The sequence below is a fragment of the Mucilaginibacter sp. KACC 22063 genome (assembly GCF_028736115.1).
Taxonomy (GTDB): domain Bacteria; phylum Bacteroidota; class Bacteroidia; order Sphingobacteriales; family Sphingobacteriaceae; genus Mucilaginibacter.
Genome location: NZ_CP117877.1, coordinates 3,920,004 through 4,035,346, shown reverse-complemented (window position 1 = coordinate 4,035,346; position 115,343 = coordinate 3,920,004). Strand labels below are relative to the sequence as shown.

General features: G+C 40.2%; 105 protein-coding genes and 3 tRNA genes (1 of these 108 only partly in view). 37 read left to right on the top strand and 71 right to left on the bottom strand.

The features are described 5' to 3' along the window. Nucleotides 1-427, top strand: the 3' end of a protein-coding gene (rodA, locus tag PQ461_RS17500) for a rod shape-determining protein RodA (protein ID WP_274206830.1). The gene continues 857 nt to the left of window position 1, outside the view; only the last 427 of its 1,284 coding nucleotides appear in the window; its start codon lies off the left edge, out of view; its stop codon occupies nt 425-427. Here rodA and PQ461_RS17495 read toward each other — a convergent pair. Continuing rightward, nucleotides 420-1,955 (bottom strand): DUF8457 domain-containing protein, encoded by a 1,536-nt coding sequence (locus tag PQ461_RS17495; protein ID WP_274206829.1) that lies wholly within the window; start codon nt 1,953-1,955, stop codon nt 420-422. The genes rodA and PQ461_RS17495 overlap by 8 nt on opposite strands. Nucleotides 1,956-2,030: 75 nt before the next feature. Between PQ461_RS17495 and PQ461_RS17490 the strand changes: the two genes are divergently transcribed. Further along, nucleotides 2,031-2,609, top strand: coding sequence for a thymidine kinase (locus PQ461_RS17490; protein ID WP_274206828.1), 579 nt, complete (start codon nt 2,031-2,033; stop codon nt 2,607-2,609). Between the two features lie 351 nt (nt 2,610-2,960). Here PQ461_RS17490 and PQ461_RS17485 read toward each other — a convergent pair. Next, a tRNA-Lys gene (locus PQ461_RS17485) sits at nt 2,961-3,033 on the bottom strand. Between the two features lie 114 nt (nt 3,034-3,147). Beyond that, entirely contained in the window at nt 3,148-4,179 is a 1,032-nt protein-coding gene (locus tag PQ461_RS17480) for a WD40/YVTN/BNR-like repeat-containing protein (RefSeq protein ID WP_274206827.1), read from the bottom strand. A gap of 282 nt (nt 4,180-4,461) precedes the next feature. Between PQ461_RS17480 and PQ461_RS17475 the strand changes: the two genes are divergently transcribed. Beyond that, nucleotides 4,462-5,337, top strand: a complete 876-nt coding sequence (locus PQ461_RS17475; protein WP_274206826.1) for a YitT family protein — start codon at nt 4,462-4,464, stop codon at nt 5,335-5,337. Nucleotides 5,338-5,340: 3 nt separating this feature from the next. On the opposite strand, the gene PQ461_RS17470 is transcribed toward PQ461_RS17475, so the two are convergent. From PQ461_RS17470 to PQ461_RS17450, 5 genes are all read right to left on the bottom strand, one after another. Further along, complete coding sequence (locus tag PQ461_RS17470) at nt 5,341-5,874, bottom strand: AAA family ATPase (protein WP_274206825.1); 534 nt, start codon at nt 5,872-5,874, stop codon at nt 5,341-5,343. Between the two features lie 20 nt (nt 5,875-5,894). Continuing rightward, nucleotides 5,895-6,332, bottom strand: a complete 438-nt coding sequence (locus PQ461_RS17465) for a DUF2147 domain-containing protein (protein ID WP_274206824.1) — start codon at nt 6,330-6,332, stop codon at nt 5,895-5,897. A 57-nt stretch (nt 6,333-6,389) separates the two neighbouring features. Then, nucleotides 6,390-6,758 carry a response regulator gene (locus tag PQ461_RS17460; RefSeq protein ID WP_274206823.1) on the bottom strand — a complete coding sequence of 123 codons (369 nt, stop codon included), beginning with the start codon at nt 6,756-6,758 and terminating at the stop codon, nt 6,390-6,392. Nucleotides 6,759-6,863: 105 nt separating this feature from the next. Next, nucleotides 6,864-7,154, bottom strand: coding sequence for an antibiotic biosynthesis monooxygenase family protein (locus PQ461_RS17455; protein WP_274206822.1), 291 nt, complete (start codon nt 7,152-7,154; stop codon nt 6,864-6,866). Between the two features lie 24 nt (nt 7,155-7,178). Then, a complete protein-coding gene (locus tag PQ461_RS17450) occupies nt 7,179-7,547 on the bottom strand; it encodes a DUF1304 domain-containing protein (RefSeq protein WP_274206821.1) in 369 nt (122 codons plus the stop codon). 229 nt (nt 7,548-7,776) lie between these two features. On the opposite strand from PQ461_RS17450, the gene PQ461_RS17445 reads away from it, so the two are divergent. Further along, the gene (locus tag PQ461_RS17445; RefSeq protein ID WP_274206820.1) at nt 7,777-9,207 is read left to right on the top strand and encodes a DUF4932 domain-containing protein; all 1,431 of its coding nucleotides are present in this window, start codon (nt 7,777-7,779) and stop codon (nt 9,205-9,207) included. Between the two features lie 33 nt (nt 9,208-9,240). Here the strand turns inward: PQ461_RS17445 and PQ461_RS17440 are convergent, their stop codons facing one another. The 21 genes from PQ461_RS17440 to PQ461_RS17340 all read right to left on the bottom strand — a co-directional run bounded on the left by PQ461_RS17440 (nt 9,241) and on the right by PQ461_RS17340 (nt 29,732). Beyond that, entirely contained in the window at nt 9,241-9,900 is a 660-nt protein-coding gene (locus PQ461_RS17440; protein ID WP_274206819.1) for a hypothetical protein, read from the bottom strand. A 111-nt stretch (nt 9,901-10,011) separates the two neighbouring features. Next, nucleotides 10,012-10,923, bottom strand: coding sequence for an NAD-dependent epimerase/dehydratase family protein (locus PQ461_RS17435; protein WP_274206818.1), 912 nt, complete (start codon nt 10,921-10,923; stop codon nt 10,012-10,014). A 6-nt stretch (nt 10,924-10,929) separates the two neighbouring features. Next, nucleotides 10,930-12,048, bottom strand: coding sequence for a UDP-galactopyranose mutase (gene glf / locus PQ461_RS17430; RefSeq protein ID WP_274206817.1), 1,119 nt, complete (start codon nt 12,046-12,048; stop codon nt 10,930-10,932). Further along, nucleotides 12,048-12,806, bottom strand: coding sequence for a glycosyltransferase family 2 protein (locus tag PQ461_RS17425; protein WP_274206816.1), 759 nt, complete (start codon nt 12,804-12,806; stop codon nt 12,048-12,050). The genes glf and PQ461_RS17425 overlap by 1 nt, the downstream gene beginning before the upstream one ends. Continuing rightward, complete coding sequence (locus PQ461_RS17420) at nt 12,791-13,522, bottom strand: glycosyltransferase family 2 protein (protein ID WP_274206815.1); 732 nt, start codon at nt 13,520-13,522, stop codon at nt 12,791-12,793. The genes PQ461_RS17425 and PQ461_RS17420 overlap by 16 nt, the downstream gene beginning before the upstream one ends. Continuing rightward, nucleotides 13,522-14,613 carry a glycosyltransferase family 4 protein gene (locus tag PQ461_RS17415; RefSeq protein WP_274206814.1) on the bottom strand — a complete coding sequence of 364 codons (1,092 nt, stop codon included), beginning with the start codon at nt 14,611-14,613 and terminating at the stop codon, nt 13,522-13,524. Before PQ461_RS17415 ends, PQ461_RS17420 begins: the two co-directional genes overlap by 1 nt. Next, nucleotides 14,594-15,802 (bottom strand): EpsG family protein, encoded by a 1,209-nt coding sequence (locus PQ461_RS17410; RefSeq protein WP_274206813.1) that lies wholly within the window; start codon nt 15,800-15,802, stop codon nt 14,594-14,596. The genes PQ461_RS17415 and PQ461_RS17410 overlap by 20 nt, the downstream gene beginning before the upstream one ends. Beyond that, complete coding sequence (locus PQ461_RS17405; protein WP_274206812.1) at nt 15,799-16,587, bottom strand: glycosyltransferase family 2 protein; 789 nt, start codon at nt 16,585-16,587, stop codon at nt 15,799-15,801. Before PQ461_RS17405 ends, PQ461_RS17410 begins: the two co-directional genes overlap by 4 nt. Before the next feature lie 29 nt (nt 16,588-16,616). Further along, entirely contained in the window at nt 16,617-17,342 is a 726-nt protein-coding gene (locus tag PQ461_RS17400; RefSeq protein WP_274206811.1) for a hypothetical protein, read from the bottom strand. Nucleotides 17,343-17,348: 6 nt separating this feature from the next. After that, on the bottom strand, nt 17,349-18,137 hold the full coding sequence (locus tag PQ461_RS17395) for a hypothetical protein (protein ID WP_274206810.1): 789 nt from the start codon (nt 18,135-18,137) through the stop codon (nt 17,349-17,351). Between the two features lie 2 nt (nt 18,138-18,139). After that, entirely contained in the window at nt 18,140-18,583 is a 444-nt protein-coding gene (locus PQ461_RS17390; RefSeq protein ID WP_274206809.1) for an acyltransferase, read from the bottom strand. Between the two features lie 137 nt (nt 18,584-18,720). Beyond that, complete coding sequence (locus PQ461_RS17385) at nt 18,721-19,728, bottom strand: glycosyltransferase family 2 protein (protein ID WP_274206808.1); 1,008 nt, start codon at nt 19,726-19,728, stop codon at nt 18,721-18,723. A 10-nt stretch (nt 19,729-19,738) separates the two neighbouring features. After that, a complete protein-coding gene (locus PQ461_RS17380; protein WP_274206807.1) occupies nt 19,739-21,094 on the bottom strand; it encodes a lipopolysaccharide biosynthesis protein in 1,356 nt (451 codons plus the stop codon). Next, nucleotides 21,094-22,386: a lipopolysaccharide biosynthesis protein RfbH gene (rfbH, locus tag PQ461_RS17375; protein ID WP_274206806.1), complete on the bottom strand. Its 1,293-nt coding sequence runs from the start codon at nt 22,384-22,386 to the stop codon at nt 21,094-21,096. Before rfbH ends, PQ461_RS17380 begins: the two co-directional genes overlap by 1 nt. A gap of 46 nt (nt 22,387-22,432) precedes the next feature. Then, on the bottom strand, nt 22,433-24,151 hold the full coding sequence (locus PQ461_RS17370) for a thiamine pyrophosphate-binding protein (RefSeq protein WP_274206805.1): 1,719 nt from the start codon (nt 24,149-24,151) through the stop codon (nt 22,433-22,435). Further along, on the bottom strand, nt 24,148-25,071 hold the full coding sequence (locus PQ461_RS17365; protein WP_274206804.1) for an NAD-dependent epimerase/dehydratase family protein: 924 nt from the start codon (nt 25,069-25,071) through the stop codon (nt 24,148-24,150). The genes PQ461_RS17370 and PQ461_RS17365 overlap by 4 nt, the downstream gene beginning before the upstream one ends. Beyond that, nucleotides 25,064-26,143, bottom strand: a complete 1,080-nt coding sequence (gene rfbG / locus PQ461_RS17360; protein WP_274206803.1) for a CDP-glucose 4,6-dehydratase — start codon at nt 26,141-26,143, stop codon at nt 25,064-25,066. The genes PQ461_RS17365 and rfbG overlap by 8 nt, the downstream gene beginning before the upstream one ends. A 2-nt stretch (nt 26,144-26,145) precedes the next feature. After that, on the bottom strand, nt 26,146-26,919 hold the full coding sequence (gene rfbF, locus PQ461_RS17355; RefSeq protein ID WP_274206802.1) for a glucose-1-phosphate cytidylyltransferase: 774 nt from the start codon (nt 26,917-26,919) through the stop codon (nt 26,146-26,148). A 4-nt stretch (nt 26,920-26,923) separates the two neighbouring features. Continuing rightward, on the bottom strand, nt 26,924-27,967 hold the full coding sequence (locus PQ461_RS17350; RefSeq protein ID WP_274206801.1) for a ferredoxin--NADP reductase: 1,044 nt from the start codon (nt 27,965-27,967) through the stop codon (nt 26,924-26,926). 1 nt (nt 27,968) lies between these two features. Next, a complete protein-coding gene (locus PQ461_RS17345; protein ID WP_274206800.1) occupies nt 27,969-29,051 on the bottom strand; it encodes a Wzz/FepE/Etk N-terminal domain-containing protein in 1,083 nt (360 codons plus the stop codon). A 327-nt stretch (nt 29,052-29,378) separates the two neighbouring features. Then, nucleotides 29,379-29,732 carry a nuclear transport factor 2 family protein gene (locus PQ461_RS17340; RefSeq protein WP_274206799.1) on the bottom strand — a complete coding sequence of 118 codons (354 nt, stop codon included), beginning with the start codon at nt 29,730-29,732 and terminating at the stop codon, nt 29,379-29,381. 163 nt (nt 29,733-29,895) lie between these two features. Between PQ461_RS17340 and PQ461_RS17335 the strand changes: the two genes are divergently transcribed. Further along, nucleotides 29,896-30,987, top strand: a complete 1,092-nt coding sequence (locus tag PQ461_RS17335) for a YXWGXW repeat-containing protein (RefSeq protein WP_274206798.1) — start codon at nt 29,896-29,898, stop codon at nt 30,985-30,987. Between the two features lie 70 nt (nt 30,988-31,057). Here the strand turns inward: PQ461_RS17335 and PQ461_RS17330 are convergent, their stop codons facing one another. The 5 genes from PQ461_RS17330 to PQ461_RS17310 form a co-directional block, all read right to left on the bottom strand. Beyond that, nucleotides 31,058-31,972, bottom strand: a complete 915-nt coding sequence (locus tag PQ461_RS17330; protein ID WP_274206797.1) for a helix-turn-helix domain-containing protein — start codon at nt 31,970-31,972, stop codon at nt 31,058-31,060. A gap of 12 nt (nt 31,973-31,984) precedes the next feature. Further along, nucleotides 31,985-32,236 carry an Atu4866 domain-containing protein gene (locus PQ461_RS17325; RefSeq protein ID WP_274206796.1) on the bottom strand — a complete coding sequence of 84 codons (252 nt, stop codon included), beginning with the start codon at nt 32,234-32,236 and terminating at the stop codon, nt 31,985-31,987. Next, the gene (locus PQ461_RS17320; RefSeq protein ID WP_274206795.1) at nt 32,236-33,093 is read right to left on the bottom strand and encodes an SDR family oxidoreductase; all 858 of its coding nucleotides are present in this window, start codon (nt 33,091-33,093) and stop codon (nt 32,236-32,238) included. The genes PQ461_RS17325 and PQ461_RS17320 overlap by 1 nt, the downstream gene beginning before the upstream one ends. Nucleotides 33,094-33,200: 107 nt before the next feature. Further along, nucleotides 33,201-34,109, bottom strand: coding sequence for an NAD(P)/FAD-dependent oxidoreductase (locus PQ461_RS17315; protein WP_274206794.1), 909 nt, complete (start codon nt 34,107-34,109; stop codon nt 33,201-33,203). Between the two features lie 123 nt (nt 34,110-34,232). Beyond that, nucleotides 34,233-35,345, bottom strand: a complete 1,113-nt coding sequence (locus PQ461_RS17310; RefSeq protein WP_274206793.1) for a GAF domain-containing protein — start codon at nt 35,343-35,345, stop codon at nt 34,233-34,235. 141 nt (nt 35,346-35,486) lie between these two features. Between PQ461_RS17310 and PQ461_RS17305 the strand changes: the two genes are divergently transcribed. Next, nucleotides 35,487-36,323 carry a phosphatase PAP2 family protein gene (locus PQ461_RS17305; RefSeq protein ID WP_274206792.1) on the top strand — a complete coding sequence of 279 codons (837 nt, stop codon included), beginning with the start codon at nt 35,487-35,489 and terminating at the stop codon, nt 36,321-36,323. A 41-nt stretch (nt 36,324-36,364) separates the two neighbouring features. Then, the gene (locus PQ461_RS17300) at nt 36,365-37,063 is read left to right on the top strand and encodes a VIT1/CCC1 transporter family protein (protein WP_274206791.1); all 699 of its coding nucleotides are present in this window, start codon (nt 36,365-36,367) and stop codon (nt 37,061-37,063) included. On the opposite strand, the gene PQ461_RS17295 is transcribed toward PQ461_RS17300, so the two are convergent. Beyond that, nucleotides 37,017-38,321, bottom strand: a complete 1,305-nt coding sequence (locus PQ461_RS17295) for a sensor histidine kinase (RefSeq protein WP_274206790.1) — start codon at nt 38,319-38,321, stop codon at nt 37,017-37,019. The genes PQ461_RS17300 and PQ461_RS17295 overlap by 47 nt on opposite strands. After that, nucleotides 38,318-38,995 carry a response regulator transcription factor gene (locus PQ461_RS17290; RefSeq protein WP_274206789.1) on the bottom strand — a complete coding sequence of 226 codons (678 nt, stop codon included), beginning with the start codon at nt 38,993-38,995 and terminating at the stop codon, nt 38,318-38,320. The genes PQ461_RS17295 and PQ461_RS17290 overlap by 4 nt, the downstream gene beginning before the upstream one ends. A 102-nt stretch (nt 38,996-39,097) precedes the next feature. On the opposite strand from PQ461_RS17290, the gene PQ461_RS17285 reads away from it, so the two are divergent. The 8 genes from PQ461_RS17285 to PQ461_RS17250 all read left to right on the top strand — a co-directional run bounded on the left by PQ461_RS17285 (nt 39,098) and on the right by PQ461_RS17250 (nt 47,167). Continuing rightward, nucleotides 39,098-39,778, top strand: coding sequence for a cytochrome b/b6 domain-containing protein (locus PQ461_RS17285; protein WP_274206788.1), 681 nt, complete (start codon nt 39,098-39,100; stop codon nt 39,776-39,778). 130 nt (nt 39,779-39,908) lie between these two features. After that, complete coding sequence (locus tag PQ461_RS17280; protein WP_274206787.1) at nt 39,909-40,337, top strand: thioredoxin family protein; 429 nt, start codon at nt 39,909-39,911, stop codon at nt 40,335-40,337. Then, on the top strand, nt 40,315-41,283 hold the full coding sequence (locus PQ461_RS17275; protein ID WP_274206786.1) for an FAD:protein FMN transferase: 969 nt from the start codon (nt 40,315-40,317) through the stop codon (nt 41,281-41,283). The genes PQ461_RS17280 and PQ461_RS17275 overlap by 23 nt, the downstream gene beginning before the upstream one ends. Nucleotides 41,284-41,285: 2 nt before the next feature. Next, nucleotides 41,286-41,519: a DUF4266 domain-containing protein gene (locus PQ461_RS17270; protein WP_274206785.1), complete on the top strand. Its 234-nt coding sequence runs from the start codon at nt 41,286-41,288 to the stop codon at nt 41,517-41,519. Between the two features lie 15 nt (nt 41,520-41,534). Continuing rightward, a complete protein-coding gene (locus PQ461_RS17265; protein WP_274206784.1) occupies nt 41,535-42,764 on the top strand; it encodes a DUF3570 domain-containing protein in 1,230 nt (409 codons plus the stop codon). Nucleotides 42,765-42,938: 174 nt separating this feature from the next. Next, entirely contained in the window at nt 42,939-45,179 is a 2,241-nt protein-coding gene (locus tag PQ461_RS17260; RefSeq protein ID WP_274206783.1) for a GH92 family glycosyl hydrolase, read from the top strand. 165 nt (nt 45,180-45,344) lie between these two features. Further along, nucleotides 45,345-45,482: a hypothetical protein gene (locus PQ461_RS17255; RefSeq protein ID WP_274206782.1), complete on the top strand. Its 138-nt coding sequence runs from the start codon at nt 45,345-45,347 to the stop codon at nt 45,480-45,482. Nucleotides 45,483-45,496: 14 nt separating this feature from the next. Next, the gene (locus tag PQ461_RS17250) at nt 45,497-47,167 is read left to right on the top strand and encodes a sodium/sugar symporter (protein ID WP_274206781.1); all 1,671 of its coding nucleotides are present in this window, start codon (nt 45,497-45,499) and stop codon (nt 47,165-47,167) included. 167 nt (nt 47,168-47,334) lie between these two features. Here the strand turns inward: PQ461_RS17250 and PQ461_RS17245 are convergent, their stop codons facing one another. The 4 genes from PQ461_RS17245 to PQ461_RS17230 all read right to left on the bottom strand — a co-directional run bounded on the left by PQ461_RS17245 (nt 47,335) and on the right by PQ461_RS17230 (nt 56,829). Beyond that, nucleotides 47,335-48,660: a vanadium-dependent haloperoxidase gene (locus PQ461_RS17245; RefSeq protein ID WP_274206780.1), complete on the bottom strand. Its 1,326-nt coding sequence runs from the start codon at nt 48,658-48,660 to the stop codon at nt 47,335-47,337. Further along, complete coding sequence (locus tag PQ461_RS17240) at nt 48,660-51,947, bottom strand: VCBS repeat-containing protein (RefSeq protein WP_274206779.1); 3,288 nt, start codon at nt 51,945-51,947, stop codon at nt 48,660-48,662. The genes PQ461_RS17245 and PQ461_RS17240 overlap by 1 nt, the downstream gene beginning before the upstream one ends. Nucleotides 51,948-52,033: 86 nt before the next feature. Continuing rightward, a complete protein-coding gene (locus tag PQ461_RS17235; RefSeq protein WP_274206778.1) occupies nt 52,034-53,626 on the bottom strand; it encodes a SusD/RagB family nutrient-binding outer membrane lipoprotein in 1,593 nt (530 codons plus the stop codon). A 5-nt stretch (nt 53,627-53,631) separates the two neighbouring features. Next, nucleotides 53,632-56,829: a SusC/RagA family TonB-linked outer membrane protein gene (locus tag PQ461_RS17230; RefSeq protein WP_274206777.1), complete on the bottom strand. Its 3,198-nt coding sequence runs from the start codon at nt 56,827-56,829 to the stop codon at nt 53,632-53,634. 504 nt (nt 56,830-57,333) lie between these two features. On the opposite strand from PQ461_RS17230, the gene PQ461_RS17225 reads away from it, so the two are divergent. After that, nucleotides 57,334-58,698, top strand: coding sequence for an alpha-L-fucosidase (locus tag PQ461_RS17225; protein WP_274206776.1), 1,365 nt, complete (start codon nt 57,334-57,336; stop codon nt 58,696-58,698). Nucleotides 58,699-58,752: 54 nt separating this feature from the next. Here the strand turns inward: PQ461_RS17225 and PQ461_RS17220 are convergent, their stop codons facing one another. Continuing rightward, on the bottom strand, nt 58,753-60,900 hold the full coding sequence (locus PQ461_RS17220; RefSeq protein WP_274206775.1) for a glycoside hydrolase family 3 N-terminal domain-containing protein: 2,148 nt from the start codon (nt 60,898-60,900) through the stop codon (nt 58,753-58,755). A 171-nt stretch (nt 60,901-61,071) separates the two neighbouring features. Between PQ461_RS17220 and PQ461_RS17215 the strand changes: the two genes are divergently transcribed. From PQ461_RS17215 to PQ461_RS17180, 8 genes are all read left to right on the top strand, one after another. Then, nucleotides 61,072-63,351, top strand: coding sequence for a family 20 glycosylhydrolase (locus PQ461_RS17215; RefSeq protein ID WP_274206774.1), 2,280 nt, complete (start codon nt 61,072-61,074; stop codon nt 63,349-63,351). A 6-nt stretch (nt 63,352-63,357) separates the two neighbouring features. Continuing rightward, nucleotides 63,358-65,454: an alpha-L-fucosidase gene (locus tag PQ461_RS17210; protein WP_274206773.1), complete on the top strand. Its 2,097-nt coding sequence runs from the start codon at nt 63,358-63,360 to the stop codon at nt 65,452-65,454. Nucleotides 65,455-65,472: 18 nt separating this feature from the next. Beyond that, nucleotides 65,473-67,704: a GH92 family glycosyl hydrolase gene (locus tag PQ461_RS17205; protein ID WP_274206772.1), complete on the top strand. Its 2,232-nt coding sequence runs from the start codon at nt 65,473-65,475 to the stop codon at nt 67,702-67,704. A 98-nt stretch (nt 67,705-67,802) separates the two neighbouring features. Beyond that, entirely contained in the window at nt 67,803-68,978 is a 1,176-nt protein-coding gene (locus tag PQ461_RS17200; protein WP_274206771.1) for a DUF5009 domain-containing protein, read from the top strand. 8 nt (nt 68,979-68,986) lie between these two features. Beyond that, the gene (locus PQ461_RS17195; RefSeq protein WP_274206770.1) at nt 68,987-70,141 is read left to right on the top strand and encodes a glycoside hydrolase family 18 protein; all 1,155 of its coding nucleotides are present in this window, start codon (nt 68,987-68,989) and stop codon (nt 70,139-70,141) included. Between the two features lie 248 nt (nt 70,142-70,389). Further along, nucleotides 70,390-70,746, top strand: coding sequence for a PleD family two-component system response regulator (locus tag PQ461_RS17190; RefSeq protein WP_274206769.1), 357 nt, complete (start codon nt 70,390-70,392; stop codon nt 70,744-70,746). Nucleotides 70,747-71,087: 341 nt separating this feature from the next. Then, nucleotides 71,088-71,171, top strand: a tRNA-Leu gene (locus PQ461_RS17185). A gap of 24 nt (nt 71,172-71,195) precedes the next feature. Then, a tRNA-Leu gene (locus tag PQ461_RS17180) sits at nt 71,196-71,279 on the top strand. An 89-nt stretch (nt 71,280-71,368) separates the two neighbouring features. Here PQ461_RS17180 and PQ461_RS17175 read toward each other — a convergent pair. From PQ461_RS17175 to PQ461_RS17120, 12 genes are all read right to left on the bottom strand, one after another. Beyond that, entirely contained in the window at nt 71,369-72,655 is a 1,287-nt protein-coding gene (locus tag PQ461_RS17175) for a hypothetical protein (protein WP_274206768.1), read from the bottom strand. Then, nucleotides 72,655-73,173 (bottom strand): hypothetical protein, encoded by a 519-nt coding sequence (locus PQ461_RS17170; protein ID WP_274206767.1) that lies wholly within the window; start codon nt 73,171-73,173, stop codon nt 72,655-72,657. Before PQ461_RS17170 ends, PQ461_RS17175 begins: the two co-directional genes overlap by 1 nt. Continuing rightward, nucleotides 73,166-75,325: a hypothetical protein gene (locus PQ461_RS17165; RefSeq protein WP_274206766.1), complete on the bottom strand. Its 2,160-nt coding sequence runs from the start codon at nt 75,323-75,325 to the stop codon at nt 73,166-73,168. Before PQ461_RS17165 ends, PQ461_RS17170 begins: the two co-directional genes overlap by 8 nt. A gap of 2 nt (nt 75,326-75,327) precedes the next feature. After that, the gene (locus PQ461_RS17160) at nt 75,328-77,034 is read right to left on the bottom strand and encodes a hypothetical protein (RefSeq protein WP_274206765.1); all 1,707 of its coding nucleotides are present in this window, start codon (nt 77,032-77,034) and stop codon (nt 75,328-75,330) included. Beyond that, a complete protein-coding gene (locus PQ461_RS17155; RefSeq protein ID WP_274206764.1) occupies nt 77,025-77,642 on the bottom strand; it encodes a DUF6712 family protein in 618 nt (205 codons plus the stop codon). Before PQ461_RS17155 ends, PQ461_RS17160 begins: the two co-directional genes overlap by 10 nt. Continuing rightward, nucleotides 77,639-78,949 (bottom strand): hypothetical protein, encoded by a 1,311-nt coding sequence (locus PQ461_RS17150; RefSeq protein WP_274206763.1) that lies wholly within the window; start codon nt 78,947-78,949, stop codon nt 77,639-77,641. The genes PQ461_RS17155 and PQ461_RS17150 overlap by 4 nt, the downstream gene beginning before the upstream one ends. A 64-nt stretch (nt 78,950-79,013) precedes the next feature. Next, a complete protein-coding gene (locus tag PQ461_RS17145; protein ID WP_274206762.1) occupies nt 79,014-79,193 on the bottom strand; it encodes a hypothetical protein in 180 nt (59 codons plus the stop codon). A 24-nt stretch (nt 79,194-79,217) separates the two neighbouring features. Continuing rightward, on the bottom strand, nt 79,218-79,802 hold the full coding sequence (locus tag PQ461_RS17140) for a hypothetical protein (RefSeq protein ID WP_274206761.1): 585 nt from the start codon (nt 79,800-79,802) through the stop codon (nt 79,218-79,220). Between the two features lie 37 nt (nt 79,803-79,839). Further along, complete coding sequence (locus tag PQ461_RS17135) at nt 79,840-81,048, bottom strand: hypothetical protein (RefSeq protein WP_274206760.1); 1,209 nt, start codon at nt 81,046-81,048, stop codon at nt 79,840-79,842. Nucleotides 81,049-81,211: 163 nt separating this feature from the next. Next, entirely contained in the window at nt 81,212-82,414 is a 1,203-nt protein-coding gene (locus tag PQ461_RS17130; RefSeq protein ID WP_274206759.1) for a head maturation protease, ClpP-related, read from the bottom strand. Nucleotides 82,415-82,646: 232 nt separating this feature from the next. Next, nucleotides 82,647-82,925 carry a hypothetical protein gene (locus PQ461_RS17125; RefSeq protein ID WP_274206758.1) on the bottom strand — a complete coding sequence of 93 codons (279 nt, stop codon included), beginning with the start codon at nt 82,923-82,925 and terminating at the stop codon, nt 82,647-82,649. Between the two features lie 101 nt (nt 82,926-83,026). Further along, nucleotides 83,027-85,204, bottom strand: a complete 2,178-nt coding sequence (locus PQ461_RS17120; protein ID WP_274206757.1) for a phage tail family protein — start codon at nt 85,202-85,204, stop codon at nt 83,027-83,029. Between the two features lie 99 nt (nt 85,205-85,303). On the opposite strand from PQ461_RS17120, the gene PQ461_RS17115 reads away from it, so the two are divergent. Beyond that, nucleotides 85,304-85,888 carry a DUF4468 domain-containing protein gene (locus PQ461_RS17115; protein ID WP_274206756.1) on the top strand — a complete coding sequence of 195 codons (585 nt, stop codon included), beginning with the start codon at nt 85,304-85,306 and terminating at the stop codon, nt 85,886-85,888. A gap of 42 nt (nt 85,889-85,930) precedes the next feature. On the opposite strand, the gene PQ461_RS17110 is transcribed toward PQ461_RS17115, so the two are convergent. From PQ461_RS17110 to PQ461_RS17075, 8 genes are all read right to left on the bottom strand, one after another. Then, nucleotides 85,931-87,892 (bottom strand): hypothetical protein, encoded by a 1,962-nt coding sequence (locus PQ461_RS17110; protein WP_274206755.1) that lies wholly within the window; start codon nt 87,890-87,892, stop codon nt 85,931-85,933. Between the two features lies 1 nt (nt 87,893). Then, nucleotides 87,894-89,990 (bottom strand): hypothetical protein, encoded by a 2,097-nt coding sequence (locus PQ461_RS17105; protein ID WP_274206754.1) that lies wholly within the window; start codon nt 89,988-89,990, stop codon nt 87,894-87,896. Between the two features lie 9 nt (nt 89,991-89,999). After that, nucleotides 90,000-90,446 carry a hypothetical protein gene (locus PQ461_RS17100; protein ID WP_274206753.1) on the bottom strand — a complete coding sequence of 149 codons (447 nt, stop codon included), beginning with the start codon at nt 90,444-90,446 and terminating at the stop codon, nt 90,000-90,002. Between the two features lie 148 nt (nt 90,447-90,594). Beyond that, a complete protein-coding gene (locus PQ461_RS17095) occupies nt 90,595-91,305 on the bottom strand; it encodes a hypothetical protein (RefSeq protein ID WP_274206752.1) in 711 nt (236 codons plus the stop codon). A gap of 3 nt (nt 91,306-91,308) precedes the next feature. Then, on the bottom strand, nt 91,309-92,520 hold the full coding sequence (locus tag PQ461_RS17090) for a PBSX family phage terminase large subunit (RefSeq protein WP_274206751.1): 1,212 nt from the start codon (nt 92,518-92,520) through the stop codon (nt 91,309-91,311). 2 nt (nt 92,521-92,522) lie between these two features. Further along, nucleotides 92,523-92,978, bottom strand: coding sequence for a terminase small subunit (locus PQ461_RS17085; protein WP_274206750.1), 456 nt, complete (start codon nt 92,976-92,978; stop codon nt 92,523-92,525). 14 nt (nt 92,979-92,992) lie between these two features. Beyond that, nucleotides 92,993-93,421, bottom strand: a complete 429-nt coding sequence (locus PQ461_RS17080; RefSeq protein ID WP_274206749.1) for a hypothetical protein — start codon at nt 93,419-93,421, stop codon at nt 92,993-92,995. Between the two features lie 12 nt (nt 93,422-93,433). Next, complete coding sequence (locus tag PQ461_RS17075; RefSeq protein WP_274206748.1) at nt 93,434-93,622, bottom strand: hypothetical protein; 189 nt, start codon at nt 93,620-93,622, stop codon at nt 93,434-93,436. Between the two features lie 126 nt (nt 93,623-93,748). Between PQ461_RS17075 and PQ461_RS17070 the strand changes: the two genes are divergently transcribed. Both PQ461_RS17070 and PQ461_RS17065 read left to right on the top strand, forming a co-directional pair. Further along, nucleotides 93,749-94,459, top strand: a complete 711-nt coding sequence (locus PQ461_RS17070) for a S24 family peptidase (protein WP_274206747.1) — start codon at nt 93,749-93,751, stop codon at nt 94,457-94,459. A 94-nt stretch (nt 94,460-94,553) separates the two neighbouring features. Then, nucleotides 94,554-94,901, top strand: a complete 348-nt coding sequence (locus tag PQ461_RS17065) for a hypothetical protein (RefSeq protein ID WP_274206746.1) — start codon at nt 94,554-94,556, stop codon at nt 94,899-94,901. Here the strand turns inward: PQ461_RS17065 and PQ461_RS17060 are convergent. Further along, entirely contained in the window at nt 94,891-95,256 is a 366-nt protein-coding gene (locus PQ461_RS17060) for a response regulator (protein ID WP_274206745.1), read from the bottom strand. The genes PQ461_RS17065 and PQ461_RS17060 overlap by 11 nt on opposite strands. Before the next feature lie 175 nt (nt 95,257-95,431). Here PQ461_RS17060 and PQ461_RS17055 point away from each other — a divergent pair, with 175 nt between their 5' ends. Beyond that, on the top strand, nt 95,432-95,806 hold the full coding sequence (locus PQ461_RS17055; RefSeq protein ID WP_274206744.1) for a helix-turn-helix domain-containing protein: 375 nt from the start codon (nt 95,432-95,434) through the stop codon (nt 95,804-95,806). Here PQ461_RS17055 and PQ461_RS17050 read toward each other — a convergent pair. Continuing rightward, entirely contained in the window at nt 95,803-97,068 is a 1,266-nt protein-coding gene (locus tag PQ461_RS17050) for a metallophosphoesterase (protein WP_274206743.1), read from the bottom strand. The two genes, PQ461_RS17055 and PQ461_RS17050, sit on opposite strands and share 4 nt — an antisense overlap. Before the next feature lie 118 nt (nt 97,069-97,186). On the opposite strand from PQ461_RS17050, the gene PQ461_RS17045 reads away from it, so the two are divergent. Continuing rightward, nucleotides 97,187-97,828 carry an HAD family hydrolase gene (locus PQ461_RS17045; protein ID WP_274206742.1) on the top strand — a complete coding sequence of 214 codons (642 nt, stop codon included), beginning with the start codon at nt 97,187-97,189 and terminating at the stop codon, nt 97,826-97,828. A gap of 110 nt (nt 97,829-97,938) precedes the next feature. Then, nucleotides 97,939-98,436 (top strand): DUF2147 domain-containing protein, encoded by a 498-nt coding sequence (locus PQ461_RS17040; RefSeq protein WP_274206741.1) that lies wholly within the window; start codon nt 97,939-97,941, stop codon nt 98,434-98,436. A gap of 66 nt (nt 98,437-98,502) precedes the next feature. Here PQ461_RS17040 and PQ461_RS17035 read toward each other — a convergent pair whose 3' ends face one another. Then, a complete protein-coding gene (locus PQ461_RS17035) occupies nt 98,503-98,691 on the bottom strand; it encodes a hypothetical protein (RefSeq protein ID WP_274206740.1) in 189 nt (62 codons plus the stop codon). 254 nt (nt 98,692-98,945) lie between these two features. On the opposite strand from PQ461_RS17035, the gene ggt reads away from it, so the two are divergent. The 4 genes from ggt to PQ461_RS17015 all read left to right on the top strand — a co-directional run bounded on the left by ggt (nt 98,946) and on the right by PQ461_RS17015 (nt 102,644). After that, nucleotides 98,946-100,532 carry a gamma-glutamyltransferase gene (gene ggt, locus PQ461_RS17030; protein ID WP_274206739.1) on the top strand — a complete coding sequence of 529 codons (1,587 nt, stop codon included), beginning with the start codon at nt 98,946-98,948 and terminating at the stop codon, nt 100,530-100,532. Between the two features lie 48 nt (nt 100,533-100,580). Beyond that, the gene (locus tag PQ461_RS17025) at nt 100,581-101,024 is read left to right on the top strand and encodes a MarR family winged helix-turn-helix transcriptional regulator (RefSeq protein ID WP_274206738.1); all 444 of its coding nucleotides are present in this window, start codon (nt 100,581-100,583) and stop codon (nt 101,022-101,024) included. 123 nt (nt 101,025-101,147) lie between these two features. After that, entirely contained in the window at nt 101,148-101,681 is a 534-nt protein-coding gene (locus PQ461_RS17020; protein ID WP_274206737.1) for an FKBP-type peptidyl-prolyl cis-trans isomerase, read from the top strand. 3 nt (nt 101,682-101,684) lie between these two features. Beyond that, nucleotides 101,685-102,644, top strand: coding sequence for an FKBP-type peptidyl-prolyl cis-trans isomerase (locus tag PQ461_RS17015; protein ID WP_274206736.1), 960 nt, complete (start codon nt 101,685-101,687; stop codon nt 102,642-102,644). Here PQ461_RS17015 and PQ461_RS17010 read toward each other — a convergent pair. The 7 genes from PQ461_RS17010 to PQ461_RS16980 all read right to left on the bottom strand — a co-directional run bounded on the left by PQ461_RS17010 (nt 102,641) and on the right by PQ461_RS16980 (nt 108,807). Continuing rightward, the gene (locus PQ461_RS17010; protein WP_274206735.1) at nt 102,641-103,948 is read right to left on the bottom strand and encodes a cryptochrome/photolyase family protein; all 1,308 of its coding nucleotides are present in this window, start codon (nt 103,946-103,948) and stop codon (nt 102,641-102,643) included. The genes PQ461_RS17015 and PQ461_RS17010 overlap by 4 nt on opposite strands. After that, nucleotides 103,941-104,849, bottom strand: coding sequence for a TIGR01777 family oxidoreductase (locus PQ461_RS17005; protein WP_274206734.1), 909 nt, complete (start codon nt 104,847-104,849; stop codon nt 103,941-103,943). The genes PQ461_RS17010 and PQ461_RS17005 overlap by 8 nt, the downstream gene beginning before the upstream one ends. A 1-nt stretch (nt 104,850) precedes the next feature. Next, the gene (locus PQ461_RS17000; protein WP_274206733.1) at nt 104,851-105,729 is read right to left on the bottom strand and encodes an NAD(P)H-binding protein; all 879 of its coding nucleotides are present in this window, start codon (nt 105,727-105,729) and stop codon (nt 104,851-104,853) included. A gap of 62 nt (nt 105,730-105,791) precedes the next feature. Further along, nucleotides 105,792-106,109 (bottom strand): Dabb family protein, encoded by a 318-nt coding sequence (locus PQ461_RS16995; RefSeq protein WP_274206732.1) that lies wholly within the window; start codon nt 106,107-106,109, stop codon nt 105,792-105,794. 39 nt (nt 106,110-106,148) lie between these two features. After that, nucleotides 106,149-107,465, bottom strand: a complete 1,317-nt coding sequence (locus PQ461_RS16990) for an ABC1 kinase family protein (RefSeq protein ID WP_274206731.1) — start codon at nt 107,463-107,465, stop codon at nt 106,149-106,151. A 1-nt stretch (nt 107,466) separates the two neighbouring features. Beyond that, complete coding sequence (locus tag PQ461_RS16985) at nt 107,467-108,129, bottom strand: HAD family hydrolase (protein WP_274206730.1); 663 nt, start codon at nt 108,127-108,129, stop codon at nt 107,467-107,469. Nucleotides 108,130-108,153: 24 nt separating this feature from the next. Further along, entirely contained in the window at nt 108,154-108,807 is a 654-nt protein-coding gene (locus PQ461_RS16980; RefSeq protein ID WP_274206729.1) for a TetR family transcriptional regulator C-terminal domain-containing protein, read from the bottom strand. Nucleotides 108,808-109,052: 245 nt separating this feature from the next. On the opposite strand from PQ461_RS16980, the gene PQ461_RS16975 reads away from it, so the two are divergent. The 3 genes from PQ461_RS16975 (at nt 109,053) to PQ461_RS16965 (ending at nt 115,326) form a co-directional block, all read left to right on the top strand. Continuing rightward, on the top strand, nt 109,053-110,342 hold the full coding sequence (locus PQ461_RS16975; protein ID WP_274206728.1) for a DASH family cryptochrome: 1,290 nt from the start codon (nt 109,053-109,055) through the stop codon (nt 110,340-110,342). Between the two features lie 490 nt (nt 110,343-110,832). Then, complete coding sequence (locus tag PQ461_RS16970) at nt 110,833-112,371, top strand: cryptochrome/photolyase family protein (RefSeq protein WP_274206727.1); 1,539 nt, start codon at nt 110,833-110,835, stop codon at nt 112,369-112,371. Nucleotides 112,372-112,518: 147 nt separating this feature from the next. After that, on the top strand, nt 112,519-115,326 hold the full coding sequence (locus PQ461_RS16965; RefSeq protein WP_274206726.1) for a 2-oxoglutarate dehydrogenase E1 component: 2,808 nt from the start codon (nt 112,519-112,521) through the stop codon (nt 115,324-115,326). Nucleotides 115,327-115,343: the final 17 nt, after the last annotated feature.

The window sequence follows — 115,343 nt, the reverse complement described above, 5'->3', positions numbered from 1 at the left end:
CGTAAACCAGTCTAAAATTGCCATAGGCTCTGGCAAGTTATGGGGTAAAGGTTATTTGCAAGGTACGCAGACTAAATATTCATTTGTGCCTGCCCAAAGTACCGACTTTATTTTTTGTACCGTAGGCGAGGAGTGGGGCTTTGCAGGCTCGGCGGTTTTGCTTGGTTTATATCTATTCCTGGTATTGCGGATCATTGTAATAGCCGAACGGCAGCGATCACCTTTTTCAAGGATATACGCTTATGGCGTGGCATCCGTCATTTTCTTCCACGTAATTATTAATATCGGCATGACGATAGGCCTGGTGCCGGTAATAGGTATCCCATTGCCATTTATCAGCTATGGCGGTTCTTCACTTTGGAGCTTTACCATGTTATTGTTTATCCTGATAAAACTCGACTCCAACCGGATGGGCTTCCTTAGTTAGCGAATCTGCGTTTCAGGAAATCGTAAAACTTATCGGCTGTTGACTGTTTTGCTGCCCAGTTATTTTTGTCAACATAATTGGCTGTTAAGAAGCGATTGGCATCCTCAAAATTATTGAAACGGTTAAGGATCTCAATAGCTTCGCTGTAGGCAAGGCTGTAGCCGTTAAATAAATCACGTACAAACAGCATCTTGTCATTTAAGGTAATGGCAGACTTCAGGTCTTTTACAGGCGCCTGGCTTGAGGCAGGAGCGCTGTATGACGATGCCGCCGTGTTGTTAGCAGCAGTCCTTTGAGCCGATAAACGCTCGTTAAGCGTCATTGGCTTTTCTGGCTCTGATGGTTTTACTTCAGCAGGTTCATGGCTTACTGCAGGGCTGCTATAAGAGAATTGTTGTGCAGTAGAAGTTTCCGTTACCGGTGTTTGTTCTGTAAGAGGCTGAGGTATAACAGGACTTGTATGTTCTTCCGGTTCGCTTTCCCATGTCTTGGTTTCATTGATTTCAAGATTTTGATGAGGTATTTCAGGCTCCGAGCTTCTGATAAATGAAAAACGGTCGTTATCATCAGCGCTACCTAAATCAATGTTAGCAACAGGTTGTTCAGGCGCTTGGGGTGTATATAAAGGCTGGTGGATATGCTCTTCTTCAACAGGGGCAGCTGGCACTTCATCATGAGGGTATACTGGTTCGGTATACGTTTTTATAGGTTGTTGTGCTTCTTCCTCATGAGTTGCCGGCTCTTCATTTATGGGTTGCTCCGTTTCTTCGGGCTGTTCTATACGGAAATGCGTATAAGGTGTACCTGTTTCAGGTACTGGTGCGGCAGCAACAGGGGCTATAAAAGACTCCTGCACCTGTTCTGGTTCTTCGCTTTGTGCAGCATAACTATCAGGGGGAGTTACATCTTCCGTAATTGCAGGTTCTGCATTTGTAACTACATCAAAATTACCATGCTCATGTGTATCCTCTTCCTGCGGTTGGGTGTAATCTTCAAAAGATCCTGTGTGGTCTTTTTCCGTATGTTGCTCCGTTTCAGCTTCGCTGTGATGGTGAAATACGAAGGTGTTTTCCTCCGGCTTTTCTTCCTTTACAGGCGGTTCAAAATGGAACACACCGGGTAAAATAGTTACGTCCGAGGTAAAGGCCGGCTGTGGCTCGGTAGGTATTTCAGGTTCTGCCGGTTTTACAAAAAGTGTAGGATCAATTTCCGAACTTACATCCTGAAAGTAATCGGCTATTGGTTCAATGGCAGGCAGGGTATTTATAGGCAATTCCTCATGTGCAGGCAAGGCCGGTTCTTCATGAGCTGGTAGTGCAGTTTCGCCATGCGGTGGAAGGCTCTTGGTAATATGCTCATTCAGCTTTCTCAGTATCTCCAGGTGGTCTGTCAGAAAGTGAGCGTTTGCAGCAAAAAGTTCAAGTTCAAGGTCGTTTATATGATCACTTTGCGCTTTCAGGTATTCATACTGTTCCACCAATTCATTCAGTATGTTACCTACCTTTTTAAAAACATCCTGTTGCCTCATAAATAGTAATGTTAGGAAAATGCCTATCAAAAATAGTATTAAATTCTGATATTAGCAGGCTCTAATAAGTTATACATGCTGTTCAGCGAAGATGTTTTTAAAAGAAAAAGTGAAGTAGGTGGAAGCATTGAGGTGATATGCGGCTCTATGTTTTCGGGAAAAACCGAAGAGCTGATCCGCAGGTTGCGCCGTGCCCAAATTGCTAAGCTTCGTGTAGAAATATTTAAGCCTAAAACAGATGTACGGTATGACGAAACTGCTGTTGTATCGCATAATCAAAATACCATTCCTTCTATACCTGTCGACCATTCATCGGCCATTTTATTAATGATCACCGATAACGTTGATGTAGTTGGTATTGACGAGGCTCAGTTTTTTGATGATGAACTTCCGCATGTGTGCAATACACTGGCTAACCGGGGTATCAGGGTGATTGTGGCCGGACTTGATATGGACTTTAAAGGTAAGCCCTTTGGCCCTATGCCAGCTATTATGGCCACTGCCGAGTCAGTAACCAAAGTTTACGCGGTTTGTGTTCAATGCGGCAGCCCGGCGCTTTATTCGTACCGTCTGGTGCCCGACGGGGCAAAGATATTGCTTGGCGAAAAGGAAAGCTACGAGCCACGCTGCAGGGTTTGTTATAATGCGGGATAGCTATCATCAAAATGGTGAAACAGCTAAAGCATCCTTTAGTGCGATGAACCGCGCATTTTTGTGAATCCTATCTTCTTCAGGCGAGCCAGAATCTTTTAATTAGTGCGCAGTCAATACCGCAATTTAGTTGCCTGCGGTAGTTTTTTATAAAACAGCACTTTTGAGCATCAGCAAATCATTCTTTATAACAGGGCATTGTATGCGCTGAGAATAGCAAAATGAACTTTTTTTTCGTTACCCAAACACGGCAAGGATAGGCTGGTAGTGTTTAATGAAATTTGGTAAGCCTTCTCAGAAAAATCCTTCGGATGCGGATATAATAAGAAAAGCCACCGTTTGGTGGCTTTTCTGTGATCCCGCTGGGACTCGAACCCAGGACCCCAACATTAAAAGTGTTATGCTCTACCGGCTGAGCTACGGAATCATTTAACTTTGTTTAGAACGTTTAACCGTTTCCTTTAAAGTGGTGCAAATATAGAGTTATTATGTATTTCCTACAAGAGAAATTTTCAATTATTTTAAATCTTTTTTTAGTGCCCTAGTTATGAGGAAAATAATTTTTGCAAATGCCGATTTTGCCTTTATCGCCAGCCAGCAAAATCAATTTACCTTCCGGCGATTTTTTGCAAACGTTAAAACTTTCTTTACTGATGAGCCGCCAGTTTGCACCACCGTCAATCGTTACATTGCTGCCGCTGGTTCCTGTTGAAAGAAATGAATCAAAGCCTAACCAACATATTCCCGATTGGAAACCTCCGGGGGGGATTTGGCTTAACTGCCGTTTATAAGTGCTTTCTTTTACCGCAATATAAGACACGGTAGAATCGCGCTTTGCAGGGTGTTTATAATCGCCGCCAACAAAAACTTCGTAGCCATTTCCAAAAGTTAGTGCAAAAGCCCCTTTACTGTCTGCTGCCTGTGCAATTGGCAATGGCAGGCTTCTCCAAGCTCCTTCATGACCAAACACCAACCTGGATACTGTTCCGCCTGTTACAAAGTTACATTCGCCGTTTGCCTTCAGCATAACCAAGCCGCTTCCGCTTGCAGCAAAAGCCGCCTCACCCGCATTTGCTTCAGGGCCGTCCTTTGTTTGCCATGTTCTGCCACCGTCAGCAGTTTGCAGCATCAAAAATTTTCCAGCCACAGGGTCACCAACAATAAGGCCGTTCTTAGTGTCAGCAAAATCCATGTTATCTAAAAAAACGGCCTTATCGTCGTTATGATAGGCTACCTCCCAATTATTACCCCCATCAACAGTAAACATCACCAAAGCAGGAGTTCCCGAGCTCATGATCACAGCTTCCTTGTCTGAAAAAGCATGTATATCCCTAAAATCGCTTTTCTCGTAACCTTGCACCTGCTGCCATTGCCAGGTTTTACCCCCATCAACAGTAACTGCAAAATATCCGTTACTGCCGCTTACCCAGGCTATCTTATCGCTTACTACAGACATCCCCCTTATGCTACAAGGTTTGCCCTGCTCTATAACCCTTACTGTTTGTGCAATGCTTAACTTTACAATGGTGAACAAGAAAACAAATAGTATATATTTTACGCTTCGCATTTTCATTAGTATTCAATAAAATTTAAGTATGGCTACCGCTGCGCGATGTGATAGTTGTGCCGCGTCATCCCGATAATACTTAACGCGATGAATATAGCCCTTTACAATAATCCTGTTTGCAACAAACCGGTTACATTGCAAATCTACAATAAGGCACCCGTTTACAAAAACACTTGATTTTAAATATTTTAAAGCTGTCGTTATAAAAACTACACGTTTTAAAGAAACCCATAATGCCCAATATAAGCCACATTTTATTATCTTATCGGCATACCAGCATTTAAAACTATGAAAAAGAAAAACGACTTGCTTAGAAATGAGTTAATGCGAATACCCCTGATCATCGTTGGTGTGCTTTGTGCTGCCTTTGGTTTAAAAGGCTTTTTAATACCCAATGAATTTATAGATGGCGGTGTAACCGGCATATCATTGCTTGTGAGTTCGGCTACAGACTGGCCCATCTCCGTGCTTATCATCATCATTAATGTACCATTCATCCTTTTAGGATACCGACGTATCGGTAAGCTATACGCTGTTAAGACCTTTTTAGCAATTTTAGCACTGTCGGCAATACTTTATTTAATTAATTTCCCGCATGTTACCAATGATAAACTGCTTACAGCGGTCTTTGGAGGGTTCTTTTTAGGGGCAGGCATAGGCCTGGCCATGCGTGGGGGCTGCGTAATTGACGGTACCGAAATACTGGCCATGTACATTAATCCACGTTCGGCATTATCAATCGGTCAGATCATCCTGCTGATCAATATCGTAATATTTGGCGTAGCTGCATTTTTGTTGGGCGTACAATCAGCATTGTATTCTGTGCTTACCTACCTGGCGGCTTCGCAAACTATCAATTATATTGTTTTAGGTATAGATGAGTATACGGCAGTAACCATAGTTTCGCCCAAAAGCGACCTGATCAAAAACGTGATCACAAGGCAACTACACCGGGGCGTAACCATATATAAAGGCGAACGTGGTTTTGGCAAAACTGCTTTTGATGATAAACACATTGATATTATTTACACCGTAATCACCCGCCTTGAAGTACCCAGGCTGGTAAGTACAGTGCAGCAGATAGACCCGGCAGCTTTTATTACCACCTACTCTGTATCTGAAGTTAAGGGAGGTTTGATCAAACGCCAGGCGCTTGATCATTGATCTTTATAATGACTTTAGGCGTTGTAAAATCAGGTCAGCGCGATCAGATACATTTGTTTTAGGCAATACTTCAACCTGATAATTTAAAAAATGATAGGTTGCTAAAAGTCTTTCATATTCTGCTATAGCCATATCCAGGCTGTGTTTTCTCTCATTATCCTGTATGTAAATTTCCGGCCATGGCGGCACTACGAAAACTAAATCAGCATACCTGTTGTCGAAGCATAAGCGTTCAATAACGCGTTCTCCGGTTGCAAATTCCAAAGCCGCGGCAGCATCTACCAATCCTCTGTCGAAAAACGTCCATCCATTGTTATTTGCAGCTTGCTGTAGATCATTTAAAGATACCTCAATTGCTTTTCTGGCAAAAGCAGCAAGATCTATCCATGGTAGAGCATTACCTGCTGCATTTAATTCGTCGGCTATAATACGCCTGCCGGGTTCTTCAACAACTGAATACCCCCGGCGGCTAAGTTCAGTTAATAGTGTAGACTTTCCTCCGCCCGAGCAGCCTGAAATCACTACAAACTGACGCATAGAATAATATAGGTCTGTTATTAATCAACTCTTGTAAATACCTCTGTACGGCCAATAAGTGAGATACCTACGTAACCGCGTATTTTAAGCTTTCTGCCGTCCAAAGTCATTTTACAGCTGTAAGTTTTTCCGCTTTTAGGGTCATAAATTGTCCCCTCTTTATATACATTGTCGCCGTCATAAACAAAGTCTTTAAGTAATTCGAGGCCAAGCTCGGGGCGGCTGCGTAAATTTTCGTCAGGGTTATGTATATCAGTTTTTGGTTTGCCATTGGCATCATTGGGGTATTTGATCCAGCTAAGTTTGCCAAAAAACTTATCCCCCTTTTTGTATATGGTGATGTGGCCTTCGCCGGTAGGATTTTGCCATTTACCCAAAATGGCATCAGCGCCTTGTGCAAATAACATTGCGGCAAACAGCATAAACGCTGTAAGCGCAAACGAAAACTTCTTGATCATAAAATTTTAGTTTATTGGTTACAAACTAATATAGCTGATTGCAGCTGGTATTGCAAACTATAGAATATGTTTTTTAACTATAGATGATAAATCGGCCAGGTCAAACGGCTTTTTAATATATCCATCGGCCAGGCCTGCTTCAGCAATCTCTTTAATGTTACTTACAGCCGAGATCATGATAACCGGTATATGGCTGGTTGAGGGATTGGTTTTTAATTCTTTGCTAAGCTGCTGACCGTTGGCATCGCTTTTCCAGTCGGTAAGCCAGTTATCTAGTAAAATAAGGGATGGCTCAATATCTTTTATGCTTTTCAAAATCTTGGCATTCTCTGATGATATCACTTCATAACCGTCTTGCTGCAAGGCATAAGAGATGGTATCTCTTATATCTTTATCATCCTCAATTACCAATATCTTTTTAGGCATAACTATAATGTATCTTCAACAACTCATTAAGCCTGTTTAACTCATCAGGCTGTGCCTATATAAACAATCGTAAGGCGCAGTTTTGTTTTAATAATTCATTAAAATTTAAACTAAGCGTATCAATTGATACATTTCGGCAGGTTTATTTTGCATAACAGGTGAAATGCGTTTGAAATGCACATATTGCGGCGAACATTGGTGATGATTAAAATCATCCTCCGTTTGCCACTCTTCAATCATAATGTATTCTCCCTTGTGGTCTTTAGGCTGGTAAATTTCATAGGATAAGCAACCTGCCTCGTTTACTGAAAAATCGACTAACCTTTTCAGCTCCTGCTCAAACGTTTCCTCTGCATCTGATGTGCATTGCAAAACATTAATTACTTTAACACTCATAATCAGGTTTTGTAAGTTATAGTTTTATCTGGCTAACCAGACGAACAACATGGCCAGCAATGCCGGCATTGCCTGTACCACAAAAATCTTTTTTGATGCCGTAAGCGCACCGAAAATTCCTGCTACAGCTACACATCCTAAAAAGAACAAACGGATATTGATTGCCCACTCCGGATTTTCAATTAAAAATGACCAGACCAAGCCAGCGACCAGGAAGCCATTGTAAAGGCCCTGGTTGGCTGCAAAACGCTTCGTTGGCGTAAACAGTTCTTGGGGCAAAGATGTTGAAAACACTCTTTTACCCGCAGTTTCCCAAGCAAACATTTCCATCCACAAAATGTAGCAATGCTCTATTATAACGGCGATAGTGAAAATAACTGATAAATAAACCATTGTATATTTTTTAAGCGTAATCAATACAAGTTGAATTTAAGCTTTTAATTCTATTTTAGTTGCGTTTGATTTTGTGTTATTCTAAAATACGCAAGATGTGCGGCTACGCTTGTCGCTAAGATCCGTTATCAGTTTGCAGGTACCGTTGATATGGCCAGCAAATCTGTCAAACCCGCTGTAACATTTTTTAATTCATAGGGTCTTAGAACGAAATGATCTTTTTATAAGTATGAAATTTTTTTACCTCTTGCTTTTTGTGTTTTGCTTTAGCTATAATCCTGTTAAAAGCCAAATGCAAACACCTGTTGCCGGTTTAGGTGCTCCGATAGTGGACAAACGTGTTGAGCTGATTTGTATCGCAGCAAGATTGGCCGATTTCGAAGAATATAATAATGAATACAATAAGTCTTATGTACATGATATTCATCAATATTTCGATGGGTTTAAAGACCATCCTTTAATTAAGTATATGAAGCAAATGCGGGAGGCAAATGGAATTGGGTATGATGCTGTAGTATCAATGGCTGTTCACTTAAAACCACCTCCGGCGCTTAAGCCTGTCGTAAATTTTAATGATTCCATTCCTGATAAAAGGTATGGTACGCGGGCAGATGCGCTGAAATTTGCTACGCTAATACGAGACTTTTATAATGATACGAATTTTGAGCATTTTTTTAATGCCCATCAAGACAAGTATAAATCGGTTGTTGAACGGTTTTCACCGGTTTTTAATAAGTTTGATGCTCAGTGGTTCTCTAAATACTATGGCCTTGCACCTAAGGGTTCTTTTAATATCATTATCGGTGTTGGAATGGGTGGTAACAATTACGGCCCTAAGGTGATATTCCCTAATGATGTTGAAACGATCTATGCGATAATGGGCACCTGGCGGTTTGACGGGGAAGGCCTGCCGATGTTTGAAGAAGCTTCATACTTACCTACGCTGGTTCATGAATTCAACCATTCCTTTGTTAACTATCTTACACATAAGAATAGTGCCGCGCTGCAAAATTCCGGTAGCCAAGTTTTCACAGCTTTACAAAGCCGGATGCAAAAACTGGCTTATGGCGACTGGGAAACAATGCTAAGTGAATCTTTAGTGCGGGCATCGGTGGTACGCTATCTCATGGATCATAGCAAGGATAGCGTTGCCGCTGAGCGCGAAATGCAATATCAGCAATCCATCGGTTTCTTATGGATCAGAGACCTGGTAACGCTTTTGGGTAATTATGAAGCTAATCGGAACCGTTACCCAACATTAGAAAGTTTCATGCCTGAAATTGTTAACTTTTACAAGCAGACAGCTACAGATATACCGGTCATCATTTCAAATTATAAGAAAAAGCAACCGCATGTGGCTTCCATTGCTCCATTTAGTAATGGCAGTAAAAATGTTGATCCTTTAACTACAGAAGTGAAGATAACATTTGATAAGCAGCTTGCAGGTAAAGGTTACTCTATAAACTTTGGGAAATCTGGCAAAGCGCATTTTCCCGTTGTTAAGGTGATCGGCTATACCGACAATAACACAGCCGTCGTATTACAGTTAGCTCTTAAGCCTGATTTTGACTATGAATTCGACCTTACCGGAAGCGCATTCAAGACTGCTGACGGCTATCCGTTAGAAGACTTGAATGTACACTTCAGGACTAAGAATTAAATGTGCGGCTACATTTGCCGCTGAAATTTGTTATCAGTTTGCAGGTATCGTTGATATAGCCAGCATAACGCTTGTAATAATGCTGATAATAATAAGTATGAAAATCACACCTGTTTTTATTGAATTTATATGATGCCCGGGCTTAATTACCCAACCCCTAACCGTGGGTATAACAAGCAACGATACACAGGTCGACATCATGAACCCCAAAGGTAACAGCATAGCATAAGGAGCCTTGATGATAGGTGATTTGCTGGCATCATTAATTATAGCAGGTATGCATAGCGCATTCCAGATAATAATAATTGCAATAGCTGCACTTTTTTTAATGGGAAAGCTTCCAGCTGCTTGTGTCCGTATAATTTCTTCTTCTAAATGACCCGGTAAGGGATCTCTTTGGAGTAAGAAACCGGTGCTTTCAATTTGTTTAATTAAATAGGCCGCATTAGTGGATAGGAATATAATGTTGTTACTATAGTTAGCTACCGTATGATTAATACGGATTCCCTTTCGCAGGCCAAGAAACTGATTTTCCACTGTTAAAGAAACAACATCAGACGGCCGAAAAACTACCGTACCAACAAGGGATATCGATAAACTTAACTGATACGGCGTTACGGTTAATTTAGCAAAAGGATAGGTGGCGCGTCCGTTGCCTATTTCCCCACCGCCGGTTACTTCAAATTCGGTCATGATTGGTTATACAGCAGATGAGTTACTATCAATGCCATTTGATGGGGACTTTATATGATATATTGCACTTGTTTTAACTCTCTGATTAAATAGTTTAATAATCTGAAGATATCAGGATTTATCAGATGAAAATGATAAAGCTGTAAATTTAAGACCGTCATCAGCAGTTAAAGGTAATTCTTTTGCAATTGCCTGTTTAATTTTACTATTACTAACAACATAGCTTTCTGTCAGTTTATCTAAACGTTCAGTAGTTAAAGGTAGGTATAATGTATTTCCGATCTTAGCAATAAATCGAATCAGCCCTGGAGATAAACTCCATAATTTCGGCTTTTTATTGAGTGAGGCTGATAGAATCTTTATAACATCATTAGTAGACAGGGGTTTATCATCAGCAACTTGATAGATACCAGAAGCAATGTTGTTTTTCTCGATTAGTTGACTAATAATAAAGCATAGATTTTCAATGCTTAAAAAAGAGCGTAAATTGTCAAATCCAGCTAAAGGGTAGGGGATTCCTTTTTTAACAAAATTATATAACAAATTAAGATTGCCTTTATTTCCAGGGCCATGAATCATACATGGCCGTAATATGTAATAAGACTTATCATCTGGTAACTGCTGGCTTTGGATATACTGTTCAGCCATCAATTTAGATTTGCCGTAATCAGTTTTAGGATCAGGTATCATATTTTCTGTCAAGACACCTTCAACACTGTCTGCGGCAGCTTTTACAGAGCTGACAAATATAAATTTCTTTGCATTTGAATGTAAAAAGCTATCATACAATTTTTTTGTCAGCTCATAATTAACATCGTAGTAATCTTTAGGATATGAAACTTTTTTTAAATCATGAGCTTTACCAGCAAGATGAATAACTACATCACAATCTTCTAATTTTGATGATGTAATTGTTTGAAGCTCATGTCTTGTTAAAAGCTTAAGGTTTAATTTCAATTTTTCAAAATATGAAACAATATTTCTACCCGCAAAACCACTACTACCTGTTATACAAATATTCATACTTTGTTATATTGAGTCTGGTTCATTAAACAACGTAGCTATCTTTTTTAAAGATAGGCCAATAATATGGTGCATGTCATAGTACTTGTAATCTCCGAGACGTCCACCGAAAATCACTTTACTTTCTTTTTTTGAAAGTTCACTATAAAGTTTAAACAGTTTATTGTTTTTATCATCGTTTACCGGATAATAAGGCTCATCTTCTTTTTTCCATTCTTTTGGATATTCCCGGGTTACAACAGTTTTTGGCTGTGTACCAAATTCAAAATGCTTATGCTCTATTATCCTGGTAAATGGAGTTTCTGAATCTGTATAATTAACTACAGCATTACCCTGGTAGTTAGAACTATCGATAATTTCGTTTTCAAAGTGAAGGCTTCTGTATTCTAAAATGCCAAATTTGTAATTATAGAATTCATCTATCATGCCGGTATAAACAACTTTATCTGCTAAACTGTCAAAGTAGTCTTTGTCTGATAAGTAATTTACGCCTAACTTAATTTCTATTCCATCTAAGATCTTCTCTACTAATGCAGTATACCCACCTATTGGGATACCTTGATAATTATCATTGAAATAATTATTGTCAAAAGTAAATCTAACAGGCAAACGTTTAATTATAAAAGCTGGTAAATCCGTTGCTTTACGCCCCCATTGTTTTTCAGTATACCCTTTAATTAGTTTATGATAAATATCTGTTCCGACTAATGATAACGCCTGCTCTTCTAAATTAGCAGGCTCTTTTATATTTAATTTCTCAATTTGAGATTTTATTATGGCCTGGGCTTCATCAGGTGTTTTTACTCCCCACAGCTGATGAAAAGTATTCATGTTAAAAGGCAAATTGTACAACTCGCCGTTATAGTTGGCCAGTGGTGAATTTGTATACCTATTAAACTCAACAAATGAATTTACATAATCCCAGATCTTTTTATTGCTTGTATGGAAAATATGTGCCCCATATTTATGAACATTAATATTTTCAATATTTTCGGTATAAGCATTACCACCAATGTGTTTTCGTTTATCAATAACCAAACACTTTTTTCCTCTTTTTTTCGCTTCGTGGGCAAAGACAGAGCCATACAGGCCAGCACCTACAATTAAAAAATCATATTTACCCATTATTTTCTGTACTTAAAGTAACTGATAATAGCCCAAGTTGTTAAATAATAAACGCTTTTAAAAAAACCTAGTTTTTCTATATTATACAAAACCTTAAAATGGGGCAAAATAACTTTTTTCTTCTTTCGGCTTGCTGATGATCCTAAAATTCTATAATTAGCTAGCACTTCAGTATTCCCGTATGCAATTTTAACCTTTTTAATAATTTCAAGCCAGTATACGTAATCGTCCCTAAGACTTTTCATGTCTTCGCGTAAATATACTTTACCAAATTTTTCGGTATTGTACAATCCAGTAAGGCAGGATATTGAACACGTTTTAAGTAGGTCTTTATAAGTTAATTTTTCAGGAACAATAAAAGGGCGCAAAATTTCATTTGAAAACTCATCCATGCGTGTATGAGATGAATAAACCAGCAATGCTTGCTTTTCATCCATTAATTTTAATTGTTTTTCTAAAAAGTCTGGGTTCCAGGTATCGTCTGCATCCAATAAAGCAATATACTGCCCTTTTGCTCTTTTAATCCCATTGTTACGAGCCGCAGCTGATCCACCATTTAATTGGGTTACAAGATTTATTCTTTTGTCACTTAAACAATATTGCTCAACTATGGCTGGGCCATTATCTTTAGAGCCGTCGTTTACAATAATCATTTCCCAATGTGGATACGATTGATTTAAAACCGAATCAATCGTTTGTGAAATAAACCGCTCTCCATTATACATGGGTGTTATAATAGAAACTAACCCTTTTTCCATTTATAATTTCTTCTAATGTAAAATTTTACTAATTCATTGAACATTATTAGTCTTCCTAATAACATTTGATATATACGCCTTTTACTTTTTCCAACATTTGCAGGCGTGAAAGTATTACTATGTCTTCTGTATAAAATTAACGGCTTTTTGTAGAAAATAACTTTTCCTATCATTTCCGCAACAAGACCTATCCATAAATCATGCCCTATTTCTTTCGTATCAGGAAAGGGCAGGGCTACATCCAGAATTGTTTTTCTAAAAGCCATGCATGAACCATAATAAGAACTTTTAATTACGTTTTTAATGATGCCCTTACCAGACTTAAAATATGAAAAGAAAGAAGGATGCAAAGTATTAAGTTGTTCATCAACTATAATTGAATCGCTGATGGCTAAATCGTAGTCCTTCAATAGATTTATCATTTCTTCATATTTATTTTCTATCCAAATATCATCCTGATCTGATAAAAAGATATACTCGCCTTTGGCATAGCTTAATGCATTTTGAAAGTTTTTAATCGGGTCGCGAAAATTATTTGAAGTATAAAGTTTGATTCTTGGATCAGGTATACTTCTTACAACTTTTACAGTATTATCTGTAGAGGAATCATCTGATATAATTAATTCATCATTTGGTTGCAGTTGGATCAGAATAGAATCTATCTGTTCCTTAATAAATTTTTCTCCATTATATGAAGCCAGACAAACAGAAACCATTATTTAAATTCAGATAAAAGTTCTTTCATATCACTTATCGCTCTGTCCCATGAAAACTGTTTAATAAATGAATTGCCATTCTGAGCAATTTTTATCCTGGTATCATTGTTATGGATTAAGAGTTTTATCTTCTGCACCATATCATTTACATCTTCACGCTTGAAGTTTAAACCAGTATTGCCGTCAATTACAAAGTCTTTAAATCCACCAATATTGGTAGTTATTACAGCGCAACCACATAACATGCTTTCTGCAACTGGCAAGCCCCAACCCTCAGAATGGGAGGGAGATAAAAAAATAGCTACTTCGTTGTAGAGCTTTCTTAGTGTTTCGCGTTCAGGCTGTTGATAATATTCAATCCATTCGGCTAAATTTTCCGGCCTTTGCGGAACGCCAAACATTTTAACTTTAAGATTAATATCACTTTTTTTTAAAATATTAATTGCTTCCAAAGCTTCAGTACAACCTTTGGCTGGTGAGGTATGGTAAAGCATCATAACAGATGCCGGTTCGCGGGTTTCTATTGGATTATTAATGTAAAATTCATCAAAATTTAACCCATTAAAAATCTTTTTTGCCGGGTTGTCGGCAGTGGAAACAATTTCTTTTAACCAAGAGCTTATTGCTATTTTATGCATTGGAAAATTCCATGTATTTTTTACCCTTTGCTGCCATCCTTTTTTTATTGCCAAGAGCAGTTCTGACTCATTGCCTTGTATGAAATAGATCTTTTTACCTTTTTTATCTGGATATTCTATTACGTGTTCTGCAGTTTCCCATGCGGTTGCAACAACAAAATCAGCGTTTGGAATAAGATAAGATTTTGGAATAAACACCCATTTGTTTTTTACTTTAGAATCTAGATTAAACCATTTTTTATAGAATCTATAAAATAATAAGCAATAGAGATATCTACCTAAACCAATTATGAATGAATGTGATTTATATAACCATGCAACATGAACAATCGTTATGTCCATTCCAGTAGCAGTTAGTCTGTTTGCATATTCATAAACTATTCTGAACCCACCAACTGGATATGTGCCACGGCCCGGAAGTATAAAAGTTAAACTAGTCTTTTTTGTAGTCATATTCCGAACTTTTAATACTTTGCATCATATCATACCTTTCCATTATTTCTGCTTCGTCGCTTTTCTCTATAAAAAAGTAATTTCTGTAAGGAGTTTGTCCATATCTAATACCTGGATCTTTGAAGTGTAACGTTAATCGCATGAGTATGAACAATGATGGTACGATAAGTAAAACCAGTTTCCTTTCTCGAATCAAGATAAGCCTATCAAGCAAGCAAAACATAAAGGCTATGCCAAAATTGAAGTAATAAGAAAATCTGTCAGCAACTTCTTGAACTTCTTTAAAAAGAATGTTAATGACTATGTAGAATAGGAATAATTTTATCAATAATTGCTCAGAAGATGTCAATTTGATTGTTCTTATTCTCATTGCCAGCAACACTAAAAATATAAAGTTAAGTATGCTTGTAAAACTAACACTACGCTTAAAATTAAAACCCTCTACCAATGTAACTGCTTTAGAAAGTACTGCTGTTAATGTACCACCTACAATGGGTTCCAATGCTTTTAAACCAAAAGTTATGATTGGGATAGTAATAAACAATGATATGAAATACAGAATTACTAGAACTAGTATTCCTTTAAATGATAAGTTTAGTTTTTGAAAAAGGTAAAAAATAATAAATATTACTGCTGTAAAATGAAACGTTAATGCTAAGGCTGTAAACGGTAAAAGTTTTCTTAACTTAAGCTTACCATCACTAAATGCAAATAAAACAATGTGAAATGCTATAGACTGTCTTAAAATATCAAATTCCAAAAAGGTTGTAAGTATCAGGATTAGTGCTAAAAAAACAAGCTTATTTGAAAACTGGTTGTGTTTGATAAAGTAAAATAGCGAGGCTGTATTAAATACAGTAATTATGAATACAAAAAAACTGTAATTAATTCCTATGCCTTTGCAAAGTGAAACAAGTATTTTAAATCCCGGCTCGGTAAAATCTGTTGAAAAATCCAGATTCCCATTCTGAAATAATTTTGTCAGGCTAAAAGCCTCATCATACATTCGTAAATACGATAGCCAATCGCTTCCTATTTTATATCTAAAGCCGACAAAAATCAAAATGAAGAAAAAACCAATAATAAATATGTTTTTTCTGATTAATTGAAGTTTGTAATCATCTTGTTTTACAAAGTCCAGCGATGCTGAAAATCCAAAAAATAAAAAAAATAAATAATATAAGATCATACCTTATCTTTTATATTTTTTAATTTTTTATAGATGAAAGGCGTATGTTTTTTTAAGATATCAATCAACTTGCCAAGTATTGTTACTCTTACATAAAACATATATACTTTTAAGCTTAATGCCGGCCGGCCTTTGTATTTCATAGCAATTTTACGGTCTTCGGCAAAACCGATGTACCTGTTACCATGAGAATAGCCCACCATATCAAAACTTGATATGATATTATCAATATATAATGTCTTATGCTTAAAGAAAAATGTTTTATATATGAAATCGAAATCTGCGGCAACCTTAAACCCAACATCAAAAAGGTATTTTTTATTTAAATCAGTTCTGGTAAACATACTTTGGTGTACCATCAGTTGCTTCCAGAAATTTTCTGAATGGCCGGGTTTATGTATTGAGCTGCTATTGCCTTTTCTCTTTTCCGTATTACCGTATATCATCTCAACGTTTTCAAGCCCGGTATTATTAAATACCTGCTCAATGGTTTGAGCACTGTAAAACCAATCCCCGGCATTCATAAAGTTCAACCACTCACCAGATGCTTTGTTTATACCCTTATTCATCGCATCATAGATGCCTTTATCCGGTTCAGATATCCAATATTTTATACGATTTTCATATTTTTTAATTACATCAATAGTGCCATCTGTTGATGCACCATCAATAATAATATATTCCAGATTGGAATAAGATTGGTTAATGACGCTTAGAATTGTCTGCTCTATGGTATCAACACTATTAAAAACTACTGTTATAATTGTTACTAATGGTAAGCTCAATTTAAGTGTATTTTATTGTCTATGAAGAATTATATCAGATGTAGAATTCTTAATGCTTTATATGCAGTTCTTAATAATAAAAGCTGGGGTTTTTTAATAGCATAACTATTTCCGGTACTGCCAGAGATGCCACCAAAATTTGGTTGTTCTACAAAGTTTTTAAACGGTACTGAATTACTTTTTAAGCTATTATAATAAGCATGTTCCAGATAAAATGTAGCTAAGTCATTAACCTGATGATAGGCATTTTTTAGATATTTAAAAAATGTGGCTTTGTTACAATGATAAAAACGTGTATCAACCGCTTGGACTTTTCTGAAAGGGTTTATTCCAACTTGCTGAAAATAGTTTACATCCTTTTTCATAGCCTTAATTATTGAATTAACATTATACAATAATATTCTGCCGGTAACTTTGTAAAAGGAGTTTTCCTCTTCGCTCATTAACTTACTATTATTGATAACATATTCCATTATTTCACCCTCACCATACCCCTTGCCTTTTTTTAAAATCTCGGTTTTATTACCAACAAAATGTAAACATTCTATTTCTTTAATCTTAGCAATGTATTGTATTTCAATATTCTCGCTGTAATCAAACCCACTATTGTCACAAATAATTATACGATTGATAAAGGGAGAGCCAGCGTAGAACTTAATACTATCTATATATTGTTTTAATCTGATGTCAGGATCAATTAAAACTGTTAAGTTACTATTTACATAAACAGTTGAAGTAATTACTAATAATGACATACTTATTTACTTGCGTAACTTCAACTTATTAATAACGCGTTTAAAAAAGGAATTTTGTGCTACACTCTCTTCAAAATGATGTTTAAGTGGTATTTGAGTGGTTTGCAGATTATCAAATGCAAGCCAAACAGCATAATATCTTTCTAATAAGCCGCCTTGAATTCGATATTGCCTATTTGAATCAAACTGATCTAATTTGCCGCTTTTAATAATACTTTCAATAAAAAGCATCATTTTTTCAAAGATGTCTGTACGCAAAATAAATGAAGAACATAAATTTAAAGTCACATTCTTTAAATTTTCAGCGGTATAATTGGTATTGTAAAAATTATTGTAGTCGTTAATAATCACTTCATAGCAATTTACACCCGCACCGGTTTTTTTATCAGGTTGGCTTTCATCCATCAAGATCTTTTGGTTGTAATCTGTTTGGAAAGGATAGGGTTGTAAATTTATTAATTGGTATTTAGGTAAATTTTTTTCTAAAATTTCTTTATTTAATACCGATGAGTCAATATCATGTTGTAAAAACCCAATATAATTAACGTCTTTATATAAATATTTATTTTTATAAATATTGTATATCACCTCAGATTCAGTATACCATTTTCCTAACGAGTGGAAGTTTTCAAACTCGTATTGGCTTATAACTATATAGTCAGGATTTATAGCAGTTAAATCATTACGTGGATTCACATTCACAAATTCATACTTGTTTATTATTGATGAATCATAATACTCATTTTTAAGTTGTTGATGAAAAACTACGAATAATCTATAATCTATAAGTTGCATTTTTAAAATGTTAATGTTTTTAAAACTTTACAGGGATTACCACCGGCAACAACGTTTTCCGGAATATCTTTTACAACTATGCTACCAGCAGCAATCACACTATTTTTACCAATTTTCACGCCTTTTAGTATAATTGAATTCCCACCGATAAAAACATTATCATCTATAAATATAGGCGCAGTTTTAATGTCATTATCATTTCCGCTGGTACGGATAACAGGGTTTAAAGAATGATAATTGGTATCCCATATTTTAACACTGCCGCCAATTACAACATTGTTACCAATTGTTATTTTATCCCAGCATACAATAGTTGAGTTTGAAATTCCAACGTTTTGCCCAATTGTTAGTACTGCATTTTTTTTATAGGCAATAAGGCGTAAAACGCTATCCCCACCAATCGGATTAAAATTCTTCCCAGAGTTTGCACTAAAATTATCACCCAATATAATTGTACCGCCGGCCTTATTATCAATATGTATTAAGCCATTGATGTTGAATTTTTTAAATACTACCTTATTAGCCTTTAAGGTGTAGTTGTTGATAACAACGTTGACGAAATTCTGTACTAAACGTAACAAATTCATTTTTTTTGTAATAGAAACTTTAATCTACCAGCAATTAATTTTGAAAAAAAACTAACGCTTACAGTAGGATTATTTAATAAAAAGATTGAATAGTTACTAATAGAAACTTTATTCCGATACTGGGACTTACGCTGAAACAAGAACTTTAAAAAGTATTTAAAACTCATTTGTAAATAACTCTTATAACATTCCTTCAGTATTTTTTTAGAAACCCCTAAGTCCTTATAATAATCCAATAAGTTTTTTACCTGTACTACTAATATATATCCAAGTTTGTCCCACCATTCTCTAGCCCCACTTAAGTCTCTAATGAGAGGCGTTTTAATATAAATGGCTTTACTGCCCATAAATTTACTTGCCAAAACTACAGCATGCGGGTAGGTTGTTTGAAGGCTCGCCAGATTTTCACCTTCTATATTAATTTCATGGCTAATCCAAAGTTCTCTTCTGAAAATTGATGCCATAAGTTCGCCTAAAAATATAATTGAGTATCTAGGACTGATTAACTCTTCAAATTTGTCAACTTCTGAAAACACAATATTTTCTTTTGTAACCCTGTCAGACAATAAGGTTGTGTCAAAATTAGTGTGTTTATTGTAATCTTCTACATTTAGACCTTTAACAGATGCGTAGAAATAATCAGTTGTATCTTTATATTGTGTAATTAAATTATAAACTACATCTAATGCTCCTTGTACTAAAAAATCATCATCTCCAATAATCCAGCAAAAATCGCCTGTTGCGTAGTCACTTACTAATTTGAAATAGTTTTTTGTGGCACCTAAATTTTCTGTTTGTAGAAAATATTTAAACTTAGGGTGATTTATAAATTGCTGAATTTGTTGATTTGTATCATCTGTTGATTGGTTGTCAGATACTAATATTTCAATATGCATATAGTCTTTAACCTGTTTCAAAATTGATTGCAGGCACGAGACCAGATATTTAGACCTATTATATGTAGGTATACAAATAGAAAGTATTGGGTTCTGTATTTTTGTCATAGTTTAAAACTTAAGCCTGATGCCATTCAATTCGTTTATTTCTAAAAACAATTACAGACCAGGTAAGGCTTATAAGTACAATAATGGCTGTATATCCTATCACTATACCATTAACGCCATAAAACTTTCCTAACAATAATGTAGACATTGCAGTTAATATGCCAAGTACAACCGATTGTAGAAGATATGGCTCTTTTTTGTGGCACCTTAAATAAGTAGCTAATGTTGCAACAAACTGATTCACAAAACTTGCCAGACTAAGCATTATTAATTGTGGATAGGATAAAAACCTATTTCCAACAGATAGATTAAGCTTTTGTAATACGATTACGATTGATATTAGCAACACCAAGCATAAAGCACACACTGCGCTAGACTGTTTTAATGTTTTAAAAAAAGTTTCATCAAGTTGTATATAGTTTTTCTTTGATATGAGCTGTGAAAAAATAGGCACTTTCGTATTTACCCAGCTTAATGAAATGGATAACACTCCTGATAAAGCTGCTAATGTCATGCCCATTCTGCCGGCTGCTACAGAACCATCTGTAGCAAAAACAACTGGTACAAAAAGTTGAAATATAAGGTAACCACTAATCCAGCTTAATGCTATACGCCATTGAAAAGGAAAAATATCTTTTAAGTAATTTATTGTATCCTTGCCGTGAGACAGCCAAATAGTTTTTAAAAGTTTGTATCTTTTAGTTGCTAATATTTGAATATAATTAATCAGTATAGCTGCAATGGAAGCAATGGGGCTTGAGTATAGTTTAAAGCCCATAGCAAATAACAGATATAACAAAAAAATATTTACAGACTTCTGTATCAATCTTATTTTGGCCATATCTTCGATCTCATTTAATCCATCGAAGAATGCAAGTAAAGGATCAATAAACAGATTTAAAGCAGTTGATATACATAATATAAACCAAGGTATGCGCCAATTAACCACTACACCTTTGCTGTTATAAGTAGAGAAAAATATTAAACCAACTATTATTAAAACCAGTAATAATACAATCGCAATTACCCCAAACCATTTAACACAAAACTTAAGTATTGAAGCTAATCTTGATTTATAGTATTCTTCTCCATTAAGTAATCCTTCGGCAGACCATTTAAGATGTGCAAACTCGTATGCTGCGTACTGGGTAATTATACTGCTTAAGCCTAATTCAAAGAAAATTTGTATTGCCAAAATGCTGGCAAAAGTGTAATAATAGCCTTGTTCTGTAGGTGTTAGAAATTTTGTAATGAAAACAACCGATAACAGCCCACCGCCGGCTTGTAGTACCCTGCTTAATATTGTGTAAAATATTGCTTTGTCTACGCCGAACTTTCCTTTAACTTCCTTTAAAAAAGCAATCATTATTGATTAATGTACTTTCTGATTACTTCTTGTATATAATCGTAATGTGTTTCGTTTAGCCCAGGCCATACACCAAGCCAAAATGATTGATTCATAATGATATCAGTGTTTGTTAAGTCGCCAACAACACGATGTTGAATGTTTGCATAAGCAGGTTGGCGCAATAAGTTTCCTCCAAAAAGTAAGCGAGTGCCTATTTTGTTCTCTTCAAGATGTTGTACGAGCATATGACGATCTGCAGCATCCCCATCGCGTAGTGTAAGTAAAAACCCAAACCAAGAAGGATTACTGTGTTCAGTAGCCTCTGGGAGAATGAATACATCTTCAAATTCTTTCATTCTTTCATATAAGGCCTGGAAGTTTTCACGTCTGCGTTGTACAAAGTGATCTACTTTTTTTAACTGAGAAACACCAAAGGCAGCCTGCATATCGGTTACTTTCAGGTTGAACCCAATATGTGAGTAGGTATATTTATGATCGTAACCAAATGGTAACGTACCTAATTGCTGCGAAAACCTGCACCCACATGTGTTGTCTTTGCCAGGTTCACAATAGCAATCACGCCCCCAATCTCTGAAACTTTCCGCTATTTTAGCTAGCATTGGGTTGTTAATAAGGACCGCACCACCTTCACCCATAGTAATGTGATGTGCCGGATAAAATGAAAAAGTAGAAATGTCGCCGAAAGTACCTGTCTTTTTATCTCTGTAAGTGGCTCCTAAAGAATCACAGTCGTCTTCTATTACCCATAAATTATATTTTTTAGCCACACGCATCACTTCATCTAAATTGAAAGGATTGCCTAAAGAGTGAGCAATCATAATCGCTTTCGTTTTAGGTGAAACAGCTGCTTCAATCAATTCAGCTTTTACGTTATGCGTAGCTATATCTACATCTATAAATACAGGGATAGCACCAAATTGGACAACAGGGTTAACTGTTGTTGGAAACCCTGCAGCTACCGTAATCACTTCATCTCCTGGTTTTAATGCTCTTTCGCCTAATTGAGGTGAGGTTAATGTATAAAAAGCGATAAGGTTTGCAGATGATCCTGAATTTACAAGCAATGCTTTTGTGGCACCAAAATACTTCGCAAATTCATATTCAAATGTATTGGCAAATCTGCCGGCTGTAAGCCAGCCATCTAAAGCTGCATCTACTCCGAATAAGATATCCTCTTCATCAAGTACCTTGCCTGTAACAGCAATGTAATCTTTTCCTGGTGTAATATTTCTTCCAGTTTTTTCTTTAGCAATTTTTCTTAATTCTTCTACAAGCGATGTATCAGCCACTAGATTACTCAATGTCATATTTTTATAATAAGTATATACAATTAAATTAAGTGCTTTCCATACCTATCGGAGCAGCAAAGGGCTCCATCTCTGTAATAGGCTTACCGAATGCTATTTTAGGATAGGTATTAGTATGCGGGTCAATCATTACCTGCAGTACTAATGGCTTATCATGATTTTCAACATTCCATAGCCATTGTAAAGCTTCTTCAACTTCTTCTTCCTTTTTTATTGTTTTAGCGCCAATTCCGTAAGCAATAGCTACTTTTTCAAAATCAGGGGTATCATATCCCCAGTAAGTTGATTGATAGCGCGATTCAAAATAGCTATCCTGGAACTGTCTGATCATGCCGAGGGTACGGTTATTTAGTACAATTATTTTAACAGGTAATTTATTACGTACAATGGTTTGCAGTTCCTGTATATTAAGTTGCATACAGCCATCACCAATAATAACTACAACCGCTCCATTATTTGTTGCGATACTAACACCTATACTGGCTGGCAGTGCAAATCCCATAGCACCCATTCCTCCTGAAGTAAGAAAAAGTTGTCCTTTTCTTAGTTGCAATGACTGTGCCGCCCACATTTGATGGCTACCTACATCAGCTAAATAAGCACTAGCATCTGCACTTACTGAAGACAGTGTGTGCATAAGTTTATTAGGATTTATACCGTTTGGAGAAAGTTCATTTGTATCTGGCCATTTAGATTTAAGTTGTTTAATATAATTTAACCACTCATTAGGTTTATTAAACTTAGTAGCTACTGCTGCAGATTCAAATTGTTCAAAAAATACAGGAAGTTTGGTTATAATACCTAAACAACCTTTAACCCTATTGTTAACTTCTCCAGGTTCGCAGTCAACATGATAAATCTTTCTGTTTTCTATAAAAGCTGTATCTGCTCCTGTTTGCCTTATATCTAAACGGCTGCCCAAAACAATTAACAAATCGCTTTCACCAAACGCTATATTTGCCCACCTGTTGCCATAGCTGCCTATAAATCCAACATGTAAAGGATGCTCTGGTGTTACAATATCCAGTGCAAGTAAAGTGTTAATTACAGGAACTTGAGTTTTTTCAACAAATTTTTCCAGTGCTTTTTGTACTCTTGCAGCCCTGATACCACCTCCTACTAAAATTAACGGTCGGGAAGCCTTTTGAATATCATTGATAAGTTGCTGTAAAATATGGTTATCTATAATTTGCTTTTCTTCTTGGACTTCAGGAGCTTCATTCGGCTCAATCTGAGCACGTTGAACATCCATGGGCAAATCGATCAACACAGGTCCTGGTCTTCCTTCTATAGCAATTTGAAACGCTTTTTCAAATATTTCAGGAACATCTTTAGGGTCTGTTACTAAAAATGATGCTTTAGTTATTGGCTTTGCCATTGACACAATATCGGTTTCTTGGAAACCTAACTGCCGGATTGGGCGTTCGCCTTTTTGTTCATGACGGTTTACCTGGCCTGTTATAAATATAGCTGGAGAAGAATCAAAATAGCAACTACCTATACCTGTGAGCAAATTGGTAGCGCCGGGGCCACTTGTAGCCATTGCTACGCCCGGTATACCAGTAACTCTGCCATAAGCATCTGCAGCAAATGATGCTGACTGCTCATGGTGCATTGTAATTATATTGATCTTAGTTTTCTGGTTTATTGAATCAAGTAAATGAGTTATCATTCCGCCTGAAAGTTCAAACACGTTTCTAATACCTTTTTTTTCTAAAAAAAATGCTATATAATCTGAGACCTTCATTTGCGAATAGTTAAAGAATTTTTCAGGTGTGTTACTGTTGTGCTTAAAGCATGGTCAAAATTAGTATGTTCAAAATCACCAAACTCTTTAATAAATTTATCAGAACTTCCCAATACGCACATTGGCTGATTACTTCGGTAAGGAAGTGCTCCAAAATTTAATTTAAAGAATGGATTGACTATTTCTCTTACTCTTTCAGCTAATTGTTTAATAGATAACACAGTTTTTCCAGATATATTATAAATGCCTGATTTTCCGCTTTTTTCAATAATAAGATTGATAGCTGTGCCTAAATCATTAACATATAAGTATGCATATCTTTGCTCGCCAGCTGTCATATCCATATGAGATTCAGATATCATGGTTTTAACCAGTGAAGGAATAAGCCATTTTGAAGACTCTCCTGGCCCGAAAAAAGAAAATAGCCGCAGCCAATACCATGATAAGCCATGGTGCTCGCAAAATTGCTTAACTACTTCACTACAAATTACTTTTATACGGCCATAAGCCACAGTTGGACAGTTAGCGGCATCCTCTTTAACTACATCTTCCATATGCCCATATTCTGCCTGAGATCCTAATGAAATGAACTGCTTCACGCCTGCCTCTTTAGCTATCTCCAACAATTTATTCAAATACTCAATATTTTTAAACTGGCTATCCCAGTTATTTCGTTCTTCGTAAGTTACTCCGATCCAAGCTGAATGTATAAATATTGAGGGTGCAAACTGTTTTAATTTTAATATTAATGCTTCATCACTATCAAGCAGCCAAGTTATCTTTTGTTTATAATCATCACACAGTTCTAATTTTGAACTTGCACGATATAATGCTATAATGTGATGCCCCTTATCAACTAAAACACGTGCAATGTTTGAACCTATAAAACCAGTAATTCCGGTTATAAATATTTTAGCCATTTAAAAAATCGACTATTTGATCATTAGTGAATTTCACTATTTCCGATGGATTTGAATTGTATTTTTTATACCAATCAATCGTTATACTTACTGCCTTATTAGCATTTAGTTGAGGATGCCAATTTAGTTCTGTAATTGCTTTACTGATATCAAGTCTTAACAAACCAGCCTCATGTGGCTGATCATCGGGCCGGTTTACAAAGTATTCGCCACTTTTCCAATTCTCAATAGCAAGCTTTAACATTTCCTTAACTGAAAGTGCATCGTTAAAGTAAGGGCCGAAGTTGTATGCCTGGCTAAATTTTTGCGGATTTTTATACAGGTTAGCGCCCAGCAACAGATATCCTGTTAAAGGTTCCAATACGTGTTGCCAGGGCCTTACAGCATCTGGGTTACGTACTTCAATTTTATGCCCTGCTGATAAAGCACGTATTATATCGGGTATTAGCCTGTCTTTAGACCAATCTCCCCCACCAATCACATTACCTGCACGTGCAACTGCTATTGCTTTTCCGTGCTGATCAAATTTTTTGAGGTTAAAAAAAGAATTACGATAACAATCTATCACTAATTCAGTACAAGCCTTACTGGCACTGTATGGATCATAACCTCCCAGTCTGTCATTTTCGCGATATGGATAAGTCCACTCGTTGTTATAATAAACTTTATCGGTAGTTACCAAAATCACACAGCAATTGCCGGGAAGCTTTCTTACTCCTTCCAAAACATTAGCTGTACCTATTGCATTTATTTCAAAGGTTTCAACAGGGACGTCATATGATAACCTTACCAAAGGTTGTGCCGCAAGATGAAAAATAAATTCTGGCTGAAAATCTGCAATAGCCTTAACGATAGATTCTTTTTCCCGTAAATCAGCAATTACTGACTCACAAATATGATCTCCATCTATCAAATTATACAAGTCCTGCTCGTTTTGTGGGGCAAGCGCGTAACACTTAATATTGGCGCCAAGCAGGCTTAATATTTTTATTAACCAAGATCCTTTAAAACCAGTATGCCCAGTTACAAATACTTTTTTATGCTGATATGTATTTTTTAATAATTCGAGCATGATTACCAAGTTTTCCAGGGTGCCTGGTTTTTATCCCACAAAGTATTTAAGTCGTGTTTGTCTTTCAGGGTATCCATTGGCCGCCAAAATCCATTGTGCTTGTAAGCACTCATCTGTTCATCATTGGCTATCTGTTCCATAGGAGCTTGTTCCCAAATGGTACTGTCTCCGTCTTTTATGTAATCAAATACCTGTGGCTGGCAAACAAAATATCCTCCATTTATCCAAGCACCGTCACCCTTTGGCTTTTCCATGAATGAATGCACAGAATTGTCATCAAGAATATTTAATGCTCCAAATCTGCCAGAAGGCTGCACTGATGTAACTGTGCAAAGCCTTCCATGGGTATTATGAAAGTTAACCAATTCTTTAATATTGATGTTCCCCACACCATCACCGTATGTAAGCATAAAAGGCTCATTTCCAATATATGGCTGTACACGTTTGATACGGCCGCCGGTCATAGATTCATTTCCAGTATCGATCAAAGTTATTTTCCAGGGCTCTGCTTGCGAATCATGTACTTTTACAGAATTATCTTTTAAATCAATAGTAACATCTGATTTATGCAGAAAATAATTAGCAAAGTATTCTTTAATGATGTAACCTTTGTAACCAAGGCAAACTATAAAATCATTAAAGCCGTAAGAGGAATAAATTTTCATGATGTGCCATAAAATTGGCATACCACCAATTTCAACCATAGGCTTAGGTTTCAGTACAGTTTCTTCCGAAAGCCTGGTTCCCAATCCTCCTGCAAGTAATACTACTTTCATAAATTTAATCAATAGCTAGTTCTACGCCCTCAGTTATAGGAAAGCTACAACACATAAGGCATTCGTATGTTTGCAATTCTTCTTCCTTTAATTTCATTCCAATCATTTTTACCTTTCCCTTTTTAATTCTTGCTTTACATACCTTGCATGTGCCTGTTTGGCAGGAATATGTAAGTTCTAACGATGCATCGAGTCCCGCTTCTAAGATGCTTTTGCCTTTAACAACCTCAATTTCGTGTGATTGACCAGATTTTTCTAAAACTATGTTTCTGGTTACAATATCATTAAAGTCAGCAGGGTTGCGTTCTATTTGAAAGTCTTCGGAAAAGATCTTGGATTCATCTACTCCTGCCTCAAGGAGTGCTTTTTTTACTGATTCTTTTAAACCTATCGGTCCGCAAATGTAATGAAAAGTTTGATTTAGCTTTTTCTCTTTACCTATTACGGCCAATACTTCACGCGCATCAATTCTACCTTTAATGGTATAAGGGTTTTCATTTTCTACATATAGCTGCGTATAAAAATGCCATGTTAAAAAAGTACTGGGATATAAAGCTTTTAATTTGTGTATTGTGTCGTTAAAAATTACACTTTCTGCACTGCGGTTACCATAAACAAGCGTTATGTGAGCTACGGTTTTAATATGCAAGGCATATTTTGCTAACGAAATTAAAGGTGTAATACCACTTCCTGCTCCCCACAATACAACATGTGAATTGTTGTTTATGTATTCATTATTAAATGTAAAGTCGCCTAATGGCTCCATTGTCTCTATTAAATCATTTACTTGTACCTTGTCAATAATATGATTTGAAACAATACCTCCAGGCACTCTTTTAACTGTTATTTCTATATTAGAATCTACACCAGGTGCAGAAGAAAATGAATAAGGGCGGATATAGCGGCGTCCATTTATGCGAAATATTAGCGTGAGGTATTGCCCAGCTTCATATTTGACTTTTTTTAGCCCGGGTTGCTTGAAAACCAATGACACAGTATCATTAGTCTCTTCACGCTTTTCGATTACTTTAAGTGTGTAATAGAGCATCTCAATACATTATCTTCTTGTAAATATATTTAACTACCAGGTAAGCAGTCACCAGAAATCCAGCAATAAAGCCACCTAATATAAGGCCCTTTAATTTACCTAGTCTTTCTTTTTCCAAGGGCAAAATTGGTTGATCGATTATTTGTATAAGGGGCGTTTCTTTTCGCAAAGATACTCTTGCCAATTCTAAGTTTGCTACTAGTTGTGTCAATATAGCTTGATTAGCCTGGATGTCAACTTGCCTTCGCTGAGAAGGTGCTCTTAATATCTGTTTAGCCGGATTGGCATTAGGATTTAAATCAATCAATGATGCAACTCCTGTTATAGCTGCATTTAATTCTCGCCTTACTGAGTCTGTTTGTTTTTGCAATATTTCTACGTTCTGTACTGATTTTTTTGTTTTTGTGTTGATATAAAAATCAGATACTGTTTTTACAAGTATTTCTGTAAAAAGCTTTGAGAACAATTCGTTAGTAGAAACTACATCTACAGTTATAATGCTTAACTTTTTATCCACTTTATCTACTGACAGGTTTCGTTCGGTCAGCTGTTTGTAAATACTGCCCAAAATACTATCTTGTTGTAAGGTAAACTGTGCCCGATTGGCACCTGGGGGATATTGAATTTTTTTTAAGGTTGGACTATCGTTCCAGCTTTTACGTAAGTTGTTAAATGCTATATAATAATCAGCAAGGGTTTGGGTTTTTCCATTAATTTTTACAGGGGTTAATAAAGTGCTTTCGACCATTGATCGGGACTTCATTAACATTAACAAATTGTCACCAGTAAACGCACCTCCACCTGTACCTCCAAGATCAATTCCGAATTGACTAGCTAAGCCCAATGCATTTCCTAAACCACCAGAAGATTTATCGTCTTCTAATGCGAAACTTAATTCAGCTTTATAAACGGGTTTTTTAAAAAGGCTATAGGTAATTCCTAAAATGCCTCCAATTGCAGCTACAAATAATATTAAAATCCATTTAGATAATAGATATTTCCATAAATCAGCAAGTTTAAGAATTAATACTTTTAAGCTAATTTCATGAGAGTTAGAATAACTAATGTCTTCAGTTTTATTCATTAGATGATTATTGTCATTTTAATATTGGATTGTAGTATATACTCTACAGATATACAACACCATGTAGTTTGGAATCATATAGTAGACTGTTTTAAGTATGTAAATCAGACGCTTGATTAGTGAAAATAATTTAAAAGAGGCACCAGTAGTAAGAATGTTTTTTTTTCATAGTAATGTAGAACTTTGGAAAAATCAAACGTTGCAGTTGATTTTTTCCAAAGATATGTTCTTTTTTTAACTGATTAAAATATACTTAATAGTTATAATAATAGCATAAATTACTTCTATATATTTTACGATAGCTTCATGTAATCAGTCATCAATAAGTTATGGAATGATCTCCACCACAAATGCTTTCAGTTCTGCAAGTTTTCCATTGTCAAATCTCCAAACATCACAATAGGCATAATTTATCAGTTTCCCGGTATTGTCTTTCATGCTGATTTTGCCAATTGCTGTCAGGTATTCGCCTTCGGCTATTAAATGTTCTACATTAAATATTGGCGGCTCTGTGTATGCTTCGGCCATGTACTCGCGTACGGCTTGCTTGCCGTTTAAAATCCTGTCGCCCACAAACTCCCAGGTAGTATCTTCTGTACAGAAGGCTAAAAAGCCTTCATTGTCACCTGCGCTTATCAACCGGTTGGCTTTTATTAGTATCGCTTTATTATCTGTATTCATTTCGCTTTAAAATTATCCGCCTTATATAACAGCCGCCGGAAATAAATTGTTGGCGATATGCTTTGACCTAAGCAGACGTTGGCTACTGAAATTCTAATGCAATTCTAATTGAACTTTGATAATTAAGTATTGTCCATAGCGTATGATGTTAAACAATTAATCTATGAAGAAGTCACTAAAAACAGGCTTAGTAGCCTTAATTATGTTATTTGCTACCTCAAATATATTTGCGCAGGTAAGTATTGGTATTAGTATTTCGGCACATGTTGCGCCACCGCCGCTACCTGTGTATACGCAGCCGCCATGCCCGACTGATGGTTATTTATGGGTTCCGGGTTATTGGGCTTGGAGCGATGACCTGCAGGATTATTACTGGGTACCCGGTGTCTGGATGGCACCGCCTCGTCCCGGATTACTGTGGACACCAGCTTACTGGGGATATACAGGTGGTGTTTATGGATTCCATGCAGGTTACTGGGGCGCACATGTAGGTTTCTACGGTGGTATTAACTATGGTTACGGCTACTGCGGTACAGGTTTCGTTGGTGGGGGCTGGTCTGGCGATCATTTCCGTTACAACACTGCCGTAGTTAACGTAAACAAAACTGTAGTACATAATACCTATGTAGATGAAACCGTGAACGTGCACAACACGGTTATAAATAATAACCGCGTAAGCTTTAACGGCGGACAAGGCGGCGTTCAGGCGAGGCCACGCCCGGAAGAAATGGCCGCCATGCGCGAACAGCATATACAGCCAACAGCCGAGCAAACTACGCATCAAAATCATGCGATGCAGGATCGTAGCCAGTTTTTCAAAAACAACGGCGGCCGTCCGGAGAGGGCTGCTGTAAACAGGGTAGGTGGTACACAGTTTCGTGGTGCTGATAATGGCCCAAGGTCACAGCAAAACGCTGGTCAACCAATGGGCAGAAACGGAAATAATCCAAGGTTTAATGGTAATGCAAACGATCCGAGATCAAATGGCGCTAATGCTAACCAGGTGCATGCGAATGCAATGGACGTAAACAACAGGAATAACCAGATCAAAAGCCCGGATGCTTATCATAACAGCATGAACCAGCCACAGCCGGGTAACCATGCGCCTCAAAACAATATGCAACAGCAGCACATGCATGCCATGCAGCAGCCGCATATGCAACAACCTCATATGCAACCTCAGCATATGCAGGCCCCACGTATGCAACAGCCACATATGGCAAGGCCGCAGCCGCATGAAGAAAGAAGGCACTAATTGCAGTAATGTATCATAGAAATGCCCTGGTATTTACCGGGGCATTTGTTATTTTAAAGATAGGAACTTATCAATTGTAGGCCTGCCTGAACTCAATTGGCGATAGATTGGTTTTTGCTTTAAATAATTTGCTGAACGACTGCGAATGCTCGAAACCCAATCCGTAAGCAATTTCAGAGACAGACAGATCAGTAGCAGATAGTTTTTCTTTTGCCTTCTCAATCAGTTTGTCATGAATAAAGTGCTGTGTGCTTTGCCCGGTAAGTACTTTTAAAAGCGTACTGAGGTAGTTAGCAGAAATGTTAAGCTGATTAGCTACAGACATTACCGTGGGTATGCCTTTATTTACAAGATTGTCATCCGCAAAATAATCATTCATTAACAGCTCAAGTTTATTCAGTATCTGGTGATTGGTGATTTTGCGCGTAAGGAACTGCCGGTTGTAGAATCTGTCGGCATAAATGAGCAGGTATTCCAACTGATTAATGATCAGCGATTGGCTGAACCTGTCCATGTTAGATTGGTATTCCTTTTCAATTTTCTGGAATATTTCAGCAATGGTTGCTTCTTCTTTTTTAGATAGAAACAGCGCCTCGTTTACCTTGTACTGAAAGAACTCGTAATTCTTGATCTGCGCAGCCAGTGGCGTATTCCACAAAAAATCGGGATGGAGCAGTAAAAGCCAGCCGGTTTGGTTAACCTGTACATCTGTTTTAATCTCTACATGCAATAGCTGCTGTGGTGCAAAAAAGGAGAGCACGCCCGAGTCAAAATCATAAGGCTGGTGTCCATAATTAAATTTGGCATGCACATTCCGTTTCAGTGCAAAAAGGTAAAAGTCCTGCATCCATTTTAAATCCTGAATATCTTCAGGATATTTCACCTTACTGTAGTCAATCACACTAATGAGCGGGTGCTCCGGTTTAGGCAACCCGTAGTAGGCGTGCAGATCCTGTAGCGTACGAAAACGGAATGTGTTACTCATAACCAAATTTACTTATATCTCTTTATGAAAAATCATGCCGCCATGGTATAATATCCCATCACGAAATTCGCCGTCGGCGGTAAAACCAGTATCGTCTTTATAATCTATATGATTTCCGGTTACCCAATAGCTGCCCTGGTATGCGCTTTTCCGGCTTCCCCGTGCTTCGTCATACCGGTTGTTGGGACGTAGCTCCTGGCGTACAAAACCATCTGCAGTAACCCACATACCAATGTACGCTTCGGTTTCTTCAATAGTTTTCATTATGCTTCTATTGCGGTTGACTCTGCCAGTTGTTTGTTATCCTCAAGCGACTGCTCAATGATCCTGATCTTGTCTTTTACAAAAGGAGCAGTATCAATACCCATAAAAAAATGCACCGGGGGCTGCTCTTGTTTGCTGAGTTCTATAAATACTGCAGCTGCCTTTTTTGGATCGTTAGGTTGGTGCCCGTTGATCTCGTTAAGATGCTGCTCTTCTACCGCACGGGCATTGGCATAAGCCTCAATAGGATTAGCTGGAACCATTGCCGAATCTTTCTCTAAAAAGTTAGTGCGGAAATAGCCCGGATAGACCAGGGTGGTATGCACCCCGAACGGTGCCAGTTCAACGGCAAGCGATTCGGTATATCCCGCCATAGCGAACTTTGTTGAGCAATAAATGCCAAATGCAGGGAAGTTGCCTACAAAACCACCGATAGAAGCGATGTTGAAGATATGACCAGAATCTTGCTTGCGCAGGTAAGGTGCGGCATGGCGTATCACGTGTAACGGCCCGAACACGTTAACATCAAAATTGCGTTGTACCTCTTCGGCGCTTAGTTCTTCAACCGCACCAATCTGGCTGTAACCGGCATTGTTTACCACAACATCTATACGGCCGAATTTCTCAATAACCTCTTCAATAGCCTTTTTAACGTCCGGGTCGCTTGTTACGTCCATGTTTAGCGGTAGAAAGTTTTCCTGCTCTCCAACAAGATCAATAAGCGCTTGTTTCTTTCTTGAGGTAGCAGCTACCTTATATCCTTCAGATAACAGGCGCTGAACAAGGTCTGCTCCAAGGCCTTTAGATGCTCCGGTTACGAACCATACTTTTTCTGATTGCTTTGTTTCCTGTGTCATTGTATTAAATTAATAATACAAAGGTCAGGCATGTAAGAATGGGGCATGTAACCAAACCTTGGTTTGTTGTAGCTAAATCTCAGGTAATGCTAAAATGCTGAATGATGTTAAAAAGATGCATCAGTTAATTCTTTATTGATAGCTGCACCTGCCATATTGCCGCTGTATACTGCGTTAGCAACAGAGCGCATCATCACAGCATTGTCGCCGCAGGCAAAAACACCATCAGTTGTAGTTTTTTGCAAAAGATCTACTTTTAAGTAGCCTTGTTCCGTTAGTTCGCAACCAAGCGACATTGGAATATCTGAGCTTTGTCTAAACGGAAGCGAAGCATAAGCAGCCGTAAAATGATGTTTACTGCCATCTGCTAACACAAGATGTTCAAGATGTCCTTTGTTATGTGCTATCTCGATTAAGGCAGTAGTTACAATATTTATTTGGTTATCGTTCAGGCGTTTCAGTTGATCGTCGGTAAAAGACACATCGCCAGAAGTGAAAATGGTAATCTGGTCGGTTAGATTTTTAACTAACGAAGCAATATGAAATGCCCGGTCACCATTTGCTAAAACAGCTGTTTGCTGCCCCCTGAACTCGTATCCATGACAATATGGGCAGTGTATGACGGTAATACCCCAGCATTCAGAAAACCCTTTGATATTGGGCATAATATCTGTTATGCCACTTGCAAAAAGCAGTTTTTTACCGTTAAAGCTTTCTCCATTATCTGTGCTTATTTCAAAATAGTCACCTGATCGTTTTCCGCTAACAGCTGAGCCGTTATGAAAGCTGACTGTTGGATAATTTTCAACTTGTTTTTTGGCTATAGCAGAGATTTCATACGGGGGGGATCCGTCCTGTGTCAAAAAGTTGTGTGAATGAGGCGTTTGCTTATTGCACGGATTGCCACTATCAATAATTAGCACCTTACGCAAAGAACGGCCTAATGCCATTGCTGCTGAAAGCCCCGCGTAGCTGCCACCTATGATGATTACGTCAAAAATATGATTTGATTCCATAAATAATTCAGATTATATGTTGCCGTGATTTGCATCGACAAACATAAACCTAAATTCATCAATTGCAATAATGTTGCTTTTGATATTGCAGTAATATGATATTATGATGCTTGAAAAAAAAATTTAAACTTTGGATTGATTGTTTTCAGGATCTGAAGTATAGTTGACCACCAGGCGGATCTTTTCGTCCAGCTCATGTACGGCTTTCTCCATCAGTTTTAGTTCTTCAATATCATTCACCCTTTCGTCGTCCTTTAAAAGGTCTATTAAACCAATAATCGAAGCAACCGGACGGCGTAACTCGTGCGACTGGATAAAGGCGATTTCTTGTAAAGACTGGTTTTGAACATTAACTGTGTTCTCATGTTCAACCCTTGCGGTCACATCAGATGAATTAACCGAAACGCCGATTATTTCACCATCTGGGTCAAAGGCTGGTTCATATTTTATTACCCACCAGATATCCCGGTTCCCGTAGTTGATCTTCCTTTGTTCAAATGCGGCTGTCCCTTTCAGTGCTTTTAGATAATTATTGTAAAAATCGTCTCTAAACTTAGGGTTAACATACTGCCCCATTTCAGTTCCCCGCACCAAAACTTTGTTGTACGCATTTAAGATCATCCTTTCCACAGCTTTGTTAAAAGCCAGCAGTTCGAAATTTTTACCCAGCAGCATATGGCAATCAATAGAGCTCTCAAAAAAGGAACGAAGTTCAATTTCTGAGCGTTTAGCTGTGATATATTGTTCTTTAAGTATGGATACACTGCTTTCAAATTCCAATAACTGTATGACCTGTTTAGATAAACCTGCAAGTATTTGCTGCTGAAGTTCATTCAGCTCATTGGGTTTTTGATCTATAACGCACAGGCTGCCTAAATTCAATCCGTCGCGGGTTGTTAATGGTGCACCTGCGTAAAACCGGATATCCGGATCGCCTAATACCAACGGATTGTTTGCAAAACGATCATCTAAAAGTGCATCGCGCACCATCATTACATGTTCCTGCTCAATCACATGGTTACAAAAGGCATCTGCCCGTGAGGTGGTATCCGGCCTGAAACCGATCTTGAATTTAATATACTGCGTATCTTCATTGATCAGCGTGATCAACGCAGTAGGTGTCTGGCAGATTCTGGCTGCCAGTTCCACAATTTCCTGCAGCTCTTTCTCCCTGCTGATCTCCAGCCTCAGAAAGCGGTTAACTGCAGCTATACGCTCTAATTCTCTTAAAGGCACTACTCTGATTTTTTTGAATATACGAGGAATTTGATTAAAAGTTTCCACTTTTAATGATCTGTTTTATAAGTAATGCCAAGTTATGCCACACTTCAAAATTGCTACAGATTGTTTGTGTAATTAGCAGGCTTTATTGGTATCATGAAAAGCTGGCTATTTGTAATATTATGTGTGGTTTCGTTAAGGTGTGTTGCGCAAAACGATACCAGTAAAGTAAACGTGGCAGATACTTTAAAAAAAGATCTGACCACGGTACCGGATACCGTACCACATTTAAAAACCAGGAAGTGGACACTGATTCCGCCGGCCGTAATGATTGGGTATGGTATAAGCTCCTTTTACCTGAAACCACAGCGGCGCTTAGATCGTTATGTTTATAATGAGGCTTATCAGCACGATATTGTCACTAACTCGCACTTAGAAAATTATTTTCAATATGCCCCTGTCGTTCTTACGTATGGCCTTAACCTGGTAGGCGTGCATGGTAAAAACACGTTTTTAGATCGTACTATTCTCTTAGGTTTGTCAGAAGCCATGAGCAGCTTGTTTGTGTTTTCTGTTAAGCATGCTACCCACAGAACGCGGCCAAACGGAGCCGACAGGTATTCCTTTCCTTCAGGACATACCGCCAATGCTTTTGCCGAAGCCGAGTTTATGTCGCAGGAGTTAAGCGGAAAATCGGCATGGTATGGCGTTATCGGTTATGGGTTTGCCACTACTACCGGCATCTTCAGGATTTATCACCAGGACCATTGGCTTAGTGATGTGGTAGCGGGTGCCGGTGTGGGTATTCTGGCTACAAAAACGGCATATCTTGTATATCCTTATCTGCGTAATCACCTCACTAAAAAAAGTCGACGCGAAGAACATAATAAGGATGTACCGGAGGAATTGAAAAAGCAACCTAAAACAAGTTCGATCTTAATGCCCTCTTATCAGAATGGCGCTGCCGGGCTAAGTTTTAGTATGGAACTTTAAATGGGTATATTTAGCAAGGCAGTTAAATCTATTTCATCACAATGAATAACAACGATAACGAAAGGCATTTTATTAATCGTGTGGGCTGGTTAAGGGCTGGTGTGCTTGGCGCTAATGATGGCATTTTGTCAACCACCAGTTTGGTAATTGGTGTAGCTGCTGCTACGCATGAAAGAAATACGATCATTTTAACTGCTTTGTCCGGACTTATTGCTGGCGCCATGTCAATGGCCGCGGGTGAGTATGTATCTGTAAGTTCGCAGGAGGAAACTGAGAAAGCCGATATTCAGCGGGAGAAAGCCGAACTGAGGGATATGCCCGAAGAAGAGTTGAAGGAGCTTACCCTGATCTATAAAAATAGGGGCCTTTCTGACGAGCTGGCATCGCAGGTGGCTATTGCACTTACTGAGCATGATGCTTTGGAGGCTCACCTGCGTGATGAATTGGGTATGACCGAGATTTCGGCAGCCAAACCCTTGCAAGCTGCGCTTGCATCGTTTGCTTCCTTCCTGGTGGGTGCTTTACTGCCGCTTATAGTCTCCATTTTTGCGCCTTTGCCCGGCATGATCGTATGGCAATACACCGGCTCTATCATTTTCCTGATGATGCTTGGTGCTGTAGCTGCCCGTACAGGTGGTTCGCCGATTTGGGCAGGGGTATTAAAAATATGTTTCTGGGGTACAATTGCTATGGCTACAACGGCGCTGATAGGCTATCTATTTGGTACTCACATTGCTTAGCTTCAACCGTTTTAAAGCCGATATCAAATCCGTGCATGGGCGATTTAAAGTAATACCTTAGCGTGCAATCCTGCTTGTTACAGATCTGTTTCATAATGGCAAGTCCAAGGCCTATACCTTCTGAAGAAGGGTCTTTGTAGAAACGTTCAAAAATGTGCGCTTCTGCCAGTGGTGTAGGCAAGCCTGTATTTTCAAATGAAAGCAGTCCATGGCTTACTTTAATGCTTATCTGTCCGCCTTCTACATTATGCCTGATGGCGTTGCTGAACAGGTTGTTGAGTAAAATATCAATCAGGTACTTGTTGCCCATTATCCTGCAATGATCCGTATCAAAACTTAAACTCAGGTTGCGTTGTAAGATCAGTTCCTGGAAATTTTCAATCTTTTGGCCAATCAGCTTACTCAGGTCGAGCCATTCCTGTTCTCCTAACAGATCATGGTCTATTTTAACCAGTAGCAGCAGCGACTGATTAATCTTGTTTAACCGGGTAGTTGCTTTGTAAAGGTCGCGCAATGCCCTGCTGTCTTTTTCGGCCAGGGTATCCGATTGTAGCAGGGTATCCAGCTTGGAGTTGATAATGGCTAAAGGTGTCATCATCTCATGCGAGGCATTTTCAGTAAATAATTTCACTTCCCTGAAATCGCCTTCAATCCGCCTGGTCATTTGCTTAACCGATTCATTTAACTGCCTGAATTCTTCTACATCCGTCACGGTATCTTTATAACTTCCGTGGTTTAGATCCAGCGCCCTGATGTGTTTCAATATCTGGTCAAATGGCGACCATAGTTTTAATAGCAGGTAACGGTTAATTAAAGCTAATAAACCGAATATGATAATAACAGGAATGATAATGGCAGCAAAGATCCATTGTACTTCGCGTGATTGCGCCGATTTTGAGTTTAAGATCAGTACCTGTACCGGCTTATTATTAATGACAATGGATGTTTTTAAATACCTGGCATTTTCAGTGATCTTTTTCCGCGGATTGTAAAACGTAGTGTCCTTGTAAAACCGCTTACCCGAAGCTCTTAATGCAGGTTTATATTCAACTACCAGGTTGTCATCATCAGATGGTGCAGGGGTAATGTTTTTAACATGCATGTAATCGTTTACTTCCATCAGCTCTTCCCTAAGCCCCTCGTCTATCTTGGCATTTAAGAAGTAACTTAACGTATAGTAAAAGGATGTGCCTATGGCCAGCAAACCGGCAAGCAGCAGCAACAATAAAATGCGGTTGTATTTGGCAAATAGTTTCATGATTCTGAAAAACGGTAACCTAACCCATAAACAGAATGAAAATAATCTTTTGCCCCGGCATCAGCCAGTTTTTTACGGATATTTTTTATGTGGGTATAAATAAAATCAAAGCTGTCGGCCATATCGGCATCATCGCCCCAAAGGTGCTCGGCGGCAGCGCTTTTTGATATCGCTTTGCCTTTGTTATAAATAAAGTAAAGCAGCAAATCGTATTCTTTGCGTGTGAAATGCAATTCGTGATTATTCACATTCACGGTTTTAGCCAGCAGGTCTATTTTTATTTCGTTAAAGGTGACGATGGTAGAATGCTGGTTGTTTTTACGGCGTGTTACAGCGGCAATGCGGGCATTAAGCTCTGACAGGTGGAATGGCTTAATCAGGTAATCGTCTGCACCCATGTTAAAGCCGGTTATGCGGTCGTCAAGGGCGTTGCGTGCAGATATAATCACCACGCCATCACTTTTGTCTAATGATTTGAGGTGTTTTAATAACTGAAAACCATTGCCATCGGGCAGCATCAGGTCCAGTAAAATGCAATCATAATCATAAATGGAAATTTTCTGATAGGCTGAGTCAAATGTTGCTGCCGTTTCGCAGACATTGCCTTCTGAAGTAAGGTAATCCTTCATTGCCGACATTAGATCGGCTTCATCCTCAACGATCAGAATTTTCATACCCGAAAATTAAAAAGAAATATTGAAGATAATCTGTTGAAATAGTGCTTCAGCTTTTCTTCAAAGTTTTAATATAGGTTTACGCTAAACAATCTGTGCATTATGGCCATCATCGAACCTGTAAAACAAAATCCCTTAGAACCGTCAGAAGTTAAAAAGTATCCTCGCGGCATACGCTTATGGCATTGGCTTAATGCTTTGGTGATATCAGGCTCGTTAATTACCGTGCTGCTTAACAGTACGCTGCTTGACAGGTCTAATACTTCAAAAGTAATTACCAGTGAGGCAGCCAAAAACGGGGCAGTGGTTTCAGCTCAATTGTCTAAAGGTATTGCACATGAATTAGGCGACCAGGTTTGGAATGTACATGGCTACATAGGCCTGATCCTTGCAGCGCTTTTAATTTACCGCATTATATATGAGCTGGTACAGCCTGTGTCGCAATCGTTATTCAAGAAAATAAGCCTTGCGCGAATCGGTCTTAAAGCAGGTGGCGAGGAAAGGCAGCTGGCAAGGCACGAATTAGTGGTAAAGCTCATGTACGTTGGCTTTTACATTGTACTTATTGTGATGGCCATAACCGGGTGTTTGCTGTTTTTTGAAGATCAGTTAGGTTTGCCAAAACCGGTTGCGCATCAGATCAAAGAAGTGCATGGCGCTTTAATGTATGCAGTAATCGCATTTATCGTAGTACACATAGTTGGTGTTATTTTGGCAGAGCGCGACAGAAACCCAGGTATTGTATCAGATATGATCAACGGCGGGTACCGCGACCATGTGTAACAACATTGTAACACGCTTCAAATTCTCTTCAGAATTCAAATCTACCTTTAAAATAGATATAGGTTAATCCGTATCCAACCTATCACATCCTGCATTGAGCAACGCGTTTGAAATTTATAAATGAGTTAGGATGAAACTACTACTATTGACCCTTTTTATGACCGGACAACTGATCTGGTCTGGAAATTTTGATGAGGCAAAAAAAGATGCCCAGCAATCGCATAAATTAATACTAATTAACTTTTCAGGTTCTGACTGGTGCGGACCATGTATCCGTTTGCGAAAGGAAATCCTGGAATCTGATGAGTTTGAAACTTACGCCAAAGACCATTTGGTGTTGGTTAGAGCCGATTTTCCGCGGCAAAAGAAAAATCAGTTGCCTAAAGACCAGGTAAAGAGAAACGAGGCACTGGCTGATGTTTATAATCCTGATGGGAAATTCCCGTATACATTGCTGGTTGATGAGAACGGCAAAGTGTTAAGATCATGGGATGGTTTTCCTGATGAAACTACCGCACAATTTATTGCACAGGTTGATGCATCCGGTCACAGCAAATAATATGGTGGCAACCGCTCAACAAAAAAGCTACAAACGTGGCTTACGCCTGATGGGCAACCACTTTGAAATAACGGTGGTAGCCGATGATGAAGCATATGCTGATGATTGTATAGATAAAGCCATTGCCGAGATCAGGCGTATAGAGGCATTGCTGACCACCTTTAAAGATGCCAGCCAAACTAATCAGGTAAACAGCAATGCACGTGTAAAACCTGTAAAGGTTGATGCTGAAGTTTTCAACCTGATAGAGCGGTCTGTAAATATCTCACACCTTACACAAGGGGCCTTCGATATTACTTACGGATCAATTGACAAAAGCCTGTGGAACTTTGACCAGAACATGAAGCAGCTGCCCGACCCTGAAGTGGCAAAGGAGGCAGTGAGGCTGATCAATTACCGCAACATTGAACTTGATAAAGAGAACAGTACGGTATATCTCAAAGAAAAGGGCATGCGTATTGGCTTCGGTGGCATTGGCAAGGGTTACGCTGCCGATAAAGCCAAACAAATATTGCAGCAGGCAGGTGTGGCAAGCGGTATTGTAAATGCCGCGGGCGACCTGGTTACCTGGGGCATGCAGCCCGGCGGTAAACCCTGGACCATTGCCATTGCCGATCCTAACCGAAAGGTGCCTTACTTCTCTAAGCTTAATATCAGCAATATGGCCATAGCCACCTCTGGCAATTATGAGAAATATGTGGTGATAGACGGCAAAAAGTATTCGCACACCATTGATCCGCATACGGGTATGCCGGTTACGGGGATAAAAAGTGTAAGCGTTATCTGCCCAAGTGCCGAGCTGGCTGATGCGCTGGCCACACCTGTAACTGTAATGGGGGTACGGGTAGGCTTAGATCTGATTAATCAGCTCAAGGGCATTGCATGCCTTATTGTAGATGACAACGATCAGTTACACACTTCCACAAATATTAATTTACATCAATAGGTATGATAAAAGGTTGCAATAAAAACAATGTACTGGCTTTTTTAGGCCTGGTACTATGCAGCACATTGGCTTCGTGCATGACGGTTAAGCCGTACCAGAAGAACCGGCTGAACGATGCAGAAATGGAGCTGAGGGCGCGTAATGCGCAGAAGTTTGAACAGAGCTTTCAGCTTTACCGCGAGGGGGCATCTGGTGCCAATGGTGGCAAAAGCGGTGGTGGTTGTGGTTGTAATTAATCGGGCTTAAATAAAATGAGAAAAATATATTTGAATGTAGCCATGCTTTTTATGGGCATCCTGGCTTCTCATGCGCAAACCACACCTGCACCGGTAGCTAAAACAGATAGCTCTGCTTACCACGCACGTAAACTAACCATTGACGAGATCAACTTTGTATCTGCTTATTATCATCAGGATGGTAACCATTCTGCCGTTACGGGTGGTATAGGTACAGAACGGCTGACTGACTTTGCCAATACCTTTGATGTGCAATTGTCAAACTACAACAAGCGCGGGCGAAAGAACACCTTTTTGTTTGAACTGGGCGTAGACCACTATACCTCGGCATCATCTGATAAGATAGACCCTTCAACCATCTCGTCTGCATCAATGCAGGATACCCGGATCTATCCATCCTTTAGCTGGACACGCTCTAACGAGCAAACAGGCAATGCTTACGGGTTTACAGGTTCTTACTCGCACGAATATGATTACCAGTCTTTTGGAGCTGCATTTAACCTTACTCGGGTATCGCACAATAAAAACACGCAGTTTGATATGCACCTGCAGGCATTTTTAGATACCTGGAAGGTGATTTTACCTATTGAGCTAAGAGCCGCCGCTTATCCCGGCCTGGTGTTTGACCCGCGGCATGGTCCGGAAGAATCTGCGCCAAGAAACTCGTTCAGTTCGTCATTCTCTGTTTCGCAGGTAATTAATACCCGTTTGCAGGCCCTGTTCACGGTCGAGCCATCTTATCAGCACGGCTTACTTTCTACCCGTTACCAGCGCGATTATTTTACAGATGGGTCTGAACGTGCAGAAAACCTGCCGGGGCAGCGTTATAAGCTGCCGATATCAATGCGGTTAAATTATTTCCTGGATGATCATTATATCATCCGCACCTATTATCGCTATTATATGGATAACTGGGGCATACGCGCGCATACAGCAGAGATAGAGGTGCCTATAAAACTGACATCGTTTGTGTCTGTAAGCCCGTATTACCGTTACAGCACGCAGCAGGGTACACGCTACTTTGCGCCTTATGGACAGCATAATGCAGCCGATCATTATTTCACCAGCGACTATGATCTGTCTGACCTACATAGCAGCTTCTTTGGCGCCGGTTTCAGGATGACGCCGCCGAAGGGCGTTTTTGGATGGCGGCATTTGAGTATGTTAGAGATCAGGTACGGGCATTATGTCCGCTCAACAGACCTAAGCTCGAATATAGTTACCATGAATTTGAAGTTTAAGTAACGAAGAATTAAATTATCTACTAACTGACCCAAGCCGGATATGCCACAAGCTGTCCGGCTTTTTAATTTCACTGTTTTGTCAGTAACAATTTAGTGCTGTTAATTTAAATATTGGCTTGCATGTGCTTTCTTTACAGTATAAAAGCATCACCCACTTCCGGCCAATATTTACCTTATGAGTATTAAAAAACTTTTATCCTTTACCTTTCTATTTAGTGCAACGCTTTCGGTCGCCAATGCACAGGCTACAAATGATAATTCGGGCAGCGGTAACCTGAAGTATATTGATCCGCGTATCGGTAACGTTGGTCAGTTGCTGGAGCCAACACGCCCAACCGTTCAGTTGCCTAACCAAGTGATCAGGATGTATCCGCAAAGGGCTAATTATATCGATGATCAGATCTCAAGTTTTCCGCTTACCATAGTTTCTCACCGGCAGGGCGAGGTGTTTGGTGTTAAGCCATTTACAAAAACGGTGAGTGCTGCTGCATGGCGTCAAAAACAAACCTGGGATCATGATCTGGAAGTTACCCGCCCGTGGTATTATTCAACTTATCTGATTGATGAGGATATCACGGTTGAATTTACGCCCGGAAAAAAGGCAGGTATTTACCGGTTCACTTTCCCGAAAGAGGCTACTGCTAAAAGCCTGCTCTTTGGGCAATATAATGATGCTCCGGGTGCATTTAATGTTAGTGGAAATATCATGACCGGTTATGAGACCTATCATGATAATATAAAGGTTTATGTATATGGCGAGTTTAGCCAAACAGGCAAAGCAGGTGCCATGCGCAATGGCCTGCTTATAGATTCAGCCGCGATGCAAGGCAGCAAAATTGGCGAGTATATCACGTTCCCGGCACAGGGTTCAAACATGATCGAACTGCGTTATGCTATTTCCTTCGTAAGCCAGCAGCAAGCCCAGGCAAATTTTAATGAAGAGGTTAAAGGTAAAACGTTTAACTCTATAAAAGACGCAGCAGAAAAGGCATGGGCAAATGTGTTTGATAAAATCAAAGTAGAGGGCGGTACCGAAGCACAAAGACGTTCATTCTATACTGCTTATTACCGTTGTAACGAGCGCATGGTGGACATTACCGAAGACCATAAATATTACAGCGGTTTCGATAATAAGATTCATACTACGCAGCGCCCATTTTATACCGACGACTGGACTTGGGATACCTATTTGGCATTGCATCCGTTAAGGGCAATACTTAACCCGGAAATGGAAGGGGATATGGTCAACTCTTATGTAACCATGTACCAGCAGGGCGGCTGGGTACCTACCTTCCCGGTGATTTATGGTGATCATGCCTGTATGAATGGCTTTCACTCCAGTATTATGATCTTGGACGATTACCGTAAGGGGATAAGGTCGTTCAATGCGGAAGAGGCTTATAAAGGGATGTACAAAAATGCTACACAGGCAACCATGTTGCCGTGGAGAAACGGCCCTAAAACCAGCCTTGATGATTTCTACTATCAGAAAGGATATTTCCCGGCATTGCATCCGGGCGAAAAGGAGACCGTACCGGAAGTGCACCCATTCGAAAAACGCCAGGCGGTTGCAGTTACCCTGGGTGCCAGCTTTGATGATTGGGCGCTTGCCGAATTTGCCAAGGATCTGGGTAAGAATAAAGATTACCAGGCATTCAGCGTACGTGCTAATAATTACAAGAACCTTTGGGACAATAACATGCAGATGTTTATGCCTAAAGACAGCAAGGGTGATTGGATAAAGATTGACCCTAAGTTTGACGGTGGTATGGGCGGCAGGGATTATTACGATGAAAACAACGGCTGGACTTACTTATGGCAGGTGCAACATGATATTAAAGGCTTGCAAACTTTAATGGGCGGTAAGCAGGCATTTGAAAACAGACTTGACCAATTGTTCCGCGAACCGCTTGGGCGCAGTAAGTATGAGTTTCAGGCTAAATTTCCGGATGCTACGGGTTTAGTAGGGCAATATTCTATGGGTAACGAACCAAGCTTCCATATCCCTTACCTGTACAATTTTACCGATTCGCCGTGGAAGACACAGAAGCGGATCAGGTTCCTGCTTGATGTCTGGTATAAAGACAACATCTTCGGCATACCAGGTGATGAGGATGGCGGCGGCATGTCGGCCTTTGTAGTGTTCTCATCAATGGGTTTCTATCCGGTTACTCCGGGGCTGCCGGTTTATACAATAGGTAGCCCTGTGTTCAGCAAAGTAACGCTTGATCTGCCGAACGGTAAGCAGTTTAAGCTGATTGCCAACAATTGCTCGGCGATTAACAAATACATACAAAGCGCTAAACTAAACGGCCAGCCACTGAATACGCCGTGGTTCACTCATGAGCAGCTAACATTGGGAGGGGTACTTGAGTTAGAGATGGGCCCTAAACCCAATAAAGACTGGGGAAAATAAGGCTTTGTTAATATGCTTATAAACTTAATGCGGTAAGGGATTCCTTATCGCATTTTTTATGCACGGCGATCTATAAATGTAAAATATACATATAACATGAATAATCATTTGGGTTTAATGCAGAATACTTCGATATTGTAGAGCCAATTAAATTAACCCTAAATTATGTTTTTACCCAGTGTTGATATTGGGGCTTTATCCTTAAAAGTTCCTGTTGCAGATACCGCTTATGAAAAAGTAATGGTATCAGCCCATTTTCAATCCGCCAATCAAGTAAATCATTTACACAATAAATTAACCTAACCAATCTTACATTAATGAAAAGTTTATCCAATCTGGATTATATCGTATTCCTCATTTACTTCGTCATTGTAGCATCCTATGGTTTTTGGGTATATCGCCGTAAACGCAATGCCGACGCTACCTCAAAAGACTATTTCTTAGCTGAAGGGTCGCTTACCTGGTGGGCTATCGGTGCTTCGCTTATCGCTTCCAATATCTCTGCCGAGCAAATGATCGGTATGAGTGGTTCGGGCTTTAAAATGGGCCTTGCTATTTCTACCTACGAGTGGATGGCCGCTGCTACGTTAATGATTGTGGCGATATTCTTCATCCCGGTTTACCTGAAGAATAAGATATTTACCATGCCGCAATTCCTCTCGCAGCGGTACAATGGTACGGTGGCCATGATTATGGCGATATTCTGGCTGTTGTTATACATTGTAGTAAACCTTACTTCAATTTTATACTTAGGTGCGCTTGCCGTAAATTCAATTTCAGGTATCAACTTCCAGGTATGTATATGGGGACTGGCCATATTTGCCATCATTATCACTTTAGGTGGTATGAAGGTAATCGGTTTTACAGACGTAATCCAGGTGTTCTTCCTCATATTGGGCGGTTTGGTTACCACCTATATCGCACTTAACCTGGTAGCCACCCACTTTGGTCAGCAGGGCGTGTTTGCCGGTTTAAAACTGATGACACAGCAGGCTAATGATCATTTCCACATGATCCTGAAAAAGGATAATGCCAATTATATGGACCTTCCAGGATTAACCGTACTGATTGGCGGTATGTGGATTGTAAACCTTAACTATTGGGGCTGTAACCAGTACATCACACAACGCGCGTTAGGCGCCAACCTTAAAACTGCCCGCGGTGGTATCTTGTTTGCTGCATTTTTAAAGCTTTTAATGCCTGTAATAGTGGTATTGCCTGGTATTGCGGCTTATGTACTCTATAAGCAGAATATGTTTCACCAGGATTTGATTCAGGGTGGCGAAGTAAACCCTGACAGGGCATACCCAGTATTATTGAACCTGTTGCCAGCGGGATTAAAAGGATTATCTTTTGCGGCTTTAACAGCAGCAGTTGTGGCTTCGCTTGCCGGGAAGGCCAATTCGATTGCTACCATATTTACACTGGATATCTACAAAAAAGCAATCAAGCCGGATGCTGCCGATAAAAACCTGGTAGTGGTTGGAAAGATAGCCGTAGTAGTAGCAATGATACTTGGTATTATTATTTCTCCTTTCCTGGGTATCGATAAAAAAGGGGGTTTCCAATACATACAGGAATATACAGGCTTCGTATCTCCGGGTATATTCGCCATGTTCCTGTTAGGTTTCTTTTGGAAACGCACTACTTCAAGCGCAGCGGTATTCAGTGCGGTAGGCGGCTTTATATTATCAGTTGTATTTAAATTTTTACCGCAGTTTGCCAACCTGAAATTCCTTGCTTCAACAGGGTTTTCAAAAGCAAATGATCAAGGTGTTTACGAGATACCGTTCCTTGACCGTATGGGATTTGTGTTCCTGATCTGCGTTTTGGGTATGATCATTATATCGTTTATTGAAAACGCACGCGGCGACCGATCACACGGCCTTGAAGTAGATGCCAGCATGTTTAAAACCAACCGTGCATTTACCGCAGGTGCTATCATTGTTTGTGGCATTATCGTAGCGCTTTATTCTATCTTCTGGTAGGATAAATAAAACTAAATGGCTACTGCCTCACCTCAATCCTCTCCAAAGGAGAGAGACTTAGCAATAGGTAAGAAATCCTAATCAAAATATAAATAGCATTCGATTCCATAAAAAAGTCCGGCAGGTAAAACCTCCGGACTTTTTTGCTTTATAATATTTATATCAGATCAATTAACGACCGGCTTCACGCCGGCTTGCTTTAACCTCGCCACAATATAATTTCCGGCGGCAACGCCCTGCTTATTGCCTTCGTCGATACTATCACGATAGTGGATGCCACCATAGAGGCGGGATACCGAAGCCTCTGATGCGGCCTGCATAAATGAAGTGAATGATCTGGGGCCTACACCAAAAGGAACCTCTGTATCGTCTGTATACGCGAAATGATCACCAAGTAAAAAGGTCAGCACCGTAGCGCATGAATTGGATACGATGGCATGCCCGCTGGTATATTCCGGGAATGGCGGGGTTTGTAAATGCGGTTTCCAGGTAATATCCATATACCTGTTGATATAAGTCTCAGGGCGTATGCGGTTAACCAGGTATTTTTCGTCCCAGCAACAGATAAAAGCATCCATCATGGTAATTGCTTCAGAGGTAATGACCAATACCGACTGGTCAAAATTAAGGTTAGCCTGCTTAACAGCTAAAGTACCTATGTTCATCCAGTGGCCTCCCGGGCTGATTTTTTTAAAACCGATAGCCATGTGGCCGGATGTAGTCACTGCAAAAGGGTTGCAGTCCCAAAAATCGGCGATGTTGGTTTGCTCGGGTGTAAGATTTGCCGAGACGTTAATTACCTCCTTTGCCAATGCATAAAAGCGGCTGGTGGTATCTTTGCTAAATTCAACAGGCGGCTTTGGTTTAAACTGGCCGGCAGAGTCGGCAATCAGTGGCCTTATGGAGTTCCAATGCGGTTCCACAGCTTCCATATATGCAGGCGGGGTAGGATACCAGTACTGCTCGCCTTTCTTAGGCGTATATCTAAGCTTTGCACTTAGCTTGCTGTAGTTGTCAATTTTTGAAAACCCTATAATTTGAGACGATACATTAACCGCAGCCTGTAAGGCGTTGTCTATATCCTGCTGCTTGATCTTGTTTTTAAGCAGTTGCTTTGTGAATGCATTTTCGTCGTCCTGCAGCATAAAACCCGAAGGCAGCATATTCTTGGCAGTTTCATATATGGCGTACACTGCCGCTATCCGGTGGTCATAGCTTTTTACTGCCGGTGGTTTTATTTCAGGAAAGCTTTTAATAAATGCTGCCGGTTTCACCATCTCCTTGTCGTTTTTGGCAACAAGTTGGTAGGCACTTAACATGGCATAAGCATAGTAGCGTGCCGCAACCGGTGGGCTAATCACATCATGAATCATTACCAGATTAATGGCATTTACAGGCTGTTGAAGTTCCAAATAAGCTGGTACTTGCTTTTTGCCGGCAAATGATGCTGTAAATGATAAGCAGGATATAAATAGTAAGACTAATCTTTTCATTAGTTCTCTTTGTAAAATTGTAATGGTTCGTTAGCAATGCCTATTACAAGGTATTTGCTTCCTTTAATTTTTATTTCAGTGGCTGATTTTACATCGCCTGTTATAGATAATCCACTGGCAGGCTGGCCCATGTAAGTGTAGTTGCCTTTGCCGTCACCAGTTAGTAAACATCCGTAATTGGCATCGGTGCTGCCTAACTTTAAACGGTTGTCGCTGTGATTGCCTAACAATAGCAAATCAGTTTTGCCATCGTGGTTAAAGTCTTTTGCTAAAACCTGTGTCACTACAGAAAATTGCGCCTGCATTGGTAATGCCACTTCCTGAAATTTATTGTTGCGCATTATAAAGCAACTCGTTTTAATGGTATTTGCTGTTAGTTTTCCTGCTTTGCCCAGTTCTTCAGGATTGAAGATGTCCTTCATAGAAACATCTGCATACGCTTTATATGAACCGAATTTTCTGCGCATCGGGTATATCTGATCGTTTAGTTCATCGCGGCTTACAAATGGGTAGCTGCTGCCTTGCACATAAAAGTTAAAGAAAGGATCAATAGAGCCGTTGTTGTCAAAGTCGGCAAAGTAAAGTTCAGCAGGTTCTTGTGCAGACGCACGGATAGGAGAGTTAAGCCCCATGTTTCCGGCTACAATGTCCGGGTTGCCGTCGCCGTCAACATCTGTAACATTTAAGGTAAACCATAAACCGCTTTGAGCCTGGTCAAAGTATTGGGCGCTTTGATCAGCAAAACCCTGTGTAGTATTGATATAAACTTTAATAGGCATCATCTCACCGCACAGGATCAGGTCCTTGCGGCCATCTTTATTTACATCTGCCCATTGCGCATCGGTAATCATACCTGCATTTGAGAATGGCGCATCTGCAATTGTAAAACTGCCTTTGCCATTATTGAGCAGCAAGTAACTTTTAGGGGCTAATGGATACTGGCCGGGAATTACCCTTCCTCCAACAAAGAGGTCGAGGTCGCCATCACCATCAACATCACAGGCGCGCACGCATGATTTACTGCTGGCATTTACCGATGGCAGGGGAGGCGCCAGGTTAAAGTAGCCTTTGCCGTTGTTGATATAAAGCTGGTCTTGCAGATCGGCGGTATTGCTTTCATAAAGTGCGCAACCACCTTTGGCTAAATACAGGTCGGGATAGCCATCACCATTGGCATCAAAAAATAATGCAGCTGCATTAGTTGATGTTTGCTTGCCGCCCGGTAATTCAAAAAACTGGAAAGTTCCGTCTTTTTGTTGAGTGTAAATCCTGCCAGGAGATTCGCTATCTCCTGATACAAACAGGTCTTCAAGTCCGTCTTTGTTTACATCAGCCTGTACGATAACCGGTGAAACCTTTGAATACATAAACAGCATCAGCAATTGCCTTTTGAAATCATTGATGATATTTTCCTGCGGTTTATAAGCAATAGGTGGCTGGATTTTAGTAAATATGGTAGCTGTTTTTGTTAAAGCTGACTGATAAGTTCCTTCCGGATGATAATCTATCACCAGCCTTTGGTTGGCTTTTACATCTTTTAATATCTGCTTTTTCTGGTCGGGCCAGATCACCAATATTGAGTCGATAGATTTTTGATTGCCTAAACCAAAGTTTAACACCGTAGACGTACTGCACAGATAGCCACGCGTACCATTTACCTCCTGGTACTGTTGTTTTCCTTGGTTATTAAGATAGACCTTGGCGCCAAGTGCATAAGGGTTTTTGTCTTTCCCTTTGAGTTGAACACTGATGAAAGAACTGTTGTTGTTCTCACGGCTCATGTTCTGATAGATCGAAGGCTCTTCGTCAATATTATTGACGATAAGGTCAAGGTCACCATCATTATCTAAATCGGCATACGTAGCGCCGCCTGATACAGCCGCGTTATCAATCCCCCAATCTGTTTGTTTATTAGAGAAAGTAAGGTTGCCATTATTTTTAAAGATATAATTCGGCAATTTGGTAGATGGCATGGCCATAACCAGATCCATAAGCTGGAACGGCTCGCGCGCCATTGCCTTTTTGATCTTATAATCACCCCAATAACGTAAGAAATCCTTATTGGTGTAATCCCTGAAGTAACCGTTGGAAATGAAGATATCTTTGTAGCCATCGTTGTCAAAATCGGCAATTAACGGGCACCAACTCCAATCCGTTGCAGCTACGCCTGCCAACTGGCCAATCTCACTGAAAGTATTATCACCATTATTTAATTGCAGCATATTACGCATATACTGCTTATAAAGGCCCTGGTTTTGCATCAACTCAAAAGCCTCGTAATTTTCTTCCAGCTGTAATGATTTCTGGCGATGATTATCAGGCGGAAGCATGTCGAGCGACAATACATCCGGCAAACCATCATTGTTAATATCGGCAATGTCAACCCCCATAGAGAAATGCGACATATGCCTGAAGTACTTCTGGGAAGATTCTGTAAAGGTACCGTCATGGTTGTTGATGTATAAATAGTCAGGCTCGTTATAATCGTTGGTAACGTAAATATCCTGCCAGCCATCTTTGTTAACATCGGCTATGGCAATACCCAGCCCAAACGTAAGCGGGTTTTGTATAATTCCGGCCTGTTTGGATATATCTGTAAAGTGGTTGTTGTCGTTTCTAAATAGTTTGTTGCTGGCGTATTGATCCGTTTGGTTACGGTAGTTGGCCAGCTCCATATTATCAATTTTTTTAACGTTATGGTTCAGCAGCATCATGTCTAGATCGCCGTCATTGTCAAAGTCAAAAAAGGCAGCCTGTGTGCTGTATCCCGGATCATCTAATCCGTATTCTTTGGCTTTTTCGGTAAAAGTGCCGTTGCCGTTATTGATAAAGAGCTGGTTACGGCGATTGTCCGGATCTGTTTTGCCGGAGTAGCAAACATAAATATCTATAAAACCATCGCCGTTTACATCGGCCATGGTAACACCGGTTTTCCATCCGGGCTTGCCTTCAAGTCCTTTACCGGCAGACTTTGTGATGTCTTTAAATTTCATGTTCCCAAGGTTGAGATAAAGCTTGTTGGGAACCATGTTGCCTGTAAAGTAAATATCTTCAAGGCCATCGTTATTAATATCACCTACCGCTACGCCGCCGCCATTGTAAAAATATTCGTAAGAGAGTATATTCAAATTTTCGGTCTCGTTAATATTATTCGAGAAATGAATATTGGTTTGCTGCGAGCTAAGGGTTTTAAAAAGAGGTTGCTGGGCTTTGCTGCTTAAAATCATCAGCGGCGAAACCAACAGGTAAATCAGGAGGGAGCAAAGTTTATTAGGGGGAACACGCATGGCTTAATACAATTAAACCTCAGTTAAAGGTAATAAAAAAAGAAGAGAGACAATTGCCTCTCTTCTTTTTAAAATGGTAATACTTATTACTTATCCCACCAAACGCGAGTTTGGAAGTTATCAGCACCTTGTCTTGAAACGGCAGCAGAGTAGTTTGCACCGTTTGTTTGAGGAAGGGTGATTGGGTAAGGCATTCTGCGAGGGATTGAGCCATCTGTGTATTGGCCTGAGTATTTCACAGGAGTTAACACAGGGTAACCAGATCTTCTCCAGTTGTCATAAGCCTCATTAAAGTTCCAGGTAGTAGTTGTTTCCACCCAGTACTCTGTATTGATTTGCTGTAATGCAGTAGTAGGCACTAATGGGTGAGCAGCTACATATGCAGCAATATCAGTTGCACTTACGCTGGCAGCAGGAGTGCCGTTCAGTTGTGAAAGCGATTGCATGTCGGCAGCTAAAGCATTAGCAAAGTGAACAGCAGCAACGCCAGTGTTCCAGCCTCTTGAAGCAGCTTCAGCAAGTAGTAACTCAGATTCACCATAAGTAAGAATCATGTTAACACCGCTTTTATCACCATAAACGGCAAATCTTGGACGTGAATATTTACCAAGCGGAGCAGGAGCGTCTGTTGCAGAAGCAGCAGGTGTAGCGCCAGGGTAGCCAGGTGCTTTAGATACGTCAGTAGAACCACCTAATAAATCATAACCGTTAGGTAAACCAATTTGTAAGCTTGCAGTGTTATCACCAGCAGCCAGAACCTGGTTAGCGGCTTTACCGTTACCAATAGCAATTTCGCCAATGGCAGAGATACGCGGATCAGAGTTAGCCTGAAGATAATCCATCAGGGTTTTAGCCCAACGTACTTCCCTGTAATCGTCTGGTACAAGGTAAGCATTAGCGTTATCGCTTGGGTTACCATTGGTGTTATCAGTTTGTACACGTGCGTTATCAGCAATACTGCTCATAGTGCCGTTAGCATAGGCTTTCTCCGCATATTTTTGTGCAGTAGCAGGGTCAACTTTAGTTAAACGCATAGCTACGCGCAGCATTAAGGTGTTAGCCATTCTCTTCCACGCAGAAATATCGCCTTTGTAGAAAAGGTCTGCTGCCGGTTTGTCTTTAGTAGCATCTAAAGCAGTAATAGCACCGTCAAGCTGGGTTAACATTGCAGTATATATGTCCTGCTGTTTGTCAAAAATAGGTGTAGTGACACCACTTTTAGCCTGGCCCTCTTGTGAATATGGCGCATCGCCGTATAAATCGGTAACACGTTGCATAAACATTACACGCAAGATAGTACCGCATGCGTCAAGGTTGCTATGTGCAGCATTACCTTTTATCAGGTTTTTCATTTCGTCAACCAAAGTTAACGCGCTGTATCCGCGGTTCCATGTACGGTTATAGTAACCTGTCCCGCTGCCTCTCAGTACATATTTATCACCGTTGCCATAGTAGTCGAAAGTTGACGCCAGGCCTTGGATCCACATACTCTGGAACAATAACTGATCGTAACCAGTTTGCGAGAATGTTAATTGCGCCTGAGACATCAGGTAGTCCGGTACAAATGTTGCAGCGGTTGTTTTATTAGGGTCTGTGTTTACCTTGTCGAAATTCTTGGTACACCCTGCAACCAAAGCAGTACCAGCAAGAAGGCAACTATATATTAATCCTTTTTTCATTGCTCTTAGTTTTTAAGTTTAAAGTTAAGATTGAAACCAAAAGTTCTGGTCATTGGTAAGCTGGTACCTTCGATACCTGCATATCTTACGTCATTAGAGAAACCTGATTCCGGATCGATGTTGTCAGATTTCTTCATGATAGTCCAAAGGTTACGTCCAACAAATGCAATGTTAACACCTGCGAACGGGCTACGTGCAATGATTGATTTTGGCAAGTTGTAACCCAAAGTAACCTGACGTAATTTGATGAAGTCGCCGTTTAACACGTTGTTAGCAGAGATTCTGCGTGCAAGCTCCTGATAGTAAAGTTCTGCAGGAACATTGGTAGTGTTAGGAGTACCATCAGCATGTACACCAGCTGCAACTACACCAGTTTCGCGGCCAGGTAAAGTTGATTTGTTTAAACCACGGAATACACTGTAGTAAGAAGTAGCTGACAATACTTTAGATCCAAAACGGTAATCAACCAGGAATGATAAGTTGAAGTTTTTGTAAGTAAAGTTGTTGTTTAAACCACCATAGAATTTAGGTGTAGTAGAACCCATTGGTTTAAGATCACCTTTAACAGGGTAACCATTAGCATCAATAATGATCTGACCTTGTGCGTTACGTACGTAATCATTAGCCATGATCTGAGGGCCTGCCAAACCTACTACTAATGCTAAGTTTGCATTAAGCGGGCGGTAAGTACCGAAGCCAATGTTTGATTCTGTAGCCGGATCTGTTTGAAGGATTTTGTTTTTTACGTAAGTAAAGTTGAATGATGGAGACCATGAGAAAGTACCTGATTTAACCGGAGTACCATGGATTTCCACTTCGACACCTCTGTTTTGAGTTGAACCAGTACCGATGTAAGCGTTATTATAGCCACTTGACCAGTCAATAGTACTGTTGATGATCTCGTTCTTAGTTTTTCTTGAGAATACAGCAAGGTCAAAACCTAATCTGTCACCAAACATTTTCATTTCTAAACCAGCCTCAATCTCTCTTAAAGTATATGGTTTTAAGAATAAGTTAGGTAGTTGTGAGCTGAAAGTACCTGCTGGTGTACCGTTAATTGAGTTAGCTAAACCATAGTAAACTGCGTTTGCATAAGCTGCAGGGTCACCGCTGGTTTGTGCATAAGATAAACGTACTTTACCAAAGTCTACATTTTGCATTTTCCAAAGATCAGAGAAGATAAAGCTGCCTGATACAGATGGAGAGAAAATACCGCGGCCAACGCTGCTTGAAATACTGCTATAAGCGTCATAACGGCCAGTTGTACTTAATACTAAGAAGTCTTTAATGGCAAAGTCTGCTGAATAGTATGCAGAGTTAACTTGTTTTTTGTTTGCACCGTCAACAATACCGCTGTTACGACTTGGGAAGTTGGTGATACTGTAGAAGTAAGGGATGATAAGACCACCGTTACCGTTAATATAAGTACCGTAGTAGTTTGATTTACGGATGTTACCACCAACAGTAAGGTCTAAGTTCAATAAATCTTTAACAAGATCATGTTTAGCATTGATCAAACCGTCTGCGTTAAACTCGGTAGTTTGCGTAGTGTTGGTATTCATCGTACCATTATCATTACGGTATGCAGTACCTGTTGGCTCAATGTTTAACCTGCTATCGTTTGAGTTATCATAACCTAAACGAGCTTGTGCATAAATCCAGTTAGTAAAGCTGTATTTACCTGCTAATGATGAAATCAAACGATTTCTTTGCGTGTTGTTAACAAAGTTATAAGCTGCGAAATATGGGTTAGTTACATAAGTGTCATTGGTAAAGCTTTGCTCTCTGCCACTTGCTGTTACACCTGGTGCAAGGATGCTTTGGTCTTCGTTTGGTGCTAAGAACTGTACGTTGTTAGGGTTGCCCGGGCCATCGCTCAATGCAGATCTGTTTTTGCTGTTCTCAATTAAATAGTTGGCAATAACAGTTACTTCAAATTTTTTGGTCACTTGTTGGCTGCCATTAAAGTTGAAGGTTTTTCTGTCAAGATAACTGTTTGGAACGATTGAATTTAAACGCGCATCAGCTAATGATAAGCGGAATGCACCACCATCGCCACCGCCTGATAAAGATACAGAGTTGGTAAAGCTTGGCGCTGTACGGTAAAATGAAAGCCAGTTGTTTTTTACCGGAGAATAAGCATAGCTTTTTCCGTCAAACTGAATAACTTGTGAACCGTCCATTTTAGCACCCCAGGCTAAGTTACCTGAAGCTAATGCACCTGCAGCGGTTGTTGGTTTAACACCGTTTTCACCTTGTCCATAAGTGGTTTGATAATCTGTGTTATTAACAGGTTTGTCAAATTGAACGTTGCTGTTAACCTCTACACCAAAAGCAGAATTTTTCTTGCCTGATTTGGTAGTGATCAAGATTACACCGTTCGCTGCACGTGAACCGTAAAGCGCTGACGCTGATTGGCCTTTCAATACAGTCATTGACTCGATATCATCAGGGTTGATGTTTGAGATACCATCACCGTAGTCGGCACCGCCCCACTCGCCTGAAGCACCACGCTGTGTGTTGTCCATAGGTACACCGTTAATAACGTATAATGGTGATCCTGCGGTAAAGCTGGTTAAGCCACGTAATAAAACTCTTGCTGATGAACCAGGGCCGCCGTTTGAAGCGCCAACGCTCAAACCAGCCACGCGGCCTTCTAATGATAAGGCAACGTTTGATTCTTTTGCTTTGTTAAGGTCATTGCCGCTTACTGTTGATACGGCATAACCTAATTTTTTCTCGTCTTTTTTGATACCTAACGCAGTTACAACCACTTCAGTTAAGTTATTAGCCGAAGGAGTCATGCTTACACGTATCGTGCTTCTGCCGCCAACAGCAACTTCTTGTGTTTGATAACCAACATATGAGAATACCAACGTGCCATTATCCGGAACGTTTAAGGTAAAATCACCATTAACATCAGTTACTACACCATTTGAAGCGCCTTTAACTTTTACAGAAACACCGATCAGTGGCTGGCCTTTTTCGTCAAGGACATGACCGGTAACGCGAGCGTTGCGTTGTAGCTTAGTAGATACTGTTTTATAAGCTTTTAAATTATTTGATTGATAATCAGGTTTAACTGAAGCCGATGCATGTAGACTTAGTAATAAGAACGAGGCAAATGCTGCCTTGACTACCATGTCCCGTCTGGCTTCTGCAGGCCTGCTTTGCAGTGGGTAAAGTTTGTCTAATACTTTCATTTTAGTTGATTTGTTGGGGGTTGAATAGTTGGGTAGGGTAAAATTTAATGCTTACGCAATAATCAGATTTTACTTTTTAGGAGCTGTTCATAATTGTATTATCGTTTATTAGATTTTTGAGCGAACATAGCTAAAAAGCTGAAACCTTCTCACAATTTCACTTATGCTTTTTAACTAAACTTGATCCCTAAAGTAATATTAATTTTACACAACGCAAATAACTTCTTTAAATATTTTAAAAAGTTAAGTTTCTTTTTAAAATAAAACGTATACCTTTAATCTTAAGCTTAGCGTTATATTTTGCCAAATGTGATTGCAGATAAGCTTAAAAATGCCAAATATTAGTTGTTCTGAAAAGCATCAAATCTGTTCACTAAAACGGTTTAGCAAGCCACCTTTCTTTTTATAAAATTGATGATAATGAAATCGCACATTTACAATTTAGTAACAAGTATTTTTATAGGAATTTTATTTTCCGGGACGGTTGTTGCCCAGCAACATAACATGTCAAAAAAATACATTTTTCCATCTGATCCTGCGGTTCAGCAGAAAATTAAAAACTGGCAAGACCTCAAATTCGGCTTATTTATGCACTGGGGAACTTATAGTGAGTGGGGAGTTGTAGAAAGTTGGAGCATTTGCCCCGAGGATGAAGGGTGGACACAAAGGAAAGGGCCTTACTCTGCAACCTACGCCGGATACGTTAAGGCTTACGAAAATTTACAGACAACTTTTAATCCCGTAAAATTTAATCCTGAAAAATGGGTGCAGGCCGCTAAAACTGCCGGGATGAAGTATGTGATCTTCACCACCAAGCACCATGATGGCTTTGCCATGTTTGATACCAAGCAAAGCGACTACAAGATCACTGATCCTAAAACTCCGTTCTCAAAAAATCCGCGTGCAAACGTTACCAAAGAAATATTTAATGCGTTCAGGAAGCAGAATTTTATGATCGGCGCTTACTTCTCAAAACCCGACTGGCATTCACCTTATTACTGGTGGCCGTATTTTCCGCCTAAAGACCGTAACGTAAATTATGATCCCGCCAAGCACCCGGATAAATGGAACCAGTTTAAAGATTTTACTTATAACCAGATCCAGGAATTAATGACCGGTTATGGTAATGTAGATATTTTATGGCTTGATGGTGGATGGGTTAGGCCGCTTAGCACCGTTGATACTACTGTTGACTGGCAGAAGGGCATTAAATTTAATCAGGATATTGATATGCCTAAAATTGCAACTATGGCCAGGCAGCACCAGCCGGGATTAATTGTAGTGGATCGTACCGTTAGCGGCGAATATGAAAATTACACTACACCAGAGCAGGAAGTGCCTGCTGCACCGCTTGACCATCCCTGGGAGTCCTGTATTACCATGGGTAACTCATGGAGCTATGTGCCGAATGATCAGTATAAATCAGTATCAACCATAGTACAGTTATTAGTGAAGATTGTATCAAGAGGCGGTAACCTGCTAATGAACATCGGCCCCGGTCCTGATGGTGATTGGGATACTGAAGCTTATAAGCGTTTACAAGGTATTGGCGAATGGATTAATATCAATGGCGAAGCGATATATGGTTCTAAAGCCGTTGCTCCATATTCTGATGGCAACGTCTACTACTCACAATCTAAAAATGGTAAAGCTATTTATGCCTTTGTTATGGGTAATGGTGAGCAGGTGAATGTACCAGCCGCTATGGATATTAAACTGGATAATGTAAAAGGCTTGAAAAAGGTAACACTATTGGGTTCTAAGCAAAGTGTGAAATGGAAGGTTAACGGTAGTGGTGTGCATTTGCAAATGGCATCAGCGGTTAATAACCTAAAACATGCAGCCGTATTTAAATTAGCATATAATTAACAACGCCTACTAATATTAAACAAGAAGGGCGGCTAATTTAGCCGCCCTTCTTGTTTATTTGCCTATGGTAAATTCACCAACTGATTTATTGTCGCGGGAGTTCTCACCAACTTTAATCGTATACTTTCCGGGATAAAGCTTAGCCTTTTTCTGAGCCGGATCCCATTTCTTTAATTCACTTACCGGGATTGTTAACGTAATATCGCTTGACTCGCCAGCGGCTAACGTTTCGCGTTTAAAGGCTTTCAGTTCTTTAACGGGTAAACCGTCAATAGCCGGATATTCTACATAAGCCTGTATCACATCATCGCCCTTCATGCTGCCTTTGTTGGTCAGTTTACAGGTTACAGTTAATGAGTCAGTCTCTTTATACTTTGTTTTGGTTAGCTGTGCAGGTTCATAATCAAACGTAGTATAGCTTAATCCATAGCCAAACGGATATTGTACCTGCCCTTTAAAATAGCGATACGTACGGCCTTTCATTCCATAATTATCAAAAGCTGGCAGATCGTTCACAGAATTATAGAAGGTTAACGGCAATCGGCCTGATGGTGAAACTTTGCCAAGCACGATATCTGCCAGTGCATTACCGCCTTGCTCGCCCGGGTACCAGGCTAAAATGATGGCATCAGCATAAGGCGCTATCGAGGCAATGTCAACATCGCTGCCTGCTGTCACTACGGCAATGATAGGTTTTTTTACACCTTTTCTTAAAGCTTTCATAAAAGCAACATGGCTTGCAGGCAATGCCAGTGTTTTTTTATCGCCGCCTGCAACTGATAAAAATGCGTCGCCGGCTTCACCTTCGTCTACAGGTGTTAAACCGATAACCGCAACAGTAACATCAGCATTACCGGCTCCCCAGATACCACCAAAGTGGGTGGTGTCGCATTGGCCTGCGCCAAGGTCATATTCTACACGTGTGCCTTTGTCGACATTTGCCGAAAAGCCTTCCACAAAATTTACCATGCGCGAATTCACTCCGTGATAGCTGCCAACAATGGCATCTAAAGAAGCAGCATTAGGGCCAACTACCATAATGCTGTTATAGCTGTTGTTTTTTAATGGCAGTACATTGTTGTCGTTTTTTAACAGCACCATGCTTTGTAATGCAGCTTGTTTGGCAAGGTCTACGTGTGGCTGGTTATGAATACTATCGGCCAGGTAATTTTTATAAGGCGAAGTATCAGGATTATCAAAGAACCCTAATTTTAATTGGGTAAGCAACAAGGGTTTTAAAGCAGCATCTACATCCTTTTCAGTGATCAGTTTTTGCTCAACTGCTTTCACCACGTCAGATTGCAATACTGCCGAACAATCCAGGTTGATGCCGGCCTTAATTGCTCCGGCAGCAGCTTCGGCAGGTGTTTTTACATATTTGTGCGTAGCAAATACATCATCTAAAGCACCGCAATCTGTAACAATATATCCTTTAAAGCCCCAATCTTTTTTTACAATATTAAGCAGGTCTTTATTTACAGAGTTGGGTACGCCATTCACGCTGTTATAAGCAGTCATTACGCTGGATACCCCGCCTTTAACCAATTTGTTAAACGCATATAAATAGGTATCATGTAAATCGCGGTCGCTTACTATAGAATTAAAGTAATCACGGGTATTCTCAGGTCCGCTGTGTGCCACAAAGTGTTTTGCAGTAGCAGATATCTTTAGTTTACCCGGTATGTTACCCTGCATGCCATTCACATAGGCCATGCCGATCTGGCTGGTTAAATAAGGATCTTCGCCGTAGGTTTCTTGTCCGCGTCCCCAGCGCGGGTCACGGAATATGTTAATGTTGGGCGACCAGTAAGTAAGCCCTACGTACATGCCGCGGTCGCCGCGACGGATAGCCAAATTATTTTTTGCACGGGCTTCAGTAGAAATTACATCACCAATTTCGGTTACAAGCTTTAGATTAAATGTTGCTGCAAGCCCAATAGCTTGGGGGAAAATGGTGGCTTCGCCTGCACGAGCTACGCCATGTAAACCTTCATTCCACCAGTTGTAAGCCGGTATGTTTAAACGATCAATTGCTTTGCTGCGGTAACCTAATAATAAAGCTTTTTCGGTAAGCGTTAATTTCTTGATCAAATCATCGGCTCTTACTTCGGCAGGCAGGTTAGCATTAAGGTAAGTTGGCTTGTCTTGCGCCATGCAAAATTGTGTCCCTGCAACCAGCATAGCAGCAGCGGTGAACTTCATCAAGAGATTCATAGTTTCTAAAATATTTTAAAAAGTTTGGCTATTTAATTAAAATAGTTAAATATGTAAAATAAAACTGAATGATTGCAGATCTTATTTAAGTTGACCGTTGATAAGTGGCTGTCATTGCATTCTGTTATAGGTTCTTGGTTGTATTCTTACATTTTATTCATGAAAAAGCTGTTTACGTTATTTTGGGTATTTTCTGCATTGCTGGGAAGTGTATATGCACAAGGTACTGATCAAAAATTTACAATCATACCTTATCCAAAACACCTGGAAGCAGGCAATGGCGTTTTTGCTATCAGTAGTAAAACTACCATAGGAGTTCCAGGTCAATTTGCTAATGAGGGCAAGCAGCTGAATGATATACTAAGTAAAACAATAGGGAAGCCATTAGCAATAGTCAAGAGCACTAACGCCGGAATACTATTTAAATACAGTGCTGCTATTACAGAAACAGAGGGTTATGAACTAACCGTTAACCCAAAGCAAATAGTTATTGCAGCAAAAGAACCTGCCGGAGCATTCAGGGCGGTGGAAACCATCAGACAATTACTGCCTGCCGATATCGAAATCCCGGTAAGGCATGCAACGCTCAATGTGCCAGCTGTAACCATACAGGATGCGCCGTCATACAACTGGCGTGGCGTTCACCTTGATGTATCAAGGCACTTTTTCTCGGTTAGCTATCTTAAAAAGTTTATCGATCTGCTGGCCTTATATAAAATGAACACGCTGCACCTGCATTTAACTGATGACCAGGGCTGGAGAATAGAGATCAAGAAATATCCTAAGCTTACGGAAGAAGGGGCGTGGCGCACGTTTAATAACCAGGATACTGCCTGTATGAAGATGGCAGAGACTAACCCGGATATGGCTATTGATCAGTCGCAAATTATACACCGCAACGGTAAAACACTTTATGGCGGCTTTTATACTCAGCAGGAAATGAAAGGCGTTGTTGCTTACGCACTTGCAAGGCACATTAATATCGTACCCGAAATTGATATGCCGGGCCACATGATGGCTGCCATTAATGCTTATCCCTTTTTAACCTGTAACGGCGAAAACAGCTGGGGTAAATTGTTTACCAAGCCAATATGCCCTTGTAACGAAAGCACCTTCGAGTTTGCGCAGAATGTATTTACAGAGATCATGGATATTTTTCCTTCTAAATATATACATATCGGCGGTGATGAGGTTGATCGTTCTGACTGGGCAAAATCAGATGCCTGTAAAGCACTGATGGAAAAAGAAGGAATTAAAGACCTGCCTGCCCTGCAAAGCTATTTCATCAACCGCATGGAAAAATTCTTTAATGCGCATGGCCGTAAAATGGTGGGTTGGGATGAAGTGCTCGAAGGTGGCGTAACGCCATCTGCAATAATTATGTACTGGCGTGTATGGGTGCCGCAAGCGCCAATCAAAGCAGCTAAAAATGGTAACCAGGTAGTTATGGCTCCGGGTAACCCTTTGTACTTTGATAATAAATACGATAAAAATTCCGCTAAGAATATTTACTTCTTTAACCCCATACCTGCAGGGCTAAACGAAGAACAGGCAAAGCTGATTATCGGTGCACAGGCAGAACTATGGAGCGAACGCATCCCATCTGAAAAACGTGCCGACTATCAGCTCATGCCGCGCATGACTGCATTAGCCGAATTGCTATGGACCAATGACCAATCTAAATATGACAGCTATGTGCAACGGTCAATCGCGCAATTCCCACGACTGGATGCATTGCATGTAAATTACCGTATGCCAGATCTGGACGGAATGATTGATACCAAGGTGTTTGTAAAAAGCGAAACAGTTACGGTAAAAGCCCCGCTGCCGGGTATGACAGTCAGATACACTAATGATGGCTCCCTACCAGTAGCTACTTCGCCGATATTAAATAATTATGTAATTAATAAACCGCAGGATTTAAAAATTGCCACCTTCACTAAAGAGGGCCGCCGTGGAGATGTTTATACCATTAAATACAAACAGCAGGATTACGTACCTGCAAAAAAAGCGGAAGCGAATGAAGGTATAAAAGTGTTTTATTATCCCGGTGAGTTTAATGGCACAACTAAAATTCCGGAAAGCACATCAGGCATACAACAATTTACCGTAAATGGCATTGTTGTACCTAAAGAGGTAAATGCACCATCATTTGGCTTACGTTATAAAGGTTATATTAATGTGCCGCAAACGGGTATCTATACCTTCTTTTTAACGTGTGATGATGCTGGTGTATTAAGAATCGACGACCAGTTAACGATAGATAACGACGGCATGCACTCGCCGGTTGAAAAAAGCGGACAAGCTGCAATGCAAAAAGGATTACATCCTTTTGAGCTTAACTTTGTTGAAGGTGGCGGTGGCTATACGCTTAAACTACAATACAGTTTAAATGGTTCGGCTCCTGCTGATGTTCCTGCAAATTGGTTTAACAATTAAAAGCTTATGACTAAACGTCTCTTACTTTTTGCGCAATTGTCATTACTGGCCGCTGCAGTATTTGCTCAGCCGGCTCCCAAACCATACGGTGCTTTGCCTACAGACAGGCAGATCAAATGGCAGGAAACAGAAATGTATTGTATTATACATTTTAGCATGGCCACTTTTGATGATAAGGAGTGGGGCTATGGCGACGAGCCTAATTCATTGTTTGATCCGTCAGGTTTCAACGCCGCCCAGATTGTTGGTGCAGCTAAAGCTGGTGGTTTTAAAGGCATTGTTGTAGTGGCTAAACACCACGATGGCTTTTGTCTTTGGCCTACGCGCACAACGTCGCACAATATTAGCCAAAGCCCTTATAAAGGTGGTAAAGGCGATGTGGTGAAAGAATATCAACAGGCTTGTGATAAGCTGAACATGAAGCTTGGTATATATTGCTCGCCGTGGGATCGTGCTAATACTTTTTATGGTAAACCCGAATACCTGGAGATCTACCGTGCGCAGTTAAAGGAACTATACAGTAATTATGGGCCGCTTTTTATGTCGTGGCATGATGGTGCAAATGGCGGCGACGGCTTTTATGGAGGAGCCCGGGAGCAGCGAACCATTGACCGCAGCACTTACTACGATTGGGAAAACACCTGGGCTATCACCCGGAAAATGCAACCTGGTGCCGCCATATTTGGTGATGCAGGCGCCGATGTGCGTTGGGTAGGTAACGAGGAAGGCCATGCAGGTGAAACTTCATGGGAAACATATACGCCTGAATCATCTGAGCCGGGTAAACAGCCTGCAAATGGATTAGTTAAATATTGGTTAGGTACAGAGGGTACACGCGACGGTAAATACTGGATGCCTGCAGAGTGTGATGTTCCTTTACGCTCAGGTTGGTTCTATCACCAGTCGCAGGATGGGCAAAGCAAATCGCCATATCAGTTGCTGGATCTTTATTACAAAAGTGTAGGTCGTGGCGCATGCCTTGACCTGGGCCTGTCTCCAGACAAAACAGGTATCATTACACCGGAGGACCAAAAAATCCTGAAAACATTCGGGCAACTTGTTAAGCAAACCTTCGCCGTAAACCTGGCTAAAGGGGCAAGCTTTACGGCAAGTAATGTTCGAGGGCATAACAACCAGAAATTTGGTACCGCTCACCTTACCGATAATGATCGTTACAGTTACTGGGCTACGGATGATAAGGTAACTACACCAAGCCTGATTGTTGATTTGCATCAGCCAAAAACATTTAACGTAATACGCCTGCGCGAAAATATTAAGCTGGGCCAGCGTATAGAAAGTGTAGCTGTAGATGTTTTAAAAGGTAAAGGCTGGAAACAAATAGCAACAGCTACCAGTATAGGCGCAAATAGGCTAATCCGCCTGCCGCAAAATATTACTGCGCAAAAGGTAAGGCTTCGTATCACCGGTTCGCCGGTATGTATTGCTTTAAGCGATTTCGGTTTATTTAAAGAACCGGTACATTTATCAGCACCGGAAATTAAAAGAACAGCGAAAGGTGAGGTAAGCATTACAACCGAAGCACCTGTAGCTAAAATTTTGTATACACTTAACGGGACTGCGCCTAATAATTCCTCAAAGGTTTATGATAATCCATTTATGCTGGCCAACGGCGGCGTTATTAAGGCAGCCAGCTTTGATAACGGCAAGCGAAGCGATATGAAGACTATTGAGTTTGGCCCTGTTAAAACCGACTGGCATATTTCTGTTGATGAAGATAAAGGCAAAGACCTGATAAAAGCGGTTGATAATGATCCATACACTTTTGCAGAGGTGCCTGTTGGTGAAAAATATGGCCTTGTTGTAGATTTAGGAAGCGAAAGGCGCATCTCGCGCTTTACTTACCTGCCGCGTCAGGATAAACACACCGATGGCATGACGGATGCTTACGAGTTTTATTACAGCAATGATGGTAAGGAGTGGACTAAAGCTATAAACGGCGAATTCTCGAACATTAAATCGAACCCGATTTTACAGATAGTGCCGCTGCAAAGCGCTATTAAAGCACGATATTTTAAATTTGTTCCATTAAGGGTGATCAGTGGCGATAAAGCGGAGATTGCCGAGATAGGAATTTTAAATTAAAACTTGAATCTGATATAAATGAAGAAGGTAACCTTCAGCGCATTAGCGCTATTAAGTCTCTTTTCAACAGCTTACAGCCAAACTAAAGGCAAAGCCGCGGCTGCGCCTGTAAGCTATACTAAATATGTAGATCCACTAATTGGAACGGGTTTCCACGGGCACGTATTTGTTGGTGCTTCGGTGCCATTTGGTGCGGTACAGTTAGGGCCAACCAACATACACCAGGGGTGGGACTGGTGCTCGGGTTATCACATCTCTGATTCGACTATACTTGGTTTTCAGCATACGCATTTAAGCGGTACGGGCATCGGCGATTTGGGTGATATTTCTGTAATGCCAACAACAGGGGCTATCATGACACATGCCGGCGGACCAAAAGATACACAGGCACAAGGTTACTATTCCTTATTCAGCCACAAAGATGAGACTGTACGCCCAGGCTTTTACAAAGTAAAATTAAAGCGTTACAATATTGGCGTAAGGCTTACAGCCAGTAACAGGGTAGGCTTTCATGAATATACTTTCCCTAAGTCGAGCAATTCACACATCATTATTGATCTCGAACAGGGTATAGGCTGGGATCAGCCAACCAATACTTACATCAAACAGGTTAATGCTACTACGGTAGAAGGTTACCGTTTTTCTAAAGGATGGGCAAAAGATCAGCGCCTGTATTTCACGGCGGTTTTCTCAAAGCCGATTAAAAAGTTTGCTGTATATGATACCACTGTACTTAAAAGCGGTACCTCGTTAACAGCTAAAAAGGTAAAAGGCGTAATCACCTTTGCTACTAAGGCCAATGAAAAGGTGATGATTAAAGTAGGTATTTCCCCAGTAAGTACTGAAAACGCTTTATTAAATATTAAAAAGGAGATACCGGGCTGGAACTTTGAACAGATAATGGCTGCTGCCGACCATGCATGGGATAAAGAGCTGCAAAAAGTGAAGATTAAAACAGATTCGTTATCACAGATGAAGAAGTTTTATACGGCCATGTATCATACCATGATAGCGCCTTCAACCTTTAACGATGTGAATAACGACTATCGCGGTACAGATAAATTGGTTCATCAAAACGCAGATTTTCAAAATACCACTACCTATTCTTTGTGGGATACTTACCGCGCTTTGAACCCGCTATATACCATCATTCAGCCAGAACGTGTGGATGATATGGTAAAAACCATGCTGGCGATTTATCAGCAGCAAGGCAGCTTGCCCATGTGGCATTTAATGGGTAACGAAACCAATACCATGGTTGGCTACAGCGCCGTACCCGTAATAGCTGATGCTTATGTAAAGGGTTTCAAAAATTTTGATACCAAACTGGCCTATGAAGCGGTTAAAGTAACTGCCATGCGCGACAACTTCGGCGGAATTAAATGGGTTAAGTCGTTAGGCTATATTCCCGCAGATAGTACTGTTGAAAGTGTGGCAATGGGGCTTGAATACTCAATTGACGATGCCGGTATAGCACAAATGGCTAAGCTAATGAATGATGAGCCTGGTTATGTTTACTTCAACAAACGTGCGCATAACTATCAAAACTATTTCGATAAACAAACCGGCTTTATGCGTGGCCGTGTATCAGCAAATGAATGGCGTACACCATTCAGTCCGTTTATGTCGCGCCACCGTGCCGATGATTATACAGAAGGTAACGCATGGCAGTATACCTGGCTGGTGCCGCAGGATGTGGATGGCTTAATGGACCTGATGGGTGGTAAAGAGCCTTTCATCAAAAAATTGGATTCGTTATTTATAGCTCATGGCGACATGGGTAAAGAAGCATCGCCTGATGTGAGCGGTTTAATTGGCCAGTATGCGCATGGTAACGAGCCAAGCCACCACATTACCTATCTATACGCATTTGCAGGCCAGCCCTGGAAAACAGCTGAAAAAGTAAGGTTCATCCTCAATAATTTTTACACTGCAAAACCTGATGGCATCATTGGTAATGAAGATGTTGGCCAGATGTCGGCATGGTATATATTATCTGCATTAGGTTTTTACCAGGTTAATCCGGTTGGTGGACAGTATGTGTTTGGCAGCCCGTCAATTAATTCAGCAAGCATTAAATTGCCGGGTAATAAAACTTTTGATGTACAGGTTTTGCATAACTCGCCAAAGAATATTTACATTAAAAGCATCACTTTAAATGGCGAAAGCTACGATAAGTTTTATATCGATTACAAAGACATTATGAAGGGCGGTAAGTTAGTGATCACCATGTCTGATACACATAATTAAGCTTACTTCTCATGATATTTTACTAAGTTTAAGAACCCTGAAATTTCAGGGTTCTTTTCGTTAAGGCCAATTATAACTGTAATAAAAACATATAATAAATGCAGCAACTACCCAAGCGGCTTTTATCAATTGATGTGCTGCGTGCGGTCACTATGTTCCTGATGATCTTTGTGAACGATGTAAGTGACGTGAAAAACATTCCGGAATGGATTGATCATGCTAAAGCCAGCCAGGATGCACTAGGCTTTGCCGACACCATTTTTCCGGCGTTTTTATTTATTGTTGGCATATCGCTACCTTTTGCCATTAATGCGCGGATAAAGAAAGGGGATTCTGCAAAAGGCATAGTGTTTTACATTTTAAGCCGCAGTTTGGCACTACTGGTGATGGGCTTTTACCAAGTGAATCTGGAGGAGTATAATTCGTTGTTTTCGATACTACCAAAAGCCGTGTGGGCAATTTTGGTAACGATTGCTTTCTTTATGATATGGCTTGATTATCCTGAAACGTTTGCTAAGACTAAAAAGCATATCATACAAATAGCCGGGGTGCTGATATTGATTGTAATGGCAATATTGTATAAAACCAGCGGTGAAAATATAATTACAGGTATGCACCCGTCATGGTGGGGGATATTAGGTATCATTGGCTGGTCGTACCTGGTATGTGCCCTAATCTTTTATTTCTCAAAAGGAAAAGGCTTAGTACTGGCTTTGTGCTGGATGATTTTTATAGCATTTAACACGAGTATACATTTTGCTCATGTGAAATTACAGCTTCCAGTAGTAGGCGATGGTTCGTCGGTTGCCCTGGTATTGGGCGGTGTGTTGGTTTCACAATTATTCGCATATTTGGTTAAGGCTGGGAAATCATCCGCTTTATGGTTGTGGCTAAACACAATAGGAATTTCAACACTGCTGATCGGCTTGTTTATAAGACCTTATACTGAAGGGATATCTAAGATCCATTCTACACCTTCTTGGATCGTGATTTGCATTGGTATTACCACGCTGGCATTTGAGTTTTTCATTTACCTGATTGATGTGAAGGGAAAGAAGGATTGGTTTGCTTTTATAGCGCCAGCGGGTACAAGCACCCTTACATGTTACCTGATGCCTTATTTCCAGGTATATCTTTTAAAACTTTTTCATGTTAAGTATCCGGTAGTGTTTTACAATGGCATACCTGGAATATTACGTTCTGTATTTATCTCATTCTTACTGATCTGGCTTGCAGGGTTGATGGACAAAAGACATTTACGCTTAAAAATTTAACTTAATATATGTTACAGTTTAAAAAACTAAGGGCTACAGCCATAGCAGGATTAATTGCCTGTATCCCGTTTATGATGGCAGCTACAATTGGCAGCCACAAGGCAGATAAGTATAAAAAGAAGAAATATGTAATTATCGGATATGTGGGCGGTTATCACGGGTTGATTGATACCTCACTCGTCGATCCCAGTAAACTCACGCATATCAATTATGCCTTTGTTAATATCAAGAACAATCGCGCCTGGTTACAAACACCTAAAACTGATACTGCAAATTTCAGGTACCTGAACAGTTTAAAGAAAAAGAACCCTGATCTGAAGATTCTTATTTCTATTGGTGGTTGGGGATGGAGCGGTAATTTTTCAGATGCAGTATTAACTGACACTGCCCGTGAAGCTTTTGCGGCAAGTGCCGTAGATATTGTACGGAAATATGATCTGGATGGCGTGGATATCGATTGGGAATACCCAAATGATATTGGTGCGGGTAACGTGTTCCGTAAGGAAGATAAGCAGAATTATACTTTGATGTTTGAAGCTTTGCGCAGGGATTTAAATACCGTACAAAAAGAAAAAGGCAGAAAAATGTTTCTTACCACAGCAGTGGGTGGATTTAAACGTTTCTTAAAGAATACGGAAATGGGGAAGGTAGCACGTTCGCTCGATTATGTTAGCCTGATGAGTTATGATTACTTTCAGGATAGCCTGGGTATAGCGGTGCATCATACGAATTTATATGCCTCAAAAAAATACTTTAACCGCGATGATGCCGACCAGGCTGTGCATGCTTTTGAAGCTGAGGGCGTACCGGCAAATAAACTGGTGATGGGCGTTGCCTTCTACGGCCGCTCAGCAAGGGTGACAGATAGCACTAATCATGGTTTGGGAATGAAACGTACCGATCGCATGCCGGCGGGTGGGTATACGTATATCAAAGATAGTTTAACCAACAGAAACGGCTTTAAATATTACCGTGACGAAGATGCTAAAGCACCTATATTATTTAATCCTAATACCATGCAGTTTATCTCATACGACGACGAATGGTCGGTGAAAAACAAGTGTGACTATGTTAAAAAGTATGGATTAGCCGGGGTAATGTTTTGGGAATACATTGAAGACCGCAAGGAATATTTACTGAAGGAGATTAATAAAGACCTTTAATTACAATAATATTACATAACAATTAAGGCCATCCAAAAGAATGGCCTTAATTGTTAAATATGAAATATGATGATACTTATAAAGATCTGATTTTTAAATGCTTGTGATTTTGTAAATGTTAAATATTAATATTTTATACTTCTTTAAATAATGCTCATGTATCGTAAGGCCACTAAAAAACGTATATATAATGTATAATCAATCTTCATTAAAAATTAATTTTTTAGGTTAACCTTTGCCACATGGATATGAATAAGAAGATGTTACTGCTCGATAGAGGCCACGACATTCTCAATCTTGCGCATGAAATTATGTTTTACGGTTATTCGGATATGCATATCACGTCCGATCCGTCTGATGTATATAAGATTGCAAAAACATACAAACCGGATCTGATACTGCTGGATTATGTTTTAGCTAACGACAGCGCAGATGAGATCTACCAGTTTATTAAACAAAGCGATGATCTTAAACATATACCGGTAATTGTAGTAGCCGCTAATTATAACAAAGTTATTAATAATGATGAAGGCGAATCAGTCTACATCAAATCAATGGATAACCAGGATTTTGCAAATAAGATCGGTTACCTGATGGCTTCATAAATAATAAGTGTTCATAAACAAGCAAGGGGCTTTTAAGCCCCTTGCTTGTTTATGATGATTTGTAGCAGTATTTATATCTTCAAGATACCGGCCAAAACGTTATGCCAGTGTACACCTCATGCGTGGCATTATTAAAGCGGCAGATACATTTAAAGCTTTTTGTAAATTCAGGTTCAAGTACAGCAACTTCCATGAATTAACCTCGAAATAGAGATTTTATTAATTGTACGTAAGAGGCTTGTCTCGACAGGCATAATTAATTTTTAATTGAGTTTGTATTTAATCATGAATTTTGATCAGAAAAGTTATATTTGTGCCCCTGTTTGATTTAAGGTCTAACAGCCCAGGTGGCGAAATTGGTAAACGTTGCGGTCTCAGAAGCCGTTGAGAATTGTCTCTTGAGAGTTCGAGTCTCTCCCTGGGCACTTAATCAAACAAATATACTTGCAGCCCAGGTGGCGAAATTGGTAGACGCACCATCTTGAGGGGGTGGCATTCATTCGAATGTACGAGTTCGAATCTCGTTCTGGGCACCCAAAGTTAGGTTCTATACACTATAGCACTCCTGCTTTAAACAAATACAATACTAATTTTAGCTGAAATTAAAAGAAGATATCACATTCTATAAATTATTATAAATTACTGTACAAGAATATTGATTAGCCAATACCCAAAGCATTTCACGTGCACTAACAGGCGTTCCATTGCTGCTGCCAGCAACGTAGTCATTCGGCTGTTGATAAGTTCCCCCAGGCGCATCAGATTGTGTTAGCGCTTCACCTGCTGCAAAAAATAATTGTACGCCTCTGTACTGGATATTGTTGCTTCCAGTTTTAGGCGCATTTTTGTCCCAAATATTATAAATGGAACTTATTAATGCATCTAACCTGGCAGGATTACTGGTATTGTCACCACCAGATCCACCCTTACTAAAGCTGACAAATCTTAATATTCGAAGTTTAGGCCAATTAGTAACATAAGCTGGACAATAAGCAGGAGCATTACGGCATTCATCCATTGTAAAGTTAACAAGATTAACAAGGCCGCTTAAATCTCCCCAATCTGTTATACTTACACCTCCACCAAAGAAATTTTGGATTGTAGGAATGCTGTTTAAGATAGAAGGTGGTTTAGTATAATTATTCCTTATTAAATATAATGAGGCGATTTTTAATTGCGAGAAATTGTCAGGTAGGGGGCCATTATTACCATTAGTATCACTAAGATTACATGCCGCTAATGATAATGTTGTAAGTGTGTCTTTTAAATTAATGATCTTGTCAAGGTTGCTTATGGAAAAATCAATACCACCTAAGGATGTTGAATAAGTCAAAGAATTATATTGTTTTTTTGTTAGAACTGTTATTGGTATTATGCCGGAATATTTACTAGTTTTATAAAAGGAATTAGTGTTAAATATCAGAGATTTTATAGAATTATTATTTAAAAAGCTATCATCAAAATCAAGTAAATAAGTCTGGCTAATGTTAATAGTGTTTAAGTTTTGAAGTTCATTGAATCTTATTTTTAAAGTTTGGTTTAATACAGACGCAATCAGACCAGCTCTAGCAAAATCATTAACATTAATAGAAGTAACTTTATCTTTTTCAGGAATGATAACTTTAATATTTCTTGTATAAGAGGATGGTTTACCATCTGTATAGTTATAAACATACGCTCCTGGGGTAGCTGATAATTGAAAGCCAACTCTAAATGAATTGCTAGCATTTCCCTCATACTGATGGAATCCTGTCCCATCACTAAAATCAATGAATATAGATGAGGAACTTGAGAAAGATACACCAAAACTTGCAAAATTACTTCCATTAACTAGAAATGATATAACTCCGGATGTGGTTAGCACACGATTACTGTATGTGACCAGTTTATTATTAAATGTTCTTACCATCAGCTTAATTGAATTCTACCTGCCACATTGTCTTGTAAAGCGAAATACAGGTAACCGGCAGGTGCATAAATTTGTCCCTGGTAAAGGGTTTTGTTATTTGCCGGGGTGACACTTGCCCGGCCATTTGTAAAAGTTGCGCCTGTAATAGCTGCCTGCACATCGGCATCATTTACATAACCATCAACCACGTCGTTAGTGGCACCGAAGTCCCCTGTTGTGCCTACAGAAATCATACGGACGGTAGAGCCAACCCAACCCGCATTTCCCTGCCTTTTAAGGAGCGTGTTGGTATAGCCTGCTTCCTGTAGGTTGATGTTGGCTAACGAATCGTACCATATGTCTCCCTGGGTTGGTGTGTTATTAGTAGACGATGGAGTTAGCCTCAATAAATTATATGTTTGCCTTAACAGCCAGGTGTTTGCTGTGCTTGTTTTTAAAGCTGTAATCAAAGCATTAACGCTTATTGTAAAGTCTCTGATCTGTTTAGTTCCTATTTGTCCTCTTGTTCCGTTAGCCATTGTAAATAAAATCTATAAGGTCTGTAGTTTCTAACTGATAACCAGCTATTGAGCCGTTCCAGTATAGTTTGTCATTGTTTTGAATCAGATTGATTGCCCGTGCAGTTGATCCATTGTCGGCACTAAAATAGCAGGCGTCCGTTTTTACACCATCCCCAACGGGAACGCCAATACCGTTCACCTGTACGGCTACATAGCCTTTATTTGTAGGTATTACAGAAAGACCGGTATTGCAGGCAAGCTGGTTGTCTGTAGTTGTTGCCAGCGCCGGCATTGATCTGTTGGCTTTTTGTGGTGTTCCGCCTGCGGACGAATAGCTTATAGCGTCTTTTAGTTTATTAATATTGCCAGAATGCCATACATCCCAACCCAGGTATTTGAAATTGTCAATGTTAAGTTCTAAAACTTTCAGCCGTTGATCACCCTTTGCAATGTTTTGGATGGTGGTATTACCTATAACGGTGCCATTTGGCATGGATGATTCAGTAATAACATCCTTTACAAATAACCAGCCTGATGTAGACCCACCGTCGGCCTGAGTGCCGTTATCACCGGCCATCAGAATAAGCTGCGATTGCCCATCACCTGTACTATGGAAAAAAATCTTTCCATAATCTGTATTAGCCGCCCAAGTAATACCGCGTTGCTGCTGACCATCAAATGCTTGTATATCTATACCTGCCATTTTAATACCATAGCTTCGCAAGTAATTGGCAAGAGCAAGAGATGTTATGTATCCGTTGTCGTCGGTGCCATTATTTACAGTTATGTAGTCTGCTTTTGTATTTGCAGTTGCTCCGGCGGCTATCCCATTTAATTTGTTAAGTAAAGTATTGGTAAAGTCGTTAGTACTCAAACCCATGCCTGTAGCTTTGTCTACTTTTGCATTTAGAATGCCCGCCAGCGAAGCGTTGTCTGTAGGCGCACCGGATAACTGACCGAAGCCTGAAGCGCCTGTATTTGAGCTTGGTGTCCATTTATTGTCACTGCTATCCCAGATATATTCCAGAGCATTGGATCCGGTGCCTGCGTCTATGTAGATGTAATCTCCATCTTCTCCTGTTGCAGGTGCGTTTGTTAAGGTTGTAAATTTTCCTTTAAAATGAGCTGGAAAATTGGCTAATTTATCTTTTTCGGCCTGAGTATAATTGGTATCTGATGAACTCATGATAAAGAGCGCTTGCGGATCAGATGAAGATGCTATACCCGTTACTGAGTTGCCGGATTTAAGCACAAAGTCATTGCCGCTGGGCGTTTTGATTGTAGAGCCAGATTTAAATACAACATCATATAAGCCTTTATTTGCAAAATATATAAATTGATAAGGCAGGTCTGTAGAAAACGCGCTAATGCTGCTTACAGTAATTGTTCCGCCATTGCTATCGAAAAATATAACAGAGTTGTTTGCCAGATTTAAACTAATGTTACCTGGAAGGCTTAAAACACTCCGACCCAGTGAACCAATTGTAATTGCATTAACATTGCCTGCACTTACGGACGCAAAAGGAACATTAACGCCATCATTAAAAGTTTGCAAACCTGAAAATGCATTCGCGCTATTAAGATTTGCTTTCCCATTTATAGCAGTATTTATATTATTAATAACTCCTCCTAAGGCTATATTGTCGGTAGGTACTCCACCCAACGCAGAAAAGGTTGATGCCGGTATGTTGGTGGTAAGCTTCCATGTATTGTCGCTGCTATCCCAAATATATTCTTGGGCATCGCTGCCGCTACCTGCATCTACAATAACATATTGGCCGTCGGCGCCGGTAGGTAAAGCTGTTTGTAATGCGCTTAGGCTTGCATATTTGCCTTTATAATAATCAACAAGGTTAGCCAGCTTGATCTTTTCGGCTGTGCTATAGTTTTCATCACTTAATTGTTTATTGCCGTTCTTATCAACCTTGCCACTCAAGTCTGGAGAATACGGAACTAAACCAGCATCATTTTGATCACCCGGCCACCAGTAGTCGAGCACACTGCCATCGGGTTGAATAATGCCCACTTTTCTGATACCTCTTGATCTTACACTTATCGGTACTGCGTTACAGGCTTCAGCGGCGTTTGCATATGGGCCATAATAAGCATCAACAGGCACGGCATTGATCGGTTTTATCCCACCTGGTAGTTCTAAATTGTTTGTTGCCATAATTAGTTTACTGTTATTAAATGCCTGTGATTGCTTGAATATGGGATCGCGTTCGTCATGGTATAAAGCTTGCCTGGTACTGGATTTTGTCCGGCATCATTCACCTGCAAGTCTGATACAGCGTAGCTTGAAGTGATATTTGCATTCAGCGCGTCCTGGTCAATTACGCTAATGAGTGTTTTGGTACTAGGTATCCAGAACTGGAATATTTTGTTGGTGCTGCCTGTATTTATTGTAAAAGTGTTGCCAGTAATCGTAAGTTGTCCTTGTAGACTACGTATACTATCGCTCGTGTTTATTGCAGTTGTTACTGAGCCATAACGCATAGCATAATATCCCTGAAAGCTTATTGTATTTGAAGATATATTTCCCGATTGTATTTGTCCTGTAGGGTCTGTATCACCAAAGTTATTTGCCTTTACAGGTCCTGTATTATAAGCAATAACTCCCTGATAAGATATGGGAGATATTCCCATAATAATACTTTCCGAGAAGCTGTTTTGATTGGCTGCATTACTGCTATTCTTATTGATAGCGAAACCTGATGCAGGTCCGCCGTCGTTTTGCTGATAAGAAAGGTCTAAAGTTACGCTCACTTGTGAACCAACCTCGTATTTGTTACCGGCCTGAGGTGAACTTAATACAGCTGCCGGTATTTTATAAACAGGATGAATTACCAGCGCAGCTTTCACAAGGCTAATATCTGTTGTGTTATTATTTATGCCGGTATTGATATTAGTGATGAGTGAACTAAGTGCAATGTTGTCTGTTGGGCTGCCGCCAAGCTGTCCAAACGTTGATGCAGGAACGTCCTGGGTAAGCACCCATGTATGATTGTCGCTATCCCAGATATATTCCTGATCGTCGGGATTACCTGTAACAATAGCATAATCACCGGCAGAGGCATCTGTAACTGTTTGCTGTAAGGACGCAAGAGATAAGTATTTTCCCTTATACCTGTCAATTAGTTTGTCGAGCTTGATCTTATCCTCTGCAGAAAAGTTAACATCTGTCAGTTGTTTGCCAAGTACTTTGTCAACTTTAGTCTGAAGGTCTGATACCGTTGCAAACGCTGATGTATCAATATCAAGCAACACGCCATTGCCCCAGTTGCCACCTTTTTTAGGGCCAAATATTTTCCAGGAAACAGTATTGAGATAAAAATCTCCATCCTTTCCTAAAGTGATGTTTGACGGGTCGCCCTCGCCATTTAGCAAACTATTGCCATCAATGCCATTTGCACCGGTATCTCCTTTAGGCCCGGGTGGGCCAGATGGTCCTGTTTGCATCGAAAAGACCTGGTTCCAGCTACCATTTATTTTTTTATAAAAAATGCCGTTTGCTGTATTAATGTAGGTGTCATTTTCAGTACCTAAGTTAGCTTGCGGGGCACCTAAGTTATACAGAACCGAGTTGCCAGATCCGCCTGTGTTAATTTGATACTGTATTATCCAGGACCCATTTACTTTCTGAGCGAAGTTATTGGCAGCAGTGTTAAGGAAGAGGTCGCCGTTTTTTCCAATATTATTTTGCGGGAGATTTGTGCCAAAGGAAATGGTAGCGCCATTGACCGAGTTTTGCTGAATGTATTGCAGCAAGTTGGCAAAGTTATATTGATAATCGGTGCCGTTACGGGCTATTATACTTACATCATTTCCGTAAACTTCGCTTACGGCGGTAAGGTCGGTTATCTTTTTGTCTATAGCCATTGATTATAAGTAATTAAAGGGTCAGTGTTTTCGAGTGGGAAGTTCAGCCTGGTTTTGTCTATTGTAGATATTCGCGCTCCTGGTTGGCGTGAGTTTTTATTACGGGCATCAAACTGCCATAAGGGGTATAGACTTTGGTTATCCCACAAGTATTTTTCAACCTCGTTGGCATGTGCATTAGCTATACTTCGGTATTGTTGTGCAATTTTTACAGTATCAGCCCATGAAAGCGCTTGCGACGATTCATGGTTTTTTAAGACCGGTCCTGAAGCCGAATACCTTACAGCATCTCCTTCTATAAATCGTGCCAAGGTGAAATAGACCAAAGTAGGTATGATACCTTCGTAGTTGATTTGATGCTGGTGCTTATCTGTATAATTGCAACCGTTTATCAGATTGATGATGCTTTCAGAAGCATCGTCTTTGACGTTTCCTTCCGCATTAAGTTGTGTGATAATGCTGTTGTAAAATACACGCCCAAGCAAGGGCTTTAGATCCAGTTCCTGTGCTTTTTTGATAAAGCCCAAAATTCGTTCAGGTTTAATATTTGCAGACAGGTCTTCAAACTGTTTGATCGTTGTTAAATTGATTAAATATGCCTGGCTCATCGTGATTTTAAGGGTTTATTGGTAACTACCATTGCTTCTGCTTCTTCTTTCTTAAAGCCATAGGCGTAGATAAGAATGGCCTTTTTGTTTTCGGCTGGTAACTCAGATAAAAGCAGCTGATTTAATTTATCGCCTGCAATAATTCCTATGCTATCGTCTGCTACTTCGGCAGGAATGGGTATAATGTTCCAGTTGCCCGACGGATTGATGGGGCGATAGAAATTTGTAAGGATCTCGGCAAAGGTTTCACTTAGCTCAATGCGTTCTGGCGATGTATTATCGTTGAACTCACGTATAGCTTGCTTTTTTTCACCTCCGTTACTCAGGCCGGTAGATTTTTCCGCATTGACAAGTTCTTTCGGAACAGAAAATCCCTTTATAATACGTGATTCTACAGAGCGTTCGGTGGTCTCGAAGAGTTTGTCGTTGTTTTGAATGGGATAAGGTTTAACCTCCGGCTTTGCACTTTCATCCTCATATTCTATTACCAGAATTTTTTGAGCACTCTTAGCTCCCTGAAATACACCCAGGTCGCGTTCTAACTGCGTTGGCATGTTTACAGAAGGGAAATCGTCATTAGCAAAAGGAGATGCATTATCTGCATCTTCACGCCGCGATTGCATAAATAACATGGTAGATGGTAAAAAGCCGGTAGTTACTTCGCGGTTATTAAAAGTTTTTATTCCTGCTTCTGTCTCAAAGTCTTCCCAAACGCTATCGGCTTCAATAAGCGGATAATCATCAACTTCTGGATTCAGGTAGTAAAGCTGGCCCTTGTAATTATCCCAGCCACCAGCTGCAACAACCTGCTCAATAATTACTTCCGGATCGGGATTATACTTAGCTAAAAAAGTAATTTTAGAGCGCATGATATTTTTCCAGGTCTTGCGGCCCCAGTCATTATATATCGCATATTTGCCTGCTGTTTCTGGACTGTCTGTATCACCCAGCCTGATATCTTCAAACTTTACATAGTTTAAAGACGCGATTTTAAAATTGGCATTATAGTTAATATGTATCCCAAAGCCGGTAAATAAGGCTTTGTCTGTAGCAACTGCCTTTAATAATTTTGCAAGACTTAGCCCCTGGTCATTAACTAACTCTTTGCCTAAGTCACTTACCTCAAAACCCCGGCCGGCAATAAAACGCGCTCTTTTGTTCCAGCAATCTTTTGCAGTAGGTGAGGCCGCAACCAGTTCAAGCATACGCTGCGGGTAAGCATTATCAATATCATAATTTAATATGCCGTAGGTTTGATTAGGCCTAACGGTTATTCGTCGCTCAATTTGCGGCAAGTATGTTTTCATTTATAACTGATTAATGTTGAAAAGAGCCACAGCATACAGCATTGCTGCATACTGTGGCATAAAGTCACACGGTGATTTGCTTTCGTGTCGGAAGCTTCTTAAACAGGTTTTTGATATGCGGAAATCTTTGCAGATACCATTCTGCTTCCTGGTCGGTTAAGTTGCCGTTGTGATGAATGGCTGGGGAGCCGGGTATAAACTGATGCTTACCGGGCTTTAGGATGTATTGTTTTTTTATGCCCATAAGTTGTTGGTGGGCTTACCCCAATTACACAGTTAAGGCTTCTAAAGCAGCTAACGTACTGGCGTATGTTGCAGTGCCGCTTTGCGGTGCTATAGATACCGCACGTGGTGGATAAGGTTCGCGGATTTTATCAGGGTTAGTTAATTTAAGTTTGTAGCCGCCTTCAACCGTTTCGTCGGCTGCGTTACGTTCAGCATCGGTAAGGATCAAACCATTTACTGCGCCGAATAATTCTACAGCTGAATTGCTCGACTTATAATTATTGATAACTACTGCGCAAACACGGCCAAAACCCATGGCATGTAACTGTGATTTTACTTCTACTGAAAGACCGGCAATATTAAAATCGATTTCTTCGGTGTAGCGAGGGCCAACAGATGTTTTAACCAATTTTGAAACGGTGTTGAAACTGTTATTAGTACCTTCAAATTTGTAAACTTTAGCAGTGCTTACAGCGGTAAGTCCGCTTACAATCATAGGGTTGGTAGTATCAAAGGTTAGCGCGATCTCGTCCTGGTTAAAAATGTAGATCACATCTTCGATACCTGCGGTAACAGGTTCTGCGGTTCCCATGGCAAAGCCTGCGCTTATTTTATTATATATAGACATTTTATTAATTAGTGAATGGTGAATAAGTGAGTTTATATTAAGCCGACAGGTAAAATAATTCGTTAGCGAATTTGAAGTTAACGGCAGCCTTCATGCGAGCTTTCATGCGTACCACATTATCATTGGTGTATGGTTTCATGTAAACGGTTGATAGCTCCGAAGCATTGCCTAATAAGTCTACGCCTAAGAACAGGTTAGAACTTCGTGCACCAAGTATAGTATTTGCCTGCCAGTGGTTCATCAGTTGCAGCGGCACACCCAGGTAATCCATTTTCTTTTTATCGGCAAAAGCGTTTAATACGTTGGTTGCCTTATCTGCCTGCGCCTGTGCATAAGCGTAACCCACATGTAAAGGTATTTGCAGGTTAAAGTCGTCCTGGATACGATCAGCCGGATCTAACTGTGAATACACGCTGCTAAGTACCTGCAAAACGTTGCTTGCATTAATGTAGCTAACTGTAGCTGTAGTTGCGCTGCCGCTGAAAGTTGCAGGTTTACGGGTGTTGATCTCATTGTAATTGCGCACCAGTTTAAATGTTGTTGCACTTACAACCTGTATAAAGTAAGACTGGCCTGTTACATCAATTCCTGATCCGCCGTTTGTGGTGTCTTTAATACTGCCGGTAATATTTGTAATGGTAACAACATCTCCATCAGCCAGAGATGCGGTACTTGATACAGTTACTACACCCGCTGCACTTATTGCAGTTGCTGCCATTGATGTTGCCGGTTTGCCCAAGCCAACTTTATAAACGCCGCTTGCAGCAGCAATTGATGGAAGAAAACCTGTAAAGTCAGCTGTGAAAGCAGCTTCTTTAGTAGATGATTTGCCTAGCCAATACAAACGCTCGTTAGCGATTTGAATTTTGGTTAAATAGCGTTGAACCATAAAGTCTGAAAGGTCAACAATGCCTTCATAGTCGCCGAAAGCGCCGGGAGCAAGGCTTTGTGCTTCCCATGATTGTACAAGTTTATCCCATTGTTCCTGTTTCATAAATTCATATACCACAGGGTCCAGGTAACTTTCTGTTTGTAGCGCAGTAGTGCCCTGGTCGAGGAACATGCCCGATGGGTCTTGCAATTTTACGTCGTCATCAACATCAAGGATAACCTTGCGTGACTTAACGTCATTTATAACGGTTAATAAACCGCGTTTTACTGAATCGGCCTCAAGCAATGTGCTGGCCATAAATCCGGCCAGCGCTTCGCCGGCATAGGTGTTATTGGTAAAAGTAAATTGAGCCATTTTTTAAAGGGTATCAAGTAGCGGGTATCATGTATCAAGACCCGGTATTGATGTTATTTATTGATAAGAATTTATTGTTGGTGATAAGGTTAGGCTGGTTTAAATCAGGATATGGTATGCTGTGTATCTTGCGACTTGATACTGGTAACCTGATACTAACACTCTATTTGCTGTCTTTAACTGCTTTTTTTACAGCGTTTTGGGCAAGTGTGGTCTGCGGAGCGAAGAATGGTTCATGTTCAGCTTTTCCTTTGTTACTTCTGCGTGAACCTTCGGGTGTAAAGGTTGATTTGATCTCGTTTTTTACCTCGTCGCGGGTTTGCTTAAGGCGGGCATTGGCTGTTTCTAAAGCGGTACGTGCTTCTGCCAGTAATGCGTTTTGTGCGTACAGTTTAGCTTTGATAGCAGCAACCTGGTTTTTAACTTCTTTCGCTTTGAAAGATTTTAATTTATCAGTTGGGATATCATCGTCATCATCTTCAGCATCCGGATCACATGGCGACACCTTTTGTACTTTGCCGCTTTTAACGGTCAGTTGTTTACCATCGGCAGTAGTGTAAGTGTCATCTGGGGCAGGCATTTCCATGTCCTCATCTTCGTAAACTTCCGTGTCAGCGTCTAACTCGCCACTGTGATGCAGTGCGCCCTTGTCTGTAATGGTTTGTTTGTTAATCACTTTTTTAAAGAAGTTCATCAGCTTATCTAAAACAGTGGAGGTTTTGTCGATAAGGTCTTTGTTTTGAATGTTCATTGTTTGCTTTTGATTTTTGATTAAGATTTTATTGATACAGCGTTGATAAACTGCCGGGGCGTTGCTGGTGTATTGTTTGATGATGGTAGTGTTGGTTATTGCAGGTGTATAATCGTCTATACGGTCAATAAAGTGAAGGTCAAGCGCCTGGTCTGCCGTCATCCAGGTTACCGAGTTGATGAGGCTATTAATAGTAATGTCATCCAGGTTGGTTTTGTCGGTGTAGATCTGTGCCAGGCGCGATTGTACAGCGTTAAGCATCTGCACATCTTTAAGCAATTCGTCGGCATTGCCGCCGGAACCAACCATCGGCTTGTGGATCATAAGCAACGCATATTTACTCATCACTACCTGGTTGCCGGCCATGGCAACTACTGATGCTGCCGATGCTGCCAAGGCATCTACATAGGTGGTTACATTGCCCGGATATTTTTTAAGCAGGTCATAAATGGCAATGGCATCGAAAGCGCTACCGCCAACCGAGCTGATGTGTACATCCACATCGGCACCTGCGGCTTGCTGCAATTGCGTTTGCACGTACGCAGATGATAGGGTACCCGAGCCTATGCAGTCGGTTTCTGTATCATACAGATAAATTTTAAAAGTTTGGGTCATATTAAACGCTGATTGTGATCCGGAAGGATCGTTAAAGCACGAATGGCTTTTAAGTGAATGAAACAAAGATCGGTTTAGGTATTGAATTTTTTGGTGGCGCCGGATTGTCAGGCTATGTTATTGAAGGACTTATACCTGCAACTGATGAAACAAAGATCCAGTTATAATTTCAAATATCTGGTGGCGTTGGATTGTCAGTATTTTTTATGCAAAATATGCCAAATAACATAGTTTATTCCTCAAAATCATCAATTTCTGCTGATGCGGTTAAATCTTGTTCTACTTCTTTAAAGCAGTTTAAAGCGCGCCAAATGGTGCGTTCGTCTTTATTGAATTTTACTTCAGCTTCTAAAACAGCTTTATTTTTAGTTAATCCGCGGGTTTGCATTTGTGTATTCACCCATAAATAAATTTCACGATAGGCGAAGACTTTTTCGGTAATAAAGCCCGATTTGTAAAGTTCAGAAAATACGCCGTCCTCAAACAGGGCGTTTGCTAAGTTGATATCCATAAATATTTAGTACTGAATTTTGAATTAGTGAGTTAGTGAATGGAAAGAGTTGTAGATAGCGAGTGTTGTTTGTCTTATTTCTTGACTTTCGTATCTCGTCTCTACAAGTTTACCCTGTTCACCGTTTGCGCAAGGATGTTTTGTTGATTGTTGATGTCTTTTACATCAACATAAATGGGAGGGAAGTTATTGATCATCTGGTAGGCAAGCGTGTTCGCCAGGTCTTTGGCATCGTTCATGGGTTGATTATAGTAACGGTTAGTATTACCGCCGTCCGTGAAAATGCCGCCGATAGCATAACCGCGGCCCGGGTTAGTGACTGAGAAATCGCGGCCACCAAAAGCAACATTTACGGCGCTTACCAGGTTACGCGCCCAGGGATTGCGCATTGCTTCTGATACTACAACCGCCTCGCCCGAGCGTAGATAGGCATTTGTATTGTCACTGCGGCTATAGCCGGATAGAATAGCACCGCGACCGTCGGATACATACTGACCACCCGCCGCAAAGCCCGGCTTTTGTTTCATGATCTGCGCCAGGTTGGATGCGCCGGTTGCAGCAACAATGGCCGTTTCGGCAATGGCCTTAGCTGTACCAATTAAAGGAAACCCGGAGTTAGCTTTCCATATACCCATAATGGCAGTACGTGTATCAACAATTACCTGCGCCGCTGCTGCAGCCTGATGCGCTTTAAAAGCAGCTTTGGCCGCAATGGTGTTTTTACCGAAGATGCCCATCAGTTTGGAAGAGATATTTGTTACCCCATCCAGGTATTTTTTCTGGTTAGCAGCTTCAGCCTCCATGCGCTCTTTATCAAGTTGGGCTTGTTTTTGCTGAGCATCTCTTTTTACCTTTTGAAGATCAATCTCCCTTATCTGCGCATTTTGAACAGCAATGCGGGTTTGTTCCTGTTCGTTTTTTGTTTGCTGTTTGAAATCAGGTGAATCAGCTAAACTTATGCCAGTGGCCGCAGCTAAATCCTCCCCGCGTTCATTTTCCGTAGCATTTGATTTAGATTTAATTTTTTTATGTGGTACATGCTCATGCAGGGCTTCTTTATTTGTTTTATGTGTAGTTGGCGATGAGCCATTATCCCCGGTTTCAGTTTCCTGTGGTTTTTGTGCTGGCCTGTTATAAATATCAGAAATGGTGGATGCTACTTTCTTGGCACCATTTTTTACATCTGTAAATATTTGGTTAACATCTTGCTTAAGTTTTCCAAAAGCTTTTGCTGTTTTATCCGTGGCGTTTGTAATGCCGGTATTTACCTGTATAAAACCATCTGTTACCTTTTTAAAATTTAGGTGAAGTAATCCATCAATTATAACTCCTAAGCCTTTGAAGCGGTTTGTAAGGTTTTCGATTACAAGATTCCAGATTTTTTTTATAGTTTCAGCAGGGTGGCTTAATGCATCAACTATATCATTTCCAATAGTTGTAAAAATTGAAAACTTATCAGACAAAAATGAAGTAAAAGAGGACCATACTTTTTTTGCCGTGTCTAAAGGATGGAAAAAAGCACGTCCAATCGCTTGTTCGACTGTTAGGATTACTTTTTTTACTGCTTCTACAGCGGCACTTATAAGATTTAGGGCTCCTGTAAAAATCTTCATTCCTTCAGGAGTTTTGGTTAGGTATTCAACAATAGATTGCAGTATTAATACCAATAAGCCAAAACCACTTGCTCTCATTGCGCTGCCAACATCAGTAAAGCCGGTTTTAACAAACTCTAACCCGTCTTTCATAAAGTTGAACCCCTTGGCTACATCCTCTAATGCTGGTGCAAAATCACCTGAAGATTTTTTTAGGTCATCTAACGTTGTTTTTAAAGCGTCAATTGCATTCTTATGAAAATCAAAAGCGTCGCCGCTCTTTTTCAAAGCCCTCTCTTGGCTATCGATAGTGGTAGCAAGATTCACAATTTGTAATTTTAAATCTCTTACAGATCGTGAATTATTGGCATGCGTTTTAGTTAGGTCATTGTATTTAGCTAGTAAACCGCTCATCAAATCTTTGTTTTGAGATAGAGAACGTGAGCTATCAGATACTACTTTAGATGTTTCAGCAATCTGATTATTGAGTTTCTTTATAGCTTCAATATTGCTTTCAATAGATTTACTGTTGTTTTTAAACTCGTCTGAACTGCTTTTAATGCTTTCTGCAAGTTCTTCTTCCTTTTTTTCGAGGTCTTCAATTTGTTTGGCAAGATCATCCAGGCTTTTCTTTAGCTTTTCTGCCAGCTCCTGCGTTTCGCGTATTTGATCATTGTTATTATTCATATTTACTTAAAAAAAGTTTTGTTAATATTTTTAGCATTTTGTGTTGTTGATTTGATTAAATGTTTTATTTTCGGTGCGAAAAATCTAGATATTATCATCATGAAGAAAATTTTACTTATTGGCTTTTTATTAATCGGTTTTAAATGTTTTGCTCAAGATGAGCAGCCATCGTTTATTCCACCATTGCAGGATGGAAGTGTTGTTTATCAGAAAATTTCAGAGGCAAAGGATAAATCCAAAACGGATATTTATTCTAAGGTATTTGATTGGTACATGTACAGTTTTAAAGGTGAGGATAACAAAATACTTAACCAGCAGTTAGACCTTGGGCATTTTAGTGGTAACGGCTCTTTTAAAATTTCAGAAAAGGGTACTTTCGGTATGACGATTGTTTACAAAGTTGATTACACCATTACTGTAGATACAAAGGATGGTAAGTACCGTGCCATTATTTCTAATATTAGACATACCATGCTGGATGTTAAAGTTGATGCTTTTTCAGAAAAGTATCTTGTTAATGTGCCTGAAGAACAAGATCTTGCTATTGCAAAAGGTGAAGTTAAAGGTTATAACAAATCGAAAAAACAAGCCGCAGTACAACGCATGATTGCTATAGATACTGAAGTTAATAATGTATTTGCCAGCCTTGATAAATACGTAAATGCCAAAGCTGCTGACTTTTAGTCTTTTCAAACTTGAGACACTTTAAACATAAGTGTCTCAAGTTTAGCCTAATTTCACTAACTCTACCTTGGTAGGTTGCCCTTTACGCCAGCTATCTATCTTGTTGATGTAATAGTAGGTGCTGTCTTGCTGTAGGTAAACTGGTATCAGTAAATCCAATTCTAAAATATCACGCGGCGTTAATAAAAAATAGCGGGCAACTTTTTTTGTGTTTTTCAGGATGCGTTCCAATTCTGGATAGTATCTTAAGCGTAAGCTCTCAAACTTTAGGCTGTAAGTGCCATTTGGTTTGTCAAAATAGGGGACACACACCGTGTCATTATTTAAAACCCTTGTATTGGTTCCATCGGTAAAGGTGATGCTTTTGGCAGTTATCGTATCGTGGATCAGTATCCGTGGCTGAGTAGTTATGCTGAAATCTGTATTTGCTGCCTCACTTTGATCTATCTTGTTGATCACCGCAATAGTCCCGTTTGCCCACGGTTTATTTAAAGAAGGTGCAAACTGGCTTTCGAACAGGTCTACAGATGCGGGTAACGTAGTATCGCTTATATTGATCTTACTGTCGGCAAAACCATTTGGCAACACATTGTCGTCTTGCTTATACTTCAGATTATTTACTTGCGCATAATTGCCTAATTTAAAATTTACGGTTTTACCTTGATCCAGGCATTTGGCAGTCCAATCGTTTGCCTTAGGTATGTTTTTTACAATATCCCTTATCGATGCAAAATTTATAGTTTTTGTGGTGTTATCTGTCTGGCAGATAATACCGAAACGCTGTAATGTATCTTTCAGTAAATCCTTCTGGCTAATGTCGGGGAATATGCGCTCACACTGTACCTTCTGCTTGTAAAGCACTTGTTTCTGGTTGTTGGTTATGGTAAGTGTAGAGCCGCTTAAGATGTAGGCTTCTGTTTGTTGGGAGTGTAAAACATAAGCGATAATTACTTGCTGGCCTTTTTGTACTTGCAAATCGGTTGATAGGCTTTGCTTATCAAACGTTGTAAAATCGTTTGATTTTTCACCTGTATGATCGTTTGTGATTCCATAAACAATTTGTCCATTTGGGTTAGTTCTGATCTGTACTTTCGCTCCAATGTCTCCTTTACTTGTGCCGCGTAATTTTATCCCGTAATGGAAGCTAATATTGATCAGCATATCTTCCGGTGCTATAAAGGTGTTGTTCTGAAAAACATTGGTAGAGCCGCTGATTAATTTTTGAAATACAACCGTCCCATCTCTGTCGCCACCTGTATTGCAATGCTGGTCTGCTGTAGTCTGTGCCGAAACTGAATTTAAGTCGGGTTGATTTTGCCAGTCGGTACTATGTTCAAAATTATCATTGGCAAACTGAACAATCAGTTTGTTATAAATAGGATCGTCGAGCAAAGAACCTTTAGCTTTAAAACCGGCATTAGTTACGATAATGTCAATAGCTGTTTTTAGAAAGAATCCAGGGCGCATATAACGTACATCTATGCTTTTTGATGGGTCGCTTTCAATCTTACCATAATCAACTACCGGCCAAATCCATCCGTCAGTTTTCTGTTGCGATGCAACTACATTATCCAATGTCCACTCATGGTCATAAGGTGCAAAAGGTTTCTTAATTCCGTAAGTGGTTGTGCTGTCGCCCAAGTCATAAAGTTTACCTTCAATGGCATCAAAGAAATCTACATTGCCAGAAATTAAGGTAATGTTTGCGATGTCCTGTTCAATGCTGTTTAATTCGGCTTTGGCATAAGGCATCAGCTCCAGCCCATCCTGAACCAGCCTGGCCCGGTATTGGGTATAAGGTAATTCATTGCAAAAAGCTACATCATCCGGAAAGCCCAGGATAGCACGGTTACGCTGTGTTAGAGGAAGCTTAAATTGATTAGATGTGTTGCCCTGCTGATTTTTCACTTCGGCCAGGTCATTGATCTGGAATGTAAGTGCAATAGGGCTATCGTCTGACAGATCAACAAGCTGATCGTTAATATACAATTGAATATCGTTCATGCTATTGTGTTTGGATATTGATTGATGGCTTGTTGAATGTTACGCTGAAGGCATACTGACCGTATCGTGTTTCATACTCGCTAAAAGTTGCGGAGTTAATTACCACAGTTTGCCATTTTATCGGGTTGCGATTAACCAGCATTTGTACTTTCGGCGAATACTTGATGGACTGCAAGCCGCGGATGTCATTGACTGAAAGATCTTCGGCCATTACTTTCATTTTCTCGCCGGCGCTTTTGCTGATCACTTCTTCAATGCCTTCCTGGTTTGCCCAGTCGGTCACGTAATTTTTAATGATCACGGCATTCTGCACATCAAGCGAAACTTCCTGGTTGTAAACAAAGCGATAGTAGTTCCAGCTACCGGTTAAGCCAATCCAGCGCAGGTATACGGAATTATCATCTACGACATCATCAATTCTGACGGTTTGTGTTTGTGTAACGGCATGGGCGTGTTGTTGCCCGTCAGTGTATTTTAGTGTTAATGTGAAATAGTAGGCTTCAGTCGGAAAGTCGGTATCAATGAGCAAACGGTTTAATCCAAGTTGGTTAGGTGTAAGCGGCGAAGGGCTGCCAATGCTATTCTGTTTAATGATGAGTTTGCTGCTATCGTGGTTTAAAAGATAGGAGCCGTCTTCATTTAATAAATAACTGGTTATGGTGTTATTTGCAAAAGGTTTACGATTAGCGTCAAGCATTATTAATTCATAATAAAGATTTAAGCCAAGCATGTCTTCGCTGTAAATAAAGCCAATATCAAAAGGGTAGCCGTTGCTGTAAGCAGGTTCGTTAAAGTCAGTTATCCATTTAGCGCGCTGGTCCGGGTTAATGACATTTTTGAATGGAACGTATGTCGCCATGTTGCCACCATATTTGCTGCCTAACTGCTTTGCGGTATAGGTAACATAAAATGGTGTTGAAATAGTTACAGGTGTAGAGCTATAAATGGTATCGGGCGTTCCGTCAGCATTGGGTTGCGACCAGTTTTCACTGTATGATACCTGGTAACTTGCGCTTAGGTTACTGTCCCTAAAGTTTACAGTTGTATAGTCGCTGTTATCTTTAGTCACTAACAGGCTTTGCAAAAAGCTTGACAGATCGGCTTTTACCAGTCCTGTAGCATCAGGCCGGTTAGTTGATTTGATTGTTTTGGTTTGGTTGCTTAATTTATCCTGGTAGGTTACCGTAGTAGCAATATTATAATAGCTGCGCATCACATCGCTGTTCAAAAATCCGTTAGTGAAATTGCTGTTTGTAAAAGGTGTGTCTATGATAACCGAGTTGGAATTGGGTAAAGCCTTTACTGTATAACTGCCTTTGTAATCTCCGACATTTACATAAACAATATCATCTTTCGCAACCTTAAATAAATCGCCGTTTACACTAATTACGGTGCCGGGATTGTTGATATCGTTACTTGGCGTAATGCTGGTAACCTCAAAATCTTTACGTTGATAAGTAAAAATGATCGGATTAAATGCTGCACTCCACTTGGAAGTATTGCCGCCGCCCAAATCAACTGATGGGTCGCTGACCAGCAAGCTGGCCGTAGTTTTTAATTCAAAAGCCAGCGTAGCTGTATTGCCGTTAGCATCTGTGATTTTTGCGGTGTGTAATCCGGCTGTTAATCCTGAAAATGTCGGGTACGGTTGATAAGGCAGATTGTCAATTGCATATTCAATAGGCTGGTAACTTGAAAATGCATTGATGGTCACAATCGCATCGTAAGCAAATGGCGCAGATTCTTTTTTGTTGGTAGTTACCGAATCAATATGTGCATCATTGACGGAAGGCAGCGGAGTTGTAGGTTCACTTAATGATACGATCTGAAATGTAAGCGACTCGATCATTATACCATTAACGCTTCTGGTTAGCTCGCCATCGTAAATTAATTGAGTTGACCCAGGCATTGAGATATCCTGTGTATAGGATGTGCCGCTATAGTAAGTGATTTTTACTGTAACGATAACGTTGTTGCCATTTACCGGCTGATTGTTCTCATCGGTCAGCTTGAGGTATACCCTGGCAGAGGTGGTGTAATTTGCCGGATCAGGGTTTGCCGGGTAGTATTGATAATCTAATTTAGGTATTAGGCCCATAAGTTTGGTTTAATAGTTTTGAAAATACATGGTAGCAAGTGTGATGGTGAGGCTTACACCTGTGGTATTCACATCATATTTGTTATAAACAGGCATACATTTGGCTTTTTCTCCGGCTTTAATCTTGAAGTATTTGCCCTCGCCCTGGCGGTAGGTAGATGCCTTTACAATAAACTCATTGGCCATTTGCAGGGCCTGATGTATGTAAGTTTCATTGTCGGATGTGTACTGGTCAAAATCAGTTTGGTACAAAAATTCCAGGTAAACTGTGAATGTGTTATCGACCGATCCGTTTGCTTTAGCCTCAATAGTTATAGGTTGAAGCGGATACATGAATACACATGGAAAGGTGCTGTCATCGGCAAGTAGATTAAGCTCATTTGCCGAGCCATAGATAAAGGAAGGGTGGTTGTTGAGCGTTTGCACAACAGCCTCAATTTGGTTACGGATTGCCATATTTTATTGGTGGGTTAATGCTGCGACTGCATAAGATCTGTGTAGCGCTTTTGATAAGCTGCTTCTGCCTGGTTGAGCAGTAGCTTGGTGAAAATGAGGTTGTAAGGAGTGTTAATTACTTTGGGCCATTTGGTAACATCTCCACCTGCTAAGGAGTTAACTGTATTAACATATCCAAACTTCTGAAAGCTTTTAATTCCAGCCTTTTCTTCCAAAGCAGTTGCAGGCGTTCCCAGAAGTTTATTCTCGGTTTCGATAAGTTTGGATAGCTCAAAAAAAAACATTTGGCTACAGGCAGGGCATCTATGAATGGCAATTGCTTAACAGTATCTATAAACTGTTCGGCATCATGCTCATTATACCAGTTACCGGTTACCGGGCAATAAAAATAATGTGCCAGCAGTAAAGCACAAGAGTAAAGCGAGGGATTGAAATTGTCTTTCCAGTCTTCTTCGCCATGCTTTTTTATGTGATCGTTTATCTCATCGGTAATTACATCTCTCGCTGCCCAAAATGCACCGGCAGGCTCTATGGAAAGATTGGTGATGACGTTGATCTTTTTTGTTTTCCCATCATAATTAAATATGACATGTTTGGGGATGCTGTTGCTGTTATACAGTTCTTTAATCTGTTTAGATAATGCGATAACATGCGGCGTGAAAACCTGAAGGTCGGACATGCTTTTAACATTGTGTAATTGATTTAAAGGCACACCTGATAGGATATGAATGGCACCAAGATCTGTTAGTCCTTCGGTTTCCTGCATCGCCATGATTTGTGCAAGCGTTACTTCGCTTATGGTGTCCGGTAAGGTGATGCTTATTTTACCGGTTGTTGTTTTTACTGTTTTCTGAATCATGATTTATAAAAGTTTTGAGGCATCGTTATGCCATTGATTTTGTTGCTGCCAGGGCAAAAATGATTTTGGCTTTTTAATATTGTTGATACGTAGCTTTAGCAGTGCGATGTACCTCAGCGGATCTATTAAGTGGTTCCAGGCATCAATAGGCTCATTTAAAGCCTTGCCATTATTGTCCGTTTTCCACTGGTAGTGCATCAGCTCTTTGCGTAAATTGATGCTGCTTTGCGTAATGTTTAACTTGTATCGCTTAAGAATATCAATTGAGTTTTTAATACTGTCGGGGCCTTTAATTGCCGGCACCATCCGCCAGCCCAGGCGGCGCAGCTCTTCAATTGATTTAGGTTCGGCACTATCTGCAATAATTTCGGTAGTGGTGCTCACATTCAGTTGTTTCAGCTTTGCCGAAATATCCTGGTTGGTTAACCCTGTTTCATAAATCAACTCGTTAAGCCATAGCTCGCCGTTTTGCATGTAAAGCTCAATGCAGCCAGTTTCATCATTTGTAAAGCCGAAGTCAAGGCCGTAGGCAATCTTTTTTGCATCGGCGGGTATACTATCGCAAGGCTGCCAGTTGGTAAAAACCAGTCCGGTTAATTTTCCTGTTAATCCGCGGGCATAAACTTTCCACAGGTCGAGATCAATCAATTTCAAGCGTTCAATCTTATGGTGCATCACCTCGTCAATAAAAGGATTGTGCCTATGGTCTGATATAATTTGCTGTACCCCTTGCTGGCCAATCAGATATTCGTGTATCCAAAACGAACTGTTGGGGTTGTAATCGACAAAGATTTTTTTAGATGTGCGTAGCGACAGCTCTGTATAAATATCCCAACTGATGCCATTGGCCTCATTAACAAAAAGGTATTGCCTTTTACCTGATTTTGCATCCTGTGCATTACCATAACTTTTAAATTCGATGATGCTGCCATTGTAAAACTCAAAAATGCGGTCGGTTTTGTTATAGTTTTTAATATGCTGCTGTAACTCGGTTGACTGGTGATAAATATTTAGCGCATCTCTTAATACACCTGCTTTTATGTTCGGTATATCTTGGCCAACTACTGTTATTATCTGTTTTTCCTGTTCGCAGGCTATGCAAAACAGTACCTGCATGATAGCATATGTTTTGCCCGAACTTGATCCGCCCTGGTTAACAATGATGTGAGCAGGGGAGTGATAGTTTTCGCGGAATAAGGCTGATGTTTTAAACATGGTTAGGTTTCAATTTCTGTTTCTGAAGAGGCCAGTGGGATGCCGTTGTCTACAATTTCAATTTTAAGGTTGCCATTTAAAATGGGTAGCATTGTTTCCCTTTCATTCCAGCCCAAGGACTTTAATGCGAATATGGCGCCTGTAGAAGAGGTGTAATGTAGCTTCTTCTCGTACTCGGCTTCTATTCTAAGCCTGCCGCGTTTTAAGGTTTTAGCAAACTTGCCTCCCTGTTCGTATTTGTCAAATTCTTGTCTGCTTTCAAATCCCAGGAAAAAGGCTAATCCGCTTAATGTGGCAGGTTCTGCTTCGCGATTCCAAACTATGTTTTCGATTAGCTCTTCAGGGTTTTTCTTCGAGGGTATAAGTTCGGTACGGTAGCTTCCCTTAATGTACTCAAAGTATGCGTTGATGCATTCTTGCAGCGTTTTATCTGAGTGAAAAAATCTTTTTTTATTCATTTATGATTATAATGCTAATTGGCATATTTGTATGCAAAAATTTCTGATTCAACCAGGTTGGTTAGCATGTGTTTCAAAGTTGTTTCTCTGGCTAATTGTTGTTCGGCCAGGGTGGCATCATACAAATACCAGTTAATAGCATCATTAATTATCGTACGTGTTTTATAAAGAAACTTTTTGCTTTGATGCATTTGTGTGCTTGGGTAGCTGTTTAGCTCTTCCGTGCGTATCAGCTTAGCAAATTGCTTAATGGGAATGTTAATCTGCAGGCATTCTTCTAATGTGTTTTTGTAGTCGTGCTTGTCTTCGAGCCAGATGGTTAGCATATTTTCTGCCAGTTCATGGTCTGCTATACAGATGCGGCTATAGTTAAAGTCCACGGAAACAATTAGCCACCAGAGCTCAGTCCGCAATTTTTGCGACATTTTAATAATACTGTTCATTGTTTTAATTGGTTAGTAGTAAGTAGGTAAGGATGGTGTCCAGCCGGGCAGCCATTTCTGTATGGCTTCAATTTCATGTTTGTACCGCTGGCATGTTTTATGGTGTGCTGTTAATTTTAATTGGTATTCGTTGTGATGAATAGTGTCTTTTACTGATGTCTCTTTATTGCTTTTTCTAAATACGGAATAGGCTATTTTCATAATAATCTGTATTTTATTTAAACTTTATGAATTTTATTTTGTAATTTAGTTGAATAATTACAGAGCAAAAATAAAGAAAATTCTGTAATTCGCAAATAGAAAATACAGAAATAATAATTTTTTATTATGAGTGATCTTAAAACCACTAAAATCAAGACGATAAGGCCAGAAACGCTTGAATTTATTATTTTGTATAATCAGCTTAAAGGCAAAGCTTTTAATGGTAACGCTGAGCTTGCAGAGATTTTGGGCTTTAATTCTCCAAGTTCTATTACAGAAATAATCAAGAACAGGCAAAATATTGATCCTGAAAAGTTCAAAGTGTTTAAAGATTATTACAAGGATTTCTTGAGTGGTGAGCGCCGTGTAGAAAAGGTTTATATGGTAAGTGAAGATACTGTTGAATATAAGCGAGCCAACGGCATCCCGATGTATGAGGTTACTGCTACGGCTTCGGGTGTGGAGGTTTATAATGATTTAAATGATCAGCAGCCTGTTGGCCGTATGAATTTTCCGGGTATTGAGGATTGTGATTTTGCCTTACCGGTTTGGGGTCATTCCATGTATCCTTATCTGGAAAATGGCTGCTGGGTTGCCCTTAAAGAAATTCATGACAGGAAAATTTTACCAGGCGAGGTTTATTATATTGAGTGGGGGGATTACCGTATGTATAAGCGGCTTTTGGCCAGTGATAATGATGATGAGGTTATTGCTCATTCTGATAATACTTCTGAAATGATTGGTAACAGGCTTAAATATGCTCCTTTTGTAATTAAGAAGTCTGATATCAAAAAGTTATGTCTTGTAAAGGATATTCATAAAAAGCACAACCATTAAGCGAATGTTAGTAATTAGTAATTAAAAAACTTCGGATTGGTTAATCTCGTAATTATGTTTGTTTGACCAAATAAAACCTTTTACTAACCTAATTATGAATCATAGTTATCCTTGGGCTATTGTTGCCGGTATAGGCTTGTTGCTGATTTTTATTGCATTTTTTAAAAGAAGGAATGCCCATAAGTTTATGGAAGGCAATGTTGATGTACCCGAGCTTTATCTGGAGAAAACTGTAGAAAATAAGGTTAGGTCGATTCAGCATGCCATGCGACAGATTGTTGTTGGTACAAATGGCGATCTGCAAGATACCAGGCGAGAAGCCAGGATGAAAGGAATAGGGGAGGACCTGAGCAAATTGAAAGAGGGTTTCCGAAAAAAAGAATTTAGCCTTAGCGTTTATAATAAAAAACTGGACGAGCTTATTAAAAAGCTTAATCATTGATTTTTCTGTTCAACAGGTTTTCAACCAGATCTGTCACAGCCTGTATATCAAAAGGTTTTTCAATATATGCGTCTGCGCTGCAATCATTAGCTATTTCTTTTAGGTTGGTAGCGGCAGAAGTAAGTATGACAGGTATTTGTTTAAATGTCGGGTCTGCTTTTAAAATACTACATGCCTGGCTGCCTTTCATTGTTGGCAGTAATTCATCAATCAAAATCAAATCAGGCTTAATTGTATCTAAGTGATTTATTGCAGAACCATCTTTGCATGAAACTACATCATAACCTTTATCCTGTAATATAAAATTCACGATGTGCATAATATCGTGATTATCCTCAATGACTAAAATTTTCAAAGGCTTGTTAAATATTATTATTTTATAAAGTTACATATTTTGTATTAATTTAATAATTTTCATAAAAGAACAATTTATCATTCATTCAACTATTTACATCCGATTTTACAATCACTAAAATTATTTGAATACCATAAAATATTATATAATTGCCGAACTGTTACCTTTTTGAAATATGAATAGTGATGATGCAATAGTAAAGCGAATGAACGTTATCGTTAAAGAAAACGGCGGTCAGCTTGCTTTAGCTAATGCCATTGGCGTTGATCAGGGCTTTATCAGCAAAATTGTAAACCGTAAACAGGAGATGAGCTATTACCTCATCCGTAAATTATGTTTTCAATTGAAATACTCGCCCGAATGGTTAATATTAGGTACTGGTGAAAAAAAGATCAACAAGCCTGAATCGGCCAAACTGATCACAGAAATACAAATGCTGCGCACCGAGGTCGATATTTTACACGCACGTATGCGTGCCTATGAAATGGAGATGAAAGACCTTCGTCGTTCCTTAAACTTAGATGAAGAACAGCAGCAGCAAGCTGGTTAAGCTGTTCTTTTCTTTTTCAGGGTTATTACGGTAATTTCTGGCCAAATACCCAATCTACCAGAGAAAGCTAAAAAGCCAAAGCCTCTGTTTACATATAGATATCTGTCATTGTGCGATGCCAATCCGGCCCAGTCAAGGTAACGATATTGAACAGGGCTCCATCTCAATCCTGCGGTTTCTACCCCGAACTGTGCACCGTGGGTATGTCCCGAAAGTGTCAGGTGAATTTTTGTCTTATCATATCTTACCTTTTCTTCCCAATGGGTAGGGTCATGCGATAAGAGTATCTTAAATGATTGTGGATCCACTCCGTCAAGTGCTTTATTTAAATCACCAATCTGAATGAACCCACGTCCCCAGTTTTGTACGCCTATCAGGCTTATCTTCTGGCCGTTCTTTTCAAGTGTCGTATTTTCGTCGAGCATTAAACGGTAACCCAGCGTTTTGTGATGTGCCTTTAATTTTTCAAGATTGGCGTGTTTTTCCGCTTCGCTGTCCCATTGAATATAATCTCCATAGTCGTGGTTACCCAGAATGGAAAACTGACCATAAGGTGCTTTAAGCTGATTGAAAGTATTAAGATATGGTTCAATTTCCCATGCAGCATTATTTACCAGGTCGCCGGTAAAAACAAACAGGTCAGACTTTTGGGTATTAGCCAGATCAATGCCGCGCTGTACTGCTTTGATATTATCAAAACTACCCGAATGGATGTCTGATAGCTGCGTTATGGTAAACCCGTCAAAGGCCTCGGGAAGGTCTTCAAAATATAGTGTTTGGCGATGCACCTTGTAATCATACTTACCCCTGAACATGGCATAGAAAAAGGAAAGAAAAGGAAATGCCGCCAGCAGCACTGCTAACTCGCTGATGAATTTTCTACGTTCGGGGAAATATGGATGTGATACCTGGCTTTTATCTTTTCCGGCGTTTGTAGTAATGCCACCTACGAATCGGCCCAAGTCGCCAAGCGACAGTACAATGGCAAAAACAAGTTTAGTTACCAGGAAGGTAAGGAATATACTAAGCATCCACTCGTGGAATGGTGTCATACCACGGGCGCTGCTAAAGCTACTCATGCCTGCAAAAAATACGACAGTTACACCTACCGAAATTACCAGGTAGGCGATAAGCATGATCAGCCGTAGCCTTTGCGGCCAGCCACCCGCAAGCGTTTTCAATCCTGAATAAACATACCAGTCGAGTAATAAGCTTACGAACGCAATAATGATAAAAAATTTAATGATACCGCCGCGGTGCATAATTATATAATGTTATAGCTTTAAAATACCTGAAGTGCCTAAATTGTTGGTCCCGGTAAGTAATAAAAATAAATGGCGCCCATAAACTGCATCATATTAAACTTACTTTTGCAGCTTTATGGAAGATCTGAAAAATAAATTCGACAGTATAATCTTTGACCTCGATGGTACGCTTTGGGACTCGACAGCTAACGTTGCGGAAGCCTGGCAAACTGCTAAAAAAAAGGTCGACTATATAAAAGGCGACATTACAACAGCCCATGTGGAGTCAATAGTAGGTCTTGCCTATGATGCCATTTTTGAAAAGCTGTTCCCTTATATTACTGAAGAACAACGCAGCGAGTTTAAAAAGCTGGCAGCTAAACATGAGTTGGAAACATTGCACGAAAAGGGCGGACATTTTTATCCTGAACTGATAAGCACCCTTCGTGAGTTAGGAACCCGTTATAAATTATACATTGTAAGCAACTGCCAGAGCGGATATATTGAAACGTTCTTAAAAATGGACGGTGTGGATGGTATTTTCGCCGGTCACCAATGTTATGGTACCAAAGGCCAGCCTAAATGGCAAAACATTGTTGATGTAGTGAATGATTATCATTTAAAGGCGCCGGTTTATGTTGGTGATACCGCGGGCGATTACGAAGCAGCTAAGAAAGCTGGTGTTCCGTTTATTTTTGCGGCTTATGGATTTGGGAAAGTTAATGAGGATCAGGTAGCTACAATTGAAAACTTTGCTGATCTGAAAAATATTCTTTAGTCGCAACACTTGCTTTTATCCAAGTAAGTTCCTTATCTTGAAATAGGTCATGGCAATGTCATACTTTGTGGCATTGCTATTGCTTGATCAATGTAAATTAAGAGGAATTTATGGGAAACAGATTGACACTGAAAAGTTTGGGTTTGCTGATAACATTTATGGTATTAACGGCAAATACATGGGCAGGCGGGAGAGAAGGATGTGACCAGATATGTGGCAAGTGGATCTCTGAACAGAAAAACTTTATAGTACAGGTTTATAAAGACGGCGATAATTTCAAGGCCTCAGTGGTGTGGTTCGATGATTCTGATGATCCGTCGAAACCAATGGAAACCCGGGTAGACGATAAAAATCCGGATAAAAGTTTGCGCAGCAGACGATTGATTGGCATGAATGTGTTGCGTGATCTTACTTACCATGCCGATACTAATAGTTGGGAAGATGGAATTATTTATGACGCTAAGAACGGCAGGGAGTGGAACTCGTCTGCACAGATATTAAAAGATGGTACATTAAAAGTTACCGGGTACTGGCATTTTAAATTTATTGGAAAAAGCATAAAATTTAATAGGGTAACTGCCAATGATATATTGCTCACCAAGCGATAAAATAAGCATAAACAGAAAGCCCCTTGCAATTTGCAAGGGGCTTTCTGTTTAAAAGATCTATTATGATTATTGTAATATTTTGAAAACGGTGCGTAATGCAATAGCGGTTGCAATCATCATAATTGCATTTGCTGCCCATGACCAAACAGGCGCATCGCCGGCAAAGCGCAGATAAACACCTACTAACCCGATGAAAATGCTAATGGTTAAAAGAATGTAATGGTTTTCTGAATTTGCGTTTTCTGTTGTGTTCATGATACCTGTTTTAATTTCCAGCCACAAAAATAAAAATGTTTATTAATGTAGTATAGAAAAATTAATGTTTTTGTTTGATAGCAATCACAATACGGCCTGTTTTTTTCACAAATCAATTATATTACGGCTTTAAAACCAATTAACAGTCTCTGTTTTATATGCGGATCTTCTTGAAGCCATTTGTTATTATCTTTTACCTTTTTGCAGTAAGTGCCAATTGTTACGCTCAAAGCTTAGAAACTTACCATAACGGCATGGTTGTATGTGCCTATCCGGATGCTTCGCAGGTTGGTGTTGATATTCTGAGAAAAGGCGGTAATGCGGTAGATGCTGCCGTTGCTGTACAGTTTGCGTTAGCCGTTACTTACCCACAGGCAGGCAACATTGGCGGCGGCGGTTTTATGGTTTATCGCCCGGCGAAAGGCGAACCCGCTACATTAGATTTTAGAGAGAAAGCGCCCGTTACGGCCAGCAGGGATATGTTCCTGGATGCTGCAGGCAATGTGGTGCCGGATATGAGCCTCGAAACACACAAAGCATCAGGGGTGCCGGGTTCGGTAGATGGTATGGTGCAGGCGCATGTCCGTTATGGCAAATTAAAATGGGCTGAATTGGTGCAGCCAGCTATACTACTTGCGCGTAAAGGTTTTAAAATCACAGCACGCATGGCCGCCGATCTTAACAGTCATGATTCTATATTCCGGAAACATAACCCCGGTAAGCATTACCTTTTAAAAGAAACGCACTGGAAGGCTGGCGATGTATTGGTACAGGAAGACTTGGCTAAAACTCTGGAAAAGATCAGGGATAAAGGAAGAGCAGGTTTTTATGATGGTAATGTAGCTGATTTAATTACTGCTGAAATGAAAGCCGGTAGTGGCTTAATTACAAAGGAAGATTTAAAAAACTATCATTCTGTTTGGCGCAAACCAATTATTGGAAAATATAAGTCTTTCAAAATTATCACCATGCCGCCGCCATCAAGCGGAGGGATCGCCTTACTCCAATTACTACAATCTGTAGAAAAGTACCCAATTAAAAGATGGGGCTATAATGCGGATTCTACCGTTCAGCTGATGGTTGAAGCTGAACGCCGTGTTTATGCAGACCGGTCAAAATACCTGGGCGACCCTGATTTTTATAAAGTACCTGTGGATAGTTTATTAAATCCATCATACATCAGCAGCCGTATGCAGAACTTTAGCTGGGATAAGGCAACACCGAGCAGCAGCATTAATCCTGGATCATTTGCAGGTTACGAAAGTGACCAGACAACGCATTTTTCTATAGTTGATAAAGAAGGGAATGCCGTATCTGTTACTACTACACTTAACGGCACCTTTGGATCAAAGATATTTGTACAAGGCGCAGGTTTTCTTCTGAATAATGAAATGGACGATTTTAGCGCCAAGCCGGGCGTGCCAAATATGTTTGGGTTGGTTGGCGGTAAGGCTAATAGCATACAACCGGGTAAACGTATGCTTTCATCAATGACACCAACTATAATTGAAAGAAATGGCAGGCTTTATATGGTAGTGGGTACACCTGGCGGTTCAACCATTATTACATCGGTATTTCAGGCAATATTAAACGTTATCGAATTTGATCAAACCATGCAGCAGGCTGTAAGTTCAAAGCGGTTCCACCACCAGTGGTTACCTGATGAAGTTGATTACGAAGCAGGGGCTTTCTCACCAGAGGTTCTGGAGTTGCTAAAAGTTAAAAATTACCACATGGTGCCTTATGGCAATTATGGCCGTGTAGATGCGATACTTATAACTAAGGATGGATTGCAGGGGGGCGCTGACCCACGTGGAGACGACACTGCTATCGGCTGGTAAGTTGAAATATAGTTGTGAAGCAGATAATATCAGTTACTTTTGAAAACCATGCACAATAAAGCAAAGAGCCACGAAACGATAGATTATTTTTTAAAGGTTGTATGGCAAACAATGGCTAACCGTTATAACCAGATTGTTTCTGAGTTTGGCATTACGCAAGCCATAGGTTATGTGTTAATTAATATTGATGAAACCGAAGGGACTACGGTTTCGCAGGTAGCCTCGCTTATTGGCGCTAAGTCTACCAGCCTTTCGCGCATGCTGATGCAGATGGAAAAGATGGGCCTGATTTATCGCGAACTGAATAAAGGTGATAAACGCTCTGTTAAAATTTACCTTACCGATGAAGGCAGGGAAAAACGGAGAATGGCAAGGCAGGTAGTGAAGCAGTTTAACAATTACCTTAATGACCATATATCAGATAAAGAGAAAGACTTTTTAACCGATACTTTAAAAAAAATCAACAAGCTCACACTTAATTATAAGCCATAATCCGGGCTTTTTAAATCAATATAATTTAGTGGCCTACGCGCCGTTAAATTATAATTGTTAAAAAATGTTAACCTTCTGTTTTTGAATTTTAAAAGAATAACTTTGCCGATTGTAAAACGCTGTATGTATAAGTGGTTGATTATAATTGCATGCTTTGTGGTTTTTGCCGGTTGCAAAAAGTCGGAAGACGTGCAGGCGCAGCGTACACAACAGGCTGCTATTGATGATAAAGCCATAGAAGATTATATAAAAACTAACAACATACCCGCTATTAAAGTAGGTGCGGGGCGTGCGGTGGATACAACAGGCGTATGGTATGTGGTAGAAAATGCGGGGACAACTCCGGCAGTTTATACAAGCGCCACAACTATTACAGTTGGCTTTACTGCCAAAACACTGCTTGATCAAAATACCTTTACCAGCACGTCGGACATACATCCGTCATTTGTTTTAGGTAGTGTGATTAAGGCTTGGCAGTTTGGCATTGCGGCTGCAAAGCCCGGCATAAATGGTAAAGTAAGAATTATAACGGCTTCGAGGTATGCTTATGGTCCTTACCCTCAGCCGCAGTACGGCAAAAACAGTAAAGGCGATTACAATTTGCCTGCCAATGCTTTGCTCGACTTTGAGATTGAAATATTTGATGTTAAAAATTGATAAATGAAAAGAACGCTTACTACGCTTCTGGCTTTGTGTACAGTAGGATTAATTTCTGTGGGAATGTTATCGTGCCGTAAAGATCAGACTGAACCTAACATAAAGCAGTACGACGACGAGCAGATACAAAATTATATTAAAGCGAATAACCTTACCGGTTATGTGCGCGACCAGGGGGACACCACTGGTATATACTACAAAATATTAAGAGCCGGTACTGGCAAAGCACTTAGCTATACCGACAAAATATTTTACGTGTATACCCAAAGTTCGCTTGATGGTAAATTTACCCAGACAGATACTTTTACCTATCGTGGCAATAACTTTGTTGGCGAAATGACGCCTTCGGGTATTCAGCTGGCTATTGTAAACATGCTGAAAAATTACGGTACGCAGGCTCACGTTTTAATTCCGTCACATTTGGCGTATGGCACATCCGGATCAGGAACAGGTAGCACAAGATTGCCAGGTAATGAAAGTATTGATTACTATATCAACATGATCACTCCCGATAATCAGGCAGCTTATGATGATGTTTCTATACAGCAGTATATGAAAGCTAATGGCCTGTCAGGTTACACTAAAACCAGCTCGGGCTTATACTACAAGGTGACTAAACAAGGTACAGGTACAGTTAAATTGCAACCAGGTGGTGTAATTGGCGTGCAGTTTACAGGTAAATTGTTTAATGGTACCATGTTTGATGATTTTAACTCAGCTACAGATACCATTGCATCGGTACGTGATTACAGCAAAATATTAAAAGGCTGGAGAGAAGGTTTCCAGTATGTAACAGCTGGTGCTAAATTATCCCTGATCATTCCATCAGGCCTGGCGTACGGGGTAGATTACACAAAAGAACCGGCAAGCTATTATGGTTTTAATGACGGAGTAACTCCGGGCCCTAACAGCTGCCTTTACTATGATTTTAATATCGTATCTGTAAATAATACCACTAACTAAGCAACTGCCTGCTTGTAAACTTTAAGGCAGCGGGCGCGAGCTTCGGCATTATCAATCATGGGTTTTGGATATTGGTCTGTACCATAATCCGGAACCCATTTTTTGATGTATTCCATTTTGGCATCAAACCGTTTAATCTGTGCATCCGGATTGAAAATCCTGAAATAAGGCATGGTATCGGTTCCAGAACCGGCTACCCACTGCCAGTTACCCACATTGCTTGATGCTTCGTAATCAAGCAGTATGCGTGCGAAATATTGTTCGCCCCAGCGCCAATCAATAAGCAAATGCTTAATCAGGAAACTTGCGGTTACCATGCGCACGCGGTTGTGCATAAACCCTGTTGCATTGAGCTCGCGCATTCCGGCGTCAACCAGTGGGTAGCCTGTTTTACCTTCACACCACAATTTAAATTCCTGTTCGTTGTTACGCCATTTTATCTGGTCATAAGCCGGGCGATAAGCATCATGCAGGGTTTTAGGGAAGAAATCTAAGGCCATCATATAAAACTCGCGCCATACCAGTTCACTTAGCCATGTCTGCTCATGTTTTTGGGCTTCTGTTACCAACTCTCTGATACTTACTGTACCAAAGCGCAAGTGCATACCAATGTGCGATGTGCCGGGTTTTGCCGGATAGTCACGTGTTTTAGCGTAATCAGCAATTACATCTTTATATTCGGTAGATGGAAATTCCATCTTGCTCCGTTTAAAGTGCATTTGCTCAAGCGTTACTTGTTTAAGAGACACTGTTTTATAAAAAGCATTAAAGTATTTTTCAGTAGGGTAAGGTTTTAGATAAAATGGCTTAAGCGATTTAAGCCAGCGGTTTTTGTAGGGCGTAAAAACTGTATAAGGTTTTTTATCGTCCTTAACAACTTCCTCACCATCAAATATTACCTGGTCTTTATAAAGCTTAAAATCAATATCGGTTTTGTTAAGCAGCTCACCTATTTGACCATCACGTTGTTTGGCATAAGGTTCATAATCCTTATTGGTATAAACGGCTTTAACATTGTATTCATTAAGTATCTCTTTCCAGGCATCTATCGGATCATCATATTTAACAAGCAAACTGCTACCATGTTGTTTCAATTGCTGATCCAGTTCTGAAACCTTATCGTAAATAAAAGTAACCCTGGCATCTTCTTTATTTTCCAGGTCATCAAGGATATTCTTATCAAAAATAAACAGGCAAAGCACAGGGTTGCCGCTTTTTAGTGCACGGTAAAGGCCTGCATTATCATGTAAACGCAGGTCGCGGCGAAACCAGAAAATAGTAATTGCTTCTTTAGTATTACTCATAAAGATTTTTGAGGGCATCGGCAATAATTGGATACTTAAATGTAAAGCCTGCACTTTCAATTTTAACAGATGAGGCTTTTAAGCTTTGTAATATAACTAAGCTCATCTCGCCAAACAATAATTTAATGGCAAAGGCGGGTACTTTAGGCATCCATAAAGGGCGGCGCAGTTGCCGTGCAACTGCCTGTGTTAGCTGTTGATTAGTAAGCGGCTGAGGGGCTACCATGTTAAATGCACCGGTAACAGAGTCGTCTTCAATGGCCTTTATGTACATGTTTACCGTATCGTCAATATGTATCCAGGGCATCCATTGTTTGCCATTGCCCAGTGGCGAGCCAAAGCCAAGTTTTATTGGCCTTGCAAGCACAGGTAAAGCTCCGCTTTCGGTGCTTAGAACCACTCCCGTCCGAAACTTGGCAATGCGGAGGTTAAATTCTGAGCCATTATCAACGGCTTGTTCCCATAATACGCAGCATTGCCCTAAAAAATCATTGGCAGGCGCACGTTCTTCAGTTATTATTTCATCGCCACAGTCGCCATAATAGCTAATACCTGATGCCGATATCACATGCTTTACCTGGTTGGGCTTGCGCCTCATGAGCTGGTATATTAAGCCGATTGACTGAACGCGGCTGTCAATAATTTCCTGCTTGCGTTTTTTAGTCCAGCGTTTATCGGCAATAGGTGCACCCGCCAGGTGTACAATGGTATCCACACCGTTGAGGCATTGCTCGTCAATTTGCCCCTTAGGTACATCCCACAAATAACTATTTACTTCGGGGTTATGGCCGGGCTTGCGGTTAAGATGGCTTACCTTATAACCCTTTTGTAGTAAAGCATGGGTAAGTTCGCGCCCGATAAGGCCGCTTGCACCGGTTATCAGAATATGTTTTTGGGGCATATCAGGTTTGTTTTAAGGCTTCTTTAAAGGTAAGCCTTTGCATCGGAACAATATTTAAAATCGCATCATCACGTGAAATTAAATCATACTTAAGATTTTCAACCAGTGTTTTTGCGTGCGAGTAGCTGATAGGTGTTAAAAAGTTAAGCCAGTAAGTTGACAAGGCTTTTGAAACCTGCGGTACCGTAACAATTTTTACTTTTGTTTTACGGCATATCTCGCCATAGGTTTTCAGCATGTCGCGGAAGGTGGTAATCTCGGGGCCGCTGATGTGAAATTCACTGTTGTAAGCTTTTTCGTTAAGCAGGCAGCCTGTGAGATATTTAATTACGTCAGAGGTGGCAATGGGCTCTTCCTGCGCCTTGGCCCAGTTTGAGGCAATGATGATTGGCATCTTACGGGTAAGGCCCTCCATTAGTTCTGTAGCTATGCTGCCCTGGCCAACTATCATTGTGGTTTTTAAGATGGTAATGGCGGCATCGGCAGTAGCCAAAATTTCTTCAACATGCTGGCGTGATAAGCCAACATCGGCAAGATGATCGTCGATATCGCTTAAAGAAATGATCTGCTTGCAGTTGGTATCATCAATTGCGTTAACAAAATTTTGTGCAGCAAGAGCCTCTAAGCCTGCAAAGCCTGAGGTTTGTACCATAGCATTTACCAGATAATAGGCAGCATCAATATCATCAGGAAGTGGTTCCATACTTCGTGACCGAAGCAGGTCGCCGGTAATTAAAGTAACCCTGTCGGCAAAGGGGCTTTGCTTACGAAACAATGCCGGATCACGGACAAGGCAAACTACCTCGTGGCCTTCTTCAAGCAAGGCCGGTATTAATCTTGTGCCAATATAACCATTAGCGCCTGTAAGCAGAACCTTCATATAGTAATGTGCAACAATAAAAAGGGCTGCAAGTTTTTACAAGTAATGTTTAAAAATCAACATCAGATATTAACACTATCCTGTACCACCACCCTGGCACATAAAGGCTTTGCATAATCTTCGGCAAAGCGCACATGGGTAGGGTCTACCTGGTAGGCTTCCTGTTCTTCAGGAGAATTGAATAATAGCAACAACGACACATCATACGAGCGGTCGATCACGTCACGGTTGGTATCAGCTGGTACGCCAATGTGCATGTGTCGGATATGGGTAATCGGTTTCAGCGTTTCAAGGCCTTCGATCAGTTTGGCTTTATCAGCTTTGTTATGCAGCCAGAAATGTACGTGGTGCACAAAAGTATTATCGAGAATGTTGCTCATGCTTTATCGGTTAATGTGTAGCTAAAATAATGATTTAACTTAAACTGCTACAAGATGCGGTTTATAAGTGTCGGTTTTTACTTCCGCCTTTAGCTCGTGCAGGATGTTGTATAAGCCAAAGTTGGTTCTGTTGACATATATAAAATGTTTTACACCCCGTGCCTGTTTAAACTCGGGCATTTTAGCTACCTGCTCACCAAAGCCATATAATTCATCGAAAAACGCTGTTTTACCAAAATCGAAAGTATTGCTCATGTAGGGTTTAGCAAAAAGGCTGATCATTTGCTTGTACATGGTGTAATAAAATTCTATCTGGCTTTCCGTATCGTTAGGCAAGATCATTTCCAGCTCGCGAAATGCTTTGATCGTTTCCTCGCGGTTGCCCAATAAATCGGTTGAGGTAAGCGAGAAGAACGGATAATAAAAGTCTTCGGGCATCTCTTTAATACAACCGAAGTCTATAACACCAAGTTTGCCTTCTGGCGTGATCATGAAATTACCCGGATGCGGGTCAGCGTGCACAGCACGCAATTCATGCTGTTGAAAATTGTAAAAATCCCAAAGCGCCTGGCCAATTTGATTGCGTAAATCCTGAGATGGGTTGGTGGCTAAAAACTCCTTTAAGTGCTTACCATCTATCCAGCTCATGGTGATGATACGCTTGCTGGATAGCTCGGGATAATATGTTGGAAATATAATGTTATCAAGGCCAGAGCAGGCGTTAGAAAATTCTACACTGCGGCGTACTTCCAATTCGTAATCGGTTTCTTCCAGCAGGCGTTCTTCCACCTCGTTCATATAAACATCAAGGTCTTTACCGCTAATGCCTAAAAGCCGGAATGCAAACGGCTTCACCAGTTTAAGGTCTGATGAAATGGAATCGCCAACACCAGGATACTGGATTTTAACCGCAAGTTTTTGTCCATTAAGTTCTGCCTGGTGTACCTGGCCTATTGATGCGGCATTGCTTGATTTAAGGTTGAATTTATCGTAAATCTTATCCGGCGATTTGCCAAAATACTTGCGAAAAGTTTGTACAATAAGCGGGCCTGATAATGGTGGCGCATTATACTGCGACTGTGAAAACTTATCGGTATACGCCTGCGGAAGCAGGTTGCGGTCCATGCTAAGCATTTGCGCAACCTTTAATGCGCTGCCCTTAAGCTCACTTAAAGATTCGTAAATATCGCTGGCGTTATCTTCGTTTAATTCAGATTTATCCAGATCGGGATTAAACAGCTTTTTGGAATAATGTTTAATATAGTTGCCGCCAATTTTAAAACCTGTTTTTACAAATTTTGCAGACCGCTCAACTTTTGATGTTGGTATACTGTTTTGTTCTTTTTGCTCGCTCATCTTATTCTTCAAATAAAGCCAGCACATCATGTAAAGCTATGCTGGAATAATCGGCTATGATCATATTTACGGGGTGCAGTTCGCCTGCATGATGAGTGGTAGTTAAAGCAACTACCTTCATGCCTGCATTATTCCCTGCCTTAACACCTGATATTGAATCTTCAAACACTATGCAGTTTTCGGGATCAATTCCTAAATCATGCGCTGCCTTTAAAAATATTTGTGGGTTAGGTTTGGCTTCGTTTACCCTGGTGCCATCAATTATGGCATTAAAGTATGGTCTTAAATTTAGATGACTGAATACATATTCAACATTACCCGGCGAAGCCGAGGTTGCTACAGCCATCGGTATGCCTGCATCTTTCAATTCGGTTAAGAAACGTTCCAGCCCATTTATAGGCTGTACATACGGCGCGTAAGCCTGTTTATATAATTCACTTTTCTCGGCAAACCACTGTTGAAACTCTTCATCTGAATGATTGTAACCAAGCACGTTATGCAGACTTGCCAATCCCGGAACGCCACTCATGTTCTCATTAAAAACTTCGTGTGTTAATTCGGGTAAACCTTTAAGTTTAAAAAGCTGTTGCCAGGCTTTAAAGTGGTAAGCGTTATTATCAATTAAGGTTCCATCCATATCAAATATGGCGGCTATTTTCTTCATGCAGGCAGATGTTTAGTTTAAGCCTTAAACACCCATGCGTTCACGGAAGTTTCCATTTTTAGCTAAAAACTTACCATACTCTAACAGGTTGTCAATCGGCGAGCGCTGAAACAGGTCGAACGTTACGTTTACACCTTTTTCAATTGCTTCGTCAGTTTTTTCGAAACCCGCTGAGTTATCGTTGATCCAGAAATTAAGCACAAAGCCGAACTGCATCCATAAACCATCTTTGTAGCGTTTTGCTAAAAAGCGGCGGTCTGCCAATTCGCCCGACTCCAAACCTTCTTTAATTATATCATCACCAAAATTTTCTACAATGGTTTTCAGGTCATCAAGTATACGCGGATGGCTTAACGCCCTTTGATGCTTTTTAAGGCTGTATACGGCAAAGCTCCGGGTGCCTTTAAGTAGTTCAAAAAAGCTGTAAAAAAATGATAGTGCTTTTTCGCGGGCAGAATATTGCGACCAAACTTCCTGTGTTTTAATTTCGGTAATAGTTTTCTTGGCAATATCGGCCCATATATTTTGTTCAATAGCTTCAAATGAGCCAAAGAAGCGATAAAATTCTTCCTCGGTCATTTCATTTTTCTTAGCAAAAACATAAACAGATTTAGGCTCGGTACCTTCTGTTAGTACATAGTCGATATATGCGTTTTGGATGCTTTCAATTGTAGCCATGTGTTTGTTTTTTATAAATTAAAGTTACATAACAAAGCATAAGTAAATGTCATGCAATGTTAATAAACGTAATTTATTTTACTTACGTACAGAGAATTAGCCTTGGTTTTTAAAAATCAGATTTGCAGCTATTACCGTAAATCTCTTTACCATAAATGTTGAGATGATGTAAAATATTCTTTCAATGTGTGGAAATAACACAAATTATTGCAAATTTTACAAAGTCTGGTTAGCTGATCGTATCAATGAGCAATAAAACTATCTTAGTTTGGTTTAGAAATGATTTGCGGGTAAATGATAACGAAATTTTGTTGGAAGCAACCCGTAAGGCTGACACCGTATTGCCCGTTTTTATCTTCGATCCCTATTACTTTCAGACTACTTCATCAGGTTTACCTAAAACAGGGAGTCTCCGTGGTAAATTTTTAATAGAATCTGTTCAGAATTTACGTCAAAACCTGCAGGCCTTAGGCGGCGACCTCATAGTGCGTACCGGCGACCCTGCTGAATTAATTCCACAATTGGCTGCTGAATATCATGTAAGCGAGGTTTATCATCATCGTGAAGTATCATTCGAGGAAACAGCCATATCAGAAGCGGTAGAGGCTGCTTTATGGAAGATCAAATTGAACTTAAAGCATTTTATTGGCCACACGCTATATCATAAAGAGGATCTGCCTTTCCCGATCAAAGACATTCCCGACAGCTTCGCCGTTTTTAAGAAGAAGATAGAGCGCGATAGTTCTGTAAGGCCGAGCCTTCAAACCCCTGATCATATTGCCATGCCTGAAAATGTTGAAGCAGGAGAAATACCAACTTTGCACGATTTAGGTATGGAAGAGCCTGTGATTGACAACCGCGCCAGGTTCCACTTTATTGGTGGTGAAACAGCAGGTGCACAACAGTTGCAGCAATACCTGGATGCAAGCCTTGCCGCAGTAGGAGCAAAACCAGCACGTAATGGTATGCAAACCTATGTTTCGGGCATATCGCCCTGGCTGGCCTTAGGCAGTTTGTCACTGCGTCAGGTATATTGGTCCGTAATGCAGCATTTTCAGCATCATAACCACCCGCTGGTACTTGAGTTACTTTGGCGCGATTATTTTCGCTTTATGTTTAAAAAGCATGGCAGCAGCAAGTTTTTTAAAGCCGAGGGCTTCAAAAAGGAAGCGCCTGAAACAACTGCAATGCAGCAGGAAAGTTTTGAGAATTGGAAAAATGGCACCACAGGTAACAGCACCATTGATGCAGCCATGAACGAGCTTAAGCATACAGGTTTTGTAAATAATTACACTCGTCAGGCTTTGGCATCGTACCTGATCAAAGACCTGAAAGTCGACTGGACATTAGGCGCACAATATTTTGAAAGTGTATTGATCGATTATTCGCCGGCAAGCAACTGGGGCAACTGGGCTTTTATAGCCGGTGTAGGCAGCGACCCACGCGAAAACAAATACTTCGACACCTCAAAATCAGCCGAAGCAAAAGACGAATACCTATCCTTGTGGTTGTCTGAGGCGAAAGACGTGGCTTAGTTTTTTTTCTTTCTTTACCCCTTATTTATGTTTTGGACTATATCACTTGCAGTAGTGTTCCCCTTAAAAGGGGGAAGGCAACGTCAGTGCTATGGCATTTGCTTCGATAAGGGGTAAGCTTATAAAACTGCATAATCACATCGTATAAAATTTGTCATATCGAACGAAGTGAGATATCTGTTATATTACTTCAAAATTTTCTTTACCCCTTATTTATGTTTTGGACTATATCACTGACGTAGTGTTCCCCTTAAAAGGGGAAGGCAGAGGTAGTGATATGGCATTTGCCTTAATAAGGGGTATATAAAGTAAACCTCAACTATGTTTGAACAACATTTTCAATCGCCGTCTTATTTTAAGGTGAAAGCAACGTCAGTAACGTCAGTGCTTAAGTAGTTGCTTTAATAAGGGTTAATTTCTCCTACACCAAACAGCTCTAAAACTTTCTGTGTGTTAAGCAACCTCTTTTGGGGTTTGTTGTTGGTACTGTATGTCCAAAACTTTACGGTTAATACTTGGCGACCAGCTCAACACTCAGCACAGTTGGTTCAGCAAGAAAGATGATGATACCTGTTATGTGCTGATGGAGGTTATGCAGGAGCAAGAGTACCTGTTGCACCACCATGTTCAAAAGATACTGGCCTTTTTTGCTGCTATGCGCAACTTCGCTCACCAACTTAAACAGGCTGGCCATAAAGTGATATATATTAAGCTGGATGATAAAGACAATCAGCAGCACTTCGATAAAAACATTAATCTCCTTATCAAAGAGCATCAGATCACCCGGTTTGAATACCAATTGCCTGATGAGTACCGGCTTGACGAACAATTGAAAGCCTTTTGTAACAAGCTTAAAATAGATTGGGGCGTTGCGGATACAGAACATTTTCTGACGGCCCGTAATGACATCCGCGACTTTTTTGGAAACAGGAAAAGTTACCTGATGGAAAGCTTTTATCGCCACATGCGTAACAAGCTTGGTATTTTAATGGATGGTGATGGACCGCTCAATGGTAAATGGAACTTTGACCATGACAACCGTAAACGCTATGACGGTAAAGTACCCTTAAAGCAGCCGCTCATATTCAGCCATGATGTAACGGAGCTGAAAACCATGATCGACAAAATGGGTGTAAGATATTTTGGCAGGGTAGAAGCAGGCAATTTAGGCTGGCCCTTGTCACGAAAGGAAGCTTTAGAACTGCTCACATACTTTTGCGAAGAATTGCTGCCTAACTTTGGCACTTATGAAGATGCCATGTTGCAGGATCATATCAGTCTGTTCCATTCGCGTATGTCATTCGCGCAGAATGTTAAAATGGTTTCCCCTGCCGAGATTGTAGATGCAGTATTAAAAGCGTGGAATAAAAATAAAACAACGATTAGCCTTGCACAGGTAGAAGGGTACATCAGGCAGATCATTGGCTGGCGCGAATTTATGCGGGGCGTTTACTGGGCCAAGATGCCTGAGTATGCGGAGAAAAATTTCTTCAATCATAAAAATCAATTACCTAAATGGTATTGGGACGGCGAAACCAAAATGAACTGTCTCAATAAGTGTATTAACCAGTCGCTTGACAATGCCTGGGCACACCACATCCAAAGACTAATGGTAATTGGCAATTTTGCGTTGCTGATCGGCGCCGACCCCGATGAGGTTGACCAATGGTACCTGGGTATATACATTGATGCTATACAATGGGTAGAGATTACTAACACCCGCGGCATGAGCCAGTTTGCCGATGGGGGTATCATCGGGTCGAAACCATATGTGGCATCGGCAGCTTACATCAATAAAATGAGCGACTACTGTAAGCATTGCCATTACGATTATAAAAAGAAACATGGCGAAAAAGCCTGTCCATACAATAGCCTTTACTGGAATTTCTTCGACCGTAACCGCAAGCAACTGGAAAATAACCCGCGTATTTCTATGATGTACCGGATGCTGGAAAAATTCAATAAGCAGGAACTGGAAGCAACTTTAAAACAAGCAGAGCAATACCTGGCTGATCTGGATAAGTTATAGCATTGCTACAACTAAAGGATTTAAAGCAAAGCAGATGTGGGTAACTTATTCTGAAAAACAATATATTACCTGATTATGAATTTATTTTAAACGGAAATCTAACTGAATTGTCTTAGTTTTGTACCGTTTTACAGATTGGTTTACAAGATGGATCGTTTTACTTACCTAAATAACGAGAACAGCGCCTATATCGACTCATTATATGAAGCTTACCAGCAGGATGCTGCTTCGGTAGATTATGGTTGGCAGAAATTTTTTGAAGGTTTTGACTTTGGTAAAGGAGCAGGTGAAACTGCGCCTTCTACAGGCGGTGGCGCTACCCCTGAGCATGTACTGAAGGAAATCAACGTGCTTAATTTGATTGACGGCTATCGTGGCCGCGGTCACCTTTTTGCCGATACTAACCCTGTGCGCGAGCGCAGGCACCACAGCCCAACACTTGACCTGGAGAATTTTGGTTTAAGCAATGCTGACCTTGATACAGTTTTTAATGCAGGGGTGGAGATCGGTTTAGGAAAAGCTACCCTTCGCGACATTGTTAAAATGCTGAAGGAAACTTATTGCGGCACTATCGGTGCAGAGTATAAGTACATCCGCAACCCAATAAAAGTGAAGTGGTTTGAGGAGCGGATGGAGAAAACCCGCAATCAGCCATCATTCTCTGTCGAGGAAAAGAAACGCATCCTTAACAAGCTAAACGAAGCTGTTGTATTTGAGAGCTTTTTAGGTACTAAGTTTTTAGGCCAAAAACGTTTCTCATTAGAAGGCGCCGAAGCTTTGATCCCTGCACTTGATTCAGTAATTGAAAAAGGAGCAGAGTTAGGCATCGAAGAGTTTACCATTGGTATGGCGCATCGTGGCCGCTTAAACGTGCTGGCCAATATTATGGGCAAAACCTACAAAGAGATATTCTCTGAGTTTGAAGGTAAGAACTATGATAACGAAACCCCGTTCGGTGGCGACGTGAAATATCATTTAGGATATTCATACGATAAGGCAACCTCAAACGGTAAGTCTGTTCACTTAAGTTTATGCCCTAACCCTTCGCACCTTGAGGCAGTTGACCCGGTTGTTGAAGGACAAACCCGTTCTAAAATTGATTTTAAATACGGTGGCGATAATAGCCGTATTGCTCCTATATTGATCCACGGCGATGCTTCTGTAGCAGGCCAGGGTATTGTTTACGAGGTTTTACAAATGGAAAACCTGGAAGGTTATGGCACAGGTGGTACTGTTCACCTGGTTATTAATAACCAGATTGGTTTTACCACTAACTATAAAGATGCGCGTTCAAGTGTATACTGTACAGACGTTGCTAAAACCGTGCTTTCGCCGGTGTTTCACGTAAATGGTGATGATGCTGAAGCTTTGGCTTACACCATTAACATGGCAATGGAGTATCGCCAGCAGTTTAAAGAAGATGTTTTCATCGACATCTTATGCTACAGGCGCTATGGCCACAACGAAAGTGACGAGCCTAAATTCACCCAGCCTGTATTGTATAAAGCTATTGAAGGCCACCCTAACCCACGAGAGATCTATAATCAAAAGTTGCTTTCTCAGGGTAGTGTAGATGCCAATATGGCTAAGGAAATGGAAAAGAAATTCCGTGACCTGCTACAGGAAAAATTAAACGAAAGTAAATCTGAAGAGCGCTTTACCGAAAGTAAACCAATGTTTACCGGCGCATGGGAAGGTTTACACATTGCCACTGAAAAAGAAACTGTTGCACCTGCCGATACATCGGTAAGTGCAGATAAATTATTAGAGATTGGTAAAACATTAACCACTTTGCCGGCTGGAAAACAGTACTTCAAAAAAATTGAAAAACTGTTTGAAGACCGTTCTAAAATGGTTAACGATACCAAAGTGTTTGACTGGGCAATGGGCGAGCTGATGGCTTATGGTTCATTGTTAACCGAAGGGCACCCGGTACGTTTAAGCGGCGAAGACGTTAAACGTGGTACCTTCTCTCACCGTCACGCGGTAATTACATTACCTGATACTGATGAAGAGTACATGCCGCTTGCAGCCTTAAATACTGAGGCTAAAATGAGCATCTATAACTCATTATTGTCAGAATATGGCGTTTTAGGTTTCGAATATGGTTATGCTTTGGCTAACCCGCATGCCTTAACCATTTGGGAAGCGCAGTTTGGCGACTTCTTTAACGGTGCGCAAATTATTGTAGACCAGTATGTGGTTAGTTCTGAAACCAAATGGCAGCGCGGTAACGGTTTGGTAATGCTATTGCCTCACGGTTACGAAGGCCAGGGGCCGGAGCACTCATCAGCACGTATCGAGCGTTTCTTGGAAATGAGTGCCGATAATAACATTCAGGTTGTTAACTGTACTACTCCGGCAAACTTCTTCCACGTGTTACGCCGCCAGTTGCACCGCGATTTCCGTAAACCGTTGATCGTATTTACACCTAAGAGTTTGCTGCGCCATCCGGCTTGCGTGTCTCCGTTGCAGGATTTCACCAGTGGTCAGTTTAAAGAACTGATTGATGACAGCTTTGTTGATGCTAAAAAGGTAACACGCGTGCTGTTATGTTCTGGTAAGATCTATTATGATCTGTTAGAGAAACAACAGGCTGATAAACGTAAAGACGTTGCCATTGTACGCATTGAACAGCTTTACCCAACTCCTGTTGATGCCATGGTGAAACTGAAAACGCAGTATCCTAAAGCAACAGAATTTATCTGGGTACAGGAAGAGCCTGAAAATATGGGCGCATGGCCTTACTTATGCCGCAAATTCCGTAAGAGCGAATTGCAGCTTGAGGTGATTTCTCGCAGAGAAAGTGCAAGTACGGCTACCGGTTACGCTAAACAGCACAACTCGCAGCAATTGTACATTGTTGGTAAAGCTTTTGAAGCTCCGGCTGGCGAGGCTGTTAAAGAAGCAGTTAAAAAGACCACCAAAAAAATGGCTGAACAAGGCGCTGACTAAGCAGTTAGTGAGTGGTG

Bases quoted from the DNA above. Each gene is read 5' to 3' on its own strand.
- PQ461_RS17495 (WP_274206829.1), bottom strand. From the start codon at position 1,955: ATGAGGCAACAGGATGTTTTTAAAAAGGTAGGTAACATACTGAATGAA.
- PQ461_RS17490 (WP_274206828.1), top strand. From the start codon at position 2,031: ATGCTGTTCAGCGAAGATGTTTTTAAAAGAAAAAGTGAAGTAGGTGGA.
- PQ461_RS17480 (WP_274206827.1), bottom strand. From the start codon at position 4,179: ATGAAAATGCGAAGCGTAAAATATATACTATTTGTTTTCTTGTTCACC.
- PQ461_RS17475 (WP_274206826.1), top strand. From the start codon at position 4,462: ATGAAAAAGAAAAACGACTTGCTTAGAAATGAGTTAATGCGAATACCC.
- PQ461_RS17470 (WP_274206825.1), bottom strand. From the start codon at position 5,874: ATGCGTCAGTTTGTAGTGATTTCAGGCTGCTCGGGCGGAGGAAAGTCT.
- PQ461_RS17465 (WP_274206824.1), bottom strand. From the start codon at position 6,332: ATGATCAAGAAGTTTTCGTTTGCGCTTACAGCGTTTATGCTGTTTGCC.
- PQ461_RS17460 (WP_274206823.1), bottom strand. From the start codon at position 6,758: ATGCCTAAAAAGATATTGGTAATTGAGGATGATAAAGATATAAGAGAT.
- PQ461_RS17455 (WP_274206822.1), bottom strand. From the start codon at position 7,154: ATGAGTGTTAAAGTAATTAATGTTTTGCAATGCACATCAGATGCAGAG.
- PQ461_RS17450 (WP_274206821.1), bottom strand. From the start codon at position 7,547: ATGGTTTATTTATCAGTTATTTTCACTATCGCCGTTATAATAGAGCAT.
- PQ461_RS17445 (WP_274206820.1), top strand. From the start codon at position 7,777: ATGAAATTTTTTTACCTCTTGCTTTTTGTGTTTTGCTTTAGCTATAAT.
- PQ461_RS17440 (WP_274206819.1), bottom strand. From the start codon at position 9,900: ATGACCGAATTTGAAGTAACCGGCGGTGGGGAAATAGGCAACGGACGC.
- PQ461_RS17435 (WP_274206818.1), bottom strand. From the start codon at position 10,923: ATGAATATTTGTATAACAGGTAGTAGTGGTTTTGCGGGTAGAAATATT.
- glf (WP_274206817.1), bottom strand. From the start codon at position 12,048: ATGGGTAAATATGATTTTTTAATTGTAGGTGCTGGCCTGTATGGCTCT.
- PQ461_RS17425 (WP_274206816.1), bottom strand. From the start codon at position 12,806: ATGGAAAAAGGGTTAGTTTCTATTATAACACCCATGTATAATGGAGAG.
- PQ461_RS17420 (WP_274206815.1), bottom strand. From the start codon at position 13,522: ATGGTTTCTGTTTGTCTGGCTTCATATAATGGAGAAAAATTTATTAAG.
- PQ461_RS17415 (WP_274206814.1), bottom strand. From the start codon at position 14,613: ATGACTACAAAAAAGACTAGTTTAACTTTTATACTTCCGGGCCGTGGC.
- PQ461_RS17410 (WP_274206813.1), bottom strand. From the start codon at position 15,802: ATGATCTTATATTATTTATTTTTTTTATTTTTTGGATTTTCAGCATCG.
- PQ461_RS17400 (WP_274206811.1), bottom strand. From the start codon at position 17,342: ATGTCATTATTAGTAATTACTTCAACTGTTTATGTAAATAGTAACTTA.
- PQ461_RS17395 (WP_274206810.1), bottom strand. From the start codon at position 18,137: ATGCAACTTATAGATTATAGATTATTCGTAGTTTTTCATCAACAACTT.
- PQ461_RS17385 (WP_274206808.1), bottom strand. From the start codon at position 19,728: ATGACAAAAATACAGAACCCAATACTTTCTATTTGTATACCTACATAT.
- PQ461_RS17380 (WP_274206807.1), bottom strand. From the start codon at position 21,094: ATGATTGCTTTTTTAAAGGAAGTTAAAGGAAAGTTCGGCGTAGACAAA.
- PQ461_RS17370 (WP_274206805.1), bottom strand. From the start codon at position 24,151: ATGAAGGTCTCAGATTATATAGCATTTTTTTTAGAAAAAAAAGGTATT.
- PQ461_RS17365 (WP_274206804.1), bottom strand. From the start codon at position 25,071: ATGGCTAAAATATTTATAACCGGAATTACTGGTTTTATAGGTTCAAAC.
- rfbG (WP_274206803.1), bottom strand. From the start codon at position 26,143: ATGCTCGAATTATTAAAAAATACATATCAGCATAAAAAAGTATTTGTA.
- rfbF (WP_274206802.1), bottom strand. From the start codon at position 26,919: ATGAAAGTAGTATTACTTGCAGGAGGATTGGGAACCAGGCTTTCGGAA.
- PQ461_RS17350 (WP_274206801.1), bottom strand. From the start codon at position 27,967: ATGCTCTATTACACACTTAAAGTAATCGAAAAGCGTGAAGAGACTAAT.
- PQ461_RS17345 (WP_274206800.1), bottom strand. From the start codon at position 29,051: ATGAATAAAACTGAAGACATTAGTTATTCTAACTCTCATGAAATTAGC.
- PQ461_RS17340 (WP_274206799.1), bottom strand. From the start codon at position 29,732: ATGAATACAGATAATAAAGCGATACTAATAAAAGCCAACCGGTTGATA.
- PQ461_RS17335 (WP_274206798.1), top strand. From the start codon at position 29,896: ATGAAGAAGTCACTAAAAACAGGCTTAGTAGCCTTAATTATGTTATTT.
- PQ461_RS17330 (WP_274206797.1), bottom strand. From the start codon at position 31,972: ATGAGTAACACATTCCGTTTTCGTACGCTACAGGATCTGCACGCCTAC.
- PQ461_RS17325 (WP_274206796.1), bottom strand. From the start codon at position 32,236: ATGAAAACTATTGAAGAAACCGAAGCGTACATTGGTATGTGGGTTACT.
- PQ461_RS17320 (WP_274206795.1), bottom strand. From the start codon at position 33,093: ATGACACAGGAAACAAAGCAATCAGAAAAAGTATGGTTCGTAACCGGA.
- PQ461_RS17315 (WP_274206794.1), bottom strand. From the start codon at position 34,109: ATGGAATCAAATCATATTTTTGACGTAATCATCATAGGTGGCAGCTAC.
- PQ461_RS17305 (WP_274206792.1), top strand. From the start codon at position 35,487: ATGAAAAGCTGGCTATTTGTAATATTATGTGTGGTTTCGTTAAGGTGT.
- PQ461_RS17300 (WP_274206791.1), top strand. From the start codon at position 36,365: ATGAATAACAACGATAACGAAAGGCATTTTATTAATCGTGTGGGCTGG.
- PQ461_RS17295 (WP_274206790.1), bottom strand. From the start codon at position 38,321: ATGAAACTATTTGCCAAATACAACCGCATTTTATTGTTGCTGCTGCTT.
- PQ461_RS17290 (WP_274206789.1), bottom strand. From the start codon at position 38,995: ATGAAAATTCTGATCGTTGAGGATGAAGCCGATCTAATGTCGGCAATG.
- PQ461_RS17285 (WP_274206788.1), top strand. From the start codon at position 39,098: ATGGCCATCATCGAACCTGTAAAACAAAATCCCTTAGAACCGTCAGAA.
- PQ461_RS17280 (WP_274206787.1), top strand. From the start codon at position 39,909: ATGAAACTACTACTATTGACCCTTTTTATGACCGGACAACTGATCTGG.
- PQ461_RS17275 (WP_274206786.1), top strand. From the start codon at position 40,315: ATGCATCCGGTCACAGCAAATAATATGGTGGCAACCGCTCAACAAAAA.
- PQ461_RS17270 (WP_274206785.1), top strand. From the start codon at position 41,286: ATGATAAAAGGTTGCAATAAAAACAATGTACTGGCTTTTTTAGGCCTG.
- PQ461_RS17265 (WP_274206784.1), top strand. From the start codon at position 41,535: ATGAGAAAAATATATTTGAATGTAGCCATGCTTTTTATGGGCATCCTG.
- PQ461_RS17260 (WP_274206783.1), top strand. From the start codon at position 42,939: ATGAGTATTAAAAAACTTTTATCCTTTACCTTTCTATTTAGTGCAACG.
- PQ461_RS17255 (WP_274206782.1), top strand. From the start codon at position 45,345: ATGTTTTTACCCAGTGTTGATATTGGGGCTTTATCCTTAAAAGTTCCT.
- PQ461_RS17250 (WP_274206781.1), top strand. From the start codon at position 45,497: ATGAAAAGTTTATCCAATCTGGATTATATCGTATTCCTCATTTACTTC.
- PQ461_RS17245 (WP_274206780.1), bottom strand. From the start codon at position 48,660: ATGAAAAGATTAGTCTTACTATTTATATCCTGCTTATCATTTACAGCA.
- PQ461_RS17240 (WP_274206779.1), bottom strand. From the start codon at position 51,947: ATGCGTGTTCCCCCTAATAAACTTTGCTCCCTCCTGATTTACCTGTTG.
- PQ461_RS17235 (WP_274206778.1), bottom strand. From the start codon at position 53,626: ATGAAAAAAGGATTAATATATAGTTGCCTTCTTGCTGGTACTGCTTTG.
- PQ461_RS17230 (WP_274206777.1), bottom strand. From the start codon at position 56,829: ATGAAAGTATTAGACAAACTTTACCCACTGCAAAGCAGGCCTGCAGAA.
- PQ461_RS17225 (WP_274206776.1), top strand. From the start codon at position 57,334: ATGTCAAAAAAATACATTTTTCCATCTGATCCTGCGGTTCAGCAGAAA.
- PQ461_RS17220 (WP_274206775.1), bottom strand. From the start codon at position 60,900: ATGAAGTTCACCGCTGCTGCTATGCTGGTTGCAGGGACACAATTTTGC.
- PQ461_RS17215 (WP_274206774.1), top strand. From the start codon at position 61,072: ATGAAAAAGCTGTTTACGTTATTTTGGGTATTTTCTGCATTGCTGGGA.
- PQ461_RS17210 (WP_274206773.1), top strand. From the start codon at position 63,358: ATGACTAAACGTCTCTTACTTTTTGCGCAATTGTCATTACTGGCCGCT.
- PQ461_RS17205 (WP_274206772.1), top strand. From the start codon at position 65,473: ATGAAGAAGGTAACCTTCAGCGCATTAGCGCTATTAAGTCTCTTTTCA.
- PQ461_RS17200 (WP_274206771.1), top strand. From the start codon at position 67,803: ATGCAGCAACTACCCAAGCGGCTTTTATCAATTGATGTGCTGCGTGCG.
- PQ461_RS17195 (WP_274206770.1), top strand. From the start codon at position 68,987: ATGTTACAGTTTAAAAAACTAAGGGCTACAGCCATAGCAGGATTAATT.
- PQ461_RS17190 (WP_274206769.1), top strand. From the start codon at position 70,390: ATGAATAAGAAGATGTTACTGCTCGATAGAGGCCACGACATTCTCAAT.
- PQ461_RS17175 (WP_274206768.1), bottom strand. From the start codon at position 72,655: ATGGTAAGAACATTTAATAATAAACTGGTCACATACAGTAATCGTGTG.
- PQ461_RS17170 (WP_274206767.1), bottom strand. From the start codon at position 73,173: ATGGCTAACGGAACAAGAGGACAAATAGGAACTAAACAGATCAGAGAC.
- PQ461_RS17165 (WP_274206766.1), bottom strand. From the start codon at position 75,325: ATGGCAACAAACAATTTAGAACTACCAGGTGGGATAAAACCGATCAAT.
- PQ461_RS17160 (WP_274206765.1), bottom strand. From the start codon at position 77,034: ATGGCTATAGACAAAAAGATAACCGACCTTACCGCCGTAAGCGAAGTT.
- PQ461_RS17155 (WP_274206764.1), bottom strand. From the start codon at position 77,642: ATGAGCCAGGCATATTTAATCAATTTAACAACGATCAAACAGTTTGAA.
- PQ461_RS17150 (WP_274206763.1), bottom strand. From the start codon at position 78,949: ATGAAAACATACTTGCCGCAAATTGAGCGACGAATAACCGTTAGGCCT.
- PQ461_RS17145 (WP_274206762.1), bottom strand. From the start codon at position 79,193: ATGGGCATAAAAAAACAATACATCCTAAAGCCCGGTAAGCATCAGTTT.
- PQ461_RS17140 (WP_274206761.1), bottom strand. From the start codon at position 79,802: ATGTCTATATATAATAAAATAAGCGCAGGCTTTGCCATGGGAACCGCA.
- PQ461_RS17135 (WP_274206760.1), bottom strand. From the start codon at position 81,048: ATGGCTCAATTTACTTTTACCAATAACACCTATGCCGGCGAAGCGCTG.
- PQ461_RS17130 (WP_274206759.1), bottom strand. From the start codon at position 82,414: ATGACCCAAACTTTTAAAATTTATCTGTATGATACAGAAACCGACTGC.
- PQ461_RS17125 (WP_274206758.1), bottom strand. From the start codon at position 82,925: ATGGATATCAACTTAGCAAACGCCCTGTTTGAGGACGGCGTATTTTCT.
- PQ461_RS17120 (WP_274206757.1), bottom strand. From the start codon at position 85,204: ATGAATAATAACAATGATCAAATACGCGAAACGCAGGAGCTGGCAGAA.
- PQ461_RS17115 (WP_274206756.1), top strand. From the start codon at position 85,304: ATGAAGAAAATTTTACTTATTGGCTTTTTATTAATCGGTTTTAAATGT.
- PQ461_RS17110 (WP_274206755.1), bottom strand. From the start codon at position 87,892: ATGAACGATATTCAATTGTATATTAACGATCAGCTTGTTGATCTGTCA.
- PQ461_RS17105 (WP_274206754.1), bottom strand. From the start codon at position 89,990: ATGGGCCTAATACCTAAATTAGATTATCAATACTACCCGGCAAACCCT.
- PQ461_RS17100 (WP_274206753.1), bottom strand. From the start codon at position 90,446: ATGGCAATCCGTAACCAAATTGAGGCTGTTGTGCAAACGCTCAACAAC.
- PQ461_RS17095 (WP_274206752.1), bottom strand. From the start codon at position 91,305: ATGATTCAGAAAACAGTAAAAACAACAACCGGTAAAATAAGCATCACC.
- PQ461_RS17090 (WP_274206751.1), bottom strand. From the start codon at position 92,520: ATGTTTAAAACATCAGCCTTATTCCGCGAAAACTATCACTCCCCTGCT.
- PQ461_RS17085 (WP_274206750.1), bottom strand. From the start codon at position 92,978: ATGAATAAAAAAAGATTTTTTCACTCAGATAAAACGCTGCAAGAATGC.
- PQ461_RS17080 (WP_274206749.1), bottom strand. From the start codon at position 93,421: ATGAACAGTATTATTAAAATGTCGCAAAAATTGCGGACTGAGCTCTGG.
- PQ461_RS17075 (WP_274206748.1), bottom strand. From the start codon at position 93,622: ATGAAAATAGCCTATTCCGTATTTAGAAAAAGCAATAAAGAGACATCA.
- PQ461_RS17070 (WP_274206747.1), top strand. From the start codon at position 93,749: ATGAGTGATCTTAAAACCACTAAAATCAAGACGATAAGGCCAGAAACG.
- PQ461_RS17065 (WP_274206746.1), top strand. From the start codon at position 94,554: ATGAATCATAGTTATCCTTGGGCTATTGTTGCCGGTATAGGCTTGTTG.
- PQ461_RS17055 (WP_274206744.1), top strand. From the start codon at position 95,432: ATGAATAGTGATGATGCAATAGTAAAGCGAATGAACGTTATCGTTAAA.
- PQ461_RS17050 (WP_274206743.1), bottom strand. From the start codon at position 97,068: ATGCACCGCGGCGGTATCATTAAATTTTTTATCATTATTGCGTTCGTA.
- PQ461_RS17045 (WP_274206742.1), top strand. From the start codon at position 97,187: ATGGAAGATCTGAAAAATAAATTCGACAGTATAATCTTTGACCTCGAT.
- PQ461_RS17040 (WP_274206741.1), top strand. From the start codon at position 97,939: ATGGGAAACAGATTGACACTGAAAAGTTTGGGTTTGCTGATAACATTT.
- PQ461_RS17035 (WP_274206740.1), bottom strand. From the start codon at position 98,691: ATGAACACAACAGAAAACGCAAATTCAGAAAACCATTACATTCTTTTA.
- ggt (WP_274206739.1), top strand. From the start codon at position 98,946: ATGGTTGTATGTGCCTATCCGGATGCTTCGCAGGTTGGTGTTGATATT.
- PQ461_RS17025 (WP_274206738.1), top strand. From the start codon at position 100,581: ATGCACAATAAAGCAAAGAGCCACGAAACGATAGATTATTTTTTAAAG.
- PQ461_RS17020 (WP_274206737.1), top strand. From the start codon at position 101,148: ATGTATAAGTGGTTGATTATAATTGCATGCTTTGTGGTTTTTGCCGGT.
- PQ461_RS17015 (WP_274206736.1), top strand. From the start codon at position 101,685: ATGAAAAGAACGCTTACTACGCTTCTGGCTTTGTGTACAGTAGGATTA.
- PQ461_RS17010 (WP_274206735.1), bottom strand. From the start codon at position 103,948: ATGAGTAATACTAAAGAAGCAATTACTATTTTCTGGTTTCGCCGCGAC.
- PQ461_RS17005 (WP_274206734.1), bottom strand. From the start codon at position 104,849: ATGCCCCAAAAACATATTCTGATAACCGGTGCAAGCGGCCTTATCGGG.
- PQ461_RS17000 (WP_274206733.1), bottom strand. From the start codon at position 105,729: ATGAAGGTTCTGCTTACAGGCGCTAATGGTTATATTGGCACAAGATTA.
- PQ461_RS16995 (WP_274206732.1), bottom strand. From the start codon at position 106,109: ATGAGCAACATTCTCGATAATACTTTTGTGCACCACGTACATTTCTGG.
- PQ461_RS16990 (WP_274206731.1), bottom strand. From the start codon at position 107,465: ATGAGCGAGCAAAAAGAACAAAACAGTATACCAACATCAAAAGTTGAG.
- PQ461_RS16985 (WP_274206730.1), bottom strand. From the start codon at position 108,129: ATGAAGAAAATAGCCGCCATATTTGATATGGATGGAACCTTAATTGAT.
- PQ461_RS16980 (WP_274206729.1), bottom strand. From the start codon at position 108,807: ATGGCTACAATTGAAAGCATCCAAAACGCATATATCGACTATGTACTA.
- PQ461_RS16975 (WP_274206728.1), top strand. From the start codon at position 109,053: ATGAGCAATAAAACTATCTTAGTTTGGTTTAGAAATGATTTGCGGGTA.
- PQ461_RS16970 (WP_274206727.1), top strand. From the start codon at position 110,833: ATGTCCAAAACTTTACGGTTAATACTTGGCGACCAGCTCAACACTCAG.
- PQ461_RS16965 (WP_274206726.1), top strand. From the start codon at position 112,519: ATGGATCGTTTTACTTACCTAAATAACGAGAACAGCGCCTATATCGAC.